This window comes from Mesobacillus subterraneus, from assembly GCF_020524355.2.
Lineage (GTDB): Bacteria > Bacillota > Bacilli > Bacillales > Cytobacillaceae > Mesobacillus > Mesobacillus subterraneus_C.
This window is the reverse complement of the sequence record NZ_CP129019.1, coordinates 1-115343: the sequence shown is the minus strand read 5'-3', so window position 1 is coordinate 115343 and position 115343 is coordinate 1. Positions and strand designations below refer to the sequence as shown.

Here is a 115343-nt window from a genome sequence, read left to right as displayed (position 1 = left end):
TTCCCAGTATCCCAATTTATTATTTTCACTGCGGTACTGGATATCCAAAAAGCTTTCCCTCACACGCTGAATCGACCCAGCCTTGACACCTGTACCAACCTGACCGGGAATCTGAGGTCGATTTAATGATGCATTCGGGTATGGCTCTGTCTGTTCGAAATTAATACGCTGGCGTGTGTAACCAGGCGTGTTGGCATTTGATATATTGTGTCCTGTTGTATGCAAAGCGCTCTGCTGCGTGAACATTCCGCGGCGCGCTGTTTCTAATCCCATAAAGGTTGAACGCATTTTCGTTCCTCCAAATATTATGCTTTTGAGTTGAACATTCCCGGTGATTGACCAGGCTTTGCTTTTTTGCCGGCTGGTGGTCCGTAATTGATTTCCTTTTCCTGCGGCATCACAAGACTTTTTGAAAAATTGATGAATTGCAGTGACTGATGGATCAATTGCTGATTCAATTCATTTCGAGCCTTTATTTCTGAAATGACCTTTAATAGTTCTGCTTTAATTGTTAACAGCTGATCTTTCTCCGCAGGATGTTCCTCGGCTATCTCCTGTAGAGACGCATCAGGGAAAATACTTTTAGACACCGCCTGCCGCTCTTGCTCCAGTTTATTGATCACCGCCATATGCGCCTGCTCATCTTTCAAAAGCTGATCGAGGGCAGCTGTGTCTCCTTTTTTCACGATATCCGTTTTCTTTACGGTCAATTCGTAAAGGCTTTTATGCAATTTAAGCATTTTATTCATGATGACAGTAAGTGATTCAGCAGACATGGACTGCCCTCCTTCTGTGAAAAGCGCAAGCACCTTGGTTAGCCCCGACAAGCTCTGGAGGACCGACCATGGAAGTCGCTCTTTGACTTCATTGGGCGGGCAAGGGGCTAGGTGCTGGGGCTAGACACTACTCCAGGTTGAAAACTTCACCTTTTTAGCATAAAGAAGCACTCGTCATCGGACGAGTATTTCTTCTATTTTTTATGATAGAAATTCAGTATACTCTTTGCTGTTTCTTTTGAATCCAGTTTATACGTACCGTTTTCCACCTGGATTTTCAATTCCTCAACCTTTTGCTTCCGATCCAAAGAAACCTGGGAAAGCTGCTGCATTTCTTTTGCAGTCGAAGAAATCTCTACTTTATCAGCCTTTTTATTTTGGGTGTTTGCTGCTGCATCCAGTTTGTTCATCTGGCGCTTATATGGATTGATCCCTGATGGGCCTATATTATTGTTAATTTTCATCGTCTAAACCTCACTTTCAGAACGATTTCTACTTATATTATCGGCAATCATAAGCACATATTTAATAATTCTTTTCACCTAATCTCGGTGTGTGAAAAAAGTCGCACGCTTTGCCAGTTCTTTCTTTCGCTGCTCTTCTTTTTGAACTGTGCGCAAGTCAGCCATAAGCTCTCCCGCGCACGACGCGCAGAGCCTGCCTTCACGAATCACCGCACCACACTTATCACAAGGATAACCGAAATTAGGAAATTGAGTCAGCTGGAACCTACCAGACCTGATGAATTTTAATATCAAGTCTTCCTGGACACCTGTCGCTTCCACAACTTGCACGACGGTCGCTGCACGGTTCTCCCGCTTCCTCATGTATTTAGCCACAGTATCATATGCTGCCTCTTCTTCTCTCCAGCATTTTTCACATACATCACGAAATTTATTTTTGACATAAAGCGAATCGCATTTAGGGCAATTTTGAAGGTCCAATGTCCTTCCTCCTTCAATAATATCTCATCTAGCGTGCCAAAGTGAATGAATACACCTTCGCCGCTCCGTTTTCTTTCAATATTTTGGCTGCATGTCTCAGCGTTGAGCCTGTGGTATATATATCGTCAATTAGTAAGATTGTTTTACTGTCAAGATTTAGACTTGTATCCAATTTGAATACTTGCTGCAAATGAATTCGTTCTGAACGCGATTTTTTTGACTGTTTTTCGGTGTGGATTCTGGAGAGGAGGTGTGTTGGTTCGAGACCAGCAGTGGTGATAAGAGCTTCTGCCTGATTAAAGCCTCTTTCGTAGAGTCGTTCTTCGCTTAGCGGGATCGGTACAATATAATCATATTGGTAAGCTTGCAAAGCCTCCTTTAGATCTGGAGCAAAAACTTCTGCTAGCACATAGTCCCCGCGGAATTTGAATTTTGCAATCACGTCTTTTGCAAAATCGTTATAGCGATACAGCGAACGACTTTGATCAAGGCTCCCGCTCCAATGCTCGTCCTCCTCCCATCGCTTGCAATCAAAGCATACATTCTCCACTCTATACTCCTCTTGCAAAAAGGCAAATGGCCTGCCGCACATTTCACATATTTCCCCTGTGATTAGCGTAAAGTCATCTTCGCATTCTCCACAAACCTTTGGCGCATCTTCATTCCCAAAAAGAGCCCTCCATGACAAAGCATATTCAATCTCAGCATGGCATATCAGACAACGATTCCTATTCATACATCAATCAGTCCTTTTTTTACGCCTTCTCTGTTCATCATCATAATTTGACTGCGAGCACTCATCATCGCTTCTGTTTTGCCATAATGAAAAAATGTCACATCACCTGACGGGTATTCCGCACTTCTCCCCGCTCTCCCGGCAATCTGAACAAGAGCGCTCTCGGTAAAAATCCTGTCCTCTGAGCCGATGACAGCTACATCGATATTAGGGATGGTAACACCCCGTTCAAGAATAGTGGTGGTGAGCAATATGGTGATATTTTTATTTCTGAGTTTCATTACTTTATCTTTTCTGTCTGGATCTTCAGCATGGACTGATTCAAAGAGAGGATTTAACTGAAGAAGGATCGTGAGGATTTTTTTCATGGCGGTGATCTTCGGGGCAAAAATCAATGCTTGTTTCCCGCTCGCTAATCTAGCTTCTACCCACTTAATGATATTCGGGGGAAGTTTGCGCTTAGATAGCTTTTTCTCCCAGTTCCCTGACCATTCAAATCTAGGCACAGGCAATGGATGTCGGTGGTATCGAGCAGGTATAGTGACGAAATCCCATTTTCCTATCCGGCATTCTTTTTGCCATTGTTTGTTTGGGGTTGCAGTTAAATAAATCAAGGAGGAAGTTGGTTTTCTGGATTGCTGCACGGCATATTGAAGGGTTTCATCAATGGAATAAGGGAAGGCATCGACTTCATCCACAATCATAACGTCGAACGCCCTGTAAAAGCGGAGCAGCTGATGCGTTGTCGCGATAGTAAGCTGAGCAAATTGATCGCGGTCTTCACTCCCACCATAGAGAGCGGCAACCTTTAAATCCGGGAAAACCTTTTGAAAACGAGGAGCCAGCTCAAGAACCACATCTGTCCTTGGCGTCGCCACGCATACCCGCTTGCCTGTGGATAAAGCCTGGGCGATTCCGGCAAATAACACTTCCGTTTTACCAGCCCCTGCAACTGCCCATACCAGTAGCTCTGCTGAGTTTCCCACAGCTTCCGCAACTCGTCGGGAAGCAGCCTTCTGTCCTGCTGATAATTGCCCTCCCCAACGAAGCGGTTCTGAAATTTTTTCAAAGTCCAGCATTGGACCTGCCCAGCTGACAAGCAGCGTACACTCACTCACCCTCCCCATCATCAAACACTTCCGGCAGTAGAGCTCTACTTTTCCACAACGCACACAGGGAAACTCCGCAAACCACGAAGGATCTGTCGTGCCGCATCTTGTGCAGGACAATCGCTCTCGATTGATACCGTTTCGATAAATTACATACCCATGGTCATGGTGCTTCTGTATTTCCTCCTTCGAAACAGGCAATTCCTCAAGCAGAAGCTGTTTCCCCGTCAGCGTTTCTTGCAGTTGGGGATTATATTGAAAAAAACGATCTGTGGATAACAAGGGGGACTGAGGAACTTCCATGAGGGTGAATACCCGTTCATCAACAGAATATTCAGTGTTGGGGATTAATTTTTCTTCTTTTATCAAAGTTAATCACAGCCTTTTGTGGATTTATATGTGGATAACAATGTTTTCCTGTGTATAATGTGGGTTATTTTGTTGATAAGTACCTGTTTATGTGGATGTAAGCGTTTATTGTTGTGGGTAAGTTAAGAGGAAGTGTAAACTGCTTGTTAACAAGTGCAGCATTTTGTTGATAACCACTATTTTTATGTGGATAAAGAAGAAAAACGCCAAATCCTATACACAGACCTGGCGCTTCATCATGGTTGTAAGACCTTTTCCGTCGTTACTTCTTGTACCAGCCCATCCCCATCGATCCTTCTCCAAGATGGGTTCCGATGACCGGACCGAAGTAGCTTAACATGAATTCAACATTCGGGAATTGAGCTTCCAGCTCGCTTTTCCATTCAAGTGCTTCTGCTTCACGATTGGCATGGATGACGACCGCGCGGTACTCGCCGCCGCTGTTCGCATCTTCCGCTAACAATTCGACGACCCGGTTCATTGCTTTTTTACGTGTACGGACCTTTTCATACGGAACAATCTTCTTGTCCTCAAAATGAAGCAAAGGCTTCACCTGCAACAGGCTTCCAATCAGTGCCTGGGCACTGGATAACCGGCCGCCGCGCTGAAGGTGACTTAAATCATCCACCATGAAGTAAGCACGGATGGATTTCTTCACTTCATTCAAACGCTCGATGATCTTCTCAGGCTCCACACCCTGCTCAGCCAGTTCTGCAGCTTCCAGAGCATAGAAACCTTGGACCATTGCGCTGATTTCGGAATCAAATGGATATACTTTTATACCCTCAACCATTTCGCCTGCACTCACAGCACCCTGGTACGTGCCGCTAATACCGCTGGACAAATGGATGCTGATGACCGAATCGTAATCCTTAGCCAATTTTTCAAAAAGCTCGACGAACTCACCAATTGGTGGCATCGACGTTGTGGGTAGCTCGCGCTGCTTCACTTCCTCATAAAACTCTTCAGCACTAATATCTATTTCTTCTCTATATGTCTCATGATCGAAAATCACGCTCAACGGAATCATGTGGATATTCCATTTCTCCCGTAACTCCTTCGGGATGTACGCAGTGCTATCCGTGATAACTGCCGTTTTCATTATTATATTACCATCCTTATGTTTTTCTCTACAGATTGTACATTCCCATTTTATATGAACTTCCTGCAAAATGCATTCTTTCAGGAAAACAATTTTGTAAAGAGTTTTTAAAGCTAGTTAGTAAAGGAGAATACATCTTTATGGTGACTTTTTGGTTGGAGTCTTGAAGGAGAGTGAACTATCTGGTTTGAGCTCAGTCTAAGGGAAGGACCTTTTCTATGTGACTTTTTTGAAGTCCGTATACCGTTTAGGTCATATCTAACTTTGCTAGAGGACCTTTTCTTCCCATTCACTACCGGGAAAATGAACTCTTCCATGCAACGAGGCCAGGACGTCTCAGATGAAAAACGCTGGCAATCGATTGCGCAGCGTTCAAACTTATGAAACATATGCATTAATTTTAATCTCAAGTCCTCTGGTATCTAACTCTTCTATTAACATTTCTATAAAGGGTTCATCTAAATTCAATAGAGTAGCCTGTTGGTATGCTTCGATTAGTTTTTCATCTGACAGTTCCCAAAGTAAAGTAATTGTGACCACCCTTTCTGTAATCGTTTCTCTAATTATATCGGAATTTATAAAATTTTTGTAAATCCACGGTGATATTTCTGTCGTATTTTTCCAACATATTCGTACAGTAATCGACAAAAAACCACATCTGTCGATTCGACAAATGTGGTTCCTCTAAAGGTTTTTTAAGAAGATTATCTTACTTCAACCCAACCGTTCTTGATTGCAACGACTACAGCCTGAGTACGATCATTTACATTCATTTTTTGCAGGATGTTGCTTACATGGTTCTTAACTGTCTTCTCACTGATGAATAGCGCTTCGCCAATGCCTCTGTTACTCTTGCCATCAGCAAGAAGCTGAAGGACTTCGCATTCACGGCGAGTCAGCAGGTGGAGTGGCCGGCGAATTTCAACCGGGGATATGTACTTATCAGATCCACGCTCATCCGCGGATAATCGGCGATATTCTTTCACCAGATTGTGTGTGACTCGCGGATGCAAGTATGAACCGCCATCAGCAACCACTTTAACTGCTTCAACCAGTGCGTCTGCATCCATCTCTTTTAATAAATAGCCTGTTGCCCCTGTCTTCAAAGCATGAGTCACATAGTTTTCGTCATCGTGAATTGATAAGATGATGACTTTAGCTTCAGGATATTTCTCAATCAATTCACCGGTCGCTTCAACACCATTCGTATTAGGCATATTGATATCCATGATGATTACATCTGGCTGGTGCTGCTCTACTAGCGAAATAGCTTCGCTGCCGTCATCACCTTCTGCAACCACTTTGAATGACGGTTCAAAATCAAGGATCCGTTTTACCCCTTCTCTGAAAAGTTGATGGTCGTCAATAATGACAATCTTTGTTGTCATAGCCTTCGCCTCCCTTACGGCTTCTGTCTCTATTTTTCTCTATCTATTTTTTAAATTTTTATAGATTCATCGGAATTTGGATGATAACCAGCGTTCCAGTGCCAATTTTTGAATGGATCGTCAGTTCACCTTCCAGCAGTTCGACTCTTTCTCTTATTCCTAAAAGGATTGGCCAAAGGACTCCGGTTTACTTTCGTTAATATCAAAACCTTTGCCATCATCCTTTACTACAGCCATAATTTGGTCCCTTTTGATTTCAAGCTTTACTTGAACCGTCATGGCGTCCGCATGCTTCAGTGCATTTTGTACAGACTCCTGGATGATCCGGAACAAGGCAACTTCATAGTTGGATGGAAGTCTTTTGTCTTCACCCATATTAGTAAATTGGATTCTGGTTGTCTTATGATACTCTTCGATCGTCTGCAAATACTTTTTGAGGGTAGGTACCAGACCGAGATCGTCAAGAGCCATTGGCCTCAAATCATAAATGATTCTCCGCACCTCATACAAGGCAGATCGGACCATCGTCTTCATACTCTTGATTTCACGGATTGCCTCATCCGCGCCGCGCTCCTGATAAACCCTCTCAATCAAATCGGATCGCATCATCACATTTGCCATCATCTGGGACGGTCCATCGTGAATTTCGCGAGAAAGTCTTTTTCTCTCATCCTCTTGGGCTTCAATAATTTTCAGCCCAAAATCCTGTTTTTGTTTCGCCGTCTCAAGCGCTTCCCCCATTTGGCGGATATCGCTCATCATATAATTCATGACAACCGAAATTTGCGAAACTAAGTGGTCGGCGCGTTCAATCGTTTCATTTAGCCCTACAAGCCTACGCTCAAGGTCATCTCGTTTTTCACGCAGTTGCTTTTCTTCTGTCTGTCTGTTCATCGTCAGATCCATTTGAAGCTTGTGGGCCACTTCATACGCCTCACGAACCTGAGCTTCTGAATAATCCTTAAAATGCTTACTTACTTCTGATAGCCGCAGTCTGGCCCTCCTTACCTGGGCATCCAGCCTGTCGCCATCATTAATGATTTGCGCGACCTTCCTCTTAATCTCCTTCAATTCGTCGGTGATCGACTCATAATCCGTCCTGCACTGTTCACCTATCCGGAAGATTTCGTCTTTACTGTCTCCAACGGTTTCGATCATTTTTTCTAAAATTAGATCAAGGGCTTTCGTGTCGAATTTTTTAATCGCCATGTAAAACTCCTCCATGGGCGGTACTATTAATAGTTTAACTTGAAAACTTATTTGTTACTAATTTTCAACAAGAAAATCATGCCAATTTTGCCGAAAATCGATATAAAGTCATAGAATTGATTTTATATCCCATGTCTTATATCCTAATATTTTAGGAGGTAAACTCCAATTTTAAAATACAAACATTTTTCCAAAAGTAATATCCGCCTTGTCAGACCACTAACAATTATAACATTCGAACACATTTACAGTATTAAAGTTATATTACAATCATAAGACACCATTGTTCCTCGATTGCCGTCAACTTATAATGAATTGTAGCACTAAGTACTATTGTCGAACATAAAAATAATGTCGATGAATCAATATATGAGGTTGGGAAAATTTTCGTTAGAGAGGTGAGCATGAATGCTGCCAAGTTACTTAACGGTGAAAGGCTATGGAGAGCATGAAATCGAGATTCAAAAGTCCCGTTTCATTGCCTATATAGACAGAGCAGAAACAGAAGAAGAAGCACAGGAGTTCATCCAGAGGATTAAAAAGAAAAACTGGAATGCGACACATAATTGTTCAGCTTACATGATTGGTGAGAACGACCAGATTCAAAAAGCTAATGATGATGGAGAGCCAAGTGGAACAGCTGGGGTGCCGATTCTTGAAGTATTGAAAAAGAAACATTTAAAGGACACTGTGGTAGTCATAACCCGATATTTTGGCGGAATAAAACTAGGGGCAGGCGGACTGATTCGCGCATACGGTAAAGCTACTTCTGAAGGAATAGCCGCGACCGGAATTGTCGAACGTAAACTTATGCGGATCATGCATACTTCGGTTGACTATACCTGGCTAGGAAAATTAGAAAATGAACTCAGATCCTCTATATATAAGTTAAAAGAAATTCATTACCTGGAAAATGTAGAATTAGAAACCTTTGTCGAAGAAGGACAAACAGACATTTTTACTGAGTGGATGACTGAACTGACGAACGGCCAGAGCAAAATTGCGCCAGGAGAGGTTATATATATAGAGGAAATCATTTCTTGATCTCATAAAAACTTATATTTACGCCCTAATAAAGATTCGGTAAAATAAAGTATTGTAGTGTAAATTGACTAAAGAAGCGGGGATTAATATGTCCAATTCAAGAGCGGTATTAAGGAAAAAGAGGAAGAAGCGAATCCTGCGGTTATCGCTGCTCTTTGTTTTTTTAAGCCTATTTGCAGCAGGAATATTATTTGCTATTGATATATTTTACAGCGGGTACAAAGCAACTGACAGTATTTACCAAAAACTAGGACCCGAAAAGAACCAGCGGGCTGAAGAAGTTGAGGTCACAAAAGACCCATTTACCATATTACTTGTTGGTCTTGAGAATCAGGAAGGCGGAAAAGGACGTTCCGACGTTATTATGATGATTTCAGTGAATCCCCAAACAGAAGAAATTACGATGTTAAGTATCCCTCGTGATACTCGCACATTCATTCCAGATGCAGGATATGAAGATAAAATCACTCATTCTTACGGACACAACGGTATTACTTCAACAATAGATACGGTAGAAGAAATGATTGATGTACCAGTTGATTATTTTATTACGACCAATTTTGAAGGGTTTGAAGATATTGTAGATACGCTTGGTGGTGTGACTGTGGATGTCCCATTTGACTTCCAAGCACAGCTAACCGGAAGTTTAAAGTGGAAAAAGTATTATGAGGGCGAGATGGACTTGAACGGAAATGAAGCGCTCGCTTATGTAAGAATGCGTAAATCAGACCCACGGGGAGATCTTGGGCGTAATGAACGTCAACAACAGGTCATTAAGGAAATAATAGATGAAGGAACTTCCTTCTCATCTATCACTAAAATTGATGATATCCTTAACGATCTGGGAGAGAATGTAAAGACCAATATCCCTCCATCTAAGTTCGCAAGCTTTGTCAAACTTTATTCAAAATTAAAGAATACACAAATCAACCAGCTTTCGCTAAAAGGTTATGATGATTATATTGATGATGTTTATTATTATATTCCTGATCAGGACTCCTTAAATGAAATCACCTTATCAATCAACCAGACTTTAGATGGTGAAAGTTCCTACAATTCATCAGAAGATACAGGATTAAATACTGCAAACAATGACAACTAACCCCAGTTTTTGGGGTTTTTTTATTTTTCCTTTAATTCCCATTAAACCCTCAAACCCTTATTCCGATAATAAAAACAACATGGATGTCTATTATTCTACTACTTTCGACAGGTTGGAATATTTGACATCCTCTGATAAAATGTTACAAGTTAAACAATTTAGTTACAATGGAGGTAAATCGTGAAAAAAATAATTGCTTCATCTGTATTGTCGACAGCTTTACTATTCCCTTCACTTTCATGGTCCGAGGAATTAAAACTGCCGGCGAATATGGTTGTCGAGCAGAAAGTTGAAGTCCGTAAAGGTGCCACTACGAGTTATCCAATTGTTGAGTACATTGACCCCGGCCAAAAAGTACCTGTTATCGGCCAATTCACTAACACTTCTGGCGAGATATGGTACAGAGTTGACTTAGGTGATGTTTTAGGCTGGAGTCCCGCAAGTAAATTTGCGGAGCCTAATGTAACCGGAAGTATCGGTATAGTTAATGGTGATAATGTGAATGTTCGTCGTAGGGCCGATATATCGTATGCCTCCATCGCAAAAATATCAACTGGTAGACAAGTAAAAATAATTGATAGCTTCATAAATTCCAGCGGTGAAATTTGGTACAGAATTGAATTCGATGGGAATGTCGGATGGATCTTATCTAGTTTAGTAGATGTCCAATCTACAACTACTGCACCTGCTCCCAGCTATTCTACTAAAACAATTCAGGTTGACAAATCCGCGGTCAGAAAAGGTGCCGATGACAGCTATTCCGTCGTTACATACGTAAACAGCGGTCAGTCTGTTAAAGTCATCGGTGCTTTCACTAACTCTAAAGGTGAAAAGTGGTCGCGTCTTGATCTTGGCAATAACGTTTTGGGATGGGTAAATGATACCGCTTTTGTTAAAGCTGCTTTTACAGCTATTACTAAAACCATACAGGTTGACAAATCCGAGGTCAGAAAAGGCGCGGATGGAAGTTATTCTGTTGTTACATACGTAAACAGCGGGCAGTCTGTTAAAGTCATTGATGCTTTCACCAACTCTAAGGGTGAAAAGTGGTCACGGTTGAATCTTGGTAACAATGTTTTTGGTTGGGTGAACGATAGGGCTTTTGTCAAACCTGCTTTTACAGCAATCACAAAAACTATCCAAGTCGATAAATCAGCAGTCAGAAAAGGTGCGGATGACAGCTATTCCGTCGTTACATATGTAAACAGCGGGCAGTCTGTTAAAGTCATTGATGCTTTCACCAACTCTAAGGGTGAAAAGTGGTCACGGTTGGATCTTGGTAACAATGTTTTTGGATGGGTGAACGATAGGGCTTTTGTCAAACCTGCTTTTACAGCTATCACGAAAACTATCCAAGTCGATAAATCAGCAGTCAGAAAAGGTGCGGATGACAGCTATTCCGTCGTTACATATGTAAACAGCGGGCAGCCTGTTAAAGTCATCGATGCTTTCACCAACTCTAAAGGTGAAAAGTGGTCACGCCTTGACCTTGGCAACAACGTTTTTGGATGGGTCAGCGATATAGCATTTGTAAAGCAAACCGTTGGACTTCCTGCTATCGGAACAACTGTTTACGGTAAAGCTGACAGTGTGACTGTAAGAAGAGGTGCATCAACTTCTTATACCGGAGTTGCTACATTAAAGCTTAATCAGGCTGCAAAGATTGTAGCCCATTATACAGGCACGGACGGTGTGAGCTGGTTAAGACTGGAGCTAAGCCCCAACCTACTGGGATGGGTTCCCGCAAGCTCTGTAATGACATCAAAGGCAGTCATAACTACTCAATATGTAGGAACCAAAAACGCAGTCCTCCGTTCAGGAGCCTCTTACAGCTATAAAGTCACTGAAAATCTTCCTTACTTTAGTAAAGTAACCGTTCTTGACCAATTCACTGGAACATCGGGTGATCTATGGTATCGAATCAAGGCAGCGAACGGAAACGTAGGCTGGGTGCCTGGATATGAATTAGTAGTTTCAAAGAGTGACTATACATTGCGTTACGCTTTAAATAACGCGCCACTTCGCCGGGGAGCATCGACAAGCTATTCTGCCATTGCCACACTGCCGGAGAATGAAGCATTGATTGTCCTAAGATCGTTGGGAGATTGGTTGAATGTTGAGACGCAGGCTGGAGTGAGAGGCTGGATATATGAATCACAAACTTCAGCAACCTCTATGAAAAGATTGATAGAACCAACAGCTCCAATCATCAATGGGGATCAATATTTAATGTGGAAGAAGCCTGCAAACTTCAAGCCTTCCTATCAAGTTTTGTCATTCGACCGAATCAAAATCAATGGAGGTTTGACAGATATTACACTTCCTCCTTTTGCGGTGAAAGGAATCAAGTCTGTTGAAATTATCCAGTCAAGTACGTTTGAAAAATCAGCAATCATAACTTTTGAGCCAGGATATACTTATACTCTTCGCAATGATAGTGATAAATTGTCGATTAAAGTGATCACAACTGGATTAAAAGGCAAAAAGATTGTCGTTGACGCTGGCCATGGCGGAAAAGACAGTGGCGCAATCGGACCTTCAGGTTTAATGGAAAAGACCGTGAACCTCGGTACTGCCTTACTTTTAAAACAAGAACTTGAGAAATATGGTGCAATAGTTAGGTTAACAAGAAGCACAGACGTCTTTTTAGAACTATATGAGAGGACAGATATTGCCAATACTTCAGATTATGATGCTTTTATAAGTATCCATGCTGATTCTTATAGCAGCACGTCCAGAGGTTCATCTACTTTCTATAATACAAGTGTAAACTTCAATGGACCGCAGAGTGCAGAGATGGCAAAATCAATCCAGACAAATATGGTCGCTGCATTATCCACATATAACCGTGGAGTCTACAATCAAGGCTTGTTTGTAAACAGAATGAATGAATTGCCTAGTATTTTAGTTGAATTAGCTTTTATGTCTAATCCAACAGAAGAAAAATTACTGGCAACAGATGCATTCCGCCAAAAAGCAGCTGTCGGAATAAGAAATGGATTAGAGGAATACTTTGGAAATTAACAAAATTGTAAACTCTATATCCATTACTATATTGTTATGGTAATCTACTAAAGAATTTTATTACTATTTTACCCAATTCTTATCATTCTAAACAATTTTCTAGGGGGAAATTTTCAAAATGAAAAAGTATAAAAAGATCGTCGCTGCTGGTGCGTTATCTGTCGGAATTGGAGCAGGTGCAATCCTTTTCACACCTTCTGGAATGAACGCTAGCACGAATGTTGTTTTGGCAAGCGTTGACTGGGTTAATTCCCAAATAAGCCCTGTTAATTCTAAGCTTTCTACTTTGGAATCGAAAGTAAATACAATGCAGTCAAAGATTACTACACTCGAGTCCCAAAATGCAGCACAGCAAAAAGAGATTGATAGTCTTGAAGCAAAGCTTGGAGGCGGAACTACAACAACACCACCGCCAACAACAGGAACTCTTCCTGCTTATGTTTATCCAAATAAGAGCTCTGTTACAGTACATAGGGGTGCAGACAGATCATACGCTGTTGTTGCTACTGTGACTGCCGGCCAGACGGTAAAAGTCGTTGATTCCTTCAAGGCAAGCACTGGAACATGGTATAGAGTTCAACTTTCATCTACTGTGCTCGGATGGGTTTACGGCGGGGATGTTTCAACAACAAAACCGGCTAGCACTGAAAAAACCGTTACAACTACAGGGGAAGTTTACATCCGAAGAGGTGCTACAACAAAATACGAAGCTTATACACTCGTTCCAAAAGGAACAGTTCTAAAGTATCTTGGATCATTCAAAAATAGCGATGGTGAAACATGGTATAATGTCGAAACGTCAACAGGCATCAGAGGCTGGATGTTCAGTGGGCTTGGGCAGGTGAACTAAAGTGAAGAAATTATTTTCACTTTTAGCGATTTTCACCATTCTAATAGGAAGCAATACGAGTCCTGCTCATGCAGTTGAAGTGAAGTCATACCCAAATAAAGTTAATGTGTCTGTTCACCTGGCAACCAGCCTGACGATGACTTTGAATACTTCTTATCAGTTGTTTAACAGGGATACAAGCAAAACTCACACCATCCCTTCAAATACTGTGCTTACTGTAAAAAAAGAAACAAGCGGAATTACTGTAACATATACAGGATTCAGCCAGACTTCGGCAAAAGGCTTTGATGTAAAAGAAATGATCAGTTCAAAGCAAATTGCTATTGCCAATATCGATACAGCAATCCGTCGGGGGGGCGACTTCCGATTACGAAGCGGTAAAAACCCTGAAAAAAGGTGAAGCGGCTGACTATCTTTCCTCTTTTACCAACAACAGTAATGAAGTTTGGTACAGAGTAACTTCTGGTTCTGATACGGGCTGGGTGCTGGCGAGTACGGTATCTCTTGATTCAACGAATGCCACTCCGCTGACGAAATTAAGCAACGGCCTAACTTATCGAGGCAGTTTCTATCTCTATCCTAACGGAACAAAGGTACAAGTAATTAACTACCTGGATATGGAAGACTACTTAAAAGGTGTTGTCCCTAGTGAAATGCCTGCATCATGGCATAAGGAAGCATTAAAAGCACAAGCAATCGCAGCAAGAAGCTACGCTGCTAATATGATGACGTTGACAGACAGTGCGGCAAGCCAGGTATATAGAGGCTACACTGCTGAAGATTCAAGAACAAATGCGGCAATCCATGAAACCGCTGGTGTGATGGTCCGCTATAACGGCAAACCGATCCAAACCTTCTTCCATTCAACGAGCGGCGGCCGTACGGCAAACGTTTGGGATGTATGGAATTCCAGCAAGGAATATTATCCTTACCTGGCTTCTGTTGAGGATCCATATGAAAAGTCTCCATACAGCAATTGGAGTGCACCATACTCAGCTGGGACAATTTTGAAATCATTTGGATTCAGCGAAACGGACAAGTTGTATGACATCACAGTCACCAAGAAAGGTGTTAACGGTGAAATCGGAAGTGTCACTGTAAAAACATCTGCTGGCGATAAAACTGTCACCGGCAATGAAAGTGTGATAAGGAAGCTTTTCCCGATTCAGAATTCCAACGTTTACGGCTACTTATATTCTAACTGGTTCACAATGAAAGCTGCTAAAACAGATATCGGCATTTCTGCACAAACAAATTCAGGAACAGTAACAATATCTGATCTTGCCGACCAAACAGTCCAGACAACAAGCGGGCAAGTGAAATTAACAGATTCAAATGTGACAATCCAGACCTCCTCTGGCGTTATTTCGACTGAAGGAAATGGCGAGGTATCCTCCGTCACCTTGACTGGAAAAGGCTGGGGACACAGAATTGGAATGAGCCAATACGGAGCAAAAGGTTTTGCCGAAAATGGGTGGACTGCAGAAAGAATCTTGAAGCATTATTTTACTGGTACTACAGTATCTAAATAAGCAAAAAGCATCGACATTTTATTATGTCGATGCTTTTTTCATTTCACCTTTATTTAAATGAGATACTAAATCGTCCACGATACTTTTCCAGGAATATTGGTCAACAGCCAATTTCCGTCCGTTTTGGGACATGATTTTGTAATCAACTTCCGAAACCGCCACCAACTCTCTTACGGCAGCAGCAATATCTTCTGGATTTTCAGGTGGAGCAATTTTACCACAATTGTATTCCTCAAGAATAGAGGCACTCTCCCCTTCTCCACAGTACAAGACCGGTGTACCAGTTGAGATGGCAGGGAAAATTTTCGATGGCCTCGCCCCCTTAAAGAGTGCGATATTACGTAAAGAGACAATGCTGTAATCAGCAACAGAAAACATCCTTGGCATTTCTGAGACAGGAACAGACCCATAGAAAGTCACATTATCCAATTGAAGTTCTTCTTTCATGGATACAAGCTTTTCCCATTCCTGTCCATCACCAACAAACAGAAAATGTGCGTCCGGAGTATCTTCCTTCACAAGAGCTGCAGCCTCAAGGACTGAATCCAATCCCTGAGCATAGCCAAGTGTTCCCCCCGTACATAAACACCTTCTTGCCTGTTAGTTTCAACTCTTTAATCAGATCATGATCAGGCTTCATTGGACTGAAGGTATTTGTGTTCACTCCATTAGGAAGCAAGAACACATCTTCAGGCTTTTTCCCTTTGCGGATCATATAATCCCTGATTCCATCAGTTGCAGTCGCTATCTTCCATGACTTTTTATACAGGAAATTCTCTAGCCATTCAGCCATGCGAATAAAGGGTTTATTTTTTAGAATCCCGAGTTCCACCGCCGACTCAGGCCAAATATCCGCAACATTGAAAACGAACTTTGCCCGCTTAAGCTTGGCTCCAATGTACCCGGAAATCCCTAAAAATAAAGGCGGGGAATTACAGATGATGACATCGGTTGGCTTAGCTTTAGCCAGAGAGTAAAAGGCACTGAATGTGAACGAAAAATAGGATGCAAGCCTCTTCCAGAAGCTGCCCTTTGGTGACGGATAGATCCATGATCGATGGACAGGAATCCCGTCCCAATTTTCGTATAAATAAAACATTCCCTTATACTCATCCGGAATGACACCCTTAGGATGGTGAGGAAAGGCAGTCAAAACCTCCACCTGGTGCCCCCGTTCAATTAATTCCTTACTGACCTCATACACCCTAATTTGTGGTGCACCCGTTTCAGGGGGAAAATGCTGGCATAAATAGATAATTCTCATTTTCCCAACTCCATTAAGTAAATTTCTAGATAAATAAAAAATAATTCAAACTAAATTACACTCTCATTGACAACTGGCTTATTTCCTATTGGTTCACTCTTGAGCAATTTTATTCTTATATAGTTTAACCATATAGTCAGCATTATCATTCCAGTCATAGTTTTGACGGACATGCTCTATGCCCCGCTTTCCCATTTTCACTCGAAGTTCTTCATCCTTTAGAAGCTTATCAAGGGCTTGAGCCAGCTCTTCTGGATTACCACGAGGCACAATAAAGCCTGTCTCATTTTCCAGGACAACTTCTTTCAGACCATCAACATCTGAAACCACGACAGGAATGCCGCAGGCCATTGCCTCAACTGCGGTAACCCCAAAGCTATCTTCGTATGATGGCATTGCCACGATATCCATCTCTTTCATATATTGGGGAACCATCGTATTAGGAACCCGGCCGATGAACTTAACTTTTTCATCGATTTCCAATTCATGGGTTAACTGCTCATACTCTTCGCGCATTGACCCATCTCCAAGTATATGGAGTTCAAGACTTTCGAACTTAGGCTTTAAGATGGCAAAAGCCTTAAAAAGATCCCGGAAACCATAGATGTCATCCAGCCCTTTTGCAATCCCAACCACCAATTTACCTTTGTTGACATCTTCCTTAGGTGAGAATAGGGATAGGTTAACACCAAAAGGCGTTACTTCAATCTTCTTATTAGTATACTTAGCTGTTTCCTTAGCCATCGTCTTACTGGTGGAGCAAATGATCTCAGCCCTTCCCAGGGAGAATTCTACAATCCTTCGGTTCAGGCTGCTCTTTTTAGGAAACTTGTAGATATCCGTACCCCATACTGATACAAAGAAAGGTTGATAGTTAGCGAGGGCACCAACAAAGCCGTAGCTCGAAACAAAATGGGCATGAAGGATATCCGGTTTCAATTCTGCCAGTATCTTTCTTAATGCCAAAACAGCTGGCAAGTACGAAAGCTTGCCAGGCAAGGTTTTCGGCAGTACCAAAGTTTTAACTTCTCTGGCGTTCTCTGCAGAATAATGGTCCTTAAATGTGACAACGGTAACATCAAGACCGTGCTCTTTGAAGTACATGGCCCACTTATGTGTGTGCGAGAGGACTTTCCAGGTGAAAATAGGACAACTTTCATGTTACTCACTCCCAACAAGAGAATTTTTCACTTTCTCAACTCTTGCCAGCCAGGAATGATTTTTCATGAAGGTTTCCTGGATATTATTCTGGTATTGTTCAAGGCTGCCCATCATTTCTTCAATTGCTCTTGCCATTGATTTTTCCTCGTCTTCACAGATGATGCCATATCCATTTTCACTCAAGAAACGCTTCTGGGCATCACAAGCGGTTGCGACGATCGGAAGATTATTGGATAAATACTCAACAAGCTTCACAGGCATTGAGAAGTTCTGGTATTCAGTACACTTTCTCGGAATTAAGGCAAAATCAACTTCTCTATATAACTCATCAAGCTTCTCGCCGCTAATATGCTGCACTTCGATGCCTAATTTTGTAAGCTGCTCTTTTTGCTGGTCTGTCAATGATTCAAATTCCGGCTGCCTGCAGACAATAGTCAAGTCACATCTTTGCTTTTCTTTGTTAATGATTTCAAAAGCTCCCATTAGTAAATCGAAACCGTAGTCTTCTCCTTTTATGGCACCTACATATATTGCATGGAAGGGCTCACCATGAGGTTCTTTATCTAAAATGTCCACTTTCTTCCCGCCGGGAGGCAGATCAGCCATTGGCCTTTCAATGTCAACATACTTTCCCATTTCCAGGCTTGGAAGGAAAATCACATCACAATATTTTTCATAAAATTTCTCTTCAATTTTATAAATCGATTGCATTATCGTCTTCTTGTAGCCCTTAAGCGGGTAGATATGGTCGAACTTCCAATAGACATCCCTGTAAAAGACTCCAACAGGTACATTCTTTGACTTTAAGAACGCAAGAATCTGACGGTCGATAAATGGATGCTTCGGTTTATGGCCTGGATCTGTCAGCCACAGAGGAATCGTCTGGTTTTCCATATAGCAAAACCAGAGATCATCAAACGCACCGGATGAAAGATGTTGCCGGAATTGCTGGCGACGTTCCTTCGTAGTTCCAGATATTAATATCACATTAACTTCATTCTGTTCTCCCCATGCCTCGAATGCCTTTTTCATCTCAAGCGGTCTCAGCTTGGAACCGCTGTTTGCTTCTTTGGCCAGAGCAAAGGGGTAATAAACGAGTACTGTTTTCATCTTTAATCTCCCCACTGACATTTAGTGGTCTTAGTTCTGTTCAGATGTTGCTAGAATTTCTACGATTTTATTTGCAGCTTTCCCATCTCCAAAAACATCCTTGTACTCTGGAGAAACATTCTTCTTAACCGCCTCTACTATCTTGGCAGTTTCTGTGCCAACCAGGATATTTGCTTCAGATTCAAGCGTCTCTACCCACTCAGTCTGTTCCCTCACTGTTACACACGGGACCTTCATGAAGTAAGCTTCTTTTTGTACACCGCCAGAATCCGTAACGATTTTCTTTGCGTTGGAAACAAGTGTCAGCATGTCCAGATAACCTACTGGATCAATTACCTTTAAGCCAGGTACCGAATCGATATTAATACCATAATCAGCAAGCTTATGCTTCGTACGCGGATGGATTGGCCAGACCTTTGTTTCTTCGATTTGAGAGAAGGCATCAAGGATATTTTTCATTATTTCTACATCATCCGTATTCTCCGCTCGGTGGATGGTGATTAGGTGGTAGCCCTTCTGATCAAGATCATTATCCTGAAGGACAGTTGATTTTTCTTCAGCCAGCTCCTGGTTATAAAGAACGGCATCATACATAACATCGCCAATATTATAAACATTTCTGGTGATGTTTTCATTCTTGAGGTTTACTACTCCAGTCTCGGTAGGGCTGAATAAGTATTCTGATACATGGTCTGTCATAATCCTGTTGATTTCTTCAGGCATTTTCTTATTGAAGCTTCTCAATCCAGCTTCGATGTGGATGACAGGAACATGAAGCTTCGCCGCCACAAGAGAGCCTGCAAGAGTTGAATTTGTATCTCCATAAACCATGAGATAATCAGGGCTTTCTTTGAGGACGATTTCCTCGATCTTCGCCATCATTTCCCCTGTTTGCTTTCCATGATTGCCGGAACCTACGCCAAGTAAATAATCAGGCTTTGGTATGTTCAGCTCTTCGAAAAAGATATCAGACATATTGCTGTCATAATGCTGTCCAGTATGGATGATCAATTCCTCGTGAGATTCTCGCAAAACACGTGAAACAGGAGCTGCTTTAATGAATTGAGTCCTTGCCCCAAGCACAGTTAAAATCTTCATTTTGAACCTTCCTTTATAAGTAATCTTATCTTTAAGGTTTCCCAATCGCAGGTTAAACCTTCGTTAAAATACGTAAAGGAGCGATTCCGCTCCTAAACGCTTAAAAGATTTATAACAGTTCACGTTCGTCAACCATGCGAACGAATTTTGCCGGAACACCTTTAATCAGAGTTTTTGGCTCTGTATTTTTCGTGACAAGTGCGCCAGCAGCAATGAAGGTTTCTTCTTCCACAACTATTCCAGGCAATAGAATCGACGCTCCGCCCACACGAGCGCCTTTCTTGACTGTAGCGCCTTTAATTTTATCGAATCGCTCTTCTGTTCTTCCCATCAAGTTGTCATTCGTAGTTGTCACGCAAGGAGCGATGAAAACCTGCTCTTCCAGTGTTGTATACGCTGTAATATAGGAATTGGACTGAATTTTTGTACGGTCGCCGATTTTTACGTAATTTTCTACAGTGACGCCGCGTCCGACAATGACGTAATTACCAATCTCGACATTTTCCCTTACACTTGCCAGGTCAGCAATCAGGGTGTCCGATCCAATTTTTGCACCGCGGTAAATGACAGCATTGGCACCAACAGTTACTCCTTCGCCAAGCTCAAGTGCAGGAATTGAATCTGCCAACTTAACAGTACTGGTTTTAGCAGGTTTTGGCGGTTTCCCGACAACCGCTCCATCTGCGATAGTAGTTCCATCGCCAATTACTGTGCCTTCATGGATTGTCACACGGTTGCCAATGACAACATCCTTTCCAAGCTTTACATCCTTTTCTACAACTGAAAAATATCCAACTTTTACGGTTTCATCCAGTTTCGCTGATGGGTCGATAAAATTCATAAAAGGCTCTCCCTTAACTTCGTTTTATAGTTTGATGTATTTGTTAGGCTTTTCAATGTCTTTAAGAGCATTTCGAGTATCAAAAATAACTTTGCTTTCCTTAGCGATCATTTCATAATCAAAATCAGTATGGTCTGTAGTTACCAGGACAAGGTCTGCTTCTCTAAGCAATTCTTGTGTCATTTCAACAGTTTCTACTTTCGCACCGCAAGATTTAAATGAAGACACATACGGGTCGACAACTTTGTAGTCAGCACCATGGTCATTTAAAAGCTCTACAATTTTAAGAACTGGGGATTCGCGGACATCATCAATATCCTTCTTATAAGCTACACCTAGAATTACTACTTTGGAACCGCGCAATGCCTTTCCATCCTCATTCAAAACTTGCATTGAACGTGTGATGACGTATTCTGGCATGCTGTTGTTGATTTCACCGGCAAGCTCGATCAAACGAGTGTGGTAATTATATTCACGTGCCTTCCAAGTCAGATAGAATGGATCGATTGGAATACAGTGACCGCCTAGTCCAGGGCCCGGATAGAACGCCATGAAGCCGTATGGCTTTGTTTTAGCTGCGTCAATCACTTCCCAAACATCAATGCCCATTTTTTCGCATAGAATGGCCATTTCGTTAGCAAGAGCGATATTAATGTGACGGAATGTGTTTTCAAAAATCTTTTCCATTTCAGCAATCGCAGGGCTGGAAACTTCGAACACATCACCTTCAAGTACATTACGGTAAAGTGCAGACGCTACCTTTGTACAGTTCTCTGTGATTCCGCCGACAACCTTTGGTGTATTCTTCGTCTTGAATTGCTTGTTACCTGGGTCAACGCGTTCAGGTGAGTAGGCAATAAATACAGTTTCACCAGTAACAAGGTGCCTTTCTCTTCTAATGCTGGCTTAACGATTTCTTCCGTTGTGCCTGGATAAGTAGTTGACTCAAGCACTACAAGCATTCCTTCATGAGCATACTTTGCAATTTCTTTTGACGAGCTTTCAACGTAGGAAGTATCTGGCTGCTGGTAGATGTCCAACGGAGTAGGTACACAGATTGCGACCGCATCAACATCCTGGATCCTTGCATAGTCAGTTGTTGCCTCTAGCATTCCTTCCTTAATCATGTCTGCCAGGTCCTGATCGACAACATCTCCTATATAGTTAATACCCATGTTAACTTGTTCCACACGTGAAGCCTGAACATCGAATCCAATTACCTTATAACCTGCTTTTGCTTTCTCAACAGCAAGCGGAAGTCCAACATACCCTAATCCTACTACACCGATAACTGCTTCTTTATTCTCAATTTTTTTCGTAAGAGTTTCATAATGGCTCATTTTAAGTTCTCCTTTATTGTAATACTACTTTTTTTCCTGTTTCTGCTGATTCCAGAATAGCGAGGATGAGCTTCACAGGTGCAAGACCATCTTCCCCGTTAACAATAGGCGCTCTATCTTCATTGATTGCTTCAATCATATCTTCAATAATACATTGATGTCCCGGTTTTTCAAAAGGATCTTCCTTTACCTTCTCTGCAATTGCTTTAGAATCTTCTTCTGTAGTATCTTCAAAATCCCATGTTTCAATGAAATTTGCTGTGCTGCCGCTAATTTTGGCAGAACCAGTCTCCCCAAAAATCGCTAACGATTCTTCCAGGTTCTTTGGAAAAACCGTTGTTGCGGCTTCAATCAACCCTATAGCTCCACTCTTGAATTGAACAACCGCAGCAGCGACATCCTCTGTCTCAATTTTCCGGAGTCGAGTGGCGGTCATAGCCTGAACAGATTCAACAGGTCCTATCAGCCAAAGCAAAAGGTCTAAGTCATGGATTGCCTGGTTCATCAATACCCCGCCGTCAAACTCTTTCGTACCTCGCCATGCTGCCTGATCATAGTAATCCTGGTTCCGATTCCAGCGGACAGTGGCATTCGCATGGCTTAATGTACCGAATGAGCCCGCATCCATTTTTGCCTTCATAGCCTGAACCGCCGGGCGGAACCGATTTGGATGGACAATTGCAAGCTTGACGCCATTTATCTCAGCATCCTTAAGCATGCTTTGTGCATCTTCCAATTTGAGAGCCATCGGCTTTTCGACAATGATATGACGTTTATGCTCAGCAACGATTTTTGTCAGCTTTGCATGAAGCCCGGAAGGTACACATATATTTACAACATGAATTTCCGGATTCTCTTCCAGCATTTGACCAAGGTCAGTATATTTCTTTACCTCATCGCCAGCATCCTGCATCCTCACTGGATCTGTGTCGCAGATCGCATACAAGTTGGCTTCCGCTGCCTGTTCAATCGCTTCAACATGTTTTTTTGCAATATGCCCCATGCCTACAATTGCAAAATTGATCAAGGTAAAATTCCTCCTGACTTAAGATCCAAAATGTACGCAAAGAAAACGCCCCTTATGTATGGCGGCGCTTTCTCCACTACTTATTTACCATAGAATTCGGCAATTTTCGCCACAACATATTCTTGCTGTTCCGTTTTCAGTTCAGGGAACATTGGAAGAGAAATAGCTTCTCTAGCGGCCTTTTCAGTTTCAGGCAGGTCGCCTTCCTTATATCCAAGATCGGCAAATACCGGCTGAACATGGAGAGGAAGCGGATAATACACCATTGTTGCTACTCCCTGTTCCTTCAGATAGCTCTGCAGTTCATCCCGGTTTTCAACACGAAGTGTATACTGGTGGAAAACGTGATGATTGCCTTCTTTTTCAACAGGTGTTACGACTAAATCACCCAGTTTTTCTTTTAATAGTGAGGTATAAGTGCTTGCCTTTTCTCTTCTTAAGTCACTCCATCTGTCAAGATGAGGGAATTTAACATTAAGCACAGCTGCTTGCAATTCATCCAGGCGGCTATTGTAACCAAGTACATGATGATAGTACTTAGGCTTGCTGCCATGAACCCTGATGACACGGGACTTTTCGGCAATGTCAGCATCATCTGTTACAAGCATTCCGCCGTCACCGTATGCACCCAGGTTTTTCGTTGGGAAGAAGCTGTAAGTAGCCGCAGATCCCAACTCTCCTACAGACTTGCCATTGTGCTTTGCACCGATGGCCTGTGCAGCATCTTCTACTACACCTAGATCATGCTTCTTGGCAATTTCAGCGATTCTTTCCATATCAGCCATTTGTCCATAAAGGTGGACAGGAATGATCGCTTTTGTGTTCTCTGTAATCGCAGCTTCAATCTTTTCAGGATCAATATTGAAGGTTAACGGATCGATATCGACGTAGACCGGCTTTGCGCCAGCACGGACAATTGCACCGCCCGTTGCAAAAAAAAGTGAAGGCTGTAGTGATAACTTCATCCCCAGGGCCAATACCCATGGCCTGCAGGGCAATATGTATAGCATCGCTGCCATTGCCGCACCCGATACCGTATGAAACATTGCTGTATTTCGCCACATCTTCTTCCAACTTCTTCACATTATCTCCAAGGATAAAACGCGAAGATCCCATTACCTGGTCCAAAACTTCCAATACTTCTGTTCTTAATTCCTGATATTGTTCACTAAGATCTAACATAGGCACTTTCATGAGTATTCCTCCATGATATGAAAAAATATATTAAAAATCACGTCTTAGTTTAACACATTTTAAAAAAATCATTAATTTATACATTTGAATAATTTTAGTACTTTTATTTCAGGATACTATGTATAAAACAGGTATACAGGGAAATAATATCCTTATAAAAACGAAAGATACCGTTTGTACGGTGAACCGCACAAACGGCATTATTCAGTTATTCCGGCCGAAAGACCTCTTTCCTGTCATCTTCCTGTAGATTGTCAAGAAAGGTCTGTATCGTTCATGCACAAGTCCAATTACTTCGGCAATGACTTCTGTTATGACTAAAAGACCGAAGATGATGAAGATAGTTCCCCACATCGTGGACTCAGACAAAATCAGCGCGCTGATTCCAAACAGAATTCCAAAAGCATAGATGGCCAATACCGTATTTCGATGAGACAGTCCTAATGCAAGCAATCGATGGTGCAAATGAGACTTATCCGGTGAAGAAATCGGCCTTTTATTCGCTATTCTGCGGATAATCGCAAATGTAGTATCGAAGACCGGTACTCCAAGTATAATTACCGGTACAATAAAACTGAATAACGTAACACTTTTATATAAGCCAAGCAATGACAAGATCGAAATACAATAACCCAGGAACAATGCCCCTGTATCACCCATAAAGATCTTTGCAGGGTGAAAGTTATAAAAAAGGAAACCAATAATGCTTCCGATCAAGATCAGTGAAAACGTAAAGATAAGCTGTGCTCCAGCCAATCCTGCCATCACTGCGATAGTTGTTATCCCTATCGCTGAAATACCTGCAGAAAGACCATCCAACCCATCAATCAAATTAATGGCATTTGTGAATGCCACAATCCAAAAAATCGTGATTGGATAACTCCAGATCCCAAGCTCGAAATTCCCCACATAAGGGATGGTCAAAAGATCTACAGTGAGGCCGCTGAAGGCAATTAAACTTGCCACTACTATTTGACCAAGAAATTTAACCTTTGCTGATAACTCATATTTGTCATCCAGCATTCCAAGAATGACGATCAGGATGGCTCCAACTGTGATAGCTGTTACCTTTTCATTGTGGAGCCCTCCAGAAAAGTAGCCTGCAGCTGCTCCAATGAAGATCGCCAGCCCACCCAGGCGCGGCATAACCTTCGCATGGACTTTTCGGTAATTCGGCTTATCTACTGCCCCAATTTTTATGGCGAGTTTTATGACTAACGGTGTTACAACCAAGACTGTGACCAGGGAGACGAAAAAAGCAATAAACGCTTGAATGTACATAATTTAATCACCTGTTGTATCAGTTTGTTTTATCCTTCCCAATCCATTCATATCGTATCACAATTCCCTATTTAAGCAACGATTTTTTAAATGGAAGCCGGGTGTGCAGTTTCTCCTGGAAAGCCTTTCTTTTCTTTCCCCTAAATAAAGTTTTTAAAACAACAACATTATAGACGATGGATTAGTGGAAAAGTTTCAAATTCTAATCCTTTTTCTGATTTCTATAAATCCAAAACCAATAAATTTAACTCTAGAAGAATTTTGTCGAAATAGCCATTTCATGCGAGTTAAATTTACTAACTAACTTGTCAATTTCATTACTTTTGTTGCCTCATTGTTTCAATCACCCTATTCAGGCTGATTCGATCCTTATACTCTTCGGATTCACGTCATAATTTTCGTCGCAAAACCTATTGATTAAATAAAACCTTATAATTCCAAATCCCTATTACCAGCAACCATTATTGAAAGATGCATAACGATTTATTATAACCAATAAATGTTTATTTTACTTTAATTTTGTGTAAATTTACCTTAAACAATTATATAATCTGAAACACACAAAGCAGGATAGAGGGAAGGGATTATTTTTTGATGAATATAGATAAAAAATACTGGTTTCGCACAGCTGTTCTTATATTTTTCATCGCCATTGCATCGATGAAACGATCGATAGCCCTTTTTTATAATTTCATCGTAACATTGACCAATCATCGGCCATTTGGCCTTCCTGAGGAGTACCAATACCTTGACCTCCCAGAAAGATTCGATGATACTGCTACCGGGCATTATCTCCAGAGTGTCTATTATTTCGACCAGGCACTCGGAAAGTTCATTGAAGATTTGAAGGCGGAAGGGATTCGGGAAGATAGAATCTTTGTGGTGTACGGTGACCATTATGGACCTATTCCAAAGGATAAAAAAGAAATACAAAAACTGCTTGATGTCACTTTTAATGAAAAAGAGCGGTTCAGAGTCCCGCTGATCATCCACCCCCCCTGGACAGTCAGAAGGCAGTGTCAATGAGATTGTCTCAAGCCAGATGAATATCTATCCTACGATCAGCTCCCTGCTGGGAATTGAACGGCCGCTGGTACAGTTTGGAAAGACATTGGGCGTGAAACAGGAAGGTTTTGCAGGATTCGCCTATGAAACAACAAGGTACAGCTTCTTTTCTGATGAAGTTGACTATGCAGCATTCCATGATTGGGTATTCGAGTCCGGGAAATGCATTGACAATAGCACTCAAGAGGAAACAGACATTGAAGCATGCCGCCCAGGCTTTCATATGTTATATAAAGACATAGAAGCTTCAAGCTTCATGCTAGAGAACAATCTAATCCCCAGCATGGCAAAATAAAAAAGCATTAGGATTAACGGGTTCAGCCTTCTCGAATACAAAGACTAAAATAGCGCACTAATTAGCAACTGAATTAGACAGATTCTTTTGTTTGTATATATGGTGGTTAATAAATTGAACTCCTTTTAACATACTGACAAAGGTTTTTATGCCGATTTGGGTGCTAAAAATGATATTTGAATTACCAGGGGGTACTGTGCTTGAGAGGTGGAGTGAAGCAGACATTCTTCCTTTTGCTTAATTGAGTAACCACGTGACCGGTTAAATAAGTGGAGTTTTTCCGCTTATTCTGCAGAATTGAGCTCCGTTCGGGGATATAAGCGGAGTTTTTCCGAATAAGCAAAGAAAAATGGTCCATTTTCATTTTTTTCGAATAAATAGGCGGAATTTTTCCGTCTATTTAAGTTATTTTTCACTCCCTTTCCTCAATAAGAGGAATTTCTCCGCTTATCTTAGTGGTTCCTGGTGATGCCTGACAATTTATTTGTAAATCACTTAACTGACCTTGTAATATAAAAATGCTTGGAGCAGTCTCCAAGCATTTTTATTTGCTAATTTTCACTTGCCAAATTGCTTGTTAACTCAAATGCGAATTGCTGTATAAAAAGCAATGTTCATTCGTATTTTGTACTTCAAAACAGAATACGTTGCCCTATGTTGCTTTTCTTGTATGCTTAGCAATAAACGCCAGGGCGACTCCGTAAAAGAACCACATCGGCCAGAAATAGAACAGGCTGCTTGGGCCAAGACAGGCAATCACGAAGCCCATATAGCTCATCAATAGTGATAAAGATAAGAGTTTGTTTCCCGTATCAGATTCATACATAAAGAAGAGCCGAACGACAATAAAGAGGAAAAATGCCACATAGCCTGCAAATACCATCAACCCGTAGCTGCTAAGAACCTCCAGCCACCAGTTATGCGGATTTGTAAATCCGCCAGTCAGGAATATATCCTCATAAATACGAAACGGAAAATTCCCCGGGCCAACACCAAGCATGGCGGATTGAAATGTTGCATAGAATCCATTCATGTAAAGGTTGAAGCGATGTGAAGCCGATCCGCGCCCTTCCCTTATTCCCTCGAACAAATCTACATTCAACAGGGTAGGAAACACGTACCATGCGAGAATGCCAATCAAAATCGGGCTTAGAATCAATGCAATTCGCGCACCCTTTTTCACCTGATTAAATAATGCAATTAAACCGAAAGCGGTAATCTGAAGGATAATTGCAATCAGGCTTAACCTTGAATCATTCAAGTAATTAACAGCAATAATAGCTACGATGGCTAAGAAGTTAATTAATTTAGTCGAAAAGGGTTTCCTTAAAAGCCTTGTCATAAAGAATGGCAGGACAAGGACCAAAAACACAGACAAATCATTCTCATTATAAAAGAAGGCCGTTGCCCTGCGAAGATCCATTTCATTGAATCTCTCCGCCTCAATTACATACCTGGAGGTTGGCAGATGGATATCAAATGCAAGCTCAAGCAATGCAATAAACACAATCGCTGCACCAGCCAGCCAGATCGATTCGGAGATCCAAAAGTCCGTTACTTTTTGCAGAAGGTAAACGACTACCACAATCAACAGGATGAACAAGAAGAAGTAGTACAATTCCTTGATCGCTGCTGATTTGCTGAATGACCAGGTAACAGCCATAGCACCGTAATAAAACCAGATTCCCAAAAAGATCAACGGGAACTTTATTCCTGATAAATCCAAGGTGTCCTTCTTTACAATAAGCCTTAGTATCATAATGGCAAAAACGGTCAGAATGGCCATTCTTAATAACGTCATTCTCAGAGGTCCTATAGGTATATTAATAAAGAAAGAATCTAAAAAGATTAAAACAAATATACCTAAGTACGCTGTAAGTTTCCAATTCATGATTTATACCTCTATAAAAGACTATGATAAACTTCTACTATTTTTCCCACGATTACTTCTTCGCTGAACCTGTTCTCACAATCTTTGCGGATTGCTGCTAGGTTATACTCATGGTACTGATGATATAATTGCTGCATTGCCTTGCTTAATTCTTCAATATCATCAACTGGAACGAGGAACCCGTTCTTGTCATTTACAATCGATTCAGGGCCTCCAGAACTGGTAGAGACCACTGGCTTCCCACTGGCAAGCGCCTCAATAAGCACAACACCGAAGGTCTCAAACTTGCTCGCCAAGACGAAAGCATCACAATTTTGCATTTGAGCTACTACTTGTTGGCGGTCAAGCCTGCCTAAAAATTGCACCTGGGCTTCAATGCCAAGCTCTTTTGCAAGTTCAACCAGCTCGTCCATCTGCTGGCCATCTCCGCCAATGACAAGTTCAACATCGTCACCCTTAAACCCCTTCGCAAAGCTCTTGATCAAAATATCCATCCCTTTGTTGGAGGTGAGGAATGCCAAAGAAAGAAATCGGAACCTGTCTTTCTGGCTGTCCTTGCGCCTATTATTTTGAAAGGCTTTATAATCCACGATATTGGGAATTTCAAGAACGTGTTTATCCGTATACTTTTGCATTTCTTTCTTTAAGCTTGGCCCAACGGAGATGATACCATCAGCCTTATTGAGAGTTTTCGCCACTTCCTTTTTCTCATAAGGCTTTAGCAAGTCTCTTACCAGTTTACTGGAATGCTCGGTGACAACAAGCGGAATATTCTCTTCCTCTGCAATTTTGGCAGCTGCCCAGCCACCCCAAAGTACTGAGTGGGCATGAATGATGTCAGGCTTGCCATCTTTACGGACCATTTCCTTAAAAAGCTTCTTCAGCCGGCTGTAATAAACAAAGGCGTTGGAAAAGGGAACTCTTGCCGGCAGCGGATTATAGGTTTTATAACGATATACCTTTAAACCGTCTTCCTCAGCAATTTGTACACCTTGCTTCCAGCTGCTGCTGTATGAACGCAGTGTCCGAATTTCAGGATACAGCACCATTACCTGGCAGCCATGCTTCTTCAAAGCAATTGCCTGCTCTTTAAAAAAGATTCCAAGAATCTTGTTTTCTTCCGTTGGATACCATGAAGGGATGATCAAGACTTTCATGTTCATGATCTCATCCTTTTTCTGATTATTTTCTTATATGCATCGATATCTTCTTTTTGCAGGATGATGAACTTGCTATAAGGCAAGCCAGTCTCCTTTTTGAACAATACCATTTTAATAAGAGTACTTAGACTATAAGTGACAGATGTGCTGATGGCTGCTCCGGAAATCCCGATTTTCGGGATGAGCAAAAAGTTCAGCACAATGTTGGATGCAACTGTAAAAATCGAAGTATACATATTAAGCTCCGGTTTCCCTCTCCCAGCAAGGTCATTCGACAGAATCCGATCAACGGAAAAAAGGACAATACCAGGCAAGAGCATTTTTAGTATATCCGAACTTCTATCAAATGCCTCGCCGAAAAGCAGGCTGAAAATCAAGTTGCTCGCAAGGTAAAATACACCACCGCCCAGCACAGAGAAAAATAATACATTCCGGCTGATCGCGCCCGTCAACTTATTTTTGCTTTCGTTATCGGTAGAAGAAGAAATCACTGGATACAACACAGATGAGATCGCCTGCGAGACGATCCACAGTTTTTCAGCTATTGTAACAGCAACCCCGTAAAGACCGACTGCCGCCGGTGTCAGGAACATCGAGATAATAAACATATCTGCTCTATAGTTAATAAAAGAAAGAACATTGCTGAAATGAGCCTTGTAACCGAATTTAAATGAATCCTTAAAATAAGGCCTGGATATTTCACCTGAAAACAAGGTGATATTCAGCCTTTTTCTTAGGAAATACAAAGTTAAAACAAACTGGGCAAGTACACCTATCGTGAATGAGAACACTGTACCTACTAATCCAGTATCCAAAAGAAGCAATAAAAGCGCTAGTGTAAGCAAAGCAACTAATTGCCTTACCAATGCCAGAGTATTTTAAAAGATTTGAAATCCTGTACCCCCTGGAATAGGACGAGGTAGAAATCATTGAGCATAAGCAAAGGCATGATGATTAAAATACTGTAAAGATAAGGCTTTGGAACACCTTCAAAAAACTGTTCGGCAGCAAAAAACACGACCAGCGAGCCAATAAGGATAGCCCCAAAGCTTAGTACAAAGCCCGAAGCCGTATTGGTTTTTATGATATCCTTCATATCATATTTTTTCTGGCCAACATAATAAACGCTTGCAGAACCTACACCAAAATTAAGCAAAGTCATCAGAGTCATAGGCAGGAGGATAATCAGCTGATACATCCCATTCCCCTCAGGCCCCCCAAAACCCTTGCGATAATAATAGAAGCCAGCAAACCAAGCATAATTCCAGATACTTGTCTCGACAAGGTAACCAGGGTATTCTTAAAAAACGTTTTCGAACTGCTCATTTAAACACCTTCTATATTTTAGGAACCTTTACTCTTGTGATTCAGCCCTTCTAGCATTCAGGACATACTTCCAGAAAACAAGGATGACAAGCATTAATTGTAAACCTAAACCCCCGCCTAATAGCATGTTTCTTAGCAGGTTATTGGATGATGCGGTGGTGGTGACTTCCACCAGGTCAGGCTTCTCCATGAGCTCTAAGTCATACTCAGCTTCTAAGAGTTCCTCTTCATAACGCGGCAATGCTTCATACCTTTTTATTAAGGTCCCAATATCAGTGTAGTTAAGATCCTCATCAGCTTCCTTAGAAGCAAGATCTCCATAAGTATCAAGTGACTGTTCAATACTCTCTATTTTTTCTTTGATTGTTTTTACTTGTTTCTCAAGTAACCCATACTGAACATCATATCGTTCATTCATGTCATTATAATATTTTTCAGCTATCATAGTGACATCAGATTCAAGTCTGTTTTTATCAGTATCAGTTGAACTTAACTCTATCTGGTATGGTTCTTTGATTCTAACGTTTAAACTACCATTAAACTTTCCTTGAAATTCTTTCTCGTACCTGCTTTCAATTAAGTTCGGCTTAGAAAGAAATTCATTATTGCCAGTACCAGTAAAAACAAGTGCAGTAGAAGTATAATTCGTTGTTCTGGTAAAACTGAAAGCCGCTCCTGCAATCATGAAAAGAATAGCTGCTACTACCAACCACAACTTCTTATTCCAAATGAATTTCACATAATCGTAAACCGGGTATTTTTGCTCGTCCATATACTCACAATTCTCCTTATTAGCCAAATTAAAACTCACATAATAGCATGATACCACAGCCGGAAAATTAAATGAACAAATCACTTTAATAGTTAATTCTCTACCAAAAAAAGAACCGTTGAAAAGATTCAACGGTTCTCTCTTTTGCTTGCTATTACTTAAGAAGATCCTTAAGTTTAGCAGCAACTGCGTCACTAACTACGCCATTCCCACCAAGAATTGTAACTTTATCAAGATTGTTGTCCTTGATAAACTTCTCAGTTTCGGCAGATAGGCTCTTGTCAGTCAGCAATACGCCTGTGTGGTTTTTAGCAGCTAGTGCTGCACCAGATAGAGCGTCTGCAAAGTCTCTGCCTGTTGCCAGGTAATAATGGTTGGCATCCTTATGGAAGTATTGCGCAACCTTTAGAGCTGTTTCGTAACGGTTTTGTCCGCCAAGACGGTATACGTATGGAAGGTCATCCGTTACAACTTTAGGAACTACCCCTGTACCACCGACTACCAATGTCTTGGAAGCTCCAAGATCACGGATTGTCTTGGCAGTTACGTCAGGAAGTGAGTTTGTTCTTGTCAATAGGATCGGCATTCCTTTATCTGCTGCAAATGAAGCAACAGACAATGCATCTGGGAAGTTGTTTCCGTTTACGACAACAACTTCGTTCACGCCCTCTGGAGCAACGTGCTTAGCGATTTTCGCAGCCGTTTCCCAGCGATCAGAACCGAATACGCGCACTACTTTGATTCCTTTATCCTTAATGGCCTTTTCAGTAGCTGCATTTACAGCTCCAGTTCCACCAAGGATGTAAACAGTCTTAGCATTCAAGCGGCTGATTTCATCGCTTGCTTCTTTTGTAAATTCATTAGGCTTTGTAAGCAACAGCGGCGCATTGTACTTCTTAGCTAATGGAACACCAGCAAGTGCGTCTGCATAGTTGTCACCACGAGCAAGAATTACAGTTTCTGCTGAATTCCAGCCCTTCTTGCTGACATCTGCGGCTGTCTTGTAACGATCGTCACCTGACAGGCGGTTAACACGATCAGCATCTACATTACGGTGAATCTTAACTTCTTGAACAACTTCGTTTCCAGCGATGTCAGTAACCTTAACAGTAAATACATTGTCTCCCTCTTTTAAGGATACCGGCACTTCTACTGTTTTTGTTCCTTCACCTAATACAGAAACAGGATCTTCAAAGGATTGTGCATACTCATGACTGTCATTTACAAACATTGAGAAGTAATTGTAGTTATCTTTCATTTCAATGTTAACAGTCAATTCTTCAACATTGTTGTCAACAAATGCTGGTGCATCAGTTGTAACAGTTGGAGCTGCTGTATCAACGAATACTTTTCTTGAGATTGAATACTCATTGCCAGCTACATCTTTAGCTGTGATGATGACATCATGCTTATCATCATTGTCAAATTTAGCTACTCCAGAGAAGTAGTATGCTTCTTCTTCTGCATCATAAGATACTGAAGCAGGTTCGCCGTTAATAGTTACTGAAGCGACTTTTACATTTTCAACAACATAACCTTCTACCGGAACTTCTCTAGTGTTATAAGCACCATAAGGTTCTGGTGAATCAACTAGAAGAAGCGGGCTATCGGTGTCGCCATTAGCAACTTCATCACTACCTTCATTGCCAGCATAGTCAATTGCATAGACCTCTACCAAAGAGTCTTTTGCCAGATCAGCTAGAGTGAAAGAAGTAGCATCTGAACCTAATTCCTTGACTACTTTACCGTTTACCACGACTGCATAACCTGCGATTCCGACACCCTCATCGCTGCCCTCCCACTTAAGCTCACCAGTCTTCTCATCGAAAGTAACTGTAACTGCAGGAGCTGTTGTATCAACATATACAGGAATTTTCTTAGACTGCCAATCTGCTCCAGTATAATCAACAACGGATTTAACTTCGTAATAGTAAAGTCCGTCTGCAACAGTTTTGGACTTTACAGATCCATCCCATAGAGAGTCTGGGTTGTACTTGAATCCATCTTCTGTTCCGCCATCAATAAAACTCTTGCGTACATTCTTTTCCATTAAAATCCTTTTTAACAACTTTTCATCTTTGTTAAGAATGTTGTATTGGACTTCTTTTGCATTTCGCAAGAACCCGAGCAATGGATTCATATCATCAAGGAATCCGTCACCGTTTGGTGAAAGGGCATAGAAGTCTTTTCCAGGAACTGGTGAAGTGAAAAACTCATCCTTATCAACAAGGACATCCGTGAAATCATATTGCGAATAATCAAAGTACTTGTTTTCACCAAGGTCTTTCATTCCATCCACAACATCCGGGCGATCCCATTCGCCGTAGAAACCTAGGAAAGGAACATTAAGTTTTGCTTCAGCACCGTTTGCATCTGTGAATTGAACGAAACCTTCAACGAAAATATCTTCAACCAATGCCTTGCTAGTTGCCTTACCGTCTTTATCCAGTCCAGGAATCTTCGCACCTGTCAGGTCAAAAGATACAGTAAAGTCAACTGACTCCCCTGCTGGGATGGTGACTGTTTTAGGAGCAACAACTTTAGCTCCTTGAATATCTCCAGCAGTCAAAGCATTTTGATCTGGAGCATCTTTTACTTCCTGATACGTATCAGTCAGAAGGCGAGTATTTACATCATAAGTAACTTCCTTATCGGAAATGTTCGTAGCAGTAAGTGTGAAGCTTTGAGACTTATCCTTGAAATCCTTCAATTCCACTTTTGCTTCTCCAGTATTCTTGTTAACAACAAATACAGGAGTATCAACTGCTGCGAATGTTTGCATCATACCAGCACCTTGTCTTCTAGGCGAGAAAGGCTGGCCATTTAGATCTTCAATCACTTTTGCTGAGTTCATCAACAAGATTTTTGCCAGTCTAGTATACTCAGAAGCTTCTAATGCTTCAAAACGGTCATCAGTCTTTAAGTATTGCTGAACTAGAGCAGATCCACCGGCAACATGCGGCGCGGCCATGGAAGTACCACTCATAAGACCGTATGAGTTATTTTGGAAGGTTGAATAAATGTTTCCGCCAGGGAGCAGTAATTTCAGGCTTCATTTCGAGACTTGGAGTAGTTCCCCATGAAGTGAAGTCAGTCATTCTGCCCATTTCCGGGTCTTCATTTTTATTCAACTGCTCGACTCCTAGAGTTTTGAGGTTCTGTTCTTCGACAACCTTACGAAGAGCATTTCCATCCGCATGAGAAATCATCGTGAATGGAACATCCCAACCGCCCTGGTCCTTATAAAAGTATGCTCCTGCATTGCTGTCATAAACGATAATACCAACAGCACCAGCCGCAGCAGCATTTTGAGTTTTATCATAGAATGATAAAGCGCCACGTTGTACTAAAACAACCTTTCCCGTCACATCTAGACCTGTATAGTCTTCAGGCTTGCCAAGTTTACCTTCAAGGCTGACGATCTCCTTGTCAGCTAAGCCATCCCAGCTGTCACGACCAAAGCCTACTGCACTGAAACCAGAACCATCAACGGTTACTTTCGTTTCGTATAGGAAACCTTCATTTCCTGAAGCTGCTACCTGGAGTGAATCAGGATTCAAACCTGGAGCACCTACAACTCCGATATCAGGGTTTTCAAAATTAGGATTATCCCAGCCGTAACCAATGTGACCAGAGTTACCAGCAGAAACAGCAGCTAATACGCCATTATCTACCGCTCTAGTAATCGCTAAGTCTTCAACACTTTCAGGCTCGTAGAAAGAAGCTGTACTTCCCAAACTCATGTTCAGGACATCTGCCCCCAATGTAATCGCATCATCAATAGCTGCCAAATAAACATCTGACCAAGTTGACGGGTAAAGTGGGTCATTAGAGAAAACCTTCATCGCCAATACTTGCGCTTCAGGTGCAACGCCCTGGATACCGCCATTTTCGACGTCACCGTTTGCTGCTACTGTACCGGCAACGTGCATTCCGTGCATGGAAGCACCAGGTCCTAAATCAAGGATTGTGTCATTCATATCATAGTAGTTGAAGCCATAAGGAACCTTTTCAGTAAAATATTTACCTTTAAGGGCTGCTTCTTCAACTAGTGTGTTAACTTCGCTCTCCTCCAGGTCACCTTCGACGCCTTCGCTTAGAACAAAGTCTTTATGGGATGGATCCACGCCAGTATCAATGACAGCTACAACCTGGTCTTCCCCTTTGAATTGCGCATCTCCCCAAGTTTGGTAAGACTGAATGAACTGATGACTTGTTTTCATGTTCGGCTGTACTTCAGGACGATTATACTCATTGCTCAAGTATACATTCTTGACTCCAGCAGTGCTTTCAATCTTAGAGATATCACCGTATGTAACCTCTCCGCTAAAACCATTGAAGACTGTAGAAAACTTGCCCTTGTACTTGATTTTAACGCCTTTTGTCGATAGTGCTTTCTTCACATTGTTCTGCTGCTTTTCAACTTTAGCAGCCAATTCGTTCTTTTTAGTTTCAGGAAGCTCTTTATATAGCTTTTTATTTTTAGTTGCGTATTCGATCGGGGTTTCTCCCTCAACTTCTACAATCACGCGAACCTTGTCAGAGACTTTGAAGTTGGCAGTTGTTTTTTGCTTTGACTTATCAAATGCTTTTCTGCCATCCCATTGTTTTGTAATTACAGGCTTTGATGGTTTTGAGTTATTTAGAGTTTCTGCTAATGCGAAGTTCACATTAGAGAACAACAACGAACCAGCCAATAGATACGTAAGTGGCTTTCTCAATTTCAATCCTTTTTCCTCCCTAGAAATATATTAGAAAAACAAAGTAAATGTGAAAAAAGACCCCCCCATTTCTTTAAATATTTAGAAAATACAGTTTAATTCTACGAGATATTTCCATTGGAGTCAATTTAAACTAGGAAAATTCTATTATATTTTTATATTATTCTTAATATTGTATTTTAATAGATAATTAAACGAACTAAAAAAGAAGAGTGCAGATTGCACTCTTCTTCTCCAACAGACTATTTGTTGATTTTTGTTACACGGCCTTCAATCTTAGGGTTTACTGTGCCGTTAGCCTTGATATAACCTACAAAGCCTTCTAGATCAACTACATCGATAGTACGGTCCTTAATAGTTGCAAGAATTGCATAGCCATCTCCACCATCAGCCATGTAATTATTAACAGTAATAGAGTACGTTTGATCTGCTGCTACTGGAGTTCCATCTTGTTTTGTAATAGATACGATGCGGTCTCCAGCGGCTCTTGAATCATCGTAAGTAACTTTTAAGCCAGAAACAGGCATGATGCGTACTTTACTTCCCCACTGCTGTTCAAGCAATGTCTTGATTTGAGCACCCGTTACATCCATTGTTACAAGGTCATTCCCGAAAGGCTGAACTGTGAAAGCTTCCTTCCAAGTAATCTCCCCTGCATCAATATCTGCGCGGACTCCGCCAGAGTTCATGAAGGCAAAATCAGTGCCTGTCTTCCAGCGCATTGCATCGGCAACCATGTTGCCCATTGCAGATTCTCCATCAACGTTTGCTTCCCTGCTGATGAATTCAGTTGCAGTACCGATTTTTTCATTCAAAATTGGGGCTACATCTGCAATATAAGTGTCCAGAATTTCTTTAATTTCAGCATCTGGAGTAATTCCGTCACGCTTTACATCAACGATTTCTGCAGTTGCTGAAACGATATCTTTAGTAGCAGGATCTATCATAAGATCTACATCAGAGAAAGCTGTTCCGTAAGAATAAGACTGAACTAGAAGTTTGCCATCAACAACTGTATTTGTATACTGGTGATTGTGGCCGACAAACAATACATCTACTTCATCATCTATATTCTTTGCGATATCAACTAACTCTTCTGTTGCATTGCTGCCATCTCGGTCGGATTTTGCTGGATTGTGAGTAATAACCACAATCGCTTCAATCCCTTTGTCTTTCAATTCTTTTGCATACTTATTAATTGCTTCTGTTTCATCAGTGAACTTAACACCAGCCGTGCCGCTAGGAGTTACGATGGATGGTGTATCAGAGTAAGCAATACCAATGAATCCTATCGGCACTCCGTTCACTTCTTTTACTACATAAGGGTCAAGAATTGGCAGATTTGTATTTTCATCGACTACGTTAGCGGCTACATAAGAGAAATCAGCACCTTCAAACTCACCGTATTTCTCAACCGTTTTAGGGTGGCTGCCTCCGTTAATCAAGCGAAGCATTTCGTCCACGCCTTCATCAAACTCGTGGTTACCCACAGTACCTATATCAAAACCAATCTTATTGAGAATATCAATAGTAGGCTCGTCCTGTAGCAATGCAGAAACAGGAGAACTTGCACCAACTGCATCACCAGCATGTAGCATCAATGTGTTTTCTGGATTTTCAGCTTCGTGTTTCTTTAAATATGCAGCTAAATATTCAACTCCGCCAGCATTCAACTTAGAATTAAAAGTATCAAGCTGTCCATGGAAGTCATTGATTCCAAGTAGTTGAACTTCAAAAGGCTTGCCCATCATATCCAATTGGTACTTAGCAAAACCATTTGCACCATTGCCAACATATTTGATGTTGTCAGAGCTTTCTGCAAATGCTTTAGCTGCTGGAGATGATTCAAATGTCACATTTACATTTGTGTTGATTGGTGCTAGGCTCCAGTTTTGATCAGCAGATGGATTGATCGTCTTGTTCTTGATGATATAGTTCATGACAACTTGTCTATTTTCATCAGGTGAAGAATAGATCACTCTCTTTCCATCAGGGTTAGCAAGCTTAGTGAATGAAGCTCGATAGTTGTTAGTAGCAATGACAAATTGCTGATCATCTGCAACTGGCTTACCTTCATAAGAAAGGTTTTTAATTCTGCTTGCACCTTCGTTAACCACTTTGCCATCTTTATCATACTTAGCTGGCTGAGTTACATCAATTTCATAAGTAACACCATCAAGTGTATCGAAGTTATATACAGGGAAATCACTGTTAATCAAAGATTGTTCAGTTGTTTCAGCAGGGTCGATTTGATTAAAGTTTACTGCTGTCCACTCAAGATATTCCTTAACTTGAGCACCAGATAACTGGATTGCAGTTACTGTATTGGGATACTTATACAGGTCAGCAACGTTTTTGATTGCAATTTCCCCAGCCGGGAAATACGTATATTCATCCGCTCCGTTTCTTCCTGCTTTGAACGGTGCTGCAGAAGAAAGAACCGGTAGATCTTCATACTCTGTACCTTTTAGTACATTTTCAATGTATTCCTTTTGCGCGTTGCTAACGATTTGTACGGATGGGTCATCCTGTACGCGTGCAAAGTAGCTGTAAATTGGCGCAGTAGTTGTTCCAATCGGCTGGTTGATATAGTCAACTGTAGCGTCATGGGAAGGTTTCATCACATCAACAATATTCTTGTCTACTTCAGCATCCTTAGCAGCAAGAACTTCTGATTTAGATCCTTTAACACTCCACTTTCCATCTACTTTTTCCAATTCCAGGTCAATGACACCAAGGTGGCTTGCATCGACAATGGACTGAACAGCCGCAACACCATTGATTGTTCCGTTTACGTTATCAACACCAGCAATGCCATTGTATGACTTATCAGATGGGAATGCTTTATGTGTATGCCCGAACACGATTGCGTCGATGCCAGGGACTTCGCTTAATGCGAATACTGAATTTTCTTTGTTATCCTTGTCGACATCGAAGCCAGAGTGAGATAAAGTTACAACGATCTCAGCTCCATCCTTCTTCATTTTTGGAACCCACTTCTTCGCAGAAGCTACAATATCCTCAGTAACAACTTTGCCTTCAAGGTTTGCTTTGTCCCACTGCATGATTTGCGGAGCTACAAAGCCAATGACGCCGACTTTAATAGTGTGCTTTTTGCCTGATTCGTCTACTACTTCCTTATCAATAATTTGATAAGGCTTTACAAAGGTCTTATCGTTAGACGGATCATTGTCATGGTCATCATTGTAAACATTAGCAGAAACAAATGGGAATTCTGCAGTTCTCATGCTGCCTTCAAGGAAATCAAGACCATAGTTGAATTCATGGTTTCCTAATGTTGCAGCATCATAGTCCAATTCATTCATAGCTTGATAGATTGGGTGCTCTTCATTCTTTACAAGGGTATCAGAAACGACACCTTCTCCGCCAAGAACTGTTACAGATTTACCATCTACTAGCGCTGCAACTTCCTTAAGCATTGAGTTTCTCTCTACAAGAACAACAGGAGCATCTTCTCTTGCAGCTAGTACTGAACCTGCTAAAGCATCAGCAAATCCGCGTCCAGTTGAAACGAATACTCTTGTTTTAACGCTGTCAAGTTCAGTAGCAACCTTTAGAGATGTTTCGAAACGTGTTGCTCCGCCGAAACGTGTTGCTCCTTTAACAGACTTCTCAATATCAGTACTGATCACACCAGTACCACCGATCAATACAGTATCAGTGACGTTCTTTAATGCTTCCTGTGTTTCTGCAGGAATTTTCTTTGCATCAGTCAGAAGGATCGGAAGACCATTCTTAGCTGCATATGGTGCAGCGGAGATTGCATCTGGATAATCACGGCCATTTACAAGCACTGCTTTAGTGCTGTTTCCTAGCTCTTCTGCTACTAGAGCAGCTGTCTCAAAACGGTTTTCCCCGCCAAGACGCTTAACCCAAAGCTTCATCTTGGATGAAAGAGTTGATTGAATCTGTGAAGAAACTGCTCCAGTTCCTCCGACAATTACTACACGCTTCGCACCAAGGCGTTTGATCTCAGCCTTCGTATCTTCATGTAAAGTGTTTGGCTTAGTTAATAGGATTGGTGCGTTATATTTATAAGCTAATGGTGCCGCTGCCAAAGCATCAGCAAATTCATCTGATCTTACAAGAACAACCGTTTCAGCTGATTCCCAGCCTTCCTTAGAGATGTCGATCGCAGTCTCAAAGCGATCCAATCCCGCTAAGCGGTCTACAAATGTCAGTGGTTCAACTTTTGCCACATAGTCTGTAAACGGATTGCCCTGAAGCATGTCACCGTTGTCCAATAATAAGTTGTTAGCGTTTTCTTTTCGTTCAGCCTTAACTAAAGAAGAAACCTTCACTAATCCTTTCGTGACTTCTGTGTCAGTAAAATAGTCATGGTTCATGATGCTTCCATGCACATCAGTAGTTCCCATGATTTTCATCTTTACAAGCGCTTCGCTCGACATGACATTCGTCGGCGTGCCCTCTGCGAATACTGGCGTGCCGGCTACCGGGGATACCAATAAACCAACCGTCAAAGCAGATACAGCTAGTCCATTTAATTTCTTTTTGAACTCTTTTTTCACCCTAGTCCCACCTTTCAAGTATGTAACAGCAAATCTATTATATACGCAAAAATAGTAATAATATATCACTTTTTGTAAAAAAAGTGTGAAATTTTTATTTATTTGTTTTATTCACATATTAATATTTTGTAAATAATAGTCTTTCAAAAAAATCCTGCCTAGTCCGATAAAAAAGTATAATAAAAGTAAAAGATATCTTATATATTCTTCTTTAGAGATTCTTAACATCATTTCGACTTAGGGAGGTCCGTTATTTTGGGGAGATGGGCTAAATTTGTATTTTTGTTAAGTGTAGTATTCTTCCTTGGAAGCATGCCAGTAAATGCAGAAGAAACGAAAAGAATTGTCGTAAAGTACAAAACGGAGCAGGCAATTAAAGGACTTTCTTTAAAAAAAAAGGCCGAGGATCAATCAAGGAAAACAAAAATACTAACAGTATCGAAAACTGAAACACAAAAAGTAATGAATGCTTTAAAAAAGGATCCCTATGTTGTCTACGCAGAGGAAGAGAAGGAATATCAGTATTACAGCCCACCTGTAAATGATGCCTATTTCGCAACTTATCAATTGAAGGATTTCAACGCGATAAAAGCGGCAGAAGCATGGCGAAGCTTCATTCCAAAAGCCCGTCCGGTTGTCGCCGTACTAGATTCAGGAATCGATATGTCCCATCCCGATTTAAAAAACATGATCTACAAGCCTTACAATATCCTGAACGGCAGTTCGCTTCCTTTCGATGATGTCGGTCATGGAACCCATGTGGTCGGAATCATCGGGGCAGAAACCAATAATAAAATTGGCGTTGCCTCACTTTCAAAGGGCAGTTATATTATGCCAATCAAAATCGGTACAAAGAACGGAATATCTAATATAGATTTAGCTGACGGCATCTATCATGCGGTGAAAAACGGCGCTTCCATTATTAATATCAGTGTCGGAGGCGAGTATAGTGAATACGTTGAGGAATCATGCAATTACGCGTACCAGAAAGGGGTTCTCGTTATTGCAGCTGCAGGAAACGATGGTGTGCCTTACGAGAGTTATCCCGCTGCCCATAATTCAGTTATGGCAATCGCCGCCAGTGACAGCAGGACAAATACACTCGCTGATTTTTCAAATTATGGGGACTGGATTTCCGTCGCAGCGCCTGGCGTCAATATTTACAGCACTTACCTGTCTGGCAAATATGCTACAATGGACGGCACAAGTATGGTCTCCCCTATGGCCGCATCACTGGCTGCTCTCATCAAAAACCATCATCCTGGCCTGACTAATAACCAGCTGAGATGGATCATGGAAGCAAGCAGTGAGGAGTATGAAGGATCTTTATATCACTCTAATGGACGAATGAATGCCCAAAACAGTTTAACGCTTTTCAAAGATTACTCGAGAGCGTATGGTGCCACTTCTGTCGAAACATCAAATACCATTTCAATGACAGGGTGGGAAACTGCCTTACCAGGTGTCTTAATGCCAGAGGAACTGGAACTTAATCCTGACCTGCCAGCCAGGGAAGGAAGATTCGTTATCATGGCCAGCAATCAGAGCTTCCCGGACAGTCTGGCTGCAGGTGCGCTTTCATATAAACTCGATGCTCCGCTCTTACTCACGTACCCTAACAGTCTCAGGCAATCTACCATTGATACATTGGGAGAGCTGCAAGCCGACCAAGTGCTGATTATGGGCGGCCCTGGGGCAGTCTCGGATAGCGTGAAATCAAACTTGGAACAGCTCGGATTTGAAGTCCATCGTTTAATGGGAGATGACCGATTTGAAACAGCAGCTGCAATCAATGATTATATTGCCAAACGGAGCGGCAAGGTCATTGTCACAAACGCCCGCGATTTCCCTGATGCTCTTTCTGTATCAGCCTTTGCCGGCAGCGAACAGATTCCAATCGTATTTGTTGAACGAAACTCTATTCCGGAAGCAACCAAGGAGTTCCTCAACAAATACAAGTTCAGCAAAGCAATCGTAATCGGCGGTCCTGGGGTAGTATCTGACCAGGTTCTGAAACAGCTTCCGAATGGCGAAAGAATCGGCGGGGCAGATCGATTTGATACCAACAGAAAAGTCATTAATTATTTCAAGCCTACAAGTGACTTTAATGGAGTCATCCTGGCAACAGGCAGGAATTTTCCAGATGCCCTGTCCGGAGCACCGGTATCAGCGAAACTCGACTATCCGCTAGTACTGGTGGATCCTGCAAAAGGACCGGCAGCCACCTTTGACTTTGTAAAACAAAAGACGGCATACAGCAACATGCCTGATATGATAACACTGGGCGGTCCGGCAGTTATCCCTCCGGCCATCGTCTGGCGATTCGATCAAATCTTATATAACAGCTGGTATAACGAGGAGTACGGACCTTATTTACAATTCAGCAAGCACGTTGATAAACCTTTCTCCTATAATAAAAAATAATTACTAAAAAGAGTCAGCCCCTAACCGGCTGACTCTTTCCATTGTTATTGACTTAACTCATTGGATATATCTGACCCAACCACCCCTTCACCGCCAAGAATCACTGTATCCGAAGAGACATTCGCGTTCAGGATATTCCGTGTCCCATCTTGCATCTTCTTTTGTTCTACCAAAAGCATTTCAGCGCCATCTTTAGCAGCGGCAACAGAACCGGCAAGAGCATCAGCAAAACCTCGTCCATTGGCAAGGTAAAATGCTTTATGGTCACCTAGCATTTCCGTAATTTTATTTGCTGTCGCAAATCGGTCAGCTCCTCCAAATCTTGTAGCACCTGGAAGACTTTCGAAAACTTGTTTGCTAATGACGCCTTCACCGCCGACTACAATGGTTTCAGCAACCCCTGCAAGAGCTTTCTGCGTGTCAAGCGGAAGTGAGTTCCTTTCACTCAGCAAAATGGGATAACCCTTTTCCGCCGCAATTGAAGCAACGGCCAATGCATCAGGAAAGTCTTTTCCATATGCAATGACTGCCTTGTCAGGCACCCCATTCAATGATCTTAGTTTATTGGCAATGAGCATGGCCGTTTCAAATCTATTTTGCCCGCCAAGTCTTTCAAACTCCTGGATACCAAGAGTTTTCAGTTGATCTACTACTGATGCCGGTACAGCACCAGTCCCTCCAAGAATCACAGCCTTTTTAGGTGTCAATTCCGAAATGACCTGCATGATTGCCCGTGGAAGAGAACCTCGTTTCGATAACAAGATCGGCGCATCCAATGCATAGGCAAGAGGTGCACCTGAAAGTGCATCAGGGAAATTCTCCCCATCTGTTATCACCACCGTATCCGCTGCCGGTCAGCTATTACGGGCAATTTCCGCTGCCGTATCGTAGCGTGTAGCTCCTCCAAGCCGGGTTACTGTTCGTTCAAATTCAATTTCTACCCCTTTTTTCCGCAGCTCATGGATTAACTTAATCGATTCAGGACTAAGCGGATTATTTTTTAACTTTACAGTTCCTGCAGAAAGATTCCTTAAGGGACTGATGTCTACAATATTATTGCTCTCTAAATCTATTTCCCCCATCGTTACAGATTCCAGGACTTTTATATCTTTTAAGCTGTTATGGCTAAAATCCAGCTTGTAGTCTTTATCGCCTGAAAAGTTCAATCCGGTTAAACTCCCCAGCTGATTATAACTTACATCCAACAGCTTAAATTCTGTCATACCATTCAGCGGTTCAAGACTGTTAATGGAGTTTCCGCTTGCCTTCAAACTGGTTATGCTATGAAGCTTTTGTAATGGTTCAAGACTAGACACCTCATTCTCACTTATATCCAGCCTTAATGTCCCTCTCACTTGAATGCCTGCCATTGGAGAAAGATCCTTAATATTATTCCGGGCAAGATCAATTTCTCCATCCTCTACATTTAGCCCTGCTAAAGGTGATAAGTCCGAAATTTCATTATCATTCGCATACAGGTAAGCAAGACTGGCAATCTCTTTCAGCGGAGAAATTGACTTAATCCTGTTTCCGCTAACCAACAGCGTAGTCAACTTTTCATAACCGGCAAGCGCCGCAAGGTCAGTGACTTTATTTTCATCCAGGTCAAGATATTCCAGCTCTGTCAGACCTTTTAACGCTGTAATATCCTGAATATTATTTTTAAAAAGAGATAGAGAAGTAAGCCCATTAAGCTGCAATAGTCCACTTAGGTCAGTAATCTGGTTTCCCCCCAGGCTAAGCCATTGTAAATTGTTAAGGGGCTTCAAATCCTCAACAGAAGATAAACCATCTCCATCAGCGATTAATGTTTCTATCGAAGTATTCCCTTCTAAATCTCCCAGTCTTTTAATTTGATTACCAGAGATATCGAGCTCTTTTAGATTACTAGCACGTTCAATTCCTTTAAGACTGCTAATCCTCTTTTCCGGTACCAGCAGCGACTGAATCGTTTCCATGTCCTGAAGACTGATTTCTGAAGTTTGTTTCAGCCCAAGCTGTTCCTTTATAGCCTTGTCAAAGTTCTCATCCGCAATGAACGTTTCGGCCTGGACCGCTGGCGCAGCCAGAGAAAAAATCAATATCAATGAAAATAACAGATTCAAGATTCTAGACATAATTCCTCCCGTATTAGTTAGTTAGATAGATAAAGAACCATCAATAATAGCTAATTGCCTGGCTGCCGTATTGTTTCCAGCCGCCGATAAATTGACTAAGTGGAACGGCTTTATTCTTCTTTCCATCAAGCGGGTCATTAAAGTAAACGTACTTGGCATCATATCCGGTAATCAGGACCGAATGCTCCTTCATCGTGATGCGGATTTGCCCCTGAGGAGTATGCCATGTCTGCCAGTACTGGTCCGGCACCGGCTTGAACCAGCTTGTCGTGATAACCCAGACAGGATGCCCTGCTGATACATAGTTGAGCACCTCATCAAATGACTGACCCGTTAAATTTACAACTCTATTAGGCATATATTGATTGGCCAGTTCCTCAATTGGCCCGTTGAATACACCGAAGCCAGGCTTACTAAAGGAATACATATCCCCTACGAAACCATAGTTTGGATTGCCGAAATAAATATTCAAACCAATTTTCCGATATGGAGTCGGATCCTTCTTCACCTGTAAGGCAAGAGTCATCTTGTTCGAGCTGATTCCTGCCGAGCCAAGCATCATGCTTAACGATGTGACCTCACACCCTCTGTTCAGTTCTGGCATCTGCCTGACAATCGGAGCGTAAAGTTGTTTTGAACTGGCCCTTGCTGCAGATGCAACTACGACCTTGCTTTCGGGACTTTTATTTTTGTTTTGATCGTATGTATACACCTGGAACACGGTACCGCTTTTATGTAATGGGACCGGAACAGAAAAGTCGCCATATGAGTTGGCTCTGACTGTTTTGTAATATTTAGAATTCCTGTTCACGTAGATCAGTGTCCCAGGAATCGATTTTCCTTTAATAGAAAAAGACTTATCAGTAACACCATTCAGCTTAGGTGCCGGCGGCGTGATCTTATCCTCAACCGTCACAGCAGCAGTCCCGCTTTTCCTGCCAGCCCCATCAACCACATAAGCTGTCAACTTTGTACCAGCTTTAAGAGGGGTGCTGCCATTCAGCAAAACTTTGAAGGTGCCAGTTTCATTTATTGAACTGGAATACATCTGCTGGCCATTGACCTGGACATATAATGTACTCCCATAGTCTGCTTGTCCAGTGATTACTGTATTCAGGTTAGAGATTGGGTTTAAAATAGGAGTTTGCGGCAGAAGTGCCTTCTTTACAAGGACTTCGCTGGAGCTCTTGACTCCATTTCTCTCTGAGATGACAGTAACTAAAGAACCAGCTTGTAAAAGGTTGGAAGGCTTGAACTCAAACTCTCCGGTAGTTCCATTATATTTACCTAACTCCAGGGCAGTAGCACCTGTATATGCCGAAAGCTTCACGCCTTTTTCAGCAATCCCCGACAAAATTTTCAAACTGTCATTTACGGGGTTCACTTTAATGACCGGATTATAATCCACAATTACTTCTGTTATCTTTGTCTTTCCAAAAAACTTCACTCTCAGTTCTGAAGCCTTCAGTCTTTCAGAAAGTTTTATAGAATAAGAATGATTTAAGACATATCCCTTTCCGATGGTCTTTCCATTGGCTATAACCTGGATCCGCCCTTTTTCAACTGCAGTACCGCTAACCGTTGTTTCCGTTACTTCGGTAACCTGGAATGGAGCAATTCCCTCAGCACTCGACTGAACTCCAGGCATAGAAAATATAGCAATAAAAACTAGCAAAAATACAAAATATGATTTCCTATACATGATTCCCTCCTAATACTTTTTACTATATGTCTATAGTAAGGTATTACCTATTAGTTGGGAAGGCTTCCCAGATAAATCGATGATCAGGAAGGTCAAAAATTAATCAGCGATAATTAAAAAATTATTAAGTCTATTACAATCAAGCGACAAAATGTGACAAAATACCTATTTTTTCACAAGTTTCATAAAGTTATACTTTAGAAGGCAAAACTCTTGAAAAAGAGTGACGCAAAGCTAGAGGGGCCTCCGTCATAAGGCGAAGCCAGCCAGCTGCCATCAAAGATAAAGGAGACTACATTTGATGTCTAACTATCAGTGGCTTACGCCGGAAGAAAAACAACGGAAAAAGGAACGGAACAAATACATATTATATACATCCATCCTTCTCTCCACCGTACTGATTAGTGCACTTGTAACTTTACTTGCCAATCAGATTTAAGAGACCATGAGATATAATAAGATCCCAACATTAACAAGTTGGGATCTTTCCCTATGTACAATTATTCCAGGAATATATTTTCAGAAAAGCGGGTATATTTTTATTAAAAGTCACGGGATGTGATGGTATGGAACATGAAGGTAATTTTGCAATAGGTTTCTCATGGGCATTCTCATTAAGCATACCGCTTTGGATTTCATTTTTAGGTTGGATTAAGTTATTGTTTATATTTTTGTAATTTGATATATCGCGTACTAATCTAGACAGCATCCAAGATTGTTGGATGCTGCTTTTTATTTCAAAAAAAAGGATATTCAAATTCTTGCTTTTTTGGTATTCTAGATGTCAGATGTCATGCTATTTTGTCATACTATGGAGGTCAATTCATGAGAGCCGAAAAACATACAGGAAAGAAGAAGCGAACATGGCTCCGAGTCGTTGGAGTCATTTTTCTATTATTAATTGCAGGAGTAGGAGCATACGCTTATAATGTCTATTCTTCACTAACGAAAGCAGTAGATACCATGCACCAGCCGATAAAGCGTGAGAAATCGGAGAAAAGGGTTGAAGAAATCACACTGGAGAAGAAAGAACCTTTTTCAGTTCTGATGCTTGGGGTCGATGAGCGATCTGGTGACCGTGGCCGCTCAGATACAATGATTGTTTTAACAGTAAATCCTGAAGAAAACTCAACCAAAATGCTAAGTATCCCACGCGATACTAGAACAGAAATCGTAGGAAAAGGCTTCGATGATAAAATCAATCATGCCTACGCGTTTGGCGGGGTAGAAATGTCAATGGATACAGTAGAAAACTTCCTTGATATCCCTATCGATTACTATATGCAAATCAATATGGAGAGCTTTAAGGAAATTGTAGATGCTGTCGGAGGGGTTACGGTCAACAATACACTAGATTTCACTTATGAAGGTGTCCATTTCACAAAAGGCGAATTAGTCCTTAATGGCGAAAAAGCCTTGAAATATTCCAGAATGCGTTATGAAGACCCGAGAGGCGACTTCGGAAGGCAGACAAGACAACGTCAAATTATCCAAGGTGTTATTAAAAAAGGTGCCAGCTTCTCTTCATTAACGAAGTTTGATGAGATCTTTGCAGCTCTAGGTAATAATGTCAAAACCAACCTCACTTTTGATGAGATGGTAGACATTCAAAAGAATTATAAAGATGCAGGCAAAAATATTGAACAAATGGAAATTAAGGGGTCTGGAACCAAAATAAACAAAATTTATTACTTAATGGTTCCAGAAAGTGAAAAACAAAGAGTTCAAGATGAACTAAAAAGCCACTTGAAGCTTAAATAAAAAAAAAGAGGTAACGAATGTGCACTGTGCCTTCGTTTACGGACAGTTTAAAAAAGCACCTTTGCAGCTAATAAGTGCCCCCGGTATTGTACCGGGGGCACTTTATTTATGCCCGATTGATAACGGCGATGATTATATTCTTCGATTACACGATCCACTTGCATTTACAGAGGGTTTTAGTGAGTTGTTACACGACCTGGCAACATCCAATAATATGTTCCAGGCATATAATGAAAATGAAAATGGCCAGTTCGTTCTTACTACTCCTAGCAGCAGAAATGGATTCATATTTCATTTAGTCTCCAATCAAGTTGTTCGTGTTTTATGTGTATTGGAGTTAGATGAACTAAGAGAGGAAGTGACTGCTTTTTTTCAGCCACAATTCAACAACTGGGATTCGATGCAATTTACAGTTAAAGAAAAGCATTTTGAAGAATTCATTCGCTCGATTCAGTTAAAGGAAAAAATCAATTTTTGGCTGGCAGCTGATCAATTCGCGAATGATTTTCATGAAGAGAACGGTAACATCGTTAACTCTTCTCTCTTTCGGACTGAAGATGAAGGACTCCCCCACTTTCTCAAGGTTGTAATGCTGCTTGTTGGGAAAGAACGAATTTGGGCGATTAAGGAAGAAGAGCGCGAGAGGGAGAAAAATATTACCATAAGAACCCTTCATAAAGTAGAATGGCAGAAATTATTGTAAACAACTCTTTCTCGAGTAACAACAAGTAAAATCTTTTAAAGTCGGATTAAACTATAAGGTGGAAATATGAAAATAGTAAATTATCGTACTACAACCATTATTGGACGATTACTCATTTGCGCAATCTTTATCATAACTGGTGCTTCCTTGATCCTGGCAAGTATATTTATGGATGCTCCCACTATCAGGAAGGTAATTTCTTTTACTGCAGGTATCTTGGGCATTATATATTTTGGCAGAATGGCTATCATGCTCAATATCCTTCTAATCAGAAATAAGCAGATGTTCAGCTACAACAAGGAAACCCTCACAGTCAGGGATCAATCAGTCAAATTGAACTTCATTAAGAATGTTGAAAAAGAAAACAATATACCAACGGGGTACCTAGGAATAAAGACCCCCGCATACGTCTTAAATTTAATTGGCGGTGACAGCATTTATATTCCCACTTATTACATCATTTCCACGAAAGACTATCCAGTAATCCTCCAGACATTAAAGAGTATTGTCAGCGACCGGACAAAACGGTAGGGTTGCAGGCATAGAACACAATATTGGACCAAAAAGCTGAACTCCATCCTGGTTGAAGGCTTAAGATAATGCGAATGGGCCTTATCAGATATTTGCTCCAAATAAAGTGTGGAAATTCCCAAAAGTGTAAGGTTTGTTATTTTAGTAAAGGAGTAATTTAACAATATTCTCGGAAGGGTTCTAGAACTTTTTTGTTAATTCATATTCCATTAACCTTTCATTCGCCAATTCGCTAGCCTGCGAATACTTACTTTTATGTCAAAAATCCAAAAAAATAGTTTAATTTTCCTGTTTACTCACCGAATACGATACCCATACTCCTTTTTAAAGTTACATTATTACTAGGCAAGGATGATGATATGAAAAAGTAAGGACCTCGTGCTATGTTTTCAGACACAATAAACAGGTTTCCGCACACAGAAAAAACACCCAGCCTTGATAGTTTTATAGGCTGGGTATTTATATTTTTTAAGCAGAACGTATTAAAGAGTTATAAATCGATAGGTAAATAATCTTCTTACATTCCTTCATGTTCATCTTCCTCTGATACCATTTCATGAGTTTCATTCTCCGACTCATTATCTTGATCTGGTTCTGGTTCTGGCTCTTCCTCCTCAGCCTCAGGTTCTTCTTGCTCCGGTTCCGGTCGTTCCTGCTCAGCCTCAGGCTCTTCTTGCTCTGGTTCCGGTCGTTCCTGCTCAGCTTCAGGCTCTTCTTGCTCTGGTTCCGGTCGTTCCTGCTCAGCCTCAGGCTCTTCTTGCTCTGGTTCCGGTCGTTCCTGCTCAGCCTCAGGCTCTTCTTGCTCTGGTTCCGGTCGTTCCTGCTCAGCCTCAGGCTCTTCTTGCTCTGGTTCCGGTCGTTCTTGCTCTTGAGGCTCTTCCTGGCCTTCCTGATCTTCTGGTTCCTCCAAGTCTTCTTGCTCTTCAGACTCTTCCTGTTTTTCAGGCTCCTCCTGGCTTTCCTGTTCTTCAGGTTCCTCCAGGTCTTCCTGTTCTTCAGGCTCCTCCTGGCTTTCCTGCTCTTCAGGTTCCTCCAAGTCTTCCTGCTCTCCAGACTCTTCCCGGCCTTCCTGTTCCTCAGGTTTTTCCAAGTCCTCTTGCTCTTCTGACTCTTCCTGGCCTTCCTGTTCCTCAGGTTCCTCCAAGTCCTCTTGCTCTTCTGACTCTTCCTGACCTTCCTGCTCTTCAGGTTCCTCCAAGTCTTCCTGCTCTTCTGACTCTTCCTGGCCCTCCTGTTCCTCGGGTTCCTCCAAGTCTTCCTGCTCTCCAGACTCTTCCTGGCCTTCCTGTTCCTCAGGTTCCTCCAAGTCTTCCTGCTCTTCTGACTCTTCCTGGCCCTCCTGTTCTTCAGGTTCCTTCAAGTCTTCCTGCTCTCCAGACTCTTCCTGGCCTTCCTGTTCCTCAGGTTCCTCCAAGTCCTCTTGCTCTTCTGACCCTTCCTGACCTTCCTGTTCTTCAGGCTCCTCCAAGTCTTCCTGCTCTTCCTGTTCTTCAGGATCCTCCAAGTCTTCCTGCTCTTCTGACTCTTCCTGGCCTTCCTGTTCCTCAGGTTCCTCCAAGTCTTCCTGCTCTCCAGACTCTTCCTGGCCTTCCTGTTCCTCAGGTTCCTCCAAGTCCTCTTGCTCTTCTGACTCTTCCTGGCCTTCCTGCTCTTCAGGTTCCTCCAAGTCTTTCTGCTCTTCTGACTCTTCCTGGCCCTCCTGTTCTTCAGGTTCCTCCAAGTCTTCCTGCTCTTCTGACTCTTCCTGGCCCTCCTGTTCTTCAGGTTCCTCCAAGTCTTCCTGCTCTTCTGACTCTTCCTGGCCCTCCTGTTCTTCAGGTTCCTTCAAGTCTTCCTGCTCTCCAGACTCTTCCTGGCCTTCCTGTTCCTCAGGTCCCTCCAAGTCCTCTTGCTCTTCTGACTCTTCCTGACCTTCCTGTTCTTCAGGCTCCTCCAGGTCTTCCTGCTCTTCTGACTCTTCCTGGCCCTCCTGTTCCTCAGGTTCCTCCAAGTCTTCCTGCTCTTCTGACTCTTCCTGGCCTTCCTGTACTTCAGGCTCCTCCAAGTCTTCCTGCTCTTCTGACTCTTCCTGGACTTCCTGTTCTTCAGGCTCCTCCAAGTCTTCCTGCTCTTCTGACTCTTCCTGGCTGCTTCCTGTTCTTCAGGTTTCTCCAAGTCTTCCTGCTCTTCTGACTCTTCCTGGCCTTCCTGTTTCTCAGGTTCCTCCAAGTCTTCCTGCTCTTCTGACTCTTCCTGGCCCTCCTGTTTCTCAGGTTCCTCCAAGTCTTCCTGCTCTTCTGACTCTTCCTGGCCTTCCTGTTCTTCAGGTTTCTCCAAGTCTTCCTGCTCTTCTGACTCTTCCTGGCCTTCCTGTTCTTCAGGTTTCTCCAAGTCTTCCTGCTCTTCTGACTCTTCCTGGCCTTCCTGTTCTTCAGGTTTCTCCAAGTCTTCCTGCTCTTCTGACTCTTCCTGGCCTTCCTGTTCTTCAGGCTCCTCCAAGTCTTCCTGCTCTTCTGACTCTTCCTGGCCCTCCTGTTCCTCAAGTTCATCCAAGTCTTCTTGCTCTTCAGGCTCCTCCTGGCTTTCCTGTTCTTCAGGTCCCTCCAGGTCTTCCTGTTTTTCAGGCTCCTCCTGGCTTTCCTGTTCTTCAGGTTCCTCCAGGTCTTCCTGGTCTTCTGACTCTTCCTGGCCTTCCTGTTCTTCAGGCTCCTCCAAGTCTTCCTGCTCTTCTGACTCTTCCTGGCCCTCCTGTTTCTCAGGTTCCTCCAAGTCTTCCTGTTCCTCAGATTCCACCAAGTTTTCCTGCGCTCCAGACTCTTCCTGGTCTTCCTGTTCCTCAGGTTCCTCAAAATTTTCCTGCTCCTCAGGCTCTTCAGGTTCCTCCAAGTCTTCCTGTTCTTCAATTTCCCCCAGCACGTCCTGTTCTTCCTGTTTCTCTGATTCTCCGTCTTCTTCTTTAGAATCAGTTTCTTCATTATCATTCGATTCTTCATCAGATTCAGGTTCATCCTGAAGGGTTTCTTCTGGAGGGCTGAGTTCATCTATTTCTGCTAAAGCATCTTTCTCTGTTTCCTCGGGATCATCTTCCCATTCATCCTTGGCATGATCAATTTGTTGAGGAATATCGGTTTCATTTTCTTTTGGCTGGGATGGCTCAGTTTCGTAACTTTGTAAAATCTCGCTCATTCGTTTATCGTGTTCTTCAATGAGTTTGCGACTCTCTTCTTGCTTGGCTACACTATCTTCCAGTTTCTTCACTTGTTCTGCACGTTTTTCACTCGAGAGATTGTCTTGTCTTTTTTGATACGACTCTCTCCGGCTTCCAGCAATATATTTATCATACCCCTTTTCGAAACCAGCACCTAATTTTTCACCGATATAGTTGAACGGTTTTTCAAGGTCTATGCCAATTGCCTTTAACCCTTCTTTTCCAGCGAGCTTCATGGTGAAATCGAGTTCAACAAAACTACTTACAATAAAAGCAGGTGCTTTTTCGATTCCAGCTTTTACAATCGCTTTTTCAGTATTTACTGCTGCATCGGGAATTTTTGAAGGATCTTTCAACTGTTCTCTTTTAGACTGGATGCTCTGTTCAGTATTGGAACCTAAGATTCTTTTCTCCAACTGCGCTTTTACCAGCTTGACTCGATCACCAGTAGGCATTTCTGCCACGGCCTTGCAATATGCTCTTTTCGTGTTGATATCTGATTTTATTTTTGCTATCTTATTTTTAATCCACATTGAGCTGACCCTTCCCGTTAGTTCACTGGAACAATAGCTATGACATCATACATAACCAAGATTGGAATCCAACTGACAAATTCTTTTTGTAATTCATTCATATCGATTCCGCTTTCCTCACGCACAGCGTTTAAGGTTGTATTGCAGCTAAGAAACGGGTGAGCATGAAGCCAAATTAGATATGCAGCCACTGGCACAACACTCGGCTCAGTTTTAGGATAGCTAATCAACTCCTGATCATTACCTCTTTGTTTACCAGCTTGGCCTTTTGGTACTAACGCAAACTGCTCAAAGAAAGTCTTATCATACTGATTTTCCCACTCGATCAACATACCTTTTTTCACTAGTTCTTCAACAGCTATGTATACTTTCTTTGGTTCAGCGACCTGCTTATAAAGATTAACTAACTTGCTTCTTGAACTTAACGATCTTTTTACTGTCTGCCAAACTCCATATGTAAAGCCATCTACCTCGATTTCTTCATCTCCCAATTTTATAGAGAACGTTATTGGCCCCGACACTCCTTGATAATCACCAAGACCTTCACCGATTGCGACTAAATTATTTTCCATCTTCTCCCCCTCCAACTAAGAACCCAAGATACTCTGTATTCCATAGCCCTTTTCTAATTAGAAAGTATCCTTGTTTAGTTAACAGCTGTAATGCAGCTTCCTCCGTCAAACCTAGTTTCTCCATTACTTGGTCTACAACTTGAAGTAAAGTGGTCCCTCCAGCCGCTGCATTCCAAAGGGTATATTGCTCCTTCGTTAGGGAACGTTCATCCTTTTTGACAAAATCGCCAATCTTCCACTTACCCTGATGGTTTCCATAGACCGTTCCATTCCTTACCACAAAAATACCTACTAAATCATCATCCTGAATATCTTTAAAGTCCCAAGGTTTCATTAAATCTAACGCAAGCAATTTAAGGACGACTTCATTAAAGTCCAGTTTGGGAAACTTGGAATTCAATTTCCCAGATAAATCTGTTTTCCAATCTGTTAAGGAAGTATAATTTTTTAGATGTTTCCATATGAAATGTTCAAGGTCAGACAATATAACCTGATGTATCCCATTCCCCACCGTAAAGAATTTCCTTCCTTGCTCCTCACCATATAAGCCAAGTTCACGCCCAATTGGTACAAATCTTTCTGTCATTTCCACCAAATCCCCCTAATCATTTTTTAAAGTTTACCGGATAAAATTTAAACGGCTCCCCATTAAAAGGTGAAACAATACATTCTCCAATTGATAGATCCGTCAGGTCCCAATCTTCAATGACATACCCATCAAGTAGCATATCTTGAACACCTTTACTTGAGTTTGATGAGTTATAAGCAACCATCTTTTTGCTTCTCCCATGCCGATGAATAATGAAGCTTCTGCTAGGTTCATCAAATAAGCGGAATGCAAATATCGTTCCGAAACCACTAAGAATGCTCTCACCTAGCGAATCAGAATATACATTTTTCACCTGGCCTACGTTTTGGATACCCGCAATGATTTTAACACCTAATGAACGCCCAAAGTTTAGAGCACTATCCATATAATTAAGCTTTGGGATTAACGGAAACTCGTCAAGGATAAAATAGATGTTCCCTTTGCAATCCTCTTCTTTCTGCCCAAGTACATTTTTCATTGCTATATCCAAAATCAAAGTAAATATAGGTTTTAAGACATTTCCGCTGGCAATATCGTATTCAAGAAAAATCGCTCTTCCATTACGTTCTTTAATTGCTCTTGTTAAAGAGAAACTACCTGCCTCCTTAAACGTACCTGAAAAGATTGAGAAAATGTTTTGATATAAATGCATGAAAAAAGATTGATTCGTTCTAACATCATTGTCCTTGTTTATATAGTTTCTTACCCAGGATAAATCTTTATGTTTCAGCAGCAAATTTCGAACAGTCACATCTGTGGCTTTTTGAATCCATTCTACTAATAAAGCGTGATTCCAATGCAGTCCAGTTTCTTCACTTTCCCTAACGATGGCTACTAAGATAGCCGCAAACAAATCTCTAGCTCCTGTAGCAAAGATAGGGGAACTGGAACTTTCGATATCTTCCTTAAATAATGAGCTAGCAATTTCCCAAATAACTTCATCTTGCTTTTCTTTTTTTGTAGACAATATATCCTCAAATATATTCCATCGAACTAATCCTGGAATCTGTTCAGTCTCATTTGTCAAAACGTAGTCATCATCTTGATAAAATGTTTTTAGATAGTCACCCTTCGCATCAAATACAATCATGACATCGTCTTCAGATAAGTTTTTCCGCAGCCCTTCGATTAGATGATACATTGATACTGATTTTCCGCTGCCTATGGAGCCGATGAAAAGCATGTGACGTTGAAGCAGAAGTGGATGGATGGCAACACCAGTATTATCCCCCCCCATAATCCCGAATTTTGAGGAGCCCTTCCACATCACATCACCAGGTTGCAGCTCTTTTAATGCTTGTCCATCTATTGTTATATTCTTCAAATAACTCATACTATCCCCCTAGAGTCTGATCGTCCACAAAAAAATATATAAAATGAGGGCTGTCTCAAAAGCCCGTTTGACCTTGAGACACCCCTTTGTATTCAGACCAAGTTATTATAGGTAACGATCAAATTGTATGATATGCATGAACCTGGTTAATCAACCAAAGAAGCTCTCTTCTAAGACTTTCTGCTTCACAGGTCTCCCGCATTCCCCACAAAATGCACTTCCTGATTGTATGTTGTTTCCACAATCACATGTTTGTTCATCATCTTGCATGGAGTTCTTTGCATTTGCATTATTTTGATATTCAGCTTTCTTTTCCTGGACTTGTTGACTAACAGCAGTACTAGCAGCAGCTGCTGTAACTTTAATTTTATTTAAGGTTGATGATAACTGTTCTGATGAGACTGGTGTTTTCACAGGTGTGTTTTTCATAGGCTGATCAACCCACTTATCAATAGCCAAATCTCCCATCACCTGAATGTCTTGAACAAGAGCACCAATTTCCCGGATCATTTGTTCTGTGTGTTTACCAGGTCCTGAAGCAGCAACAGCCAGCCAAGCAGTGTCACCGCCAAGACCAAACCTGCCTAAAATCCCGCTCTTAGCTTCTACAGCTACTTGTATAGCGCTACTTGACTGTCCACTCGTTAAAATACTAAGATACATCTGAATGCCTGATAGTGTAAAAGCTTTATATAATGTGTGAGCTCCCCACGCTATGATTAAAAGGGAGATGAGCGAGAAAAAACCAAAATCCCCTACGATTAGAGAAACCAAACCAACTAACACTAAAATGATCCCAAAGATAATTTGGTCAATATTTTTTCCGCGTGATAAATTTGACAGTACGCCTGATACCTGGTCGATCTTTGTTTCTCGAACTATTAAGCTGTTCCCCATCATGCTTTTGGAGCTGCCTGTGAAAATTAAACGACGGTTAGTTGCTACTAAATATCCTTCTGTTTTGGGATTCTCAATATATGATGCTTCATATTCACGGATAACCGTTTCGCCTTCTGAAAGTACTACACCATGTGTCTCTCTCACTATGATACCTCTTTTACTATATTTTAGTTTTCTTTGAATCTAAATTCTTAATTTCTTTGAAGTAGTAACGGTCGTCTATATAAACAATCGTGTACTCCTTTGATCTCTCATAATAAAATTGACCATCTTTCTCTGAACTGAATTCAAATGTTTCGAAGGTCTCAATTTTAAATTCATTTTCACTAGTTTCTACAAAAGAAGTAATGTCATTAACCAAAAAATTATACGAATACACACCGAATTTGGCATGGTCTTCTACGAACTTCTTATATTCGTCATAAATTGGTGTTTCATCTTCAAAATATACAGATACAAAATTAAAGTCTGTTGCCATAATAGCAGCCAAGTAATCATCTCGGAAGTTAGCGACAAATTCTCTGGTGTTTTCCTCATGCAATGCCATTGACTCTTGCCTTCGGTTGTATTCTTCAAATGATAGATATACATAATCTTCATTTAATTTTTCTGCAGATGATCTATAGATTGTTCCATCCGCATCCATGTATTCTGCAAAAACTTCAACATTTGAATCTTCAGGGACCGGATAAAGTTGCTGGATCTCATCAATTGTCTGATTAGTGGTTTCATTGTTAATAAACAAGACTGCATCCTGAATATCGGAATCTAGATCTACTGATCTTTCACCAAACTGAATGACATATGGTTCAGATCCATCTGTCCCTATGTACAATGAGTCTTCCAGATTAAATTCACCGAGTTGATTCTGGTATTGTGCAGTAACTGTATGTTCCCCTGGCAAAAAGAATCCCGCTCTTACTGGCTCTTCTACTTTATCTACGTTTATCTCCTGATCACTTACGATGACTTTAGTTCCAGCATAAGGTGCAACCACGTATAACTCAACAGGTTTAAATCTTACCGTTACTTCTTCAAAAAGCCGAAACATAACAGGTTTTTTATGTAAAGTAATAAATCCATTCCCGCCCTCGTCATATACTACAAGTAGATTTGAATCAGATTCTTTTAATGAATCTATTCCATTCATCAGGGCAGTTTTTAGATTAGTCCAGCCATACTGTTTAACCATCTGTATAAAGGCTTCATTCTCTATTTCGCTTAATGATTCTTTTGGAATTTCAAAGTAGCTTGCGAGTTTGGCAGTATCCTCTTCTATGTAAGCTTGTTCAAACTCATCCACAACCTTATGTGGCTCATATATTACTTTTCCTGAAAAATAAGTTGCAAGAGGCAGTATTAATAGAATAAGCCCAATCAACCAAGATTTACGATTTTTTAAAAGGGACTCCTTAACTGGTTTATCTTTAGGCGTAAGTAATGCATCTGATACGTTGGACTCAGTATTTTCCATATGTACATCAACATTTGTAAGAGGTGCTCCACAATACACGCAAAATTTAAAAGTTATCTCATTCCCCTTGTGACACGATTGACATTTTTTCATATTTTCACCTCCTGTAACTTTTATTACCAACAGAACATTTATATCATATTTCTCCACCGAAAAATAGACATTTTCACCTATATTTCTACTTTATCTGACAAGAGAAACCTACTAATTTATGTAATTTTTAAATAGCAAAGTATTTTTCGACCTTTTCTTAATATAGTTCCATTGCAAAATAGAGATACAAGTAAGAACTGTGGCAGAAAAGCAACTCTTCGTTTAGTTTGCCCTCATCCAATTCTTATATGGCTAAATATAATCCAAAGAAGAACCGTCCTCATGCTTGTTCCATGCTTGTTTAGTAATATTTTTCTTATTGAATTTATCGTGGTCAATAATACCTAGTTGAATTCAGGTAATAAGAGATTTACTTCACCCTAAATATTAAAGGGAATTCAAGGATACATAATTGAACTCTTAAGCATGGAGAGAATGACTTGCAAATAATAACCGGAGAAGTGGTTTTTAAGCCACTGATCGGCTTCCTTTGCACGCAAATAAAATTGAGTAGGCGCATGATATTATTCATGCGCCTCTCACAGATCCGTACGTGCGGGTCATCGCATACAGCTCCTCCATGATTATCCCCTTTAGAGGTGTTCATTGTAAATATTCACAAGAGATATAGACCTATTCCTCTGAACCATTCCTTTGGGAGTGCTACGTGTACAGGTTTACTATTTGAACTTCGCCATGCATACATTCGCAACTGCGGGAGTTCTCCCTTCCGTTTTCTTCCTCTTAGTTCCTTATACAGTTTTCTAATTTTTCTCCAACTTCTTAATTGCACTGACCTTAATCTTCTTCTAATCCATTCATCAAATCTAATCAATAATGTCGTTAAGTGCCAATGTACAAAATAATTTCCCCATCCACGCAGATAGGGATTAAGTTTCTCTTTAATCAATTTCTCAATGTTTATCGTTTGATTATGCTTTGTGATTTCCTTGACTCTGTTTATAAATTTCTTTATTGACTTTTGTGACGGCTTGGCCCAATGAGCTTGATTAAATTCATAACCCAGAAAAACAAAGGGCTCTTTCATGTTATTAACAATCTTAGTCTTCTCCGGATGTATAGTTATACCCAGTTTTTCTTCAAGGAACCGAGTAACGGAGTCAAGTACTCTTTCCGCACCCTTCTGTGATTTACAACAGATGACGAAGTCGTCCGCATATCTTGTTATGCCATGTCCTCTCTCTGTCATTTGTTCATCTAACGGATGCAAATAATCGTTCGCGAGTCAAGGACTATCTTAGCGGGGACTACTCTCAAAATGAGGTTTTCGGAAAGTATGAAATCTCTTGTAGAGCTGTCCTCAGAAATGGATTAACAAGTATAATAGTCATAGAGAATTAAAGGATACTTCCAAAGGAAGGACAAACACTTATGACTAAAAGAAGAAACACTACCCTAAATGAACGGAAAGAAATTGTGCTATCTTGCCTTGAGAAGGGCAAGGATTATCAGAAGGCAGCTGATACCTACCAGGTCTCTTACCAACAAGTATATCAATGGGTTTAAAAATATGAGGATGGCGGAGAAAAAGCCCTCACGGATAAACGGGGCAGGAAAAAGGAAGAAACTGAACTCACAGCTACGTATTGGGACGTTCCAACAACAATAAACTGGTGTTTGAGACGCTGGATCAGGCTACAGCCCTTTTGAATGGAGTACATCCACTCATACATAGCGACCGGGGCTTCCAGTATACCCATCAAGGATTTAATCAAGTATAGATCAAGCCCAGATGACTCAGAGTATGTCCCAAGTCGGAAGATGTATTGACAATGGTCCAATGGAATCCTTTTGGAGATCACTTAAAAGCGAAAAGTATTATCTGGAGAAATATAAGACCTTTGAAGAACTTTCTGCGGGGATTGATGAGTACATATACTTTTATAATCATGAACGTTACCAAAAAGAATAAACGGCCTTAGCCCCTTAGAAAATAGGGCTAAAGCCGCATAGATTGTTTTATTAGTTCCACTGTCTATTTGACGGGGAGCAGTTCATATCCTTTACGCTTCTCTCATTTTATTTCAACTTCCGACCCGGACTCGGGGACCAATCCTGTCTCCCAAAAAACTTATCGATCATATCTGCCTTTGAAATCAGTAGTGCTGCACTTTTCGAGTGGGAGCTTCACGCTCTTTCCTTCAGCAGCTGATTTATAAATAGCCAGAACAAGCTCCAATGCTCTTCTTCCATCTTCTGCTGTAACATATGGTTCTCTATCATTCTTAATAGCATCAATAACATCAGCATAGAGAGGGTTGTGTCCGAATCCATACACATTAGGCGGATTTTCCTGATATTTCTCTTTAACTTCTTCTGCATTATCGAGATTATCAGCAAAAAGCCACTCTTCAATTATATTTACGGACTTTCCACCAGCCTTAACTGTACCTTTATCACCAAATATATAAAGTGTTTCCTCTAAATTAGTTGGGTAGATATTTGTTGTTCCTTCAACCACCCCGTAACTGCCATTAGCAAACTTAATTAATGCCAAGCCTAAGTCTTCTGCTTCAATGAAATCATGCTTTAGGTTATCTGTCATTCCGACAACTTCAGTAATTTCATCACCCATCATCCAACGCAAGAGATCAATATTGTGAATACACTGATTCATTAGTGCTCCGCCATCTTGTTCCCAAGTTCCTCGCCAAGGAGCATGTTTATAGTAATCTTCTCCTCTGTTCCAACGGATATGAGCCGTTCCATGAAGCAATCTGCCAAAGCGTTCTTCTTCGACAGCTTCTCTAATTTTTAAGATAGATTTGTTAAAACGATTTTGGTGGCATGCGCTCACCTTCACATTCTTTTCTTTAGCCTTTTCAATGATCTGATCAGCTTCTTCAAGTGAGAGTGCAATTGGTTTTTCAATGATAAGATTAGCACCAGCTTCAATGCAATCTAAAGCAATAGAACCATGGTTTCCACTTTCAGTGCAGATTGCAATTAACTCAGGTTTTTCTTTTTCCAGTAACTCTTTATAGTCTGTGTATTGCGGAGTAGTTTCCGGAAGATTGAATGTTGAAATCTTATCCTTCATATTTTCAGGAACTACATCACATAAAGCAACAATATCAAGTTCATTTTCTATTGCGGCAGCAATATGGTTAGGTGAAATTCTTCCACAACCAATGATGGCATATTTTAGACTCATGGTATTCTCTCCTTATAATAACTCTATATTTTCGCGACTCTTCCGTACTTGATTTAGCATTTTTAGTATCAATTTGATTAAGCATGTTGCTGTGCAAATTCATACTCTACCATTGTTTGGGCAAGTGTTATGAAATTACGCTAGTATTTTCAATAAAATCTACTGTTCATTATAATACACCTTTTTTTAATTTTCCATGCTCATGATATTACGCTACATAATCACAAGGATTGAGCTGAAAATTCCAGCTCAATCCTTTAAACCTATCATACTAAAATCAGTTAAACAAAGCTAATACGGTACTGTATACTTCAAAAATCATAATAATTAGTCCAAACGACCGGCAGACTGACGATTTGCTCCAACTATGCCGGCTTACAGTTGGCCAGGTGACCATCACCACAAAGGACACCTCGCTTCTGAAATCGCTGAACTAAAACAAAGATGGCAAGTCATCGTATCTATATTGGGAATGGTCGCTCTCATGTACTTTATCCTCATTTACCATGTCATCACAAAAAGAAAAGCAGAAGACCCACACGTCCCCTGCTCCCAAGTATTAAAATCTCATATTCGTCAAAGACTCAATTTCACTGATAAAATCCATTACCCAAATACGGATGATTAAATATGTAATAAGCATGGAGACTGCAGAAGCTCCAGTTGCCCAGTAGAAACGATTGACCGGTTAAGCACTTTTCATTGCTCGATCATATACGACAAGTGAAGGCAGAATGATAATATTGTAGATTAGTGCAAACCCCTGTCAGAATTAAAGTTAATTGAACGGCGCCAATCAGACCAAAGACAATAGCTGCTACATTTAAAGCAGCAAACGGAGTGAGAATACTCCTGAATTGAGCCAGTAACTCTTTAATCGTGAATCCTTTCCCCATGAATAGGCTGCAAGAAAAACACTGAGTAAGGCCCTAAGGACAAAAAGAAGTGAAAACATGAATAGGGATGACGTTAATTGAAAAAATGGTAATGATTGCGTCCCCATTCCAACTTAAGATAATAAACTTGATAGCCCCCGAACAACTTGAAGCGCATTATCCACAGAGATTTCCTGATTCTTGTTCATTGAACAATTTGGACATTTCATACCGGCACCATTTGCCCCAATTTTGCCAACCGTCTCTCTCTGCTCAATCATAAAATTAATCCCCTTCACTGCATACTTCGTCTCATACTTACGGTTAAAAAACGAATTAATTGCCCCCTTAAGACCCAGGGTCACGCTTCACCAATTTATTCCTTCTACAAATTTATAACTGTAATCACATTATCACTATCCAAGAACATACATTCTATTTTTAGCCACAAAAAAACACAGACATCCCAGTCCGAGGTTACGCAATTATTTAAAAATGACAAAAATAAGCGCTACTACACACAATACAGGCCGACCGATGGTAAAACATATGAAATTGCTGTTGCTGTTCCATTAGTTGTGTTAATCATTTCGACTGCCTCCTTTTTTTAATGTGAACAAATTATACCTCCATATAAACTTTTGTAAATTACTTAATAAAATTCATACTTGAGTATGATAACTCTCATCCCGTTTATGGATTGGTAAATTGCCTGATTTCTTATAAAATAAGGTAGATATCACTATGTATGGAGACTGTGAAATATGTTCTATATCTGGGCACCTGGAACATATGGAGTTATTGGTGCAACCGGCCTAATCTTTATGATTGGGCTTTTTTATTTCAAAGGGGGAAGTAACCATGTTAAAGAAGGCCATACTATTATCCTTTTCACTGGCTGTATCTCTGTCTTGTGCATATGAAGTAACCAGTTACTCATCCGCCACGGTAACAAACGAAGCAACATTTAAAGTAACAGAAGATCCTAATAAGGCTCTTATTGCAGTTCTTGATCATATGGGTGAAGGCAATGGAAAATACAAAATCATTAATAATATGGAGTCAGATATTATTTTGAAAAGTGTGGATGGTATTGAAGTTGAATCCTCTGGAGAGACAATACGCAGTGGAGAAGTCAAGATAATAAAAATAATGAAATCAAAAGAATTGCCTGTTTTTGCTTTTACATGGAATTCAGGTGAAGCACATATCAAAACAATCCAAAAAACAACTTCTTCCAGCTTGAAGGAAACCAATAAAAATCAAAAAGAAGCAAAAGAAGATTTCACCAATATTCTTTCAGAGGAAAAAAACAAATCAAAGGACAAATAACCTAAATACCTCCCTTTTTTTAACAGGAAATGATATAAAATACGTCGAAATATACAACAAAGAAACTGAAAAGGGGAAAATAGCATTGGCAAACAATCAGACTGCAAAACTCAACAAAATAATGAAGCCCATCCCAGGGTGGGTTACAGCTGTTCTTGGAATTGTTTATATTATCACTACGTTTATTGCATTTAAAGCTTTTTTGACACCTGCTGATAATGTCGAAACAAAAATCAACAACTCAATCTCCCAAAATACCGTCTTTGATTATAAGGCCACCGTAACTCCCAACACTCTTTATCCTGATGGCGGCACAATTGAGCCAGGGAAGAGCATTTTCACAAATATTACTTCTTCGATTCCAGTAAATATTAAAACTTCCATCCAATCAGACAATCCTATAGAAGCGGAAGGAACAAAAGAGATAGTCCTCAGTATATCTTCAGGTGACCTATGGGAAAAAGAGTTCCCTCTAAAACCAGCAGAATCCTTCTCTTTAACCGGAAAAGACCTATCGATAGTTGACGGTAAATACATTATTGACCTGGACAAAGTTTCGAACTTTATCGAAACAGTTGAAAGTGAAACAAAGATAAGCAACAGTTCGTACATGGTTTCCATTAAACCAAAATTCGAGGGTTTTCTAACATACAAGGATAATCAATATGAATTCAAGAACGACGCCCTTTTATCGTTTGAATATACAAAGGAAAAGATCTCCTTAATGAATGAAAATGGTTTAGAGTATGTCAACAACAGTAACGTGGAGGACAATATTGTTACTGACACTCGTTTCCAGATCCTTGGAATAGATGCGCCATTGGAAATTGTACGCTGGGCATCCACTTTTCTTTCCATTCTGTTGCTTATTGTTTTAGGTCTCATTTATTTCTCTAAAAAAACTGGTTCGGGGAGCCATGAAGCAGAGTCCATTGATAAAAAGTTCAAATCCAGAATTATCAATGTATCTGAGGAACTTGACCTCTCAGGGAAAACAAAAATTCCCTTGACGGCATTCAAGGACTTGATTCAAATATCCGAAGAAAGAGAGCTGCCGGTTTTTAAGCAAGAATCACAAAGCTTCCTTCACTTTTTCGTTCTTGAAAATGATTTTTGCTTCATCTATATGGTAAAGACGACTGAATAGTCTATTAACAAGCAACAGCCTGCATAAAGGGGGGGATTAACATGGAGGCCCTTGCAAGATTTAAATCAGGAACCTCATTCCTTCAGGAAGGTGTCAAGGATTTACTAAGTTTAACTAAAATTTACCGTTTTGCCTCTTGGTTTTTGACATCCATTTTTTACTTGATCAGCTTGCCAGATTCTCCGCTTTACTTTAAGTTGATTGTCGTAGCTTCCCCTTTTTGTTGCAGGAAAGCTGATATTGGATTTAACGAAGGTGTATAGAGAGAACCCGGTATTGCTAAAAGCCATACTAGCTGTTGAAACGGTTGGATTATTACTGCTTCTTATTCCTACTGGAGGAATTGAAAGTCCATTTATTTGGTATGCCTTAAATCCTGTTTTATTAGCAGGCTCTTTCCTCAGCTCTCTTTTTTCCTGGGGAATCCTTGTGTTCTTTTTGACCATCTCTACTTCCATTTACATATGGCTTTTTAACGAAGGAAAAACAATAGGAGCAACGATTGGAGAATACTCCTATTTTTATATTGTTCTGGCGCTCATGACTATTTTTATCCAGTTATTCTCCAGGCTGGTCGGTGAAATCAATCATCAGAATCGTGAATTAACCTCTGCCCAGATGAAGTTGAAACAGGCAAATATGAAAAAAAGCCAGGCTCTGGAACATTTAATGGGCTTATATGAAATCGTTGAAACCTTTAACTTTCACAATGGAATTAACGGTTTTATAAAAGCTATCTCAGACTATTCTCAGAGAATCCTTAATGGTCAACCAAATTTTATATGGGTTTCTACTTTCGAGAACAAACCCGAATCTATACTGGCGAATAGCCACCCCGAGATCCTTTCAGAGCATGTTATTCTACAGTTAATCGATACTGACAATGTTGGGCAAAACTCTGAACCGACTCACATAAGGAGTGAAGTTGGGGAGTTCTTTATCATCGGTTTTAAAACGATACACTCTCGGGGAATAATCGGTGTAAAATGCATTTCTGATACCAATGATTACCCATTAATTAAACGACATATTCAGTTTATAAAGGAATTATGTACAGCCATAATTGACCGCCATAACATTGAACTGGTGAACGAGCAGCTTATGCTGACTGAGGAAAAATTCAAGGCAACGAATGAAATTCACGACAAAGTACATCAACTATTGTTCAGCATTCTTTGCTCCATGCAAGGAATCAAAGGACAGAAGGAAGACTGGCATAAAAATGAGAATTTTATCAGCATAATTGATTCTGTAAAGCATGCTTTGAAAGAATTAAAGTCTTCATCATCTGACCAAACAGAAAATCTCACACGAAAATTAAAGCAGTATCTTAGTAAGTTTTCCCTTCTGAATGAAATTGAAGTAGACTACGAAATTGCCGGAGTGCTTTCACTCCTCCCGATAAAAATACAAAAATTGGTCTATAAATCAGTATGCCAGTTGACTGGCATCTCTGTCCGGCGTGGTGAAAGTACGAAAATCCATTTGATTCTTTTTATAACGGATGATTGCCTCACGCTAAACTACAAAGATAATGGTTTAGGTCACTCCTCCAATTATAATGACGATTATTTTGAACAAGTAAAACTTGCAGTAGGCTCAGAGAACGGAGAAATGGCTGTAAATGTAAGAGGAGATGGAATAGAATTAAATATTATTTTCCCAATCAAAAGTAACATTAAGGAGGCAGTAACGTAATGAGGATCATAATAGTCGATGACCACCCGTTAGTAAGGCGAGGGCTAGGCACAATCCTATCAGGAGATAAAAACATTGAACTGGTTGGAGAAGCTTCCACACTTGAGGAGGCTCTTCAGGTTCTGAAGGACACAAACCCTGATTTGGCTTTAATTGATTTGTCTCTTGGTGACGCTTACGGATTGGATATAGTGGAAACAGCACGGACATCAGGTATTCAATGTAAATTTGTGGTCCTTACTTCATCAGCCGCTCCAAATGATATAAAAAAAGCCCAATCTTTACATGTAGATGGATTTTGCCTTAAAGAGGCCCTTCCTGAAGAATTAATCTATGCACTTCAGTTAATCCATAAAGGAAGAAAATACTATGACCCTGCGATCATGGATGTCATGATGAACTCTGATTTTCAAATGGAGAATGAAGAGGACTTTCTTAAGGAATTGACTCCTAAAGAAATAGAGGTATTAAAGGAACTAGGACGTGGTTTTTCAAACAAGGAAATAGCTGAAACCCTGTTCATTACAGAGTACACCGTAAAAAAACACGTCAGCCAGATTCTATCAAAACTGGAACTGGCTGACCGGACCCAAGCTGCATTATTGGCAAATTCAAAAGGTCTTGTACAATTCTCATTAAACTAAACAGGCAATGCCTGTCGGATCCGCCGGTATTTTCGGCGGATTTCTTTTTTCCAGTTTCTTCTGGTCTTCCGGCTTAAAAAAGGGTACATAGTGATTGGTAATCCTGGAAGCAAAGAAATCATCAGAATAGCTAGCCAATAATTATAAGAAGACACTTTGTAAATAATTTCTTTTGGTAACAACGGAAGCAAATAGCCAACATATACTTTTGACGAATACTGGCCCACCTTTACCGCTTTAACTTTAAGAGTAGGATTAATTGTAGTTCCACTTCTTAATAGTGCAGCACTATGGCTAAATTCAAAATTCTGATCATTTGAGGTCATGGTAAGAGTAATAGGAAAGGAACTTTCATGATAAATTTCTGGCAAAGGAATGGTCTTTTCAGTACCTTTTTTTATAATACCTATATCACTTCCCATCAACGCTGCTTCTGCATTCTCTGATACTCCATAGTTCAATCGATATAGCTGTGTATTCGCCAACATGATTCCACACAATAGAATAGAAAATGTTAAACCGCCAAAGATATAAATAAAATCCTTACCTAATTTTGTTTTTTTTCTTCTTTGTGGTCTTTTCATCAATTCTGCAAAAGCAATCAACAAAGTGATGACAATTAAGAAAATAGGAATTGTTAATTGACTAGACTGTGCTTTACTAATAAATTGGCCCAACCAAAGAGTTATATAACCTGCTTTAGGTAATGCTAATGTATTTTCATTCACAGTTATTGATTTACTTTTTATCCACTCTCGTTTTATGGCACCGTTACTCCCATAAGACTGATCCGTATAATCATTATTATCACCTTTTGTAATATATCCATTACTGTCATTTCCCTCTATGACTCTATGAAAGATCCACCCCTTGTCTGCGAGTTGGCCAGTCTCTGAATAAAAGATGTAGTTTTGTCCAATGTCTATCGAATCATCATTGCCTACTCCATCTACAAAAACAATGTCCCCCCTCTCAAACAGTGGATACATACTATTCGATTGGATAACCGTAAAAATAAAAGGACGTTGAAGGATTTGCGAGCCAATCGAAGATATCAAAATGAGGAATATACCGATATAGAAAATAATATTGAATGTAAAAAAGAGAGCTCTCTTCATATGAATTCCCCTCGGATGCCAATATTTTATTTCTCATTACAGGAAAATCCCAAAGGGTATCTCCCCTTTGGGATTAGCATTATTACTGAGCAGGCACTGCAGTAGCGTTAACAGTTAAAGTGGCATTTCTTGTAACCATTTTTGCACCTGTTTCAGTTTCGATTTCAAGGTAAACAACTGATTCTTCCCCTGGAGCAAGTGTAACTTTTCCATTCTTTCCATTGCTTCTATTGTAAAATTCTTTCTTTACATCTCCATCAAACGCCCCAAGGTAAATGTTAGCTTTTGTATCATAACCCCAGCCATCTTTTGTGATATTAAATTCAACAGTTTCTTTTGAATTGTTTTTTACAGTAAATAGGTTATTCCATTTATAGTAGCTGTCGCCCTGAACTCCAAATGTATCTCCATTACCTTTAGCTAAATCAATTTTAAGCTCTCCGTCCTCAAGGAATGCTGCTCCGTCTTTGCTTCCGACTGCTGTTTCGTCTGCTGGAATTAGTGATACTAGAGAATCGTCTGTGCTGGATACCGTTAATGATCCGTCATTTTTAATTGTTGCACTTGAAAACGCAAACGCCGCCATTACTGTTGATAGTGCTAGCATTGCAACTACCATTAATAAACTTTTCTTCATTGATAATTCCTCCTAAAAATTTATTATGTATTGCCTTATTTCTAATTTCATTATAGGAATCTTTTGCCAGGAGTTCACCATTCCAAAGGATGCTTTTGAATTGCCGTTGGTATACTTTATTTTGGTGTAAGGTACCATTTAGAGGTATACTAAAGTACCATATTAAAAATAATTGTAGAACACATGACATATATTTTGAGTTCCCGTCTATAATTTCCTTTCTATTCTCAGCTTTGCTGAGTCACTTCACAAATTGTCTCAACTCTTCAAATGATAAATTAATCATTAATAAGACAAGAGACCACCTTATACCGATGGTCTCAGTTCTTTTGGTATTTTCTGAACTAGAATCATTTCATTGCATCTTTCAATGGGCTTAAGTTTGGTTATATCTCTTTGACAGCATGGACAAATCCATTTGCCTTTCGTTGAGCTGCTGTATGAGTATGTTTTGCAATTCGGGCATTTCTTTTGATACATAATTGGCCCTCCAGATAAGTTTGCTGGAATTATCATATCAAATACTGTTTATTAGAATAAATCATCCTTTAGTGCGGATTAGTTCATCCTAAAGTATGAGACAAGGAACAAAAAGCGCAAGCGCCTCGTTCAGCCCCGACAAGCGCTGGAGGGTCGACCGGTGAAGTCGTTCTTTGACTTCACCTGAGCGGACCGAAACCGAAAAGTATAGCCGACTGTCCAGTTTCGGAGTTTCTAGGAGGCGACACTAGACTAGCGTCTCGAGGAGTTAGGAGTCGCAGCTAGACAAGCGACTCGAGGGGCTAGACGCTGGAGCTGGATTAAGAAAACTTAATGGAGTTATCCTCAACTCAAGAAGTTTATAAATTCCTGGTTAACTATAAAAAAAGCTGCCTTGTTCAGACAGCTCTTTCGACGTTTCCAATGTAATAATCATTGATACCCAGGGCCTCTCCAAGGGCTCCCACTAAATCTTCTCTATATAAAATCCCTTTGCCTTCTAAAATTTCCTCAAATGCTTCTAAGCTTGTTTTAGCATCCCTGTATGACCTTGGTTCAGTCATAGCGAGAAAACTTTCGGTGATACCAAGAATCTGTGCAGCAACAGGTATTTGAGCTTCTCTTAATTGATTTGGATAACCAGTCCCATTTAATCGCTCGTGATGATGTAGAATTGCAACACTAATCCTATTGAAGTCTTCATCTTCCCCAATTAATTCATGACCGAATACACAATGCGCCTTAATGACCTCAAATTCAAAGGATGACAGTTTATCTTGTTTTTCAAACATATAATCCGGCCAATTGACCCTGCTGACATAATGCAGTACGGACAGCAATTCCATTTCCCATTCCTCGATTTTCTCTTCTGGTAAATGGGTTACGATTTTCTTCATTAAATTGCTCATTGAGAATATTTCATTTTTATCAATCTGTGACTTTCTTTCTGCGATGGGTATTAATGCATTAAGGACCTTTAAAATATGATCTTTTTTATGTCTAATTTGATCATCCTTTGACTTTTGATTCATATGCAGCAGCGAGGCATGGATAAGCCATCCAATTCCAATTGCGGCTAAAGAAAACATACTTCTCATGACAAAGATAAACAAATTCGCTTCTGTAATGGGGGCAGTAATGAACATATGAAGATTGAAAAGGATAAAATATGACGAGCTCCATATAAAGAATACTCTCCTGGTAGAAGAAAGTCCTAGCAAAATAGGATAAAAAAGCAGGAGAACCCAAATCTCAGAATAACGGAGAGGATTGTAGAGAGCGGTGAATCCAAACATTAAAAAGGTAAAACAAGCGTTAAAATGGGGAGAATAGTTCTGATGAAAGAGGGCTTTTCTATTTAAAAAGTAAAACCCCCATTGAAAGAAACTACAGACCAAAAAGGCTGCTAATATGTCCTGGTACTTTTCTGTTTTGTACACCAGCCACCCAATGGCACCCAATATTGATCCACCAGACATAAACACTGCACCCCAAAAAAGAATTCTTTCCCCGATGAAGTTATTGTATTGAATCGCTGAAGACCTCTGCACTTTAACCCCTCCAGTATTATGAATGCACTTTTAAATAGCCCAGTTTCAAGGCATGGATAACAGCTTGGGATCTGTTCGCTTGACCTGTTTTTCGCAATATACTGCTTACGTGGGTTTTTACGGTTGGTTCTGAAATAAACAGTTTTTGCGCGATTTCTAAGTTGCTACAGTTTTCAATGATAAGCTCAAAAACCTCCCTCTCACGTTCTGTTAACCCAAAATCTTTCAATGACATATTCTCCATAGGCTTGCGAACTTTGGGCTGAAAGCAGGAATATCCCATCATGACCATTTGGACCATTTTAATGATTTCTTCAGGATCTGTGTTTTTAAGTATATAACCATCGATTCCTGCTTCCATAGCCTGATAGATTTCTTCACTCTCCTCAAAAGCCGTCAGTACTATTACTTTGACCTGCGGCATCTTCTGCTTTATTTCAGGACAGTTCTTTAATATGCTTTTTCCAGGCATTCTCAAATCTGAAATTATGACATCAGGCAGAACTTTCAATGCCTTGGTGATCAAGGTATCACCATTAGAAACATCTCCGACAATTTCAAAACCTTCATGAGCTAAGATAAGTCCCAATCCATTCTTCACTATTTGATGATCGTCCGCTAGCAATACCTTAACCATAAGCCCGCCTCCTCTCTTTCGGTATAATCGCGGTTATATGGGTGCCCCCCCAATGGAGCAGATTCTATCGAGAAATGGCCGCCCAATTCATTTATTCTTTCCTCCATACCCCGCAATCCGTAACCTTTTTTGCGGCTTCCATCCATCACATCAATACCAATGCCATCATCTTCTAGCTTTAAAGTCCATTGAATAGTCGTGATATCAATTGTGATGGAAGCCTTCCTGGCCTGAGCATGCTTGACTATATTATTAAGTGCCTCTTCAATCAACCGATAAGCAGCATGCTCCATTTCATAATAACCTTCAGGTAATATACCAGTAACATTTAATGTTATATATAACTTATGTTTTTGGGTAATCCTGCTTATTAAGCTTTGAATGGCTTCAATTAATTGGTGCCCCTGACCTTCATCCTTCAACTCTTTGATATATTTCCTTACTTCCGTATGGCATTCTTTAATTTGCTGTTCTAGCGACTTTACCATTTCATCAAGGGTTGGTTCCTCGCGTTCCATGACACTTTTTTTCATTAAAAAAACCTGTGTTGACAAGTAGAAGAGCTGTTGAGCAAGACCATCATGAATATCCTGGGCAATTTTGCTTTTGGTTTCAGTACGGATTGAAGTTTCTATCTCACTGCTCCTTTTTAATTGAGTTACATGGTTAGAAACAAAAGCCTCTATCAAGTACAAATAGATATAATTAAATCTTTTCCTAATATCCCTTCTAGGAGAATGGATCAATACACCAGCAAAAGATTCTTTCCGGCTGCGGATGGGAAAATAAAAATACTGTTCCATTTGGCCTGTTGAATTCGTCAACTTTACAAAAGTAGGTTTCCCTTTCAGATGCATCCCCTCTTCTATCAACCTAGCCTTGATGAGGTAATACTCCCACTGGTCATCAACATGCTGATATGAATACCAGCAGAAATAAACTTTATCTGATGAATAGATCTTTTTCACTACACTTTCAATTTTTTTACTTAGTCTAAAAATATCCTCTTCCTCAGACAGGCTATTGAATAATTTAACAGTCATGAACAACTTTTTATACTTCTGTTTAATGAAACTTCGAAAATAGTACAAAACCAGGAAAAGATTAATAACCAATAAAAATATCAGGGAAAATTCAGCTACCCCTTTCCAATAGGGATGATGCATCCATATAACAGCATTTGCTGCTGTTAAATAAATACCAGCGAAAATTGAAAACCAACGCTTGTCCAAATAAGTCCCTAGCCACACCAGAGTTGTAAAAGAATAAATGATGAACGGACTTCTTGACCCTCCAGTACTATATATCAAAAACAGATTAAAGATCATGTCCCCAAAAATCATGAACAAGGCTACAATACTATGCTTATTGAATACGAATACAATGGTACAGAGAGTATTCATAGCAAGCATAACCAAAGCAATTACCAGATTGTATGTATTGAAGTGGAAATAGAGTAAAAAGCCGACCAAAAGAGAGACCCATCTAAACCAAAAGAGATAGAATCTTAATTCTCTTATTAAATACGACATATAATTCCCCTTTTGTATATTTTTTACACTACAACTCTATCTTAATTTAGGACTTTTGGATTAGCAAGCGGTGTAAATTGTCGAATGGAGATATTATTGAATTTTCACTAATTTCCAGCAAAAAAAAGGATTTGCCAGTAAACAGCAAAACCTTCAGTAATAGACATATAGTAATCACTTGTTTTTCATTAACTTTTTCAAGAATCAATTTATCCTACGGAGACATAGGGACGGTTCTTGACGTCTCAAAGAGGAATGAGAGACATAAAACTGTTCATATTGTCCAAATGTTAAGGTAGTTTTACTTTTCAGTTGAAACGAGAACCTTCCCTATGCACTAAATCCTTGTATACGCCCAAGATCCAGGCTGCCTGTCGGAGGGTGATGCCTTCAATAGTTTTGACTTGCATGGGATATTGACCCCTCTGCCATCCGGGTAGGCTTTTCACCGGAGCAATGCTAATCACGCCGAGCAACTTTTTAATTTCTTGCCGTGCCTGTTCATCTATCAATTTCCGCCTACGATAGATATCTTCAAGGCATTCATCATGATTGGATCGCTCGGAATGTCTCAGCCAAAAGACTCTTTCCGCAGCCAGGAGGACCATCCATTAGTACATAATGACCACCGCTTGCAGCAATCTCAAGCGAATGATTGGAAAAATCGTGGCCAATAATCTGATTGAAATCGCTTGTGGCCACCATTAATTACTCAATCATTTCCACCAGCAAAGGCAGTAACTGCTGTCCCGCTAAAAGATTCATCATATCCAGCAAGGTTTCAACATAGACAAGTTTCAAGTCATGTATTTCAATTCTCGGTATTGTCGCATCAAAAGGCAGGACCAGCCGCTTTAACCACAGCTTCCTGGCTGCCAAAATAGCCGCAATCATTTCCTCTAGGATGGACTGTCCCATCCAGAGATAACGCACCGATAAAACCAGCATCCATTGGGATTGGATTCTGTATAAACCCACCATCTTAAGGATGCCAATAACAATCGCGAGGTCGAACAATGGCCCATTCTTTTTCTGCTCCGCCGGCGACAGGTTAATGATCACCTTCTTATCCACAAGCGGAAATCCCATTGTATGCAGTGCCGCCGTCACCCTCTCCTTCGACTCCTTCACCGAAGGATCAGGCAGCCAGACAATCACGATCGACTCGAATTTCCTTCACCTGAACCTCAATATCAACTCGATAACCCTCAAGCCCTTTCAAACCGATACTTACAACCTTTACAGACTTAGACAAACCTCCAGACGATTTATATATAAGAAAATTCATAAAGGTAAAAGCCAAATAAAAGGAGAGAATTCTCAGAAATCAATAAATAGAAACGGAGGAATGTGTTTACTTTATGGATGGAGAAATACTCATAGAAAAAGGATCGATGAAAGGCAGAAGAATAACTCAAAAGAGGAGAATGACAGATTGGCTCTACATTCAGCTTCATATTCATGGTGGAGAAGTGAAAGTGTCACATTTGGCTTTGCCAACTCTTCATGAATATAGTCAAAATTCAAAGGGTGTCGACCTGAAGTCTACAATGTCTTCTCAGGATAAAGAAATTCCTCAATCCATTTATCCGTCATTTCTTCCTCTAACGGACAGACTAACCCTTTCTTCTCGGCAAGTCCGATGATCTCTGTTACTTTTTGACGAGAGTGACCAGAACTTGAGGCGATACCTCTAAGGCTGATGCCCTCATCGTTTAATTCCAATATCTTTCGATAATGAATCATACAAAAATACCTCCTGATAAATAATGACACACCCGAAGGTGTGCTCATTATTTATACAGAAGGCATAGTGGTAATCAGCTTGGCAGTTGCTGGTACATTTCTTGTCATTAGGTGGTAAATAGAATGTCATTGGTGGTACATTTCATTGGCCGTAATCAGCTGACTACAGCCATGCGATTGTTCCACTATTGACATCTTTCTGGTCCACTTCTGCCATCAAATTGATCCACCGCTGCCATATAGAGGTCCATTTGAGGAGTGCAGGAGGAAAGAGGGGGACGTTTCGCACAAGAAAGCCACTTAATCGGGATATTAGAGCTAAAGCCTCGATTATCCTTTGAAGACAGCCATCGAAGCTAGATCCCTTCGATGGCTGCGTTTGTTATTTAAAGCTTTTCCCCTCTAATCTGGCTTCAAGCATTAGAACAGCTTGTCGTACAAGTTCATCTTTGTCTAAATCCTCCTCTTCAGCCGCTTCCAAACATAGTGGTAAAAGCAAGTCTATGAGCTGTTCCATTACCTCTTCAGGAAGAAAATGATGAAAAAAATACTTGGCAATACGGTTCTCTACTTCTATAGGAATCATGAAGATCCCACCAATCCACGGCGTTCACGCATTGAAATATCTCCATCCACCATGATGTGATAGGAATCATGTACAATGCGATCAAGAATGGCGTCTGCCAGTGTGCCTTCACCAATCTTTTCATGCCATCCACGAGGATCAAACTGGGAACAGAATATAGTGGAGGCAGTTTGATATCGGGACTCAATAATCTCTAGTAAATCTCGAGCTTCTGTTTCTTTTAGTGGAGTTAGGAGCCATTCATCAAGAATGAGTAAATCTACTTTGGTATATTTCTTAATTACCTTTCGGTAAATGTCTTCACCTCTAGCCACAGCGAGCTCATCGAGTAAGTCGGGAAGCCGAATGTATTGTACTTTATAAAACTGACGACAGGCAGCGATTCCGAACGCACATCCTAAGTAAATCTTTCCATTACCTGATGCACCTTTGATAATGATATTGTGTTTTTCCTGAATGTACCTTCCTGTCGATAATCTTAGGATTTGAGTTTTATCTAGTTTCCGATCTTTGTGGTATTCGATATCTTCTATACAAGCCTGGCTATCTCTGAAATCCGCACTCTTTACGAGGCGGTCATGCTTGGCATTTTTCCGACGTCCCCATTCAATATCAACAAGCATGGAGAATCGGTCCTCAAAAGATAAGTCCCGGTATTCTGGGTTTTTCAATTGATCCATATATTGCTCAGCCATCGCAGTGTGACTGCTAGAATAAAGTGAACAGTTTCCGCTAAATAAAAATGAACACTTATTTACTACAGAGAGTCTTGGCTATATCATAGATTATTAGCTTCTTAGATATAGGCAGGAGGAAATGAAGGGTGGATAAGTTTGAAATGTATATAGAGATTAGAGGACTGATCAATCAGAAGTACAGCGTTTCAGCTATTGCAAGGAAAATGAAAATATCAAGAAACACTGTGTATAAGTACTTACAGAAGACACCTGATGAAATGGCAGAATGGACGGCAGCTACTATGGCTAGAACGAAAAAATTAGATATACATAAAGAGTTGATATTAAATTGGTTGAGGGAATATCCAGACATGACGGCAGCCCAAGTATATGATTGGCTGAAAGAAAAATTTCCTACTTTCAAAGTTGGAGAAAGTACAGTAAGGAATTATGTAAAAGATATTCGGGCAGAGTTTTCAATCCCTAAAGAGGTTAACAAACGGGAATATGAAGCCATTCCTGATCCACCAATGGGTGAACAAATACAAGCAGATTTCGGTTTCGTGACTGTAAGAAACAAAGCTGGTAAGCCAGTCAAACTCATGTTCATCGTATTTGTGCTAGCGCATTCGAGGTTTAAGTATGTTTGGTTTCAAAATAGGCCATTTACGACTAAGGACGTAGTAGAGGCACATAAAAAAGCGTTCATTGCTTTTAGCGGAGTTTCCAAAGAAATTGTGTACGACCAGGATCGGCTACTGGTAGTAGCAGAAAATGAAGGAGATATTCTTCTTACCGAGGAATTTCAGCAGTTTGTCAACGAGGTGGAGTTTAAAGTAGTTTTATGCCGAAAGGCAGACCCTGAAAGTAAGGGCAGAGTAGAAAACGTAGTAGGCTTCGTCAAGAAGAACTTCGTTCAACACAGAATCTATCACAATATTGACTCCTGGAACGAGCAATGCCAGCACTGGTTGGATAGGACAGGCAATGGAAAAGTTCATAATGGAACAAAAAGAAGACCCGCCGATGTGTTTCTCCTGGAAAAGCAACACATGAGACAGGTCAACCTTTTAAAACAAAACATTAAATCAAGTATAACAAGAAGTGTAAGGAAGGACAACACAGTGTTGTTTCATTCGAACCGTTATACAGTACCACTAGGCACTTTCCATAAATACCCCGAAGTGCAATTAAAGCCTAGTAAGGAAAACAAACTAATCATTTTTGTTAAAGATACTGGAGAGATTTTAGCAGTTCATTCAATCAGCCAGGATAAAGGTCAGTTGATCCGTAATACTTCCCATCAACGGGATCGATCCAAGGGACTTACAGAATTAAAAGATTCTATAAGCAGCCACTTCACCGATCCTGAGAGAGCAAAGATGTATATTCAGGAGCTACAAAGAAAATATCCTAGATATGTTCGTGACCAGCTAAGCATCATAAAAAAGTGCATAGATGTGAGTGCTGTCGACGTTTTAGATGATTCCCTAGTGTTATGTATGGAGAGGAATCTATATAGTGCTAATGATTTCCGAGATGTAGTCCAGTTATTAAAACGCCAACGCCAAGTGAACAAGAACAGTCCAAGTGCTATCGCTGAATACCAATCAACATCTGCCGATGTGGAGACATTGCCATTACTAAGCGCAGAAGCGAAACACCGTCCACTTAACCAATATGTCGCAATTATGGAGGGAATCAAATGAAACAGCTTCAGCAGCTTCAGTATGCCCTAGTATCCCTCCGTCTTTCGGAGGCTTCAAAAGAGCTTCCGGCTCTACTGGCCAAAGCCGAAAAGGAACAAGTCAGCTACCTTTCCTTCCTTCAAACTTTGGTGGATCATGAACGGGAAAAACGAGATGAAAAGAACATGGAAAAAAGGCTTAAGCTGGCCTCTTTTCCATGTATTACTCCTTTAGAAACGTTTAACTTGGAAGAGCAAGAGTCATTGAGCCGAAAGGAATTCAACCAACTGAAGGAATTAGCATGGGTTGAACAGCTTTTCAACGTAATACTATTGGGACCGCCAGGTGTTGGTAAAACTCACTTAGCAGTCGGTTTAGGGTTGGAGGCCATTCAAAAGGGCTATAAGGTTTCATTTATTTCCATGGGGGAATTGGTTCACACCTTAAAAACGCTGGACATAACGCGGAAATCGCAAACCAGGATAAAAAGGATTAAGGATTCACATTTAGTTATCATTGACGACTTAATGTACGCAGCAATGGATCCAAGGGAAGCCAACCTCTTCTTTCAGCTGGTCAACGATTTATATAACCATTCCTCGATTATTCTAACGTCTAACAGATCTCCAAAGGAATGGACAGAACTGCTTGGAGATGTAGGAGTAGCAACAGCTATTTTAGACAGATTAATTCATCGGGCTGAGATAGTAAGCTTCGTAGACGATAGTCATAGAATGAAGAACAGACAAAGAATTTTTATTGGAGAAAGTGTTCAAAAATAATCAGCGAAATTGTTCATTTTAACTTGACGCTCACACAAGTCCGCATACTTCTTAATAGTCCTTGGATCTTTCCCCATTCTTTTAGCTACATTTGCATATCCGCAGCCTTTATTGTTAACTTCATGTCTGATATACTTAATCTCAGCCACAGCCAACATCTCCTTAATACCTCCTGCACGTTTTGTACCCAACAGGAAGTGTATGTGTATTTTGGAATGTTGACAAGTGGCCTTTTTTAATTTGTGCAGGCCCCTCTGGGACTGCACAAATTAAATGCCATAACCTACATTTTTATGATGCCATAAACACCCCCGGCTTCGCTAGTTCTTTATGAATATAGTCACAATCTGGCTTTCTTCTAAAATCCGATGAAGTGTGCTTCTCGGGAAATAGTAGGTCTTGTAAAGCTTGATCAGTCATGTTTTCTTCTAATGGTCAATCTACGTTACATTCTTCAGCTCTTTTCACAACCTCCCTTATAGTAGTTCTAGAATTTGAGGTACTTGAGGCAATGCCCCGTTGACTAATTCCCTGGGCGTGAAGCCTCAGGATTTCCCGGTATTTGATCACAAAAAAACCTCCTATAGAATTGATGCGCACCAGCAGGTGCATCTCAATTATATAGAAGGGTGGTCCTGCACATGGCAGAGGTGGAACAATAACTTGTCAGGAGTGGTCCAAAAACATGGCAAGCGTGGTATAAATCAATGGCTATAATGTACAGGGACAAACAAAGATGCGGCATTGGTCTATCGGGCTTTTGCGTCCATTAAAAAGGACTTGAGGAAAATCGAATATTTTCATACAGATCGTGGCAGTGAGTTTAAGAACAAGCTGATAGATGAAGCACTTAAGACCTTTGAAATTAAGAGATCCTTAAGTTAAAAAGGCTGCCCTTATGATAACGCAGTAGCTGAAGCGACATTTAAGATCATTAAGACAGAGTTTGTCAGAGGAAGGCATTTTACAAGTTTAGAAGAGTTAACGAGAGAATTAAATGACTACGTTCATTGGTTCAACCATATTCGAATTCACGGAACCCTAGGCTATTTAAGCCCAGTTGAATACAAACTTGGACACCTTAAAAAATCTGTGTAGTTTAGTGTTGACATTCCAAGCTATTACCCTCCTGCATTTGGAACGAAGAAGAGGATATAGATCAGGATGAATTAGTTCGTTGGGCTATTGAGATTATTGATCAGGAATTGAGAGATAAGAGATTCAAATAATAATATAAACAACCATTGGAGCGAGTGAAGTTCCAGTGGTTGTTTATATTATTAGCTACATTAATAAGAGTGGCTCTCACCCCGCACTTAATGGCTCAGTTGACCGCTAATAGTGGCTCAAATCTCCGCACTGATGGCTCAATCTGTCCGCAATACTCAGTAGCATGGTAAATTCCTTGGCGAACAGTGGTAAAAAAGATGGCAAGGGTGGTAAAATCTCTTGGCTGTAATCAAAATAAGAAAAAAAACAGTCACCTTGACTAAAATCGAGTTCATTCGTAGATTCCTGATGCATGTACTCCCGAAGGGATTCGTGAAATCAGACATTATGGCATACTTGCAAACCGGAATAAAAAAAACAGACTTACGCTATGCCGAAAACTGACAAGAAGTCCAAGATACAAACCACAGTTTGATGGATTGAGTGTTTTGGAGATTGTATCGATTATCTTAAAAAAGGATGTCAGGCAATGCCCTGGCTGCCGAACAGCCCTTTTACAGTTAGCGGTTCCTGGAGACATACCTTAGATGGGACTAATTGAATACCTTTTTAAAAAGCCTCTTCAGTGGGGAGGGGGAAACTATATTCATTTCACTTCAAAAGACCATACACTCAATGATTTCATCTCAGGATCTTCTCTTAAAACCTACTTTTGAGGGAAATCGAAATATTGAAACCCCATAGGACAAAACCGCGACTTCATTCTTCTCCGGCAATCAAAAATTTTGCGTTTGGAGGAAGAACCTAAAATCAAAAGGCACGATGAGCAGTTAACACCAATTATTGTGCCTTTTTTGGGGCAAAACTTCCGATTGTCCACTTTAAGAACCGTCCCTGTGTCTCATAGTATTGTTATCCAAGCACTATTGTGCAATTCGAAAACTACTTACTGAACTAACGTGCAGACACTTTAAAGGAATGTATCAACTTATATGAGCAAGAGTTGAAACATCAAGATCATATTAGTGAGATACGCACAATTCAGCAAATACAGGAATTGACTCTAAGAGAAGCGAGACTGCTAATAATGTTGCTTTTTTCAGCTTATTTGCTAGGAGGTAAGCTCTTTAATGGCTTATTCACTTTAGAATCACTATATTATTACAAAGGACGGGATCAAAGCCGTCTTTTTTGTTACGGTTTTATAAAACTTTAATTAACATTTACCCATGTAAAATGAAGGGTAATTCATTTCCAGCTAGATGTACAATTGTTAAAGAACACTTGAAGAAGGTTCTATCTAAGAAAAATAATACGTATTTAGTTGACTGTATAGTTATTTGGGGAAGCAATTAGACTGCTTCCCCTTTATTGATTCTGTTAGTTTCAATACAATCCACCATAAAGTTCTGGACATTGTGAACGTCATTTCCCTCTCTGGAATCAATTTGATGGAAAGAGTAAACCAAAAGCACTTCAACCGTAGACCAAACACATAGATGGGTCGACAACAAAGGACAAATAATCTCGTTAAATCTAGGACAACCTGACTATCAGCAACCTATTTCGACTCCTGAATACACGCTAGATCCGTTCCTATCGTTAAAATAAAAACATCTCTCAGCTTGTTGGATCCCTAAGAATTAAGAACAACATTATAGAAGTAAGGTTTTATTAAACTAAATTAATATTAGGTAGTGCTTGACTAAGCATAAAAAATACCCGCATTCTTCCCTTCTAATACATCAGCAATCCTCTTACTTGCAAATCCATCACCATATGGATTACTTGCTTTACTCATTTTGTCATACTCTTGCTTATCTTCTAAAAGTAATTTGAAGTTTTTATAGATATTTTCTTCATCTGTTCCTACCAATTTAAGAGTGCCAGCCGCAATACCTTCAGGACGTTCAGTGGTATCGCGCATAACTAGAACAGGCTTTCCTAAGCTAGGAGCTTCTTCTTGAATGCCTCCACTATCTGTTAGTATTAAATAAGATCTTGAAAGGAAATTGTGAAAATCTAATACATCTAATGGCTCAATAATTCTTACTCTACTATTATTTCCTAGTATGTCATTAGCAGCTTCTCTCACAAAAGGGTTCATATGGATAGGATATACTGCTTTAATATCAGGGAATTCATCCACGATTCTTTTGATTGCTTTAAACATATTCCTCATCGGTTCTCCCAGATTTTCTCTTCTATGGGCGGTAATCATTATAAGCCGGCTATCTGATGCCCATTCTATCTGTTCATGTGTGTAATCATCTTTAACTGTGGTATTTAGCGCATCGATAGCAGTATTCCCCGTAACATAAATAGATGATAAATCTTTCCCCTCTTTTAATAGGTTTTCTTTAGACATCTCCGTTGGGGCAAAATTATATTTTGCTACAAGACCAACAGCTTGACGATTAAATTCTTCTGGATAAGGAGAAAAAATATTATAGGTTCTAAGACCTGCTTCTACGTGCCCAACAGGAATTTGCAAGTAGAAGCAAGCTAAAGACGTCACGAAAGTAGTAGAAGTGTCTCCATGAACTAGAACCACATCCGGTTTAACTTCTTCAAGTACAGCTTTCATTTTCTCTAATATACTTATCGTCACATCAAAAAGTGTCTGTTTTTCTTTCATTATTGATAAGTTATAATCTGGGACTACACTGAATGCATCTAAAACTTGAGTTAACATTTCTCGATGCTGACCTGTTACACAAACCACTGTATCAAGTTCTTCTCTTGTTCTAAGTTCTTTGACTAAAGGACACATTTTAATTGCTTCTGGTCTAGTTCCGAAAACAACCATTATTTTTTTCTTCATAAATATCTACCAACTTTATTTTATAATTTATAAGTTCCTTCAAATGCACAGATGTTTTTTGTATCAAGAATAAGCTTGCCTTTAATGATATCCATATTGCTTTTGATATGATCATGCCCAACCATAACAACAAGGATTTCTATCTCATTTAAGAAGTCTTCAAAATTCATAAACTGATGATCTACAATCCTTTCCTTAACATAAGGATCAAATACTTTTACTCCAAAGGCTAAGTGTTCATCCATTCTTTCTAATAATTGGAATGTAGGACTTTCTCTTATGTCATCCACATTTTCTTTGTATGTTAATCCATATAGTCCAACTTTCGTTATTTCTTTAATATTATGCTCTCTCATGATATCTCTTATTCGTCCTAGCACGTGTCTTGGCATAGAATCATTTATTTTCCTTGCTGTTAAGATAAGATTAGTCAGATCTGGATAGTCTCCTACCAAGAACCACGGATCAACAGAAATACAATGTCCACCAACACCTGGACCAGGTTGTAATATATTTACTCGCGGATGCTTATTGGCAATTTTAATAATCTCGTATACATCCATATTATCTGTACGACAAATTTTAGCTAATTCATTAGCAAATGCAATATTAATGTCTCGATAAGTATTCTCTACAACCTTAGACATTTCTGCCGATCTTATATCCGTTACAACAATTTCGGCTTTACAAAAGTTTGAATATAGCGCTTTAACTTTCTCCCCAACTTCATAGTTATCTGCACCTATTGTTCTTGAATTATGCTCAAGCTCATAAATCATATTCCCCGGAATAATTCTTTCAGGGGCATGTAATAAATTTACATCCTCGCCAATAACATAGCCTCTTTTTTCTATTTCAGGTCTAATGTATTTATCTATTGTTCCAGGAGAAACTGTTGACTCAATTATAATTACTGCTCCTTTTTCACAGATATCCAAAACACTATTTACTGCTGAAATAACATACTTTGGATCAAGTTTTTTACTACCTTTAAGATAAGGTGTTGGAACTGCAATAATATAAGTATGTGTCTTCTTATACTCCGTTGAAAATTCAATTCCATTTGTAAGAGCTTCATTAAAAAGCTCTTCTAATCCTTCTTCTTCAAAAGTAAGCTTTCCACTTTTTAACGAATCTACTAAATTAGAGTTTTTATCTGTACCTACTACCTTAAGCCCACTTTTTGCAAACATGAGTGCTGTAGGTAAACCAATGTATCCTAAACCTATTATATTAATAAATGACAAGTCATAACTTCCTTTCTGACCATCCGATATAATTACAACTCAAAAGAATATTGACTTTCTATATAAGTTTTGTACTCACCGCTAATAATCTGTTCCCACCAAGCTTGGTTTTCAAGATACCATTTTATTGTCTGTGTAATGCCTGTTTCAAATGTGTATGTCGGATTCCAGCCTAATTTTTGTAATTTTGTTGGATCAATAGCATAACGTTTATCATGACCTAGTCGATCTGTTACAAATTCTATTAAAGTATCCGATTTCCCAAGAATGCTAATAATCGTTTTCACAACTTCTAAATTTGTGCGCTCATTATGTCCTCCAACATTGTATACTTCCCCATTTACACCATCATGGAGGACCAAATCAATTGCTGAACAGTGATCAGCGACATGTAACCAATCCCGAACATTTTTACCGTCACCGTATACAGGAATCTTTTGATCATTTAGCACACGAGAAATTGTTAGAGGGATTAGCTTCTCTGGGAAATGAAAAGGTCCGTAATTATTTGAGCAACGTGTTATGTTAATCGGCAATCCAAAAGTTTCATGGTATGCACGTACTAACAAATCTGATGATGCTTTACTTGCACTGTAAGGACTATTTGGCTGTATCGGAGTTTCTTCAGTAAAAAATGTTTTAGGATTAAAATCAAGCTCTCCATACACTTCGTCTGTTGAAACATGTATAAATTTAGTGATTCCTATTTCCTTTGATGCATCTAAGAGCACCTGCGTTCCTAAAACATTTGTAGTAACAAAAATACTCGGATTTGTTATTGAACGGTCCACATGACTCTCAGCAGCAAAGTGAATTACATAATCAAATTTTTCTTTTTCAAAAAAAGACATTATGAATTCTCTATCTGCAATATCAGCCTTAATAAAACAATAATTATCGTTTTTTTCGATTGCACGATGTTTGGTTAAATCTCCAGCATATGTTAATAAGTCAAGATTATAAATATAATAGTGAGGGTATTTTTTTACCATATATTGCACAAAATTACCACCGATGAACCCCGCTCCACCAGTGACTAGAATTTTTTTTCTTTTCATTCATTTCACCTTTTTAAATTATTTTACTTTACCTGTTTTTCTATTGGTTGTTTTGCCACATCCAATAGGTACTTCCCATATTCTGTTTTCAAAAGAGGTTGTGCAAGTTTAATTAATTGTTCTTTTGTAATATACCCTCTTCGATAAGCAATTTCTTCAATACATGCGATGTATAACCCTTGTCGTTTTTGAATAGCTTCCACGAAATTTGAAGCATTTAGTAACGATTCATGAGTACCGGTATCTAGCCATGCGAGCCCACGGCCCATTACTTCCACTTTTAAATTTCCTTCGTGCAAATATGCATCAATCACTGAAGTTATTTCCTTCTCACCACGTGTCGATGGTTCTACTATTTTGGCAATTTCAACTACATTATTATCAAAGAAATACAACCCAGGTACAGCAAGAGACGATTTAGGATTTTCAGGTTTTTCTTCTATTGAAATTGCATTTCTTTCATTATCAACTTCTACAACACCATAAGCTCGTGGGTCTTTTACATAACAACCAAAGATAATACCCCCACTCGTTAGAGAAGCAGCTTCTTGAACTCTATTTCCAAAATTTGAACCATAAAAAATATTGTCTCCTAGTACTAATGCTACAGGAGAATCCCCAATAAACTCTTCTCCGAGGATAAATGCTTCAGCTAAACCTCCTGGCTCTTCTTGTACTACATATACAAATTTAATACCAAGTTTACTACCGTCTCCCAAAAGCTCTTCAAATGCCTCAATGTCTCTTGGAGTAGATATAATTAAAATTTCCTTTATACCTGCAAGCATTAAAACCGATAACGGATAATAAATCATCGGCTTATCATATACAGGGAGCATCTGCTTAGACACTGCTTTTGTCAATGGATAAAGTCTAGTTCCAGAACCCCCTGCTAGTATTATTCCCTTCATCACTTTACACCTTTCTATTTTTAATTATAATGCGAGAAATGAACTTTAGCTCTTTTATATATAACATTAATATAAATATTATTATTAATGCCCCAGTTAGATAGGTAAATAAATGGTATGGCCAAAACATATTTATTAGGGCATAGCCAAAGATAAGACCAATTAATAGATAAACCCTTTTTAGCCCATATTTGACAGGGTAATACTTTTTTGAAATATGTGTTCTCATTAAAAAAAATATAATGAAAGAAATCCCCGTAGAAAGGGCTGCTCCCTCTGCACCATATAAAGGAACTAACGCTATATTCCCCAATATGTTTATTAGACCAGAGATACCAGCAATTAAAATATGATATTTTGTTTTTTTGAAGAAATTAATACCTATCACTGTTGTTTCTGACAAAGTGTACATCATTGGCATAAAAATTAAGAATGGCATTATTGTGGCTGCTTGTTTATAATCAGTTCCTAAAAGCATTACAATTACATCTTTGAATAAAATACTCAAAACCCCTATAGTAAACATAATTAAACCGATTATTTTACTCGTCATCGAAAAAAATTCCTGATCATCAGGATGTTTCTCAAAATGTTCATAACAAACAGGCGACCAGAAAGTTGAAAATGAAGCTTGGACTACATTCAACAATGCGACTATTTTAAACGCTGCGGAATATAATCCCAACTCCTCGAAATCAGTCCATTGACGTAATGCGATTTTGTCAAACGATTCAAACAGCCAAGTAATTAATGTCGTAAGTAATAACGGATAGCTAAACTTGAAAATATCACTTTGCGAATGACGAGTTTTCGCGGTTATTATAGAACTTGGTTTCCAAAATTCTTTTTCAATCCTAATAGCAACTATCGTAACTACTATTAAAGTTATTCCTATAGAATAAATAATTATTTGATACCTGGGTCCAATTATATAATATAAAATTACTAACAAAATTAAATTGAGACTTTTATTTAGTATTTCTAGTGAAGAATATAAATGTCCCTTCTGCTGCATACGTATTACAAGCAAAGCAAAACGATATAGAAATTGGAAAGCAATGCTTGAAATTAACACTGCGAGAACTTTTAAATCATTTTCATTAAGTATTAAAATCATAATTTGATCTCTAAAAATAAAAATGATAGAAAATATCAACAAAAATAGCATTGTAGGTATTCTCATTGTGTTTAGTAAAAGCCTTGGACGAAGTTCTTTATTTTCTTCATAAAAAAAACGAACAAATGCTTGATCTGTTCCAAATAAAATAAAAATCATTAATAAGTTAACACTGAGAGTAAACATAGACGCTTTTCCAAAATCTTCTGGTGGTAACAATCTGGTTGAGATAAATGTCGTAACTAATCCAATTAATAAACCAATACCACTACCATAAAAAAATGTAAAAAATTTCTTTAATAAATTATTATTAGTCAATTCATCCACCTAATATAAAAAAAATTATAAAAATAATATGTCTAACTTTTCATTTGTAATCCTAAACAATTTTACCTCCTCGAGGGAAGGTGCACTTCTCGAAGAGGTAAGATAAAAATTTAATTTAACGATTCACCATTCATTGACGTTATAGATTCCTTAATAGAGTCACAAATGTAGTCTACCTCTTCTATAGATAAACTATCATATAACGGTAAGACTAAAACAGAACTAGCAATATCTTCTGCAATAGGGACATTTACATGATAAGATTTATAACACTCGAAATCTGTACACAATGGATAGAAGTATTTCCGTGTAAAAATATTTTTCTCCTTCATAAGTGTGTATACTTTATTTCTAAAACCCTTAACTTTATTGCTTCTTAACAGAATTGGATAATAAGAATAATTTGTTTCGGTATGGTCAGTGGGTTTTAATACTGTTATTTCTAATATTGATTCTAACTTACTATTATAATGCGACACAATCTCTCTTCTTTTAGATATAGTTTCGTCAATATTCTTTAAATTTAAAATACCCATTGCAGCTTGAAATTCATTCATCTTGGCATTAAATCCAACCATATCCACTACTTCTTCATTTTCAATACCAAAATTCTTTAATTTCTCTAAATTACGCTTTAAACTTTTATCATTAAAGACTAATGCCCCGCCCTCTATAGAATGAAACACTTTTGTAGCGTGAAAGCTAAACATGGATATATCACCATAAGAAGATATTGATCTTCCTTTAAAAGTTACTCCAAAAGCGTGAGCAGCATCGTATATCACTTTTAAATTATATTTTCTTGCAATCTTTTCAATACCCTCTATATCACAAGGAGTACCAAACACGTGTACCGCCAATATTGCAGATGTATTGTCTGAAATAAGATCCTCTAGCTTGCTAACATCTATGTTATAAGTTTCAGGGTCAATATCACAAAAAACCGGTTTGAGACCGGATCTAGTTATAGCATGAGCAGTAGAAGCAAAGGTGAATGGAGTTGTAATCACTTCTCCCGTTAAATTCAAAACTTGTAGTGCAGCTTCAAGAGCAAGATGACCATTAGTAAATAAACAAACCTCTTCTGCTTTTAAATATCCCTTTAACAAAATTTCAAAATCCTGATGTAACGGTCCACTGTTTGTTAAATGATTATTATTCCATATCACTTCTAGTAAATCAGTATATTCACTTATTGGAGGTAATGCGGGTTTACTAACCATGATTTTTTTCATGAAATATAACCCCCTATCCTTCTATAGCGCGATTATGAAATTTTATCGGTTTCGCAGGAATGCCAACAGCTGTACAATTATCTGGAATGTCTCTAACAACTACAGAACCTGCTCCTATTATAGAATTCTCACCTATTTCAAGTTTTTCTATAATTGTCGCATTAGTTCCAATATCTACACCTTTGTTAATAATAATATTTCCCGAGATTGATGCATTAGGCAATATAGTTGTAAACTCCTTTATTTCAGTATCATGCCCAATTGTACAATTCAAATTAAGAGTAACGAAATCTTTAAGAATAATATTTGTTGTTAATATACTACCTTCACAGATAATAATTCCTTTTCCTATTTGATTGGTAGAGGAGATACGTGTTTTAGGGTGAATTAAATTCGGGAAATAGATGTTTTCATAAGTAGAGAGCTTATCCAATATTATCTGCTTAGCTTTTGGTGAACCAACCCCAATAGCAATTGCTAATGTTTCGTTATCTTTTAAAGCTTGCTCTACAGTCGTGAGCGGATATCCATTTATATTAATATTACGGTCTGTAATAAAATCATCCACAAATCCAATAATTTCCCACTCGCTCATATTATTATTTATGTCTTCAATCAGATGAGCTACTTCTTTTGCAAAACCACTTGCCCCATATATTAAAATTTTCTTCACTTATTATTTCTCCCTTCAAATATTACTTTCCATATATCTACAAGATAGTCTTTATCAAAAACCTTACTGATTTTTATTTTCAAATCATTATTTGCTCTTTTCGTAAAATCATCAAAATTTATATTGTCAACTGATAAAAAGTCATTCATATCGATGTCAAACTTTTCTTTAAAATGTTCCCACATCGCTGTGTCCGATCTAATATAGACTTTTTTATTTAAATAAAGAAGCGCGTAAATATTTCCTAACGCCTGTTGTCTATCATTGTTAAAAATTGCTATGTCTATTTCATTTAAATAAGCACTATATTCTTCTGGAGGTAAAAATTCAGTTAATGCTTTAAATTTATGTCCAAATAGTTTTTTCCCTTCTCTTATTACCTGTTCTTGATAGGTCTTATCTCCGTATGACAAGGGCACAAATATTTGAATATTCTCATCGCGGAATTTCACAATTTTTCTTAATGCCTCAATATGCTTATTTGCTATGTCAGCAGAATTACCAATTTGAATAATAAATACATCATCAGATTTTTCACTTATTTGTGGTAGAGAGTCTAAATAACTTTGTGATATCGGATTAATATAGGCTCCATGATAATAATTCGCGTTGGTTCGATACCACTTTTGAACTAATTTATAATCCCCTTTCACTAAAGTAACAATATTACCAAATCTTTTTATTATAAAAGCCCTTATAGCCTCTTTTATTTTTGATTTCATATTTTTTCTTGACTGTCTATAGGTATACAAATCAGCGCCCCAGATGATCCAATGGCACTTTTGCAATAACCAAGGCTGAAAAAAAAACAAAGCAATAATTCTGAAATCAAACAGTCCATGAATATAAACTTTATCTGCTCTATATAGCTGCCTTATAAGACTTTTATTCCATACATTTCTATATTTAAAAAAGTTCCCAAAACTTTCTTTCATATAATTTGGTGTATTTGATTCCACACAATGAAATCCGTGCTCTTTTCCATTAAAATTAAGATTAATAAACTTTATATATGGCTCTGTAAATTTCTCAGTACCTACAAAATGAAAGTGTTTCATACAAAACTCCTTGACCAGTTTTCTTCGGGAAAAATAAAATTTTTAATGGTCTAGTTCAAAGTTTAATTATTTTATTTTCATAATTCCTTTTAATTCTTGCTATAAATACAAGTGATATATTATTTATTTTTATTTTGCTGCTTATATGTTAAAAATAAAATAATAGAGATACTAATTAACATTACATTTCCTCTTAATAAAGAAGATAAATCCGCAGATGGTATCACACCAGAAATATTCGTAGCCATTACAACTGAGATAAAATCTCTACTTTTGTTTTGAGGAAGTAACAAGAGTGTTTTATCTATCTTTCCAGTTAAATAGCCTACCATTAGCAATAAACTGATAACCCCAGGTATACCCATTTGGAAATATCCGTACGTTAATAAGTCGGTAGGGACTCCACCAATTGAACTCCAGTTAGTCCCATAAAAGTACTCAGAAACCTCAAAAAATAAAGGATCAAAATTAATTTTGGGGAGAATACTAAAAATATCGCGAAAAACACTACTTCCAAAATAATAATCTTCTATTGTCACTATCCCCCTCAAATTTACTACACTTTTAAAAGGATGGGTAAACTGATATATATATGATAGATAATTCACTTTAATTTCATACCATTGGTTTGTGGAAAGAAAAATAAAGAATTTATCAAGTACATCTAATAATGGCAAGGAAATTATACCTAAGGCAAATATTTTTATCCATACCTTTTTAGTGTATCTTTTCAGAAAAATATATAAAAATGCCAGGAGATAAATTATCAAAGGAGCTCTTCCAGCATTAAATAAAAAGAACAAGATCGCAAACGGAAAAGATAAGGAAAATACAATTTTATCCATTTTATTTTTTCTATTTATTAATAAAAAATAGAAAATGATTGGTGTAACTGTTATTAACCTTGAAGGAATAAATAACAATGCTGTATTTACGCCTACAAAATCTGATAGTGCAGTTTCTCCAAATCCCCTAAATTTTTCTCCTATTGTTAATGCATTTAAAATCCCTCCCAAGGAATTAATAAGTATTAAGAAAGATATTCCTCCTATCAGAAAGGTACCATATCCAATAATAGTAAATATTTTAAGAGAATTAATACTATGGATTTTATATTTAATTTTTCTTTTCTGAAAATTTGAAATCCTTAGTTTATATTTAGAACTAAAAACATATCCAAGATGAAAAGCAAAGAAACCAAAAGTTATTACAATAATTGAAACAGCGATACTCACATCATCTTTCTGGTAAACATACTTTACTAAAGGCCCAAAGTTATTAGCCATTAAAAACTTACCTTCCAATATAATTAGTAATATTGGAATAAGTGCATAGTATAAAAGAAAACCAAAAGTTATTCCTGCGTAAGCACCGCTAATATTAGTTTTTTCATAATTCGATCTTAAGAAATAAATAAAACAAAAAAATAAACATATATATATAATTAAAAATCCTAGATGCAAATTAATCGCCTCTTTAAATCGGCTACCTTAATTATTCCTAAATTATTTACAAGTAAGTAGTTTTTAAGCCTATTAAGGTAATCACTTAATAATTATTGTTAAAGCTCTAATACTCTTTTTGCAATTTCACTTGAATTAAAAGCTTCGCAAGGATGAAACTGAATTGGACCTTTGATTATCTCTTTAATTGTTCGCTGTATTTCTTCTTCATTATTATTACAAAAAATATACCTATTGTAAGGAAATAGATATTCCTTGATTATTTCTTTATTTTCACCGTCCAATATAATTAGAATCGGTTTATTTGTAGCAGCGTAATGATATATTTTCCCTGGTATTTGAGTTCCACTTTTGTTTAATACACATACTAGGAGATCGGCTTTTGATTCATATTCTGAAGCATCACCTCGCGGGAAAACAGCTATGTTTTCTTTTTCCGAAAACTCGCAATCCGTTTCTCCCATCAATATTAAATCAATATCATGTGTTAGACTATTACATGTATTATATAGAGGTTCTAAGTTTCTAGAAATTTTCATATATGCACCAAAATAACCTATAAGGAACTTATTTTTTTTCACTTCAGGATAAACTTTCTTATCTTTAAAAGGAATCGGTTCAAAAATCATCTTTTGCGCAAGTTTAGGAAACGCCTCTTTTTGAGCTTCATACGTCAGGGGAGATACATAGATAATATGATCGGCTTCATTTAATAATTTCTGTTCAATTTTACGTAAATAATATTGGGGATATATACTATTGTTTGTTATATCCATTGCCATTGGATCTCCCCAATATTGAATCCACTTTTTATATATTAATCCCTGTCTTATTAAATTCGCAGCAGCAATATGAGAAGTTTTTGGGTCGGAAGAAGATATTACTAAGTCATATTCCTTTTGGTTTAATTGACTTAATTTAATATTCTTCGCGATCTTTAATGTATAATCAAAAATCGAAAATTTATGGTATACTTTGCGAATTGCTGATATAGTAAAGTCCTTAAGAAAATTGGCCTTTTTATTTTTTATAGAAATGACAGAGTTATATAAATCATTTCCCTTTAATTTAATGATATTAAGATTCTCTAGGTGTCCACTATCCGTTACAACTTGTACATTTTTGCTAGCAGGAATCGTAACAAAGTCTACTTTACAACCATTAGATAATAACCCATTTACTAAGGCTAAATTTCTCATCATTGCAGAATTATTAGCTTCTATAGGAAATAAACAAATAAATAATACTTTCATTTTGTACCTTTCTACTTTTAGAATTTTTTTGACTTAAGAACCTTTATATCAAGAGTCTCTAACTAATAAAGAACTCTTTGATCTTATCCTTATAATTAATATTCTCCTTCTTTACTTCCTCAAGTAATAAATCGCATTGTTTTTCAAATACCTGAACATCATACTCCACAAAGTAATTGTAAATCTTTTCTTTGTATTCTTTATCATCAAAATCCAGGCTTATACCTATATTGTTTTCAACAATTAATTTACCAGAATAGGTATTAATATTTCCTAATAATGGCTTTCTATATAGCAAGCCATCATAATACTTATTTGCTAAGGCAAAATTATTAACAAATGACTGTGGGTAATTGTAACAAATAATATCTATTTCCTTCACTAAATCCTTTTTGTCCTTTTCTAAATATTCTCCGGTAAAATGAACATTATTTAAATCATTAGAGTAATCAACTAACTCTTTAAGATTTTCTCCCCCACCATGTATAACAAATTGGAAGCGATTGTCATTCCCGAAAATATCTATAAGTAATTTCATATAATCCGATTCTCTTAAACCACCTATATAACCAATGGTAACTTTGTTATTCTTACGAACTTTTTCTCTAGTTAGTGTTTCAAAACTTGAACAATTATGCGCCATTACATATTTACCATCGCTAGGTAGTATATTCAGGAAACCCTTGGAAGAAATGCTTGTAAATGCAGAATACTTCACTATTTTATTTAGGATCCATTTGAAGGGTTTAATATTTTCAAAACTAGCATCCCGATAATCAAAAATATATTTGTTCTTGTAATTTTTCAAAAGCTCTCTCAAAACTACTACACCTGACATTGTTGATAATAAAACTAATTTTTCATATTGTTTATCGCGAATAATTTTATTAACAAATTTGCCAAAACGGGAAAAATCAGAAATTTTAAAAATAGGATGTCTTAGCTCAATTGACTGAAATTCAAATACATGATGGTTTTTAGCATTTAACCCAGTTACTTCATGTTGGCTGTTAGTAGACCTATCCCATGAAATAATTTCATATTCAATTGAGAGTTCATCAAGAGAACTTGTATAATTTTTTAAATAAGGACAACGATTAATTGAACCAACATAGATAATTCCTATCATTTTATCTCCTTAACTGAACAAACTATTGGCAAACTGCCAGTTAGGCTTACTATTTTACATCTTCAATTAAATGATTATAGAAATTGGAGAATATCTTTTCTCTATCTCCATAATGTTTAATATATTCTATTCCTTTGGTGCCCATAGTTTCTAGTAACTCTGCATCTGAGCATAGTTCGTATATCATATGACTTGCCTCGTCATATTTGGTAAAATCGATATAACTACCCGATCCTACCTCTTCTATAATTTCTTGAAATTCTCCCCAAATACCTGAAATTATCGGTTTTCCTAGAGCCATATATTGAAATAACTTATTTGGCCTTACAAGCTTGAAACTTTCAATTTTCATCAAATTTGTTAAGCATATATCAGCATGAATTAGAAAATCTGGAACAAGCTTACCAGGAACTGGATCCTCGAAGTATACATTTCCTAAATCCAATTGTTTTGCCAAGTTGATTAAATTTGCCTTTTCTTCTCCATCTCCTATAAATACGAAGGAAACCTTTTTTGTTAACTTATTTTTGAAGTTCTTATTAAATGAACTAATTGTATTCAAAACCGAATAAAGATCATTGGCTTTTCCGTGAACTCCCAAATACATTATTTTAAAATCATCTTTCCATTCTTTACTCTCTATTAATGAATAATCCGGTGTTTTATTAAAATAATCTTTAGTGTTTACTCCTAGTGGAGAAATCCATAGAGGTTTTTTGTTTACTTTTTGTTTGACAAAATTGAGCATCCCTTTAGAAACAGCCGCTATGCCATCAGCCGACTTATAAAGATAATCAGCAGAGAAATTCATATATTTTATTGCTAGTTTGTTTCTCATACCCATATCTTCTAAAAATAACAGCCATAAGTCTTCTACGTCTGCAATTAATTTGATCCTTCTTAATTTTGCAGCTAAAACACTAAATATAGTTACAGGGGGAATCGTTATTACAATGTAATCAATATCCTTTGAGAACAATATCTTAACTGAAGATATTAGATCGAAAACGGTGATATTTAACTGCCTTAAGAAGGGGTTTTTTTTATATGGGGTACTTTTTATTCTAATAACAGAAAAATCATCAATTTGTTCTCTGGCTTGCAGATTAAACTTCCCTATGCTTTTATCCATCTTACCAATGTAGTGACTATAACCACATATCCAAAACTCTGAATTACAATTATATTTACCAGCAAAAAATTTAGCCATTTCATAGTTTTTCGATGGTCCTGGCATGTTAGGAGTTACCCCATAATGATTAATAACAATAATCCTCTTCATTAACTCTTTTCCTTCCATAGATGGTAAACCTGATGACACCCAATCTGTTGACAACCAACTTTATGATAAAAATTTATAGCCTCTAAATTCCTTATTTGCGTTCCAACCTGAATTACGTTTATTCCTCGTCGCTCTGCTTCAAATTCTACTGTACTAAATAAAGCTGTACCTATTCCTTTACTTTTATTTGTATTTGATACAGCTATAAGTTCTATGACACACTCATTTTGATTAAAAGAAAACAAAACAAATCCATTAAGATAATTGTTTTCACTTCTATACAATGCAAAGTACTTTTCAGGATTATTGAAAGAATTACTTATCCATTCATAGTAAACCTGTGAACCACCTCTTTTAGCTAACTTTTCATCTTCAATAAACTTTGAATACTCAAAATTAGCCATTTCTAGGATTCGCTCATCTCGTGGTAACGATTGATGAATCGTAACATTACCCGGTATATTTTTTGGTCCATTTACTTTTTTCTCGAATTGTATATTAGTATCCGCTAAAAAAGCTGACGTATTTAACCCTATTGTCTGCGCATTTTTAGGTTCAGAAAACAAGTTAACAATAGAAATAAACTGATAGTTTTTACATTTAGATAAGAGTTCATTCCATTCAGTTGTAGTAAGTTCTTTGTTTAATACTGCTTTACCACTTTTCACACCAAAGAATTCTGTATCCCACTTTAGAACATTAAAATCGAAAGCTTCTTTAATTTTAATATTATTTACTGTCATAAGAAAACTCCTATTTTTCTTCAGTTGTATGACTATTTATATATACATCTTCTTGTTTTAATACAGATTCAATTGTCTTAAATATAATTTTAAAATCTAAATAAAAAGATTGATTATCAATATAGTAAATATCATTCTGAATTCTTTCTTTCCAAGGTATCGTATTGCGAAAATACGCTTGGTTATATCCTGTTACACCTGGTCGAACCTCTAACTTTCTTTCCTCTGTTCCTTTATAAAACTCCTTATGTTCTGGCAAATCTGGTCTGGGTCCAATAAAACTCATATCGCCTTTTATAATATTTAGTAATTGTGGTGTCTCATCTATACTAGTTTTACGGATTAATCTTCCTATATTAGTCAAACGAGGGTCACTTTCAGCATTAAAAGTTGATCCATCTTCATTCCTAATATCAGGTGCATTCACTTTCATCGACCGAAACTTATACATCTTAAATATCTTTCCATCTTTGCCTAACCTTGGGGAGTTATAAAAGATTGGCCCTTTATCTTGAAGATAGATTAGCGGCGCTATACCACATAGTAAGATAAACCAAAATGGCAAGACTAAAAATGCAAAAAATAAATCAATTACTCTTTTAAAGATACTATTATACATACTTCACCCTACTTGTATACTTCTGTAATTATTTTTTTATAATTTTTAATGATATATTCTACATCCTCATCAACCAAGAGAGTATGCAATGGAAGTGTTATCTCATTTTTATACATATTATAGGCATTTGGATAATTAGAAATGTCGAAGCCTAAATTCTTATAAGCGGTAAACAAAGGCAAAGGCTTATAATGTACATTACTTGCTATACCCACCTTAGCCAATCTTTTAATGATTTCATTTCTTTCTGGTTCCTCTATTCCTGGTATTCTAGTAAAATAAAGGTGACCAGAAGAAGCATAATTATCACCAAAATGTGGTAAGCTCTCAATGCCTATAGGTAGTAAACCATTATCATATTTCTCTATAATCTCTTTTCGGCGGTTAACAAATGTATCATATCTTTTTAACTGCACTAACCCAATAGAGGACATAATATCAGTCATATTACACTTATACGCTGGATATACAATGTCGTATTCCCATGCACCTATTTGTGTCTTGGCTAATGCGTCCTTAGACTGACCGTGGAGACTGTACAACATATACTGTTTATAAATCCAGTCATCATCTAATCCTAAATCATTTCTCCAAACAACTGCCCCACCTTCAGCAGTAGTTAAATTTTTCACAGCGTGGAATGAAAAGCATGTAAAATCAGCTATTTGTCCGCATTTCTGCCCATTTCTACTAGCACCAAATGCATGTGCCGCATCTGCCATAATAATTACTCGGTTAAATGTCCATTGCAACGCATTATTAGCTTGAAAAAGCGACTTTTTGCTCTCTACTATCTCATGTATTTTATCGTAATCACAGATTTTACCTGCAATATCAACAGGAATAATTGCTTTAGTCTTCTCTGTAATAGCCTCTGACAACTTTGCATAATCCATTTCATATGAATTGTGAGCAGTGTCAACAAGTACTATTTTCGCTCCAACATGCTCAATAATAGAAGCCGATGCTGTGTAGGTATAAGCAGATGTTATTACCTCATCACCAGGGCCAATCCCTAATATTCTGAGAGTTAACTCCATTGCTGCAGTTGCTGAATTAAGGCAGACGGCTCTATTAACCCCAATGTATTCAGCTATTTTACTTTCAAATTCTTTTGTTTTAGGCCCTGTAGTTATCCAGCCAGATTTTAATGATTTTATAACTTCTTCTATTTCTTCTTGAGATATATCTGGAGGTGAAAATGAGATGCTTCTTTCTTGAGTTTTGGTCATTAAATCTTCCTCACCTTTACATTAGTAATTTATAAAACCTTCCTTTGAAAATATAAATAAAAAAATACAAGAAGTTACAATAAAAACTATTACTTTGCTAATAATAATCTCATATTCTTTTTACGATTAGCCAAATTAATGACATACTCTTTTAACTCTGGTGAAGTAAAGTTCTCAAACCGTTCCAGTAAATATGTGACTTCTTCTCCCTGATCCAAAACGGCCTTTCCTATAAAAATTTTTGGGAAAATAGGCTCTGGATGAATCTCTTTTTCATTCAACAACTCTTCAAACATCTTCTCCCCAGGTCTCAATCCTGAGTACTTGATTCCTATTTCTTCTATTGTATACCCTGACAATCTAATCAGATTTTTGGTCAGGTCTGTGATTCTCACAGGCTCGCCCATATCAAGAACAAATATCTCCCCGCCGCGGGCAAGTGACCCTGCCTGGATGACGAGTCGTGATGCTTCAGGGATTGTCATAAAGTATCTTGTCATATCAGGATGCGTAACCGTAACCGGACCACCAGCCTGGATTTGCTTTTTAAATAATGGGATGACACTTCCACGGCTGCCAAGTACATTCCCGAACCGTACGGCTACAAATTTCGTCTTGCTATGCTGATCTAATTGCTGAATAATCATCTCAGCTATTCGCTTCGTTGACCCCATTACGTTCGTTGGATTGACCGCTTTGTCTGTCGATACTAGTACAAACGTTTCAACATTAAAGGTGTCTGCTGCTTCAGCGACGTTTTTCGTTCCAAATACATTATTCTTTACTGCTTCTCTAGGGTTGTACTCCATCAATGGCACATGCTTATGAGCAGCAGCATGATAGACCACATTCGGTTGATGTTCTTCCATTACCTCGAACATTCGGTCGCGGTCCTGGACATCTCCAATCACGGGAATAATCTCGATCACTTTTCCATATTGATTTCTCAGTTCCATATCAATGGTATAGATACTGTTCTCTCCATGTCCTACAAGCACTAGCTTTTTAGGGTTAAAGCGGCAGATTTGGCGACAGATTTCTGAACCTATCGATCCACCAGCTCCCGTCACTAAAACTGTTTTACCAGTAACATATTCCGAGATCCCTTCAATATCTAACTTGATAGGTTCACGCCCAAGTAGGTCCTCTACTTCCACATCGCGGAACTGGCTGACGGATACCTTTCCAAGCATGACGTCTTCGATCTTCGGCATGATCTGTGTCTTAATATTTGTTTTCGCACATTCTTCAAAGATACGATTAAGTTCCTCTCTTTTTAAAGATGGAATAGCAATGACGATTTTATCAATTTTATATTTTTCTACAGTGACTACAATGTCCTGGGATGTTCCTGCTACTGGAACGCCCAAAATATGCAGCTTGTATTTCCGCAGGTCATCATCGATAAAAGCTATTGTTACCATCCCCAGCTCCGGGTTGTTCTTTAATTGCCTTGCCAGCAATGATCCAGCTTGTCCAGCACCGACTATTAATACTCGTTTCGTATCATGGTCAGGCTTGATATATCTGTCTCTATATATCCTCCATACAAAGCGTGAGCCGCCAATCATCAACAACAGAAGTGACCACACACTAAATAGTGCCCGTCCATATGTTGGCAGTCCAACTGCGAATTGAAACAAAGCCACTGTCAGGACCGCAAGAGTCACGGCCCGAAAAATGCTCACCAGTTCACCGATACTGGCATACTCCCATGCTTTATTATATAGCTGCATGAGTGAAGCGAATAAATGATAGCTGCTGACCAGGACAATCCCACTTAAAAAAAGATTCTCGTAGCTGAAGGTTTCAAGTGATGGATGAAGTGGTATGTAACTTAGGTAAATTGCTGATAACACAATCAACGAGTCAAGACCGGCTAAAGCTAGCAATCGTTTATGATAGCTCATCGTATTCCCCCTTTTCATAATTAACACTTTCCTTTGTTAAAGGCTGACTGGCAAAAATAAATATCTAATGGAAACCCATGTTCTTTTGACATGTACTTTCATTAGATATCTATTAAGAATTTATAACTTTTTTTATTCTAATGTTCCTGATTATTAGAGTCAGTTAACATTGAACATTCTTTATTAAGAAAAAATTAGGCATCTAACCCACCCTCACGCCACACCATTGACAACCGAAGTGTCTAAGGAGTATAGGTTTGTATCCCGTATCCCACAGCATAGCCGAGTGCCTCCATGGATAACGGGTAGGAGGCATCGCCGGTCAGTTCTTCTGACAAAGAATATGTTAATTCTGGATGTAAGTTAAAAGATTCCGAGGAACTTTTTCTTTTTAATTGGTTCTGGAGTGTCCTGATAGACATGATTACCTTGAACCAATAATTCAGCGTTTTCTTGAAAGAAGTAGACTAGGTCGATCCCGTATTTAGATTGAATGATATCCATTGCTTCTGCCATCTTGAAGCCTCTGCTTCCTACATTATGAGCATCTGAAGCAATAAAGTGAGTCAGATTGGCTTCTATTAATTGAAATGAGAAATTACGTATCTTCTTGCCAAAATGCCCGCTAACGCTTGAAGCTGTCACTTGTGTCAGGGCACCTTTTTTAACAAGGTTGTATAAAACCTCAGGTCGTTCAATGATTTCCTGGTTTCTTTCAGGATGGACAATAATCGGTGTGATTTCTTTCAACTGCAGGTCGAACAGCAGCGTTTCTGCGTATCTTGGTACATGGTTCGAAGGAAACTCGATAAATAAATATTGAGTATGGTTTAAGTTTAATATCTCGTTACTTTCTATCCCCTCTACCAATTCACCGTACAGCCTTACTTCCTGCCCAGGAAGAATCTTCAGGTTAATCCCTTCACTTGCCAATACCTGATTCACTTTATCAACTTTAGGAATAATCAACTCTTTTGGGTTATCATACTTGCTATTTTTATGGTGAGGAGTGGCGATGATTGTGTGAATGCCTTCATCGACAGCTGAACGCGCCATTTTTATAGTATCTTCCATGCTCTGGGAACCATCGTCAATCCCCGGCAAAATGTGACAATGTATGTCAATCATCGCTAATCTCCCTCCTTAAAATTGTAAATTTTCTATGACTTTTATAATGTTAGCATTCTATCATCATACCTACAAGGGGATGTTTTTGTCGAATCGTGTCAATTCGTCCCGTAGTAGTAATATTGTTCGTTTCCGTCCATTTTCTTATTGTTGAGTACTACACCAAGCAGTTTGCCCTTAGCCGCAGTTAATAGTTCTTTTGCCTTAATCGCCTGGTCTTGTTCTGTTTTTCCAGAACTTACAACTAGTATCGTACCATCACATTGGTTCGCAAGAACTTGAGCATCAGTAACAGCAAGGACTGGAGGAGTATCGAACAGGATCATAGAGAAATTTTTTGATGCGTCTTCAAGGAACTGCTTCATCGCACGTGATGACAACAGCTCAGATGGGTTTGGAGGAATTGGACCGCTTGAAAGCACCATAAGATTTGCAACATCCGTAAGTTTCACGGCATCCAGCAAAGGGGTCTGATTTGTCAAAACACTGGTCAATCCCACAGAATTTGTTTGATTAAATGTGTAATGAACAGTTGGCTTCCTCATATCGGCATCAACAATCAGCACTTGTTTCCCCTGTTGCGCAAAAGTTACGGCAAGGTTTGCAGCTGTTGTCGACTTCCCTTCCCCTGGACCTGTTGACGTTACCATAAGCGTAGTGATTTTATCATCAATTGAAGAAAAGTGGATATTTGTCCTGATTGTCCTATACTGTTCAGAAATAGGTGATTTCGGATCCAGCTTAGTAATCAGCTTTCTTTTATTGTCCATTAGCTTTTTCTTTGTCGTTTTTTTATTAAGCGCCATGCGACTCACCTCTTATCCTGCTCTTGCTTTCCTGGCGGCTGACTCTTTCCTTTGTGTCACTAATCGTTGCGATAACTCCAAGGACCGGCATTCCAAGAACTTTTTCCACATCTTGTTCGGTCTTTATCGTATTATCAAGGTATTCCATTAAGAAGGCTAAACCAACGCCCGCCATCAAACCTACTACTAATGCGATTGCAATATTAAGAAGCGGTTTTGGCTTGATTGGGGATTGATTTTCAACAATTGCTGCTTTTGCAAGAATACTAACATTATCTACTTTCATAAGATCGACGATTTCTCTTTGGAATACTTCCGCCGTTTTATTCGCAATATCCGCAGCCTTTTTAGCATCTGGATCTTGAACGGTAATATTGACAACTTGGGAATTTTGCTCACTTTGAACGTTGATTTTCCCTACTAGTTCACCCGAAGTCATATTTAAATCCAACTCTTTGCTTACCAATTCCAATATAGCTGGACTTTTAATAATGACGTTATACGTATTGATTAACTGCAGATTCGTCTGTACCTCGCCGACACTATACGCAGCCTGGTCACTTTTTGTCTGGTTTACTAATAGCTGTGTAGAAGCCTGATATATAGGTGTAAGGAAAAAGAAACTGATGATCCCGCTGATCAGTACTGCAATCAATGTAACTACTAAAATCAAATTCAACCTTTTCCTTAACGTCTGCATTAATTCCTTTAAGCTGATTGTCTCTTCCATTTGCTCCTCCATTAATTCATAATCAAAACATGAAGTATTATATCATAAATTGTTGTTTTTTTTTGACTTTCTTGTCATAATTTTAATGATATTGTAATTTTTCTGTGCCTACTACTTAATTTAACAGGATATGACAGTAGCGTGAAGATGTTTTTTATTATTGGATTTATTTTCAAATTTTATCATTTAGAAATGAGGTTAAATAAATATGTTTGGAGGTTACTATGAAATCATTTTTAACTACTATTTTTGCAATACTCTGTGGAGTTGTTTTGCTATGGGGGGAACTTCCACTGGAACGATAAAACAGCAGTCAAGGTTAACGGTGCCAGTGTAACGACGACTGCGGAGAAGCCTGCTAAAAAAATATCAGAACAAAACGACCTGGTAACAGAAGAGGAAAAAGATTTGCTTTCACTTACAAAGAATTGGCCTGAAGCTGCAGAGACTTTCAAACAGGCACAGCAAGAAGGGCGCGCTTATAAGGTGTTAATTGCCGGTTCATCCGCATTGGGAGACGATCCTGTCGGCTGGGCGCACCGGACTAAAGAAGGCTTGATTCAGGCGTTCGGGGAAGAAAATGTGGTTGTCGATATAATAGAATTTGAAATAACATCTTTACAGTTTGTTGAGGAAAACAATCAGGAAGAACTAGCAGCTGCAAAAGCTGACCTGATTCTTTTTGAACCATTTACATTAAATGATAATACGAATGGAGTCGGCACAGAAAATTCACTCATCAATATCCAGACTGTCTTAGATCATATAGAAGAAGCAGATGCCAATACAGTTGTCATTTTAAATCCTCCTAACCCTTTATATAATGCTAGATATTACCCACTTCAGGTTGATGCATTAAAGGAATATTCAGAGGAAAATGACATTCCTTACCTGAATCACTGGACAGCATGGCCTGCACTCGATTCACCAGATATGAATGACTACTTGATCAATGGTTCGCCAAATGATAAAGGTCATGAAGTCTGGGCTCAGTATATACTGGATTATTTGGTTGCCAAAAATTAAACTCTATTTAATCAGTGCTCTTCCATCCGGGAGGGCATTTTTTATTACGTATAAATTACAATTATAGTTTAACCCCCAAACAAACGATGGGTTAATTTCGTATGGGTTTAGGGAATATAATAATACCAATACTTCCAGGAGGTAAGCTGTCATGAAAAAGCTTATTTGGCGTTTAAAGTACCATTGGCATTCTTATCTGCATGGCTATAATAAAGCACTCATTAAAGAGTGCATTTGTTCCAACCTACGCAATAAACTTGCGGAGAGATTGGAATACCACGAAAAAATGGCGACGAAGCACCATCACCAGCTTCAAACATTCCAAACCAGTTTCTCATAAGAAAAAGGAGGCAGATTAGTCCGCCTCCGCCTCCGCCTCCTCGTTTTTATAAAGTGATAATATTCTTTAGGTCTATCTTTAACTCTTCCAGAATCTTTTCAACAGTCATTTCTTTGTCATTCAAACCCTTTTCATATGCATTCTTTAACACTAAGACAAAATTAATATTATTAGCCTCATCCACTTTCACGTCTTTCAATGAATATATCCTCCACGTTCGCTAAATTATGACATTATTCTATTAAACTCCAAGCCATTTGTAAATGCATTTCCAGTAACACTTTATTACATTTTAGTTAAATTAATTTTCATCTCATAGATTTTTAGAGGATGCGACTAAAACTTCGTCCTACTCACACCTTCCGTACAAGGAAGTTACCAATTTTCTTCTAACGCAATCTTATAATCTGGCTCTTTAAGTCTAAGTCTATAATCCCTATTTTTAATGCATCTTGATAAAAACAATATTAACACTTCCTTACTGATTCTAATATCCTATCTTTTAATAAAAAAATGTTTACATATATTAACTGATAAAAAGATTGTATATTTAATATAACTTTACTATTAGGAGGAAATTCAGTTGTTTAAAGCTCGTTATTTTGTAACTGCATTACTGCTTTCTATGGTCAGCTTAGTTCTTTTCGCATCACATTCTTACGCATCTCCTTATTATGAAAGGATTTCCGGTGCTGGTAGAATTGAAACTTCTGTCGAGATTTCAATGGCTGGTTGGGAAACAGCAGACAATGTTATCCTGGCACGCGCTGATAATCCGGCTGATGCTTTGTCGTCAGCTTCTCTTTCAGGTGTTGCTGATGCTCCAATTTTGTTGACATCCCCTAACTTCATTTCCGATGTTGTACTTGATGAAATCGATCGTTTAGGAGCCACAACTATTTACATTCTTGGCGGCAAGGGAGCAATCAGTCCAGTTATTGAGGAAGAACTGGATTCTTATGGTTTTAATGTTATTAGACTTGGAGGCAGCACACGTTTTGATACTGCTGCTTTAATTAATAAAGAAGCGGGAACTTCTTTGGGGACAAAAGCGATTGTCGTTAACGGCTATGCAGTTGCCGATGCTTTATCCGCTTCAAGTAATTCAGCTATCAATCAGATTCCGATTTATCTTTCAAAGACTGCTTCTCTGCCAGTGAATCTGCCGAGCAACATTAAAGAGGTGACTATTTACGGCGGGACAGGTGTAGTCGGTACTCAGGTTGAAGACCTACTAAGAAAACAAGGGAAGAAAGTGACGAGAATTGCTGGTGACGATCGCTACCTGACGAATATTGCAGCTGCTGATCCTACATTGGCAGACAACGTAATCATTGTTCGCGGAACAAGCACTAGCAAAACTTCAGAGCAGTACCCTGATGCAGTTGCCGGTGCCGGGCTGTCGCACAAGCTTGGAGCGAATATCATTCTTTCCCATCCTACTTCTGTTAAGCCAGATGTTCAGGAATATTTCATGAATAACCGTTATTTGGGGTATTTCATCCTTGGAGGTGAAGGTGCTGTTTCTTCTGAAACAGTTATGGATTTAACTTTCCATCCTGATGCAAAAGTTCTCAGAACATTTGACCATAATATCATTGCTTCAGTAATGGACCCAAACAGACCTGTATTGTATTCTTTAAGCGATGATGATAATAGCATTCGTTCCTACAACTTAACAACTGGTGAAGAAAAGGCAATCCCGTTGAATGCTGCACCAGAACAATTGTATGTAGAAAACAATAAAATTTATGTATCGATTGTTCACGGACCGCATGATTCCGATAATTTTGGTGAACAGTCTGGAGAAATTGCCATTATTAATGCCGAACAATTCAAGCTCGAAAAGACATTTGAAATCGCTTTAGATCCTTATGATCTGGTTGTTGATAAACATGGCTTCATCTATGTATCTAGCGGCTCAGCCCAGTGGACAGAAATCAAGAGTTATTCTTCAGTAACAGGAGAAGAAATTTCATCAAAAAGCATTAGACAGCAAAGCTTCCTGGAAATGAACCCTAACCAAACAAAAGTTTACGCGATCAACACCGATGTTTCTCCAAGAGATATTTCTGAATATTATATCTCCAATGGGATGATTACCGGATCAAAAGATTCACCTTACCATGGCGATTATGATTTAGGAAGCTTTAATGACTTCTCAGACATTAAAGCCTCACCAGATGGAAAATATCTTTTCAATAACTATAGCCATGTTTTTAAAGGGAACTTGGAGTACTCTGCCGAACTAGAAGTCCCTTATAACGATATTGCCTTTGATCTTGGACAAAATCGCTTCTATACAGGAATTGGCGGGTATGTTTTCCGACACACCTACTCTGATTTCCTTGTAGACAAGTATTACTTAGCGAATGGCGAAGTTCTTTACATGTACCAGAAGGATGGACAAATTTATTTATTATCTGTTGTCAACGTAGGACTTCTGGAAAAGTTTGCTCTTGAAAAGATTGACTTAGCAAAGGGAACTGATTTGATTAGCGAACAACAATCATTCCAGTCCCTTTCCCAGAATACTTTGCTTGATAACCTTAAAGAGAAAAGTAATTTGAAGTAAAACATAAAGACCCAAACTGCTTGTTATTCCTTTAACCAGTTTGGGTTTATTTTATTTCTATGTATAAGTAGTTATATTTCCTATATTTATCATCAAATATCCTATTTTTCTAAATTTTTATTTTTACATATATTTACTGATAAAAAGATTGTATATTTAAGAGGAAATTACTATTAGGGAGGAAACACCGTTGTTGAATGTCCGTAATTTTGCAACTGCCTCACTGCTTTCTTTCGCTGGCTTGGTATTCTTCGCTTCAAACTCTCATGCTTCTTCTTATTATGAGAGGATTTCAGGTACGAACAGGATTGAAACTTCAGTTGAGATTTCAAAGGCTGGCTGGGAAACAGCAGAAAACGTTATCCTGGCCCGTGCTGATAACCCGGCTGATGCGTTATCGTCTGCTTCTCTTTCAGGGGTAGCTGATGCTCCAATTCTACTGACATCCCCTAACTCAATTTCAGATGTTGTTCTTGAGGAGATTAACCGTTTAGGAGCTACCACTATTTATATTCTTGGCGGCAAGGGCGCAATTAGTCCACTTATTGAAAAAGAATTGGATGCTTTGGACTTTGATGTGACCAGACTTGGGGGCAGTACTCGGTTCGATACTGCAGCAATTATCAATAATGAAGCACAAACTTCCTGGGGTTCAAAAGCGATTGTCGTTAACGGTTATTCTGTTGCTGATGCTTTATCCGCCTCAAGCAATTCAGCTATTAACCAGATACCAATTTACCTTTCAAAAACAGCTTCTCTTCCGGTGAATTTGCCGAGCAATATTAAAGAGGTTATCATTTACGGAGGAAAAGGTGTGGTCGGTACCGAGGTGGAAAGCCTGCTTAAAAAACAAGGCAAGAAAGTGACAAGAATTGCTGGAGATGATCGTTATCAGACGAATATTGCCGCTGCTGATCCATCACTGTCTGAAAATGTAATCATTGTCCGTGGAACAAGCACGAGCAAGACATCGGAACAGTACCCTGATGCAGTTGCAGGTGCCGGACTTTCGCACAAGCTGGGAGCAAACATCATTCTTTCCCACCCGACTTCTGTTAAGCCGGCGGTTGAGGAATACTTTAAAAATAATCGTTATTTCGGCTACTTCATTCTTGGCGGTGAAGGTGCCGTTACTTCTGATACGGTAATAGATTTGACCTTCCATCCAGATTCGGAAGTCTTAAAAACATTTGACCATAACATCATTGCCTCCGCAATGGACCCAAATAGGCCAATATTGTATTCGTTAAGTGATGATGATTACATACGTTCATATAACTTAACATCTGGTGAAGAGAAGTCCATAAAACTAAATGCTTCACCTGAACAATTATATGTAGAAAACGATAAAATTTTTGTTTCGATTGCACATGGGGAACACGACCCTAATCATACCGGTCCGCAGTCTGGAACTATCGCCATTATTGATGCTGGAGAATTCAGGCTCGAGAAGACATTTGAGATAGACATCGACCCATTCGACTTGGTTGTCGACAAATCTGGGTTCATCTATGTATCCGGCGGTTCTGGAAATTGGACTGAGATAAAGAGTTATTCTGCAGTCACCGGGCAAGAAGTATCATCGATTGATGTCTATCAAGAAAACTATTTAGAGTTGAACCCAAATCAATCAAAAATTTACGGAATCAATGCCGATAATGGTCCAAGAAGCATTATAGAATTTTATCTTTCTGACGGGCACCTTGAATATAGAGGCTTCCCTGATCTCGGAGACTATGATATCGGAAGCTATGAATACATGTCAGAAATTAAAGCATCTCCTGACGGAAAGTATCTGTTTATCAGTTATGGTCATGTGTTTAAAGAGGATCTTGGATATGGAGCTGAATTAGAGGTGCAATACAATGACGTTGCCTTCGATCTTGGACAAAATCGTTTTTACACTGGAATTGGCGGGTATATATTCAATCATGATTACAGTGATTTCTTAATCGACAAGTATTATTTAATTAATGGAGATGCCTTTTGGTTGTATCAGCAAAAAGGACAAATTTATGCTCTTTCATTAATAAGCTCTGTAGGATTTGAGAATTTCGCACTTGAAAAGATTGATTTGTCCAAAGGGACTGATTGGATTACCCAAGACCAATCGTTTCTCTCAACTTCAAATAATACTATGCTTGATCACCTAAAAAAGAATAGCAACCAGAAGTAATTCATCTGATCCCAAACTGTCTTAAATTCTTTAACCACTTTGGATTTCTTTCTATAGTATAAGAAAACAGGAACCAAACGTGGCTCCTGTTTTCTGTATAGGTGTATTTAACATCGGGCTATTAACGGATAAAGCCGCCTAATTGTTGTTCCACCGTCGGAGAAACAGCTCCTGTTCCTCCAAAGATATACATATGGTCTATCTCCGCTTTATGCTGGGTGAGGAAACGGCTTACCTGTTCGTGAAGACCATTTGCCGGAGTCAGGATGACTGGTGAGTAAAAATAGTTCGCCAGCGGCGCACCTGACAATGCATCAGGGAATAAATCACCTCTTGCGAATGTCAGACTGCTTGCATCCATTCCGTAGTTTTCCATACTGTATTTAGCGACGTTGACAGAAACCTCATAACGGTTTTGGCCGCCAATCCTTTCAAAGCTGGCTCCTGGCCGAAGCTGCTTGATTCTTGTTGCAACTGAATCGCTCACAGCAGCTGGTCCGCCTACTACGATAAAATTTTTAATCTGAGGATTGTTTTTAATGAACGTCTCCATTGCAGCCGGCAGGCTTTTTGGTCTTACAAGCAGAATCGGCATTCCTGCCGGCCCTGCAAGTGTGGAAGCTGAAAGAGCATCAGGAAAGGCTTCCCCGCTGGCAATCAGCGCCGTATCTGACTCCCAATAATCAACCACTCTCTGGGCAATGCTCGCCGAGACTACATAGCGGTCTTTTCCTGCTATTCGATCAACCTCAATTCCCATGTCTTCCAGTTGGCTTTCGACTGCTGTCGACACAGATCCCGTTCCACCAAGTATGATGGCCCGTTCAGGCTGAATATTTTCCAGTTCAGTGATTACTGACGGCGGCAATGAATTAGGTTTGGTCAATAAAACCGGGGCATCCTCCGCATATGCCAGCGGTCCGCCTGATACTGCATCAGGATAAAGGTCACCACGGGTAATAATCACTGTACTGCTTCCAAAGCCCCAGTACCTTAATGTTCGGCTAATATTACTGGAAACCTGATAGCGATCCCAACCAATTATTCGTGAAACTCCGGGAAGCGTTATCGAATATAAAGCTGTAACAGAATTCCCCCCAAGCTTCATAGCATTGAACATAATTGTGTTGAATCCCTGACCGAGCACTAAATGATCATAAGTAAAAGCACCTGGTGCATTTAAATCTACTTCCTGTTCTTCATTTAAAGTTACTGAGAGCCTGATTGCATCGGAATTACCTGCTACAGAGATAGACGGAGAAGAATTTTTTGCAAGACGGATCTCTTCTGATGCCGGCTTTGTAATGTTCAGGTTTGGTAAAACTGTATCAGGCTGAGTACTGAATGGTCCACTTAATTTATATTCATAAGGGGCTTGTTCATCACTATATCCCATTACGACCAGGTAATAGGTCCCTTCGGGTAGATCATAAGTATAATTTTCATCAACTGGTTCCATTATTTCTTCAGAATTCATTTCATAGATAAAATAATCTACATCATAATTATCTACATGCATGGATTCAACAGTAAAAATACCGCCGCCTGTTGTAAAATGATATTCATGAATTCGATTGTAGTTAATCTGCTGTTTGTAAACTGCTTCAGTCGCAACAGCTTGCGTTGATGTGAACTGATTTTGATAATAAATCAACTCAGAAGATCGCTGTTCAAGTTGATTTACTATCAACTCTTTCCTCAAATCTTCTTTGTTGGTGATGTCCTCTTCTGCAAAAACAGAATTGGTGAATGGCGAAACAATCAGACTGATTGTAGCAACAACGGAAACAAATTTTGTGAACCCTTTCAAAAGATACTCCCCTTTTTTAGGTAAATTTAACAAATTAATATTATGTGATTTTTGTATAGTTGTAACCGGTCTAAAGACCTATTAAAAGGCGAGATAAATTTCCATTTTATACTAAAAAGAGACAGCGAGTCCATTGCTCGCTGTCTTTCCTTCTTATTTATATAGTTTGTCGAAAACAAGGGGGCCAATAACGTTTTCGACACCTGTTACATCGGAGCCGCCAAGGAAATTGAAGTATTTCAGTCCCTGTCCTTTGATCGTATCTTGAATGACTGGAGGGGTGCTGCTCGGATATGTCAGCAGCAGCGGTGCATTATTTTTAGCTGCTAAAACCGCGCCAGTCAATGCATCGGCAAATTTTCCTGCTGATGCTGTTGCAATATAGGCCTGTTCCTTTCCTAGTGGAAGACCATTGACAATCAAGGAGTTCGTTTCAAACCGATCTTTACCCCCAAAGCGCTTGGGGTCGTTTAACTTATCAAAAATAATTTTGCTAACTACTCCTTCGCTTCCTGCTACAATAGTATGCTTATATTTCTTCAATTCTAACTCAATTTCCGGTGTTAGCGCTGACTTCCTTGTAATGAAAATCGGGAAGTTGTTGCGTGCTGCATAAGCAGCAATTGAAAGTGCATCAGGGAAATCATGACTGTTAGCCAAAACGGCTGTATCCCCTTTGACAGGCAGAGCATTGGCAATTTTAATTGCGGTTTCGAATCGATCTTTACCGCCATAGCGGACTACTGTTAGTCCTTTAGATTCTAATGCTTCTTCAACTCGTGTTGTGATTGCGCCGGGACTGCCAAGCAAGACAACCTTTTTTGCTTTTAATCGATCAATCTCCATTTCTGTAGAAGGATGAAGGAAATTTGGGTGTGTCAATAACAATGGAGCATTCAATTGATGCGCTAACGGTGTGCCAGCCAAAGCATCCGGGAAGTCAGTCCCCTTTGCGAGCACGACCGTGTCAGCTCCATTCTTCCAGCCTTCTTTTGAAATGGCTGCTGCCGTTTCATATCGGGTCGGACCTGAAAGTCTTTGGTCAAGGTGTTTTAATTCCATCGCTGCCGTATAACCTGTCTTTCCATCAAGTGAACTGACATTGTACCAGGGATACTGTTTATAAAGCATGTTAAGTCCGCTTTTATGGACATTGGAATTATCATAAACAAAGTTTCCTAGAACCGTTACGGCTTCACTTGTTCCAGCAGTCACTTTTTTAGCCACTGTCGTTTCTGTTGATGGGCCCGTCCTTAGGTTCGCACCTTTTGCTGTAAGTAAAATATCGTTCGCTTCGAAGAAATACTTGCTTTTGTGCAAAAGATTTTCTTGAATTGGATATACCGGCTTGTTGAACTTCAGTATTGGAGAATTATCCATATAAGTGAAATCGGATACTTTAAAGTTGAAAACCGAGCTTGTAATATTCATACCCGGATTAAATCTGTTTATCTCCGCCAAAGCCTCTTCTTGGTAGGCAGATGTATTAACTTCTCCAGTCGCTCTAATAAGAGGACTGTTGACCTGGACCTGGCCGTTATAGGCAAGAACCGCAAAATACCAGCTTTCAAGGACATGGCGGTCATTATTGTTCACTACCGGCAAAATGCCGCTTTCGAATTTGGCGTTAAGTATTTTAACCCCTTCATCTATATTGTACGTAATACTAGTCTTCAATTTTTCCAGATCCGGGCGGGTATTATCAGTAATCTGCATAAGACCGATTCCACCATCATCAGAAATGACTGTTTCCCCGTTTTCATCAAACTGCTCCCATTTGCCGTTTTCGCTGATTGCTACAGCTTTGACGATTTCAGGTGGAATATCGTATTTAAGAGCTGCCTCTGTTAAAAGTCTATTAATTACTTCTACCGGCGGATTCACGTTCATCTCTGTCTGATTCAACCCCTCTGCCAGTGCAGCTTGCAATGGTACCATAAGTAAAAGGACTGCCATTACCATTGATGCTAACTTTTTCAATTCTCCATTCCCCTCTCATTCTATTACTCTTGTTAAATGGTAACATTCTTCCATTCAAGTTTCTACAAATATTGACTTAAATTAGAAATTTGAGGAATTAGGAATTTATCATTCTATTCTTCGAAAAGCACCGATTTTTGTATATCCTCCTATAACTTCACATACTATTGAATAAGCCATTCCATCAGTAAGGAGGCCTGCTAATGCGTAAAAAAAGAAACCATCCAGGTATACTTCTTTTAGTGTTCTTTATTGCTGGTACCTTCATTTTCATGCTTGCCCAATTCTTGTTCAGTTCACCATCCAGCGAGGCAAAGTCTGTTGTTGACCAATTTTATACTTTCGAGCAGGATGCCAACTTTTCAGCTTCGTGGAATTTATTTCATCCAAATATGAAGGAAAAGTTTCCGAAAGCTGCTTACATACAAGACCGGACGCATGTTTTTATGGGACATTTCGGTGCTGAGACATTTTCTTATGAAATTAACGAAGCTGAACACCTGGAGGAATGGAGAGCCGCCAAAGGAGAAAAGACATTTAAAACAGCTTATAAATTTGAAGTCACACAAATGTACACAGGAAAATATGGGAAGTTCAGCTTTATACAAGAGGTATATGTCGTTGAACAGAAAAAAGAGTGGGTTATTCTGTGGAACTTTAATCACTGAGAAATTAAATAATATCCGATAGTTCTAAGTTACTCGTTCTTTGTCGTGTTTAATCGAGAACATTTCATTTTAATTCGTTCTTTATTTAGGTGCAACGAATTTAATAATTCAAACATAGGAGGGTTTAAAAATGCCATTAGTACAGATGAAAGAAGTTTTTACCCCTATAAAGTTCGTAGGAGTTAAATTTTACAAAAGCAAAGAAGGACATACATTCATTAAAGTTGGCAGTAGACCACGAAAAAGTGTCTTCGGCTGATCAAAGACTGTTGCAATTAAAATCAAGACATAGCGAAAATTTATCAGCTTGTTGCCAATGGTAACTGGCTTTTTATTTTTATCGATGAAGTAGAATTGTTATTAGGTAGATGGAGGAAGACACAATTATTGATACTTATAAGCAGACCAAATCCCATATGATTTGGTCTCTTCTTATTCCCTATCGATTAATAGATTATTACCATTAAAATTGTAATTTTATGTTAAAATGTATTGAGTCCAGCTAGAAAATTCTCCAGCGAAGGAGCCTTCAGATGAGGAAAACCCTTTTAATTTTAGGTGTTATTTTATTTTTCATTTCTCTTCCTTCTTCCTTCCCACTGATTATAGAAAAGGTTTATGATCACGAAATGAGTAAGAAGTATAAAATAACAGAAATAAACGAGATGTATAAAGGTGCACCTACAGCATACAGGTTTGCAAATAGTTATATTAATATTTATAATTTATCGAAAAATTATGAACGGTACCGTGATCCTTGGGACAACCTAATTGATATATCTGATATAGATATAGCTATAAATGGTGAAACTGAAGAGATCCTTGAGGAATATCCCGTAAGGCTAGGCGAAGAAGGGTTAAATCAATACAATCATTATTTATCTTATTGGTTAGTGGAAGAGAAACAAAGTGGGAAGACCTCATTTGTAATAGTTATGCAAATGAATGGAGTTCATGAGAAAGCACTTCCTAATGGAGACATCGAGGGATTCGTCCCTCAAGAGGAGCTAAAGTACTCCACAATAACTATTCAAGAAGACGGAACTATTAGTAGAGACGAATTTTCATATGAAAATAAAAATAAATTACAAACAAAACTTATTCCGCCTATGCATTTCGGTGGTGCAGGATATTTTACGGATGCATGGTTCGCTTATCCGTCTATTATATATCCACTCATTTATCCGTTTTTCACAATGATTTTAGGCCTGATTTTTATATTAATAGGCTTTCCTTTCAAAATGTTTTACTACTAAAAAGAGCAGTTACTAGAAGTGACCTCTCTTCCAAAAATACTACGTTACTAGTTTGATATATTTTCTTCATTGAAATAGGCAATGCTACTATAA

97 protein-coding genes, 6 pseudogenes and 2 riboswitches (1 of these 105 running past the window's edge) are annotated in these 115343 nt (G+C 39.1%); of the genes and pseudogenes, 31 read left to right on the top strand and 72 right to left on the bottom strand.

What is annotated here, in order from left to right; translation table 11 throughout:
* The 10 genes and pseudogenes from flgK to LC048_RS00465 all read right to left on the bottom strand — a co-directional run.
* A protein-coding gene (gene flgK, locus LC048_RS00510) for a flagellar hook-associated protein FlgK (protein WP_226601567.1) crosses the window boundary here: on the bottom strand, positions 1-288 show its 5' end (the start). Its footprint begins 1260 nt before the window's first position; the window shows 288 of its 1548 coding nt (coding positions 1-288); the start codon lies at positions 286-288; the stop codon falls past the left edge of the window.
* Positions 289-305: 17 nt separating this feature from the next.
* The gene (locus LC048_RS00505) at positions 306-776 is read right to left on the bottom strand and encodes a flagellar protein FlgN (RefSeq protein ID WP_226601566.1); all 471 of its coding nucleotides are present in this window, start codon (positions 774-776) and stop codon (positions 306-308) included.
* Between the two features lie 194 nt (positions 777-970).
* Positions 971-1240 carry a flagellar biosynthesis anti-sigma factor FlgM gene (flgM, locus tag LC048_RS00500; protein ID WP_226601565.1) on the bottom strand — a complete coding sequence of 90 codons (270 nt, stop codon included), beginning with the start codon at positions 1238-1240 and terminating at the stop codon, positions 971-973.
* 78 nt (positions 1241-1318) lie between these two features.
* Positions 1319-1720, bottom strand: a complete 402-nt coding sequence (locus tag LC048_RS00495; RefSeq protein ID WP_226601564.1) for a TIGR03826 family flagellar region protein — start codon at positions 1718-1720, stop codon at positions 1319-1321.
* Positions 1721-1748: 28 nt separating this feature from the next.
* Positions 1749-2456, bottom strand: coding sequence for a ComFC family protein (locus LC048_RS00490; protein WP_226601563.1), 708 nt, complete (start codon positions 2454-2456; stop codon positions 1749-1751).
* Positions 2453-3868: an ATP-dependent helicase ComFA gene (locus tag LC048_RS00485; RefSeq protein ID WP_226601795.1), complete on the bottom strand. Its 1416-nt coding sequence runs from the start codon at positions 3866-3868 to the stop codon at positions 2453-2455. The genes LC048_RS00490 and LC048_RS00485 overlap by 4 nt, the downstream gene beginning before the upstream one ends.
* Before the next feature lie 328 nt (positions 3869-4196).
* Positions 4197-5036 (bottom strand): DegV family protein, encoded by an 840-nt coding sequence (locus LC048_RS00480; RefSeq protein WP_226601562.1) that lies wholly within the window; start codon positions 5034-5036, stop codon positions 4197-4199.
* A 378-nt stretch (positions 5037-5414) separates the two neighbouring features.
* A complete protein-coding gene (sda, locus tag LC048_RS00475; protein WP_226601794.1) occupies positions 5415-5576 on the bottom strand; it encodes a sporulation histidine kinase inhibitor Sda in 162 nt (53 codons plus the stop codon).
* 164 nt (positions 5577-5740) lie between these two features.
* The gene (locus tag LC048_RS00470) at positions 5741-6424 is read right to left on the bottom strand and encodes a response regulator (RefSeq protein WP_226601561.1); all 684 of its coding nucleotides are present in this window, start codon (positions 6422-6424) and stop codon (positions 5741-5743) included.
* Positions 6425-6482: 58 nt separating this feature from the next.
* Positions 6483-7633: pseudogene (locus tag LC048_RS00465) on the bottom strand (sensor histidine kinase).
* A 408-nt stretch (positions 7634-8041) separates the two neighbouring features.
* Between LC048_RS00465 and LC048_RS00460 the strand changes: the two are divergent.
* The 6 genes from LC048_RS00460 to LC048_RS00435 all read left to right on the top strand — a co-directional run bounded on the left by LC048_RS00460 (position 8042) and on the right by LC048_RS00435 (position 15185).
* A complete protein-coding gene (locus LC048_RS00460; protein WP_226601559.1) occupies positions 8042-8677 on the top strand; it encodes a YigZ family protein in 636 nt (211 codons plus the stop codon).
* Positions 8678-8765: 88 nt separating this feature from the next.
* The gene (locus LC048_RS00455; RefSeq protein WP_226601558.1) at positions 8766-9779 is read left to right on the top strand and encodes an LCP family protein; all 1014 of its coding nucleotides are present in this window, start codon (positions 8766-8768) and stop codon (positions 9777-9779) included.
* A gap of 180 nt (positions 9780-9959) precedes the next feature.
* Positions 9960-12803 carry an N-acetylmuramoyl-L-alanine amidase family protein gene (locus LC048_RS00450; RefSeq protein WP_306049149.1) on the top strand — a complete coding sequence of 948 codons (2844 nt, stop codon included), beginning with the start codon at positions 9960-9962 and terminating at the stop codon, positions 12801-12803.
* A gap of 118 nt (positions 12804-12921) precedes the next feature.
* Positions 12922-13653, top strand: a complete 732-nt coding sequence (locus LC048_RS00445) for an SH3 domain-containing protein (RefSeq protein ID WP_226601556.1) — start codon at positions 12922-12924, stop codon at positions 13651-13653.
* A gap of 1 nt (position 13654) precedes the next feature.
* Complete coding sequence (locus tag LC048_RS00440; protein ID WP_306049147.1) at positions 13655-14053, top strand: hypothetical protein; 399 nt, start codon at positions 13655-13657, stop codon at positions 14051-14053.
* Positions 13977-15185, top strand: coding sequence for a SpoIID/LytB domain-containing protein (locus tag LC048_RS00435; protein WP_306049146.1), 1209 nt, complete (start codon positions 13977-13979; stop codon positions 15183-15185). Before LC048_RS00440 ends, LC048_RS00435 begins: the two co-directional genes overlap by 77 nt.
* Positions 15186-15206: 21 nt before the next feature.
* Here the strand turns inward: LC048_RS00435 and LC048_RS00430 are convergent.
* The 9 genes and pseudogenes from LC048_RS00430 to LC048_RS00390 form a co-directional block, all read right to left on the bottom strand.
* A pseudogene (locus tag LC048_RS00430) lies at positions 15207-16449 on the bottom strand (glycosyltransferase family 4 protein).
* Between the two features lie 93 nt (positions 16450-16542).
* Positions 16543-17553: a glycosyltransferase gene (locus tag LC048_RS00425; RefSeq protein WP_306049144.1), complete on the bottom strand. Its 1011-nt coding sequence runs from the start codon at positions 17551-17553 to the stop codon at positions 16543-16545.
* Between the two features lie 57 nt (positions 17554-17610).
* Complete coding sequence (locus tag LC048_RS00420; protein WP_226601552.1) at positions 17611-18720, bottom strand: glycosyltransferase; 1110 nt, start codon at positions 18718-18720, stop codon at positions 17611-17613.
* A gap of 30 nt (positions 18721-18750) precedes the next feature.
* The gene (wecB, locus tag LC048_RS00415; protein WP_306049142.1) at positions 18751-19818 is read right to left on the bottom strand and encodes a non-hydrolyzing UDP-N-acetylglucosamine 2-epimerase; all 1068 of its coding nucleotides are present in this window, start codon (positions 19816-19818) and stop codon (positions 18751-18753) included.
* Positions 19819-19927: 109 nt separating this feature from the next.
* Positions 19928-20659 carry an acyltransferase gene (locus tag LC048_RS00410; protein ID WP_226601550.1) on the bottom strand — a complete coding sequence of 244 codons (732 nt, stop codon included), beginning with the start codon at positions 20657-20659 and terminating at the stop codon, positions 19928-19930.
* 24 nt (positions 20660-20683) lie between these two features.
* A pseudogene (locus LC048_RS00405) lies at positions 20684-21999 on the bottom strand (nucleotide sugar dehydrogenase).
* A 13-nt stretch (positions 22000-22012) separates the two neighbouring features.
* A complete protein-coding gene (locus LC048_RS00400) occupies positions 22013-23026 on the bottom strand; it encodes a Gfo/Idh/MocA family protein (RefSeq protein ID WP_226601548.1) in 1014 nt (337 codons plus the stop codon).
* A gap of 80 nt (positions 23027-23106) precedes the next feature.
* Positions 23107-24220, bottom strand: a pseudogene (locus LC048_RS00395) (DegT/DnrJ/EryC1/StrS family aminotransferase).
* Between the two features lie 204 nt (positions 24221-24424).
* Positions 24425-25501 (bottom strand): glycosyltransferase family 4 protein, encoded by a 1077-nt coding sequence (locus tag LC048_RS00390; protein WP_226601546.1) that lies wholly within the window; start codon positions 25499-25501, stop codon positions 24425-24427.
* 594 nt (positions 25502-26095) lie between these two features.
* Between LC048_RS00390 and LC048_RS00385 the strand changes: the two genes are divergently transcribed.
* A complete protein-coding gene (locus LC048_RS00385; protein WP_306049140.1) occupies positions 26096-26527 on the top strand; it encodes a sulfatase-like hydrolase/transferase in 432 nt (143 codons plus the stop codon).
* Positions 26528-26543: 16 nt separating this feature from the next.
* A complete protein-coding gene (locus LC048_RS00380; RefSeq protein WP_306049139.1) occupies positions 26544-26861 on the top strand; it encodes a hypothetical protein in 318 nt (105 codons plus the stop codon).
* Positions 26862-27513: 652 nt separating this feature from the next.
* Here LC048_RS00380 and LC048_RS00375 read toward each other — a convergent pair.
* The 8 genes from LC048_RS00375 to LC048_RS00340 form a co-directional block, all read right to left on the bottom strand.
* Positions 27514-28662 (bottom strand): O-antigen ligase family protein, encoded by a 1149-nt coding sequence (locus LC048_RS00375; protein WP_306049138.1) that lies wholly within the window; start codon positions 28660-28662, stop codon positions 27514-27516.
* Between the two features lie 101 nt (positions 28663-28763).
* Entirely contained in the window at positions 28764-29915 is a 1152-nt protein-coding gene (locus LC048_RS00370; protein WP_226601543.1) for a glycosyltransferase, read from the bottom strand.
* Positions 29912-30757 carry a lipid II flippase MurJ gene (locus LC048_RS00365; protein ID WP_306049136.1) on the bottom strand — a complete coding sequence of 282 codons (846 nt, stop codon included), beginning with the start codon at positions 30755-30757 and terminating at the stop codon, positions 29912-29914. Before LC048_RS00365 ends, LC048_RS00370 begins: the two co-directional genes overlap by 4 nt.
* A gap of 14 nt (positions 30758-30771) precedes the next feature.
* The gene (locus LC048_RS00360) at positions 30772-31110 is read right to left on the bottom strand and encodes a hypothetical protein (protein ID WP_306049135.1); all 339 of its coding nucleotides are present in this window, start codon (positions 31108-31110) and stop codon (positions 30772-30774) included.
* A gap of 156 nt (positions 31111-31266) precedes the next feature.
* A complete protein-coding gene (locus LC048_RS00355; RefSeq protein ID WP_226601541.1) occupies positions 31267-32010 on the bottom strand; it encodes a Wzz/FepE/Etk N-terminal domain-containing protein in 744 nt (247 codons plus the stop codon).
* Between the two features lie 154 nt (positions 32011-32164).
* Positions 32165-34981, bottom strand: coding sequence for a cell wall-binding repeat-containing protein (locus LC048_RS00350; protein WP_306049134.1), 2817 nt, complete (start codon positions 34979-34981; stop codon positions 32165-32167).
* 28 nt (positions 34982-35009) lie between these two features.
* Positions 35010-36737 (bottom strand): S8 family serine peptidase, encoded by a 1728-nt coding sequence (locus tag LC048_RS00345; protein WP_306049133.1) that lies wholly within the window; start codon positions 36735-36737, stop codon positions 35010-35012.
* Between the two features lie 236 nt (positions 36738-36973).
* Complete coding sequence (locus LC048_RS00340) at positions 36974-41281, bottom strand: bifunctional 2',3'-cyclic-nucleotide 2'-phosphodiesterase/3'-nucleotidase (protein WP_306049132.1); 4308 nt, start codon at positions 41279-41281, stop codon at positions 36974-36976.
* Positions 41282-41536: 255 nt separating this feature from the next.
* Between LC048_RS00340 and LC048_RS00335 the strand changes: the two genes are divergently transcribed.
* On the top strand, positions 41537-43705 hold the full coding sequence (locus LC048_RS00335) for a cell wall-binding repeat-containing protein (protein WP_306049131.1): 2169 nt from the start codon (positions 41537-41539) through the stop codon (positions 43703-43705).
* A 44-nt stretch (positions 43706-43749) separates the two neighbouring features.
* On the opposite strand, the gene LC048_RS00330 is transcribed toward LC048_RS00335, so the two are convergent.
* From LC048_RS00330 to LC048_RS00320, 3 genes are read right to left on the bottom strand one after another with little or no spacing between them, the layout of a single operon-like run.
* Positions 43750-44541 carry a cell wall-binding repeat-containing protein gene (locus LC048_RS00330; protein WP_306049129.1) on the bottom strand — a complete coding sequence of 264 codons (792 nt, stop codon included), beginning with the start codon at positions 44539-44541 and terminating at the stop codon, positions 43750-43752.
* Positions 44542-44559: 18 nt separating this feature from the next.
* Positions 44560-45822, bottom strand: a complete 1263-nt coding sequence (locus tag LC048_RS00325; protein ID WP_306049127.1) for a leucine-rich repeat domain-containing protein — start codon at positions 45820-45822, stop codon at positions 44560-44562.
* 40 nt (positions 45823-45862) lie between these two features.
* Positions 45863-47524 carry a C39 family peptidase gene (locus LC048_RS00320; protein ID WP_226601537.1) on the bottom strand — a complete coding sequence of 554 codons (1662 nt, stop codon included), beginning with the start codon at positions 47522-47524 and terminating at the stop codon, positions 45863-45865.
* A 193-nt stretch (positions 47525-47717) separates the two neighbouring features.
* A riboswitch (cyclic di-GMP riboswitch) is annotated at positions 47718-47802 on the top strand.
* Between the two features lie 23 nt (positions 47803-47825).
* Here LC048_RS00320 and LC048_RS00315 point away from each other — a divergent pair.
* The 4 genes from LC048_RS00315 to LC048_RS00300 all read left to right on the top strand — a co-directional run bounded on the left by LC048_RS00315 (position 47826) and on the right by LC048_RS00300 (position 50519).
* Entirely contained in the window at positions 47826-47963 is a 138-nt protein-coding gene (locus tag LC048_RS00315) for a hypothetical protein (RefSeq protein WP_226601536.1), read from the top strand.
* Between the two features lie 386 nt (positions 47964-48349).
* Complete coding sequence (gene tagU, locus LC048_RS00310) at positions 48350-49285, top strand: polyisoprenyl-teichoic acid--peptidoglycan teichoic acid transferase TagU (protein ID WP_226601535.1); 936 nt, start codon at positions 48350-48352, stop codon at positions 49283-49285.
* Between the two features lie 19 nt (positions 49286-49304).
* Complete coding sequence (locus LC048_RS00305) at positions 49305-49988, top strand: hypothetical protein (RefSeq protein WP_226601534.1); 684 nt, start codon at positions 49305-49307, stop codon at positions 49986-49988.
* A gap of 66 nt (positions 49989-50054) precedes the next feature.
* Positions 50055-50519 carry a hypothetical protein gene (locus tag LC048_RS00300; protein WP_226601533.1) on the top strand — a complete coding sequence of 155 codons (465 nt, stop codon included), beginning with the start codon at positions 50055-50057 and terminating at the stop codon, positions 50517-50519.
* Positions 50520-52343: 1824 nt separating this feature from the next.
* On the opposite strand, the gene LC048_RS00295 is transcribed toward LC048_RS00300, so the two are convergent.
* The 7 genes from LC048_RS00295 to LC048_RS00265 form a co-directional block, all read right to left on the bottom strand.
* Positions 52344-54239, bottom strand: a complete 1896-nt coding sequence (locus LC048_RS00295) for a hypothetical protein (protein ID WP_306049125.1) — start codon at positions 54237-54239, stop codon at positions 52344-52346.
* Between the two features lie 17 nt (positions 54240-54256).
* The gene (locus LC048_RS00290) at positions 54257-54811 is read right to left on the bottom strand and encodes a hypothetical protein (protein WP_226601531.1); all 555 of its coding nucleotides are present in this window, start codon (positions 54809-54811) and stop codon (positions 54257-54259) included.
* Positions 54801-55397 (bottom strand): hypothetical protein, encoded by a 597-nt coding sequence (locus LC048_RS00285; RefSeq protein WP_306049124.1) that lies wholly within the window; start codon positions 55395-55397, stop codon positions 54801-54803. Before LC048_RS00285 ends, LC048_RS00290 begins: the two co-directional genes overlap by 11 nt.
* A gap of 19 nt (positions 55398-55416) precedes the next feature.
* Positions 55417-56733, bottom strand: a complete 1317-nt coding sequence (locus LC048_RS00280; protein WP_226601529.1) for a type IV secretory system conjugative DNA transfer family protein — start codon at positions 56731-56733, stop codon at positions 55417-55419.
* Positions 56734-56883: 150 nt separating this feature from the next.
* Entirely contained in the window at positions 56884-57777 is an 894-nt protein-coding gene (locus LC048_RS00275) for a hypothetical protein (RefSeq protein ID WP_306049123.1), read from the bottom strand.
* 16 nt (positions 57778-57793) lie between these two features.
* Positions 57794-59200 (bottom strand): TcaA NTF2-like domain-containing protein, encoded by a 1407-nt coding sequence (locus LC048_RS00270; protein WP_226601527.1) that lies wholly within the window; start codon positions 59198-59200, stop codon positions 57794-57796.
* 616 nt (positions 59201-59816) lie between these two features.
* The gene (locus LC048_RS00265; RefSeq protein ID WP_264188308.1) at positions 59817-60410 is read right to left on the bottom strand and encodes a group II intron maturase-specific domain-containing protein; all 594 of its coding nucleotides are present in this window, start codon (positions 60408-60410) and stop codon (positions 59817-59819) included.
* Between the two features lie 182 nt (positions 60411-60592).
* Here LC048_RS00265 and LC048_RS00260 point away from each other — a divergent pair, with 182 nt between their 5' ends.
* Both LC048_RS00260 and LC048_RS00255 read left to right on the top strand, forming a co-directional pair.
* A complete protein-coding gene (locus tag LC048_RS00260) occupies positions 60593-60727 on the top strand; it encodes a helix-turn-helix domain-containing protein (RefSeq protein WP_226601525.1) in 135 nt (44 codons plus the stop codon).
* 238 nt (positions 60728-60965) lie between these two features.
* The gene (locus LC048_RS00255) at positions 60966-61133 is read left to right on the top strand and encodes an IS3 family transposase (RefSeq protein ID WP_371931968.1); all 168 of its coding nucleotides are present in this window, start codon (positions 60966-60968) and stop codon (positions 61131-61133) included.
* A 159-nt stretch (positions 61134-61292) separates the two neighbouring features.
* Here LC048_RS00255 and LC048_RS00250 read toward each other — a convergent pair whose 3' ends face one another.
* Both LC048_RS00250 and LC048_RS00245 read right to left on the bottom strand, forming a co-directional pair.
* Entirely contained in the window at positions 61293-62375 is a 1083-nt protein-coding gene (locus LC048_RS00250; protein WP_226601523.1) for a Gfo/Idh/MocA family protein, read from the bottom strand.
* 1009 nt (positions 62376-63384) lie between these two features.
* A complete protein-coding gene (locus LC048_RS00245) occupies positions 63385-63531 on the bottom strand; it encodes a hypothetical protein (protein ID WP_226601522.1) in 147 nt (48 codons plus the stop codon).
* Positions 63532-63993: 462 nt separating this feature from the next.
* A riboswitch (cyclic di-GMP riboswitch) is annotated at positions 63994-64075 on the top strand.
* Positions 64076-64111: 36 nt separating this feature from the next.
* Between LC048_RS00245 and LC048_RS00240 the strand changes: the two genes are divergently transcribed.
* The 5 genes from LC048_RS00240 to LC048_RS00220 all read left to right on the top strand — a co-directional run bounded on the left by LC048_RS00240 (position 64112) and on the right by LC048_RS00220 (position 68071).
* Positions 64112-64582, top strand: a complete 471-nt coding sequence (locus tag LC048_RS00240; protein WP_226601521.1) for a hypothetical protein — start codon at positions 64112-64114, stop codon at positions 64580-64582.
* 85 nt (positions 64583-64667) lie between these two features.
* On the top strand, positions 64668-65729 hold the full coding sequence (locus LC048_RS00235) for a DUF5305 family protein (RefSeq protein ID WP_226601520.1): 1062 nt from the start codon (positions 64668-64670) through the stop codon (positions 65727-65729).
* Between the two features lie 41 nt (positions 65730-65770).
* Positions 65771-65992 carry a hypothetical protein gene (locus tag LC048_RS00230; RefSeq protein ID WP_306049121.1) on the top strand — a complete coding sequence of 74 codons (222 nt, stop codon included), beginning with the start codon at positions 65771-65773 and terminating at the stop codon, positions 65990-65992.
* A complete protein-coding gene (locus LC048_RS00225) occupies positions 65970-67427 on the top strand; it encodes a hypothetical protein (RefSeq protein WP_306049119.1) in 1458 nt (485 codons plus the stop codon). The genes LC048_RS00230 and LC048_RS00225 overlap by 23 nt, the downstream gene beginning before the upstream one ends.
* Positions 67427-68071, top strand: a complete 645-nt coding sequence (locus LC048_RS00220) for a response regulator transcription factor (protein ID WP_226601518.1) — start codon at positions 67427-67429, stop codon at positions 68069-68071. Before LC048_RS00225 ends, LC048_RS00220 begins: the two co-directional genes overlap by 1 nt.
* On the opposite strand, the gene LC048_RS00215 is transcribed toward LC048_RS00220, so the two are convergent.
* From LC048_RS00215 to istB (LC048_RS00175), 10 genes are all read right to left on the bottom strand, one after another.
* Positions 68068-69189 (bottom strand): signal peptidase I, encoded by a 1122-nt coding sequence (locus tag LC048_RS00215; RefSeq protein ID WP_226601517.1) that lies wholly within the window; start codon positions 69187-69189, stop codon positions 68068-68070. The genes LC048_RS00220 and LC048_RS00215 overlap by 4 nt on opposite strands.
* An 82-nt stretch (positions 69190-69271) precedes the next feature.
* Positions 69272-69826: a DUF1102 domain-containing protein gene (locus LC048_RS00210; RefSeq protein ID WP_226601516.1), complete on the bottom strand. Its 555-nt coding sequence runs from the start codon at positions 69824-69826 to the stop codon at positions 69272-69274.
* An 878-nt stretch (positions 69827-70704) separates the two neighbouring features.
* Complete coding sequence (locus LC048_RS00205) at positions 70705-71856, bottom strand: HD-GYP domain-containing protein (RefSeq protein WP_226601515.1); 1152 nt, start codon at positions 71854-71856, stop codon at positions 70705-70707.
* Between the two features lie 16 nt (positions 71857-71872).
* The gene (locus LC048_RS00200) at positions 71873-72493 is read right to left on the bottom strand and encodes a response regulator transcription factor (protein WP_226601514.1); all 621 of its coding nucleotides are present in this window, start codon (positions 72491-72493) and stop codon (positions 71873-71875) included.
* Complete coding sequence (locus LC048_RS00195) at positions 72475-74025, bottom strand: sensor histidine kinase (protein WP_306049117.1); 1551 nt, start codon at positions 74023-74025, stop codon at positions 72475-72477. Before LC048_RS00195 ends, LC048_RS00200 begins: the two co-directional genes overlap by 19 nt.
* Positions 74026-74571: 546 nt before the next feature.
* The gene (locus LC048_RS24865; RefSeq protein ID WP_226601512.1) at positions 74572-74730 is read right to left on the bottom strand and encodes an ATP-binding protein; all 159 of its coding nucleotides are present in this window, start codon (positions 74728-74730) and stop codon (positions 74572-74574) included.
* Between the two features lie 3 nt (positions 74731-74733).
* Entirely contained in the window at positions 74734-75135 is a 402-nt protein-coding gene (locus tag LC048_RS00190) for a magnesium chelatase domain-containing protein (RefSeq protein ID WP_306049115.1), read from the bottom strand.
* A gap of 435 nt (positions 75136-75570) precedes the next feature.
* The gene (locus LC048_RS00185) at positions 75571-75771 is read right to left on the bottom strand and encodes an integrase (protein ID WP_226601510.1); all 201 of its coding nucleotides are present in this window, start codon (positions 75769-75771) and stop codon (positions 75571-75573) included.
* Between the two features lie 382 nt (positions 75772-76153).
* Positions 76154-76357 (bottom strand): hypothetical protein, encoded by a 204-nt coding sequence (locus LC048_RS00180; protein WP_226601509.1) that lies wholly within the window; start codon positions 76355-76357, stop codon positions 76154-76156.
* Entirely contained in the window at positions 76354-77052 is a 699-nt protein-coding gene (gene istB / locus LC048_RS00175; RefSeq protein ID WP_226601508.1) for an IS21-like element helper ATPase IstB, read from the bottom strand. Before istB (LC048_RS00175) ends, LC048_RS00180 begins: the two co-directional genes overlap by 4 nt.
* Before the next feature lie 128 nt (positions 77053-77180).
* Here istB (LC048_RS00175) and istA point away from each other — a divergent pair, with 128 nt between their 5' ends.
* Positions 77181-78743 carry an IS21 family transposase gene (gene istA, locus LC048_RS00170; RefSeq protein WP_306049112.1) on the top strand — a complete coding sequence of 521 codons (1563 nt, stop codon included), beginning with the start codon at positions 77181-77183 and terminating at the stop codon, positions 78741-78743.
* The gene (gene istB, locus LC048_RS00165; protein WP_306049110.1) at positions 78740-79504 is read left to right on the top strand and encodes an IS21-like element helper ATPase IstB; all 765 of its coding nucleotides are present in this window, start codon (positions 78740-78742) and stop codon (positions 79502-79504) included. The genes istA and istB (LC048_RS00165) overlap by 4 nt, the downstream gene beginning before the upstream one ends.
* Here istB (LC048_RS00165) and LC048_RS00160 read toward each other — a convergent pair.
* Positions 79495-79653 (bottom strand): hypothetical protein, encoded by a 159-nt coding sequence (locus LC048_RS00160; RefSeq protein ID WP_226605183.1) that lies wholly within the window; start codon positions 79651-79653, stop codon positions 79495-79497. The genes istB (LC048_RS00165) and LC048_RS00160 overlap by 10 nt on opposite strands.
* Positions 79654-80227: 574 nt before the next feature.
* Between LC048_RS00160 and LC048_RS00155 the strand changes: the two are divergent.
* Together LC048_RS00155 and LC048_RS25245 are read left to right on the top strand one after the other, a co-directional pair.
* Positions 80228-80602: pseudogene (locus LC048_RS00155) on the top strand (IS3 family transposase); the annotation flags it as partial.
* Positions 80603-80971: 369 nt separating this feature from the next.
* Positions 80972-81261, top strand: a pseudogene (locus LC048_RS25245) (transposase); the annotation flags it as partial.
* Between the two features lie 1118 nt (positions 81262-82379).
* Here the strand turns inward: LC048_RS25245 and wecB (LC048_RS00145) are convergent.
* From wecB (LC048_RS00145) to LC048_RS00055, 19 genes are all read right to left on the bottom strand, one after another.
* Positions 82380-83498, bottom strand: coding sequence for a non-hydrolyzing UDP-N-acetylglucosamine 2-epimerase (gene wecB, locus LC048_RS00145; RefSeq protein WP_226604796.1), 1119 nt, complete (start codon positions 83496-83498; stop codon positions 82380-82382).
* Between the two features lie 20 nt (positions 83499-83518).
* Positions 83519-84745, bottom strand: a complete 1227-nt coding sequence (locus tag LC048_RS00140; protein ID WP_226604799.1) for a nucleotide sugar dehydrogenase — start codon at positions 84743-84745, stop codon at positions 83519-83521.
* A 32-nt stretch (positions 84746-84777) separates the two neighbouring features.
* Positions 84778-85803: a dTDP-glucose 4,6-dehydratase gene (gene rfbB, locus LC048_RS00135; RefSeq protein ID WP_226604801.1), complete on the bottom strand. Its 1026-nt coding sequence runs from the start codon at positions 85801-85803 to the stop codon at positions 84778-84780.
* Between the two features lie 23 nt (positions 85804-85826).
* Positions 85827-86714: a glucose-1-phosphate thymidylyltransferase RfbA gene (gene rfbA, locus LC048_RS00130; protein WP_226604804.1), complete on the bottom strand. Its 888-nt coding sequence runs from the start codon at positions 86712-86714 to the stop codon at positions 85827-85829.
* Between the two features lie 4 nt (positions 86715-86718).
* Complete coding sequence (locus tag LC048_RS00125; RefSeq protein WP_226604807.1) at positions 86719-88149, bottom strand: lipopolysaccharide biosynthesis protein; 1431 nt, start codon at positions 88147-88149, stop codon at positions 86719-86721.
* Between the two features lie 119 nt (positions 88150-88268).
* Entirely contained in the window at positions 88269-89393 is a 1125-nt protein-coding gene (locus LC048_RS00120) for a DegT/DnrJ/EryC1/StrS family aminotransferase (RefSeq protein ID WP_226604809.1), read from the bottom strand.
* A 13-nt stretch (positions 89394-89406) separates the two neighbouring features.
* Positions 89407-90066: an acetyltransferase gene (locus tag LC048_RS00115; RefSeq protein WP_226604812.1), complete on the bottom strand. Its 660-nt coding sequence runs from the start codon at positions 90064-90066 to the stop codon at positions 89407-89409.
* Positions 90063-91124 carry a TDP-N-acetylfucosamine:lipid II N-acetylfucosaminyltransferase family protein gene (locus LC048_RS00110; RefSeq protein ID WP_226604815.1) on the bottom strand — a complete coding sequence of 354 codons (1062 nt, stop codon included), beginning with the start codon at positions 91122-91124 and terminating at the stop codon, positions 90063-90065. Before LC048_RS00110 ends, LC048_RS00115 begins: the two co-directional genes overlap by 4 nt.
* Before the next feature lie 119 nt (positions 91125-91243).
* Positions 91244-92587, bottom strand: a complete 1344-nt coding sequence (locus LC048_RS00105) for an O-antigen polymerase (protein ID WP_226604817.1) — start codon at positions 92585-92587, stop codon at positions 91244-91246.
* A 98-nt stretch (positions 92588-92685) separates the two neighbouring features.
* Complete coding sequence (locus tag LC048_RS00100) at positions 92686-93840, bottom strand: glycosyltransferase family protein (protein ID WP_226604820.1); 1155 nt, start codon at positions 93838-93840, stop codon at positions 92686-92688.
* A 58-nt stretch (positions 93841-93898) separates the two neighbouring features.
* Positions 93899-94969, bottom strand: coding sequence for a glycosyltransferase family protein (locus tag LC048_RS00095; protein WP_226604823.1), 1071 nt, complete (start codon positions 94967-94969; stop codon positions 93899-93901).
* Positions 94970-95018: 49 nt separating this feature from the next.
* Positions 95019-96269 carry a glycosyltransferase family 4 protein gene (locus LC048_RS00090; protein WP_306049105.1) on the bottom strand — a complete coding sequence of 417 codons (1251 nt, stop codon included), beginning with the start codon at positions 96267-96269 and terminating at the stop codon, positions 95019-95021.
* Complete coding sequence (locus LC048_RS00085; protein ID WP_226604838.1) at positions 96251-96994, bottom strand: GNAT family N-acetyltransferase; 744 nt, start codon at positions 96992-96994, stop codon at positions 96251-96253. Before LC048_RS00085 ends, LC048_RS00090 begins: the two co-directional genes overlap by 19 nt.
* A gap of 10 nt (positions 96995-97004) precedes the next feature.
* A complete protein-coding gene (locus LC048_RS00080; protein ID WP_226604840.1) occupies positions 97005-97613 on the bottom strand; it encodes a sugar transferase in 609 nt (202 codons plus the stop codon).
* An 8-nt stretch (positions 97614-97621) separates the two neighbouring features.
* Positions 97622-98845, bottom strand: coding sequence for a DegT/DnrJ/EryC1/StrS family aminotransferase (locus LC048_RS00075; RefSeq protein ID WP_226604843.1), 1224 nt, complete (start codon positions 98843-98845; stop codon positions 97622-97624).
* Between the two features lie 89 nt (positions 98846-98934).
* Entirely contained in the window at positions 98935-100755 is a 1821-nt protein-coding gene (locus tag LC048_RS00070; RefSeq protein ID WP_306049102.1) for a polysaccharide biosynthesis protein, read from the bottom strand.
* 363 nt (positions 100756-101118) lie between these two features.
* The gene (locus LC048_RS00065) at positions 101119-101883 is read right to left on the bottom strand and encodes a tyrosine-protein phosphatase (RefSeq protein WP_226604848.1); all 765 of its coding nucleotides are present in this window, start codon (positions 101881-101883) and stop codon (positions 101119-101121) included.
* 98 nt (positions 101884-101981) lie between these two features.
* Positions 101982-102689, bottom strand: coding sequence for a CpsD/CapB family tyrosine-protein kinase (locus LC048_RS00060; RefSeq protein ID WP_226604850.1), 708 nt, complete (start codon positions 102687-102689; stop codon positions 101982-101984).
* A complete protein-coding gene (locus LC048_RS00055; protein WP_226604861.1) occupies positions 102679-103419 on the bottom strand; it encodes a YveK family protein in 741 nt (246 codons plus the stop codon). Before LC048_RS00055 ends, LC048_RS00060 begins: the two co-directional genes overlap by 11 nt.
* 267 nt (positions 103420-103686) lie before the next feature.
* Here LC048_RS00055 and LC048_RS00050 point away from each other — a divergent pair, with 267 nt between their 5' ends.
* Both LC048_RS00050 and LC048_RS00045 read left to right on the top strand, forming a co-directional pair.
* Positions 103687-104445 carry an SGNH/GDSL hydrolase family protein gene (locus LC048_RS00050; RefSeq protein ID WP_306049099.1) on the top strand — a complete coding sequence of 253 codons (759 nt, stop codon included), beginning with the start codon at positions 103687-103689 and terminating at the stop codon, positions 104443-104445.
* A 151-nt stretch (positions 104446-104596) separates the two neighbouring features.
* Positions 104597-104785, top strand: coding sequence for a hypothetical protein (locus LC048_RS00045; protein WP_226604866.1), 189 nt, complete (start codon positions 104597-104599; stop codon positions 104783-104785).
* 46 nt (positions 104786-104831) lie between these two features.
* On the opposite strand, the gene LC048_RS00040 is transcribed toward LC048_RS00045, so the two are convergent.
* A complete protein-coding gene (locus LC048_RS00040; RefSeq protein ID WP_226604869.1) occupies positions 104832-104984 on the bottom strand; it encodes a YwzD family small protein in 153 nt (50 codons plus the stop codon).
* Between the two features lie 384 nt (positions 104985-105368).
* Here LC048_RS00040 and LC048_RS00035 point away from each other — a divergent pair, with 384 nt between their 5' ends.
* Both LC048_RS00035 and LC048_RS00030 read left to right on the top strand, forming a co-directional pair.
* Positions 105369-107360: a cell wall-binding repeat-containing protein gene (locus LC048_RS00035; RefSeq protein ID WP_306049097.1), complete on the top strand. Its 1992-nt coding sequence runs from the start codon at positions 105369-105371 to the stop codon at positions 107358-107360.
* Positions 107361-107550: 190 nt separating this feature from the next.
* Entirely contained in the window at positions 107551-109536 is a 1986-nt protein-coding gene (locus tag LC048_RS00030) for a cell wall-binding repeat-containing protein (protein WP_226604873.1), read from the top strand.
* A 121-nt stretch (positions 109537-109657) separates the two neighbouring features.
* On the opposite strand, the gene LC048_RS00025 is transcribed toward LC048_RS00030, so the two are convergent.
* Together LC048_RS00025 and LC048_RS00020 are read right to left on the bottom strand one after the other, a co-directional pair.
* Positions 109658-111346 (bottom strand): cell wall-binding repeat-containing protein, encoded by a 1689-nt coding sequence (locus LC048_RS00025; protein WP_306049095.1) that lies wholly within the window; start codon positions 111344-111346, stop codon positions 109658-109660.
* 153 nt (positions 111347-111499) lie between these two features.
* The gene (locus LC048_RS00020) at positions 111500-113326 is read right to left on the bottom strand and encodes a cell wall-binding repeat-containing protein (RefSeq protein ID WP_306049093.1); all 1827 of its coding nucleotides are present in this window, start codon (positions 113324-113326) and stop codon (positions 111500-111502) included.
* 203 nt (positions 113327-113529) lie between these two features.
* Between LC048_RS00020 and LC048_RS00015 the strand changes: the two genes are divergently transcribed.
* The 3 genes from LC048_RS00015 (at position 113530) to LC048_RS00005 (ending at position 115250) form a co-directional block, all read left to right on the top strand.
* Entirely contained in the window at positions 113530-113994 is a 465-nt protein-coding gene (locus LC048_RS00015) for a hypothetical protein (protein ID WP_226604892.1), read from the top strand.
* Between the two features lie 130 nt (positions 113995-114124).
* On the top strand, positions 114125-114253 hold the full coding sequence (locus LC048_RS00010) for a hypothetical protein (RefSeq protein ID WP_264188508.1): 129 nt from the start codon (positions 114125-114127) through the stop codon (positions 114251-114253).
* A gap of 274 nt (positions 114254-114527) precedes the next feature.
* Complete coding sequence (locus tag LC048_RS00005; protein WP_226604895.1) at positions 114528-115250, top strand: hypothetical protein; 723 nt, start codon at positions 114528-114530, stop codon at positions 115248-115250.
* Positions 115251-115343: the final 93 nt, after the last annotated feature.

What these genes read in the sequence shown, in the direction of transcription:
- LC048_RS00505 (WP_226601566.1), bottom strand. Translation starts at nt 776, where the DNA reads ATGTCTGCTGAATCACTTACTGTCATCATGAATAAAATGCTTAAATTG.
- flgM (WP_226601565.1), bottom strand. Translation starts at nt 1,240, where the DNA reads ATGAAAATTAACAATAATATAGGCCCATCAGGGATCAATCCATATAAG.
- LC048_RS00490 (WP_226601563.1), bottom strand. Translation starts at nt 2,456, where the DNA reads ATGAATAGGAATCGTTGTCTGATATGCCATGCTGAGATTGAATATGCT.
- LC048_RS00485 (WP_226601795.1), bottom strand. Translation starts at nt 3,868, where the DNA reads ATGGAAGTTCCTCAGTCCCCCTTGTTATCCACAGATCGTTTTTTTCAA.
- LC048_RS00480 (WP_226601562.1), bottom strand. Translation starts at nt 5,036, where the DNA reads ATGAAAACGGCAGTTATCACGGATAGCACTGCGTACATCCCGAAGGAG.
- LC048_RS00470 (WP_226601561.1), bottom strand. Translation starts at nt 6,424, where the DNA reads ATGACAACAAAGATTGTCATTATTGACGACCATCAACTTTTCAGAGAA.
- LC048_RS00460 (WP_226601559.1), top strand. Translation starts at nt 8,042, where the DNA reads ATGCTGCCAAGTTACTTAACGGTGAAAGGCTATGGAGAGCATGAAATC.
- LC048_RS00455 (WP_226601558.1), top strand. Translation starts at nt 8,766, where the DNA reads ATGTCCAATTCAAGAGCGGTATTAAGGAAAAAGAGGAAGAAGCGAATC.
- LC048_RS00445 (WP_226601556.1), top strand. Translation starts at nt 12,922, where the DNA reads ATGAAAAAGTATAAAAAGATCGTCGCTGCTGGTGCGTTATCTGTCGGA.
- LC048_RS00425 (WP_306049144.1), bottom strand. Translation starts at nt 17,553, where the DNA reads ATGTACTTCAAAGAGCACGGTCTTGATGTTACCGTTGTCACATTTAAG.
- LC048_RS00420 (WP_226601552.1), bottom strand. Translation starts at nt 18,720, where the DNA reads ATGAAAACAGTACTCGTTTATTACCCCTTTGCTCTGGCCAAAGAAGCA.
- wecB (WP_306049142.1), bottom strand. Translation starts at nt 19,818, where the DNA reads ATGAAGATTTTAACTGTGCTTGGGGCAAGGACTCAATTCATTAAAGCA.
- LC048_RS00410 (WP_226601550.1), bottom strand. Translation starts at nt 20,659, where the DNA reads ATGAATTTTATCGACCCATCAGCGAAACTGGATGAAACCGTAAAAGTT.
- LC048_RS00390 (WP_226601546.1), bottom strand. Translation starts at nt 25,501, where the DNA reads ATGTACATTCAAGCGTTTATTGCTTTTTTCGTCTCCCTGGTCACAGTC.
- LC048_RS00385 (WP_306049140.1), top strand. Translation starts at nt 26,096, where the DNA reads ATGAATATAGATAAAAAATACTGGTTTCGCACAGCTGTTCTTATATTT.
- LC048_RS00380 (WP_306049139.1), top strand. Translation starts at nt 26,544, where the DNA reads ATGAATATCTATCCTACGATCAGCTCCCTGCTGGGAATTGAACGGCCG.
- LC048_RS00375 (WP_306049138.1), bottom strand. Translation starts at nt 28,662, where the DNA reads ATGACGTTATTAAGAATGGCCATTCTGACCGTTTTTGCCATTATGATA.
- LC048_RS00370 (WP_226601543.1), bottom strand. Translation starts at nt 29,915, where the DNA reads ATGAACATGAAAGTCTTGATCATCCCTTCATGGTATCCAACGGAAGAA.
- LC048_RS00360 (WP_306049135.1), bottom strand. Translation starts at nt 31,110, where the DNA reads ATGTATCAGCTGATTATCCTCCTGCCTATGACTCTGATGACTTTGCTT.
- LC048_RS00355 (WP_226601541.1), bottom strand. Translation starts at nt 32,010, where the DNA reads ATGGACGAGCAAAAATACCCGGTTTACGATTATGTGAAATTCATTTGG.
- LC048_RS00350 (WP_306049134.1), bottom strand. Translation starts at nt 34,981, where the DNA reads ATGGCCGCGCCGCATGTTGCCGGTGGATCTGCTCTAGTTCAGCAATAC.
- LC048_RS00325 (WP_306049127.1), bottom strand. Translation starts at nt 45,822, where the DNA reads ATGTCTAGAATCTTGAATCTGTTATTTTCATTGATATTGATTTTTTCT.
- LC048_RS00320 (WP_226601537.1), bottom strand. Translation starts at nt 47,524, where the DNA reads ATGTATAGGAAATCATATTTTGTATTTTTGCTAGTTTTTATTGCTATA.
- LC048_RS00315 (WP_226601536.1), top strand. Translation starts at nt 47,826, where the DNA reads ATGTCTAACTATCAGTGGCTTACGCCGGAAGAAAAACAACGGAAAAAG.
- tagU (WP_226601535.1), top strand. Translation starts at nt 48,350, where the DNA reads ATGAGAGCCGAAAAACATACAGGAAAGAAGAAGCGAACATGGCTCCGA.
- LC048_RS00300 (WP_226601533.1), top strand. Translation starts at nt 50,055, where the DNA reads ATGAAAATAGTAAATTATCGTACTACAACCATTATTGGACGATTACTC.
- LC048_RS00295 (WP_306049125.1), bottom strand. Translation starts at nt 54,239, where the DNA reads ATGTGGATTAAAAATAAGATAGCAAAAATAAAATCAGATATCAACACG.
- LC048_RS00290 (WP_226601531.1), bottom strand. Translation starts at nt 54,811, where the DNA reads ATGGAAAATAATTTAGTCGCAATCGGTGAAGGTCTTGGTGATTATCAA.
- LC048_RS00285 (WP_306049124.1), bottom strand. Translation starts at nt 55,397, where the DNA reads ATGACAGAAAGATTTGTACCAATTGGGCGTGAACTTGGCTTATATGGT.
- LC048_RS00280 (WP_226601529.1), bottom strand. Translation starts at nt 56,733, where the DNA reads ATGAGTTATTTGAAGAATATAACAATAGATGGACAAGCATTAAAAGAG.
- LC048_RS00270 (WP_226601527.1), bottom strand. Translation starts at nt 59,200, where the DNA reads ATGAAAAAATGTCAATCGTGTCACAAGGGGAATGAGATAACTTTTAAA.
- LC048_RS00265 (WP_264188308.1), bottom strand. Translation starts at nt 60,410, where the DNA reads ATGACAGAGAGAGGACATGGCATAACAAGATATGCGGACGACTTCGTC.
- LC048_RS00260 (WP_226601525.1), top strand. Translation starts at nt 60,593, where the DNA reads ATGACTAAAAGAAGAAACACTACCCTAAATGAACGGAAAGAAATTGTG.
- LC048_RS00255 (WP_371931968.1), top strand. Translation starts at nt 60,966, where the DNA reads ATGTCCCAAGTCGGAAGATGTATTGACAATGGTCCAATGGAATCCTTT.
- LC048_RS00250 (WP_226601523.1), bottom strand. Translation starts at nt 62,375, where the DNA reads ATGAGTCTAAAATATGCCATCATTGGTTGTGGAAGAATTTCACCTAAC.
- LC048_RS00245 (WP_226601522.1), bottom strand. Translation starts at nt 63,531, where the DNA reads ATGATTGAGCAGAGAGAGACGGTTGGCAAAATTGGGGCAAATGGTGCC.
- LC048_RS00240 (WP_226601521.1), top strand. Translation starts at nt 64,112, where the DNA reads ATGTTAAAGAAGGCCATACTATTATCCTTTTCACTGGCTGTATCTCTG.
- LC048_RS00230 (WP_306049121.1), top strand. Translation starts at nt 65,771, where the DNA reads ATGGAGGCCCTTGCAAGATTTAAATCAGGAACCTCATTCCTTCAGGAA.
- LC048_RS00220 (WP_226601518.1), top strand. Translation starts at nt 67,427, where the DNA reads ATGAGGATCATAATAGTCGATGACCACCCGTTAGTAAGGCGAGGGCTA.
- LC048_RS00215 (WP_226601517.1), bottom strand. Translation starts at nt 69,189, where the DNA reads ATGAAGAGAGCTCTCTTTTTTACATTCAATATTATTTTCTATATCGGT.
- LC048_RS00210 (WP_226601516.1), bottom strand. Translation starts at nt 69,826, where the DNA reads ATGAAGAAAAGTTTATTAATGGTAGTTGCAATGCTAGCACTATCAACA.
- LC048_RS00200 (WP_226601514.1), bottom strand. Translation starts at nt 72,493, where the DNA reads ATGGTTAAGGTATTGCTAGCGGACGATCATCAAATAGTGAAGAATGGA.
- LC048_RS00195 (WP_306049117.1), bottom strand. Translation starts at nt 74,025, where the DNA reads ATGTCGTATTTAATAAGAGAATTAAGATTCTATCTCTTTTGGTTTAGA.
- LC048_RS24865 (WP_226601512.1), bottom strand. Translation starts at nt 74,730, where the DNA reads ATGGTGGCCACAAGCGATTTCAATCAGATTATTGGCCACGATTTTTCC.
- LC048_RS00185 (WP_226601510.1), bottom strand. Translation starts at nt 75,771, where the DNA reads ATGATTCATTATCGAAAGATATTGGAATTAAACGATGAGGGCATCAGC.
- LC048_RS00180 (WP_226601509.1), bottom strand. Translation starts at nt 76,357, where the DNA reads ATGATTCCTATAGAAGTAGAGAACCGTATTGCCAAGTATTTTTTTCAT.
- istB (WP_226601508.1), bottom strand. Translation starts at nt 77,052, where the DNA reads ATGGCTGAGCAATATATGGATCAATTGAAAAACCCAGAATACCGGGAC.
- istB (WP_306049110.1), top strand. Translation starts at nt 78,740, where the DNA reads ATGAAACAGCTTCAGCAGCTTCAGTATGCCCTAGTATCCCTCCGTCTT.
- wecB (WP_226604796.1), bottom strand. Translation starts at nt 83,498, where the DNA reads ATGAAGAAAAAAATAATGGTTGTTTTCGGAACTAGACCAGAAGCAATT.
- rfbB (WP_226604801.1), bottom strand. Translation starts at nt 85,803, where the DNA reads ATGAAAAGAAAAAAAATTCTAGTCACTGGTGGAGCGGGGTTCATCGGT.
- rfbA (WP_226604804.1), bottom strand. Translation starts at nt 86,714, where the DNA reads ATGAAGGGAATAATACTAGCAGGGGGTTCTGGAACTAGACTTTATCCA.
- LC048_RS00120 (WP_226604809.1), bottom strand. Translation starts at nt 89,393, where the DNA reads ATGAAAAAAATCATGGTTAGTAAACCCGCATTACCTCCAATAAGTGAA.
- LC048_RS00110 (WP_226604815.1), bottom strand. Translation starts at nt 91,124, where the DNA reads ATGAAACACTTTCATTTTGTAGGTACTGAGAAATTTACAGAGCCATAT.
- LC048_RS00100 (WP_226604820.1), bottom strand. Translation starts at nt 93,840, where the DNA reads ATGAAAGTATTATTTATTTGTTTATTTCCTATAGAAGCTAATAATTCT.
- LC048_RS00095 (WP_226604823.1), bottom strand. Translation starts at nt 94,969, where the DNA reads ATGATAGGAATTATCTATGTTGGTTCAATTAATCGTTGTCCTTATTTA.
- LC048_RS00090 (WP_306049105.1), bottom strand. Translation starts at nt 96,269, where the DNA reads ATGGAAGGAAAAGAGTTAATGAAGAGGATTATTGTTATTAATCATTAT.
- LC048_RS00085 (WP_226604838.1), bottom strand. Translation starts at nt 96,994, where the DNA reads ATGACAGTAAATAATATTAAAATTAAAGAAGCTTTCGATTTTAATGTT.
- LC048_RS00080 (WP_226604840.1), bottom strand. Translation starts at nt 97,613, where the DNA reads ATGTATAATAGTATCTTTAAAAGAGTAATTGATTTATTTTTTGCATTT.
- LC048_RS00075 (WP_226604843.1), bottom strand. Translation starts at nt 98,845, where the DNA reads ATGACCAAAACTCAAGAAAGAAGCATCTCATTTTCACCTCCAGATATA.
- LC048_RS00070 (WP_306049102.1), bottom strand. Translation starts at nt 100,755, where the DNA reads ATGAGCTATCATAAACGATTGCTAGCTTTAGCCGGTCTTGACTCGTTG.
- LC048_RS00065 (WP_226604848.1), bottom strand. Translation starts at nt 101,883, where the DNA reads ATGATTGACATACATTGTCACATTTTGCCGGGGATTGACGATGGTTCC.
- LC048_RS00060 (WP_226604850.1), bottom strand. Translation starts at nt 102,689, where the DNA reads ATGGCGCTTAATAAAAAAACGACAAAGAAAAAGCTAATGGACAATAAA.
- LC048_RS00055 (WP_226604861.1), bottom strand. Translation starts at nt 103,419, where the DNA reads ATGGAAGAGACAATCAGCTTAAAGGAATTAATGCAGACGTTAAGGAAA.
- LC048_RS00045 (WP_226604866.1), top strand. Translation starts at nt 104,597, where the DNA reads ATGAAAAAGCTTATTTGGCGTTTAAAGTACCATTGGCATTCTTATCTG.
- LC048_RS00015 (WP_226604892.1), top strand. Translation starts at nt 113,530, where the DNA reads ATGCGTAAAAAAAGAAACCATCCAGGTATACTTCTTTTAGTGTTCTTT.
- LC048_RS00010 (WP_264188508.1), top strand. Translation starts at nt 114,125, where the DNA reads ATGCCATTAGTACAGATGAAAGAAGTTTTTACCCCTATAAAGTTCGTA.
- LC048_RS00005 (WP_226604895.1), top strand. Translation starts at nt 114,528, where the DNA reads ATGAGGAAAACCCTTTTAATTTTAGGTGTTATTTTATTTTTCATTTCT.